This is a genomic window from Actinoalloteichus hoggarensis (assembly GCF_002234535.1).
Lineage (GTDB): Bacteria > Actinomycetota > Actinomycetes > Mycobacteriales > Pseudonocardiaceae > Actinoalloteichus_A > Actinoalloteichus_A hoggarensis.
Genome location: NZ_CP022521.1, coordinates 6,187,369 through 6,302,711, shown reverse-complemented (window position 1 = coordinate 6,302,711; position 115,343 = coordinate 6,187,369). Strand labels below are relative to the sequence as shown.

The window sequence follows — 115,343 nt, the reverse complement described above, 5'->3', positions numbered from 1 at the left end:
AGACGGCATCGTCGAACCCGGTCCGACCGGCAGCGTCGAGATCAGACATTCGTTCGCACCGTCCACAGTTCGGGGAAGACCAGTCTGCCCGCTCGACGCTCCAACCACGCGACTCCCGACGATCCGCCGCTGCCTGCTCGGCCGCCCATCGCCCGTCGGGTGGCCATCAGGTGGTCCGAGCGCCATCGCCAGAATCCTTCGGCGATGTCGGTCAGCACCTCGCCGAGGTCCACCAGTTCGCGCTCGGCGCCGGCGTACACCCGGGCCCAGGCCTGTTCGACGGCCGGGTGGGCCGGGTGCGTGCGAGTGCGATCCCGTTCGCGGACCTCGTCGGGGAGGCTGAAGCCTCGGCGATGCAGGAACTCCAGGGTCGCGTCGTAGAGGCTCGGCGCGTGCAGTGCCTCGACCAGCTCCACATGCGCCCGCGGGGCGTTGCGATGCGGGTTGATCAGACTCGCGGACTTCTCGCCGAGCAGGAACTCCAGCTCGCGGTATCGCGCCGACTGGAACCCGGAGGCGTTGCCCAACGCAGGCCGGTAGGACTCGAACTGGGCGGGGGTGAGGCGTGCGATGGGCTGCCATGCCGCATTGAGCGCGGCCAGCTCGCGCAGGCTGCGCCGCAGGGCCTCCAACGCGCCCTGGAGGTCGTCACGGTCGAGCGAGGCGACGGCGGAGCGCCATTCATGGACGATCAGGCTGAACCAGAGCTCCATCACCTGACTGGTCACGAGGAAGGCCATCTCGGCCGGGTCGTCGGTCCTGGTTCGCGCGAGGCGGGTCAGCGTGTCGGCTCGGACGTAGTCGTCGTAGGGCGTCGTCGCGTCGAAGTCGGCCGTGGGGCCGACAAGCGGACAGGCGGGCGTCTTCACGATGAACTCCTTCCGTTCGGTCCGACTCGGGTCCTCTGGTCGATCCTTCCTCGTCGTCGCCCGACCAGGAATGGGCATCGGCCCGCGGATTCGTTGATCGAGCGAGCATCCGTAAGCGACGGCGCCGGTCGGCTTTACAGTCGTGAGATGGAGCTGGACGACCTCGACTGGGCGTTGCTCGACCACCTGCAGGCCGACGCCCGCACGTCCTACAACGAACTGGCCCGCCGAGTCGGCGCCTCCGCGCCGACCGTCGCCGCGCGGGTCCGCAGGATGGAGGAGTCCGAGGTCATCACCGGCTACCGAGCCGAGGTCGATCCCTCCGGCGTCGGGCTCGGGGTGCAGGCGTTGGTGCGGATGAAGTGTTACGGCCCCAGGTGCATCACGCTGCGACCGGAGCAGATATCGGACTGGCCCGAGGTGTTGGGCGTGCTGCGACTCACCGGCGACATCTGCTCCCTCGTCCATGTCGCCACGCCGGACGTCGCGAGGCTGGAGCGGCTGCTGGAACGACTGTGGGAGTACGGAGAGACCGCGAGCGCCATGATCCTGTCCTGGCCCGTTCCGATGCGCGGCGTACGTCGCCCGCCCGCACCGCCGGGCGGCGCGCGGGAACGGCCGGGCTCCGCGACGCGGCCCTGACCGCCCTCGGCGCCGGTGCCGAACATGCCCTTGAGGCACCGCCGACCCCGTCGCCTGTCGAGCCCGTCCCGAAGCCCGCCGCCGAGGACGACCACCGCGCGGTGCCGGGACGGCGGGCCGTCAGTCGGGTCGGATCAGAATCAGGTCGAATCAGGGTCGGGGCTGATCGGAGACGTAGCGGACCGGAGACGAGGCCTGCATGGAGGCCGCCCCGAGAAGCGGGACCGGATCTCCGCCCGCCCCGGCCGCGGCCCGCTCCCGGCGGACCGCGGCGGCGTCGCTTCGGGGCCGCCCCCATCCCGGCGGCTCGACCGCGTCCGCCACCGCGGGCCGGAGCGACGACGGGCGGCTCAGCGGAAGGCGGGCAGCCCCGTCACCGCCGCGCCCAACGACAGCGCGTGCATCTCCTCGGTGCCCTCGTAGGTCAGCACGGTCTCCAGGTTCGCCGCGTGTCGCATCACCGAGTATTCGACGGTGATCCCGTTCGCGCCGAGCACGCCTCGAGCGGTCCGAGCCACGGTCAACGCCTCGGAGACGTTGGCCAGCTTGCCGAAGCTGACCTGGGTGTGGTGCAGGCTTCCGGAGTCCTTGAGCCTGCCCAGATGCAAGGCGACCAACGCGGCCCGGTCCGACGCGACCAGCATGTCCGCCAGCTTGCGCTGGGTGAGCTGGAAGGCCGCGATCGGCTTGCCGAACTGCTCCCGTGACAGGCTGTACTCCAGGGCGGCCTGATAACACGCCCGCGCCGCACCTGCCGCGCCCCAGGCGATTCCGTACCGAGCCTCGTTCAGACAGCTCAGCGGACCCCGCAGCCCGATGACCTCGGGGAACACCGCGTCGGCAGGCAGCCGCACTCCGGTGAGCACCAGCTCGGCCGTCACCGAGGCCCGCAACGAGAGCTTGCCGTGCACCTCGTTCGCGGCGAAGCCGGGCGTGTCCGTCGGCACCACGAAGCCTCGGATGCCCTCGTCGGTCTGCGCCCAGACCACCGCCACGTCCGCCAGCGTCCCGTTGGTGATCCACATCTTGCTGCCGTCGAGCACCCAGTCGGTGCCGTCCCGGCGGGCCCTCGTCCGCATCGAGCCCGGGTCCGAACCCGCGTCGGCCTCGGTCAGACCGAAGCAGCCGATCGCGTCCCCGGCGGCCATTCGAGGCAGCCAGGCCTGCTTCTGCTCCTCCGACCCCCAGCGGTGGATCGCGAACATCGCGAGCGACCCCTGAACCGAGACGAAGCTGCGCAGCCCGGAGTCCACGGCCTCCAGCTCACGACAGGCCAGGCCGTAAGCCGTGGCACTCGCCCCGGCGCAGCCGTAGCCGTTCAGGTGCATCCCGAGCAGGCCCAGCGAGCCGAACTCCTTCGCCAGCTCCGTGGGGAGCCTGCCGTCCTCGTACCACTGGGCCACGGCGGGGGAGAGCCGATCGGCGGCGAAGCGCCGCACCAGGTCGCGGACGTCGCGCTCCTCGTCGGTGAGCTGACCGTCGACATCGAGGAAGTCACGGGGATCTGGGGTGGTGGACCTGCTCATCTGCACTCCGTCTCTGTTGTCGGCGTGGGGACGTCCTGGGCATGGCCGGTGTCGTCGGCGCTCACCGGGATCGCGTCGGCGGCTCCGACGTCGGTCGGGGCGATGATCGACCGGGCTCGTAACGCGGCTCGCCGCGCCGCGTCGACTCCGAGTTCGGCGAGCACCTCGTCGGTGTGCTCGCCGAGCAGCGGGGGAGGCGTGTCGGTGAGCGAGTCGGCATCGGCGAGGGCGAATCCGGGTCGCACGGTCTCCCACGGTCCGACAGCGGGGTGCCGGAGGGTCGCGACGGCGCTCGAACCCGCGTCCCGCAGGGCGGCGAGCACACCGTTGACCGGGCTCGCAGGCACCCCGCCCGCGCGCAGCGCCTCGGCCCACTCGGCCGTGGTCCGCCCGAGGAACTCCACGGCCAGCTCGTCGACCAGCATCGTCCGATGCCGAACCCGATCGGAGTTGCGCGTGAAGCGGGGATCGTCGGCGAGATCCGGGCGGCGCAGGACCGTGCACAGCCGTCGATAGAGCTGATCGTTGCCCGCCGCGACCATCACCACGCCGTCCCGCGTCTCGAAGGTCTGATACGGGACGATGCTGGGGTGCGCGTTGCCGTGTCTGCCCGGCTCCGTGTCCGTGATCAGGGCGTTCTGCGCCACGTTGACCAGTCCGGACAGCGCCGAGCCCAGCAGCGAGACCGTGACGTGCTCGCCGTGGCCGGTCTGCTCGCGGCGGCGCAGGGCCGCCAGGATCGCGGTGGAGGCGTTGAGCCCGGCGAGCACGTCCACCAGCGCGACGCCGATCTTGGTCGGTGATCCCGTCGCGTCTCCGGTGACCGCCATCAGGCCGCTCTGCGCCTGGATCGCGGCGTCGAAGCCCGCGTCGGCCGCCTGCGGATGTCCTGCCGGATAGGCGCTGATCGAGCAGTACACCAGGTGCGGGACGGCCGCCCGCACCTGTTCGTGGCCCAGGCCGAGTCGAGCCGCACCGCCGGGGCGGAAGTTCTCGACGACGACGTCGGCCGCGGCGCAGAGCCGCAGCGCGAGATCGCGTCCCGGCGGGCTGGCCAGGTCCAGGCCGATGCTGCGCTTGCCCCGATTCACGGCGAGGAAGTAGGCGGACTCGCCCGCGACCGATGGTGGCGCCCAGTACCGCGTGTCGTCGCCGCGCACCGGATGCTCCACCTTGATCACCTCGGCGCCGAGGTCGGCGAGCAGCATGGTGGCGTACGGGCCCGCCAGCACTCGCGACAGGTCGAGCACTCGAATGCCCGCGAGCGGCCCGCCGCCCGGGTCGCTGGTGGTCGTCACGAGTCCATCCGATCGGTGCTCAGGTGCACGCAGTTCTCCATGCACCGTCGGAGCGCGGTGAGCAGCGCGGGTCCCGACTGGCCGTGGTAGCGCTCACGCACCGCGTCGAGGATCGCCGCGGGCTCGGTGAACACCGAGCGGTTCTCGACGAGAGAACGGAAGAAGTCGGTGCCGAGACGGGTGAGCAGGGTCGTGTCCGCGGCCGCTATCAGGCCGGTGCGTCGGTCGACGACCAGGACGACGCCGATCCGCTCGTACTGGGAATGACCCGCGACGCTGTCGGGCAGCCTGGCGTAGCCCGAGGTCAGGACCAGGTCGTCGCCGTCGAGCAACGCCTGGCGCAGGCGGTCGGACAGTCGATCGTCGGACATGCACCCTCCACAACACGAGTAGACCCGTCTCGGTGATCACGGGCATCGTGACCCTCGACGGGCTCGGTCGCTGGAGGACTCGCGCCACTGCCGGCATCGAGGCGCGAGGCGTCCGACACCGACGGCGAGAGGGCAGCCGTGCTCAGGATGCCTGGTGCCCGGCCCGGCCGTCAACGGCCCGTGGGCGCCGTGCGTGCTGGTGCGTGCCCCGATGTCGGCAGGGCCGTCGAGCCCCACTCGGCAGCGGCGTCGCGGCCTGCCGCGAGAACGCACGGGGAGCGGTGGTCGGGCTCGGCGGTGTGACCGGGGCGGACTGACGGGCAGAGATCGACAACCCTCGGTGATCGCGGAGGCAACCTCATAGGCGAGGATGCGTCTTGTTGTGTAGGAAGCCTTCAGTCGGAGGCTTCTCCGCCGAAATCGACCGACGGATGCGAAACGCATGAGTGGCAGATGGGACGGCAGGCCCGAGCCGGGCCGACGACCGCCGACGGACCGCACCGCGATGATGCCGGAGGCGGGCTCTCGGCAGGGGCCTTACTCGCGACCGCGGCAGAACCAGTACTCGCGGCAGCGGCAGGGCCCGCCGACGCCCCCGTACGGGTCTCCCCTGCCCGCTCGCGAGCGGGAGCCGATACGCAGACCGCCGCCGCGTCGGAAGAAGCCGAGGTGGGGCAGGCGGATCGGCGTGTTCCTGCTCGTCATCCTGTTGGCGGTGGGCGGGCTCGTCTTCTGGATCGACTCCAGGCTCACCCGCGAGGAGGCGCTGGCCGACTACCCGGGCAGGCCTGCCGAGACGGCCGGGACGAACTGGCTGATCGTCGGCTCGGACAGCCGTGAGGGCTTGGACGAGGATCAGCAGTCGGACCTGGCGACCGGGCAGGCGGCGGGCAGACGCACCGACACCATCATGCTGTTGCACATCCCGGACAACGATGTGGCGCCGACGCTGCTCAGTCTGCCGCGTGACTCGTTCGTCCCGATCGAGGGCTACGACGCGAACCGGATCAACGCCGCGTTCGCCTTCGGGGGACCGCAGCTGCTGGCCAGGACCGTCGAGACCGCGACCGGACTGCGCATCGATCACTATGCCGAGGTCGGCTTCAGCGGATTCGCGGGCATCGTCGAGTCGGTCGGCGGCGTGGAGATGTGCATCGACGAGCCGATGCAGGACCCGCTGGCCGGTCTGGATCTTCAGGCGGGCTGTCAGGAGCTCGACGGTGCGCAGGCGTTGGGCTATGTCCGCACCCGTGCCAGCGCGCTCGGCGACCTGGATCGTGTCGAGCGGCAGCGCGAGTTCCTCTCGGCCCTGATGCAGAAGGCCACGAGCCCCGGTGTGCTGTTCAACCCGTTCCGCAGCATCCCGCTGGCCCTGGACACCGCGGAACTGGCCATCGTCGGCGAGGACGACCACATCTGGCATCTCGGCGGGCTGGCCTTCGCCATGCGCAGCTTCGTCAACGGGGAGGGCGTGACCACGACCGTTCCCTTTGGCGGCTTCGGTCAGGAGCGTGGGATGTCGGTCGTCTACTGGGACGAGGCCAAGAGCCAGGAGCTGTTCAGCGCGTTGGCCGAGGACCGGCCGGTGCCCGCGGAGCTGATCGTCACCGAGTGACCGGATCGGGGCCGGAATCGGCCCCGGCAAGCACCGAAGGCCGTCACCAGTGGTGACGGCCTTCGTCATTCTCGGGGGAGGAAGCGGGTGGGGGTGTGGATCGATCGGATCCGGCGGGGTCTTCGGGGGACGCCGGGATCGACTCAGAGGCTGCCCTGAAGGGTCGCCTGCGGGGCGGGGATCCAACGCTGCTCCTGCTGGCGTGCCTCCCAGGCGAGCCGTTGCAGCAGCCAGTCTTGGAGCAGCTCGCGCGGCGAGGTCTCCAGCTCCTCGGCGAGACTGTGGAGCTGCTCGTTGGCGTTGATGGGCAGTCGAAGCTGGTAGACGCCCGCGCCGCCGAAGCGACTGCCGGTCGCCGTGGTCTCCAGGTCGCTCTCTGGAGCGAGTGCGGCCAGGTAGGACTCCAGCTCGGTGTCCTGCTGCACGGCGGCTTCGTCAGCCGGGGGGCGGTGTCGACCGTTCTTGATTCGTCCAAAAGCCACGGCGGACACGATAACGAAACGGTTGCGGGCTTGTGTCGAGATGTGATGGCGACCACAGGCCCGTCTCGGGCGGTCGCGATCTTCCGCGGTCGGGTCCGAAAAGGAGAAGCCCCCGCGCCAGGGGGAGGAGCGCGGGGGCTTGGAGGGGGGAATCTCCACAGTTGCTGACTGGGGGTGTGTCAGCAACGAGATTCTTGCACGGTCCATCGCGGGATGGCACCCACTTCGCCGATATTTCGTTACCTTTTGTTTATCCCGGCGGTCGGGGGCGGGCACGGCGCTGTCCGCCGCACTGCGGAACCTGCGGCGGCTTCGAGGCAGCCTGCGGAGTTTCACCAGGTGAGAAGGTCCGTCCGTGTCGAGCACTCGGAGGCCGGGCCGGGCCGAGCCGAGGAGCGACAGCCCGACCGGTTCCCGACGTCGATCGTTGATCACGGCCCGACACCCCGGCGTGTCGGACGAAGCGCACCGGGCGACGTCGTCGAGGTCGGACGTCCATCGCCGCTCGGCTCGGCCGCGGGCGATCAGCCAGGAAAGTGCTTCCATTCCCTCGAACGGGCGTGGTTCCTCGCGGAACGCCTGGTAGGGCCCTCACCCGCGGGTGGCCGTCCTCTCTATCGGGTGACGAGTCGCTGAACCGGAGCCGAACAGTGCCTCCGTCGACCGGCTCGCGGCGTCCGCGGTCCGCTGGAGGTGACGGCGGGTTTGACCGGAGTGATTCGGCGGGGAGGGACATCGCGGCGCGCCACCGGATTCCGTCGCCGGGCGGCGGTGTGGTCGGGCCCTCGCCGCGTCCCGCCGGGGGCCCGGCCCGCAGCCGAGATCGGGGGCGGCTCGGTGTGGTGAAGCCGATCTTCAGGGGCATCGGCTTAGCGATCTTTGTGACCGAGAGTAGTTCTCTGGGCGTGCTGAATCACTCTGCGGGGGGCTGCGGGGGTCTGGGCGGACAGATAATCTGCGGCCGAAGCCGAGTCGGGGAGGCACCATGAACGGGTCGCTTGACGTGCGAAAGTTCTTGTGGCAGACCGAAGATCAATTCGATCGGACGACTCCTGCGGTGCCCGCACAACGCAACGGAGAGTCACCGCGTATTTCCGAAGGCCAAGTGCATCGGGCGCGGGTCGCGGTGGCGCGAGGCGCCCATGGTGTCGAGGACTGTCGGATGTTGCTGGACATGCTCGGACTCACGCCGGGCGAGGACGGCGTCCCCCCGGTGCGACGCTAGCGACCTCGACGGAGCGTGCGGGTACCGGAGGCGGGTGCGCCCTCGTTCCGACGTGCCGTCGGGGAGTCGGACCGTCGATCACCGACGGTGATCGACATCGAGGTCGTGTCGGCGTCGGCGTCGGTGTCGACCCGTCATCGTCGGCTCGCCGGTCCTTGCCCTTCTTCGAAGTGACGAGGGCCACTGAGAGTCGGTTCGACGAAGGACGCGGGCGGGCGTCGTCGGAGGCCCGAAGCCGGCGGAGGGCGGAGTTCGACGCAGATGGGCGCCTGACCTGCGAAGACGTCGTCGAGATCAGCCGATCGCGCCGGAGATCGACGGTCGACGAGCCGCAGCGCGAAACGCTGTGACCACCCGCTTTGTCATCTGTCGATGATGTGTTCTAAGCTATCGTCGCTCCCAACGAACACCGTTGGAAAGCGAGGTCGGGTCGGACCCGAGTCGGCCCCGCTCCCATCGTCTAGCGGCCTAGGACTCCGCCCTTTCAAGGCGGCAGCGCGGGTTCGAATCCCGTTGGGAGCACGCTTTACACTAGGCCAGAACATTGGCCCCGTGGCGCAGTTGGTTAGCGCGCCGCCCTGTCACGGCGGAGGTCGCGGGTTCGAGTCCCGTCGGGGTCGCAACAGCAAACGGCTGGTACAGCCGGGAGCGAACGGCCAGGTAGCTCAGTTGGTACGAGCGTCCGCCTGAAAAGCGGAAGGTCGCCGGTTCGATCCCGGCCCTGGCCACCAGGGTTGAACTGCTCAGACAAGCCCCCACCCGATCGGGTGGGGGCTTTGCCGTTATGGCTCTGTGCCGACCGCCGGGCCCGGCGGCCCGACCCTGCTTCGCCGGTCGGCTCTGCCCACCGCCTGCCGCAGGCCGCTCCGGAGACGACCGCACCTCCGGAGAGCGGGGCCGCACCTTGCCGAGCGGATCGCCGTGCTTGTTCATCCCGGCCCCGAGCACGCCGCCTGCCGGGTAAGTCGTCGGCTCTCCGCCCTGGTCCGTCGCTCAGCAGCCGGAGCCCTCTCGGCCCCGCGCCGTCGGTATCCCGGCCCGCTCGGCCGGGTGAGTGACACCCCGGTGTCCGGTGAGCCGCCGCGTCTCGGATGAGGCGGAGCGTGGGCGTCGCCCCTGGACGCCGCGGCCGAGATCAGCCGGTCGCCGACACCGCGGCCGTCCGCTCGTCCGTCGAGCCTTGACCGCCGGTGCGGGCCGACGAACGTCGTGGCGGCCCGCGTCCTCCGGACCGGTGTCCGAAGGAGGGCCGGTGCCCCGGCGGATGTCCTCGGGCGGGTATGAAAGCCGCCGGCGGGCATGCCTGTGCTCACTGCTTCGAGGACGTCCTGAGCCCGGGTTCGCGGCGCCGGCCTCGGCGGTGTTCCCCGCGCGCGGGCATGCGGCGAGATCGGGTCGACGGAACGGGCGAGAGCGAATCCGGTGGTCGTCTCGGCGCCTGTGGGGCGCCGAAGAACCGAGCCGTATTCGAGTAGGGCCGGTCCGGTGCATTACGGTGCCATTCCGACTGCTTGCGATGACATCTCGTCTATTTCCCGGCATTGCCAACATATCAATGCCGTAACACCTTGACGTGTCGCGTCGGAAAGCTGGTGATCACCGATTGTCGACGCGGATCAGACCAATTGCCTCGTCCTCAGTCGAGTGCCGCAGAAACCGGTCGTATTCTGCCGCGAGATCGATTGCTATGGGTGACTGAAGTCGCTGAACAGTGTGGTCTCGGGTTGATCCAATGGATGAGGCGGGCAGCGGTTCTCCGGCCGTCAACCGTGCTCGGCGGATGTTTCACTGCTTTCGCAGCACTAGCAGCCCTCCTCCAAGACGAAGGAATCTCCCAGCCGTGATGGCGACCCGTACGGGGACGGGATACCAGCCGCTGTGCAGGCCACAGCCGCCACAGGGGGAACCGACGTCGAGGGTGTCGCAGCCCTGGTGTCGGTTACCCGGTCGGTGTTCACGCCGCGCTTCGTCGACGTGTTCGATCCTGCGGACAGAAACGGGTGAGAAGCCAGGTGAACGACAGGCAGACGGTGACGGAGGCCCCGAGCGACCTCCGGCTTGACGTCATCCCCGTAGCGCTCCGGCCTCCCGCCGACACCTGGGAACGGCGACATCGACGCGACGTCGTCATCGCCGACCACGTGACGACACTGGTGGTGGTGATCAGTGCCGCCGTCCTGATGACCGGGCGGCCCGGCTCGGCCGCGGGGGCCTGGGGCGGCCTGGCCGTGTTCCTCGCGGCGGGTACGACGGCGGTGTGCGTGCTCGGCGCTCTCATGGCGGCGCGCGCCTGGGAACCACGCGGTCTCGGGCACGGCGCGGAGGAGTACCGCCGGGTAGGTCGAGCCCTGCTCGGCACCATGCTCCTGCTGGCGCTGATCGGCTTCGCCTTCCAACTCGCCGTGCTGCGGCCCTGGATCTTCGTGGTCGTGCCCTCGATCGGGGTCCTCGGCTTCCCCGTGCGCTACGTACTCCGGCAGGCGCTGCATCGCCGCAGACGCGCCGGGCACTGCCTGCTGCCCGTGCTCGCCGCCGGGGGCGTCGAGGCGCTCGGCGAGCTGATCAGCCGCACACGCCGTGAGCCGCACAACGGCTGGCGGATCGAGGGCGTCTGCATCGCTCGCGACAGCTGGTCGGGGCTCGCCGCCTGGGAGCGCGGCGAGATCGACGGGGTCCCCGTCGTCGGCACGATCGACGAGCTGGCCGACCGCGTCGGCGGCGGCGACTACCGGGTCGTGGCCCTGGCCCCCGATCCCTACTGGACGCCGGGCCGGATTCAGCGCCTCGCCTGGCAGCTGGAGGGAAGTCAGGCCGAGATGGTCGTCGCGCCGATGCTGCTGGAGGTCACGGGGCCGAGGCTCAACGTCTCGCCGGTCTTCGGCCTGCCGCTGCTCTGGGTCAGTCAGCCGGTCTTCACCGGGGCGAAGCGGGTGGTGAAGGACTGCGTCGATCGGGTCCTCGCCGTGCTCCTGCTCCTGCTGGCCGCGCCGCTGTTCGTCGTCATCGCCGTGCTCGTGCTGCTCGACGGCGGCGGGCCCGTGCTGTACCGCCAACGCCGAGTCGGTCGAGAGGGCCGCATGTTCACCATGATCAAGTTTCGGTCGATGGTCCCGGACGCGCACCTGCTGCGCACAGGCATGGCTCAGAACAACCAGGGTGCCGGGCCGCTGTTCAAGCTGCGGCGCGACCCCAGGGTCACGCGCATCGGAGCGTTCCTCCGTCGCTATTCGATCGACGAGCTGCCCCAGCTCTTCAACGTCGTCGCCGGGACGATGTCGCTGGTCGGCCCGCGCCCGCCGCTGCCGGAGGAGGTCGAGCACTACGACCCGGCTGCTCGGCGCAGGCTGCTGGTCAAGCCGGGACTCACCGGCCTCTGGCAGGTCAGCGGACGCAGCGATCTCTCGTGGGAGGAGTCCGTCCGACTGGATCTGCGCTACGTGGAGAACTGGTCGCTGGCCCTCGACTTCGTGATCTTGTGGAAGACGGTGTGGGCCGTCATCCGGGGCCAGGGGGCGTACTGATGAACTGCCGACTCTGTGGGCACTCCGACCTGGTCAGCATGGTGGACCTCGGCGCGACACCACCCTGCGAGCGATTCCTGACGCGCGAGCGGCTGGCGGAGCCGGAGCAGACCTATCCGCTGCACCTGCGTGTCTGCTCCGCGTGTCTGCTCGCCCAGCTGCCCGCGCTGATCACGCCCGAGGACACGTTCACCGAGTACGCCTACTTCTCCTCCTTCTCGACGTCCTGGGTGGCCCATGCGGAGCGCTTCGTCGCCGAGACCGTCCGACGGCTCGGGCTCGGCACGGACTCCTACGTCGTCGAGGCGGCCAGCAACGACGGCTACCTGCTCTCCCACGTGGTGCGGCGCGGCATCCGATGCCTCGGCATCGAGCCGTCGGCCAACGTCGGCGCCGCGGCTCGGGAGAACGGCGTCCCGACGCTGACGGAGTTCCTCGGCGAGGACGTCGGCAGGCGGCTGCGCGCCGAGCACGGCCCGGCCGACCTGGTGGTGGCCAACAACGTCTACGCCCACGTTCCGGACCTGCTCGACTTCACGGCCGGCCTGCGGGCGCTGGTGGCCGACGACGGCTGGATCAGCATCGAGGTGCAACACCTGCTCAGCCTCGTCCGGCATCGGCAGTTCGACACGATCTACCACGAGCACTTCCAGTACTACACGGTCCGTTCGGCGCAGCAGGCGTTGGCGACGGGCGGCCTGGCGGTCGTCGACGTCGAGACGCTGCCGACGCACGGCGGCTCGATCCGGTTGTGGGTCAGGCCCGTCGCCGTCGCGGGCCCGCCCTCGCCGCGAATGTCGGCGGTGCTCGCCGCCGAGGCCGAGGCAGGGATGCACGCCCTCGCAGGTCACACCGGATTCGGCGCCGCGGTGGCGGCGCTGCGGCGACAGCTTCTCGGGTTCCTGCTCGACGCGGCCCGCGAGGGGCGCACCGTGGTCGGCTACGGCGCTCCCGGCAAGGGCAACACCCTGCTGAACCACTGCGGGATTCGCACCGACCTGCTGCGGTACACCGTCGACCGGAATCCCTACAAACACGGCAGATTCACGCCCGGCATGCGGATTCCCGTTCTGCCGCCGGAACAGATCGCCGTGGATCGACCCGACTACGTGCTCGTGCTGCCGTGGAATCTGCGGGCGGAGCTGACCGAGGCGTTGCGGTACATCGGCGAGTGGGGCGGCCGACTCGTCTTCCCGATCCCGGAACTCGACGTGGTGGCCGCGAACCCCCGAAGGATGAGGAGTGTCCGGTGAAGGTCGTGCTGTTCTGCGGCGGCTACGGAATGCGGATGCGCAACGGGACCGCCGACGATCTGCCCAAGCCCATGCACGCCGTCGGCCCGCGTCCGCTGCTCTGGCACGTGATGCGGTACTACGCGCACTTCGGCCACACCGATTTCATCCTGTGTCTCGGCTACGGCGCGCGCCACATCAAGAACTTCTTCCTCGACTACGCCGAGACGGATTCGAACGACTTCGTGCTGCGCGACGGAACGGTCCGGCTCCACTCGACCGACATCAGCGGCTGGAACATCGAGTTCGTTCACACCGGGCTCGCCTCCAGCATCGGGGAACGGCTGCGCCGCGTCCGGCACCTGCTGGCGGACGACGAGGTGTTCCTGGCGAACTACGCGGACGTGCTCACCGACGCGCCGCTGGACGACCTGATCGACCGCTTCCACGCCGAAGGCGCGGTCGCCGCGATGCTCGTGGTTCCGCCGCAGTCGTCGTTCCACTGCGTCGAGCTCGGCGAACGGTCCATGGTCAGCGCCGTCACCCCGGTGAGCAGCCTGCCGATCTGGGAGAACGGCGGCTACTTCGTCCTGCGCCGTGAGGTCTTCGACCACCTGCCCGCGGGCGGTGACCTGGTGGACGGCGCCTGCGCCGAACTGGCCAAGCGCGGCGAGCTGCTCGCCTACCCGTATCGCGGTTTCTGGCAGCCCGCCGACACGGTCAAGGAACGGGCGGCGCTGGAGAACGCCTACCTCTTGGGTGACCGGCCGTGGATGCTCTGGGACTCCGATCGGCCCGCCGACCACGAGGCTCCCTCCGGGCAGACGGCGGCCCGCGTCGGGATCGAACGCTGATGCGCGGGCTGCGACTGACCGACGTTCATGAGGTCGCCGTCCTCGGGGCGCACTGTGACGACATCGCGATCGGCGCGGGCGGCACGCTGCTCTCCCTCTGTCGCGGGGTGCCGGGGCTTCGGGTGACCGCGATGGTGCTCAGCGGCGGCGACACCGGACGGGAGGTCGAGGAGAAGGCGGCGCTCACGGCGTTCTGCCCCGGTGCGCGACTGGACCTGCGGGTGCTCAGGCTCCCGGACGGGCGGGTGCCCGCGCACTGGTCGGTGGCGAAGGACGAACTGGAGCGGCTGCGGCACGACTGCGATCCCGACCTCGTGGTCGGCCCGGCGCCCCATGACCGGCATCAGGACCACCGGACCCTGGCGAGGCTGATGCCGACCGTGTTTCGAGATCACCTCATCCTCGGTTACGAGATCCTCAAGTGGGACGCCGACCTCGCCCAGCCCTCCGTGTACCTCCCGATGACCGAGTCCGTGGCGAAGGCCAAGGCGGAGCTGCTCGTCGAGCATTACCCGTCCCAGCGGTCGCGGTCGTGGTTCCGCACGGAGACGTTCCTCGCCCTGGCCACGGTCCGTGGTGTGCAGTGCGGAAGCACCCATGCCGAGGCCTTCTTCACGAACAAGATCGTTGTGGAGGGAATCGACTCATGCGAGTTCTAGTCACCGGTCACCTCGGCTACCTGGGCGGAGTGATCGTCCCGGTGCTGATGGGCGGCGGGCATGAGGTCGTCGGGATGGACTCCGGTCTCTTCGCCGACTGTCTGCTCGGGCCCGCGGTCGCCGATCCGGGCGGACATCGGATCGACATCCGCGACGCCACGGAGGAGCAGTTCCGGGGCGTGGACGCCGTCGTGCACCTCGCGGCGTTGTCCAACGACCCGCTGGGGCATCTCGCGCCCGAGGTCACCTACGAGATCAACCACCACGCCTCGGTCCGGCTGGCCTGGTTGGCGAGGGAGGCGGGCGTCCGCCGGTTCCTCTACGCCTCGACGTGCTCGGTCTACGGGGCGGCGGGCGACGAACTGGTCACCGAGGAGGCCGCCCTGCGGCCCGTCACCCCGTACGCGGAGAGCAAGGTACGAGTGGAGGACGACCTGCGGGAGCTGGCCGACGAGCACTTCAGCCCGGTCTTCCTTCGCAACGCCACCGCGTTCGGCGCCTCGCCCCGGCAGCGGGTGGACATCGTGTTGAACAACCTCGTCGGGCACGCGATGCTCACCGGGACCGTGCGGGTTCTCTCCGACGGGTCTCCGTGGCGCCCGCTGGTCCACGTCCGCGACATCGCCGCGGCCTTCCTGGCCGCGTTGGAGGCACCGCGTCCCGCCGTGCACGCCGCCGCGTTCAACGTCGGGATCGCGACGAACAACCTGACCGTCGCGCAGATCGCGGAGCGGGTGGTGGCGGCGGTGCCGGGCTCCACGCTGCTCATCACCGGGGAGAACGGCCCCGACCCTCGGTCCTACCGCGTGGACTTCAGCCGAATTCGGGAGCGACTGCCTGCCTTCGCGCCGCGCTGGTCGGTCGGCGACGGTGCCGAAGAGCTGTATGCCACCTATCAGGCCTACGGCTTGACCTGGGCGGACTTCCACCAGCGCTTCACCAGGCTGGCCTGGCTGACCGGCCTGGCCGAGGCAGGCAGGCTCGCGGAGGACCTGCGCCCCGCCAAGTTCGCCTCGGCGCGATGAGCGTGCGGAGGGCGGTCCCGCCGTCGGCGGCCCGGTCAGCCGACGGTCCGCCGCCGGGTTCTTCGCGAGGCCGAGGTCCGCGCATCGTGCCGTCGTGGCCCGACTCAGCCGGCCGCCGGCCTGCGTACCGCTCGGCTTCGGATCTCGCCATCGTGCATGGTCTGCTTGCGAAGGCCGTGGTTCGGGCCGGTCCGACGCCTGCTCGGACTCACCTCGTCGCCGTGACCGCGTCAGCCGAGGGCGGTACGCAGGTCGGCCCAGGACCCCGCCGCCCGATCACGGTCACTGAGCACGCTGACCGGCAGCGGCCAGTCGATGCCCAGCTGCGGGTCGTCGTAGCGCACGGCGAGGTCCGCCGCCGGATCGTGCTCGGCGTCGATCCGATAGCACACGTCGGCCTCGTCGGTGAGCGCCTGGAAGCCGTGCAGCAGACCTGCCGGGACGAACAGATGCGCGAAGTCGCGGTCGTCGAGTCGGAACACGGCATGCCGACCGAAGGTCGCCGAGCCGGGACGGGCGTCGACCAGCACGTCGTGGACCGCACCTCGGGCGCAGCGCACGAGCTTCGACTCGCCGTGTCCCGACCGACCGTGCAGACCACGCAGCACTCCGCGTCGGGACCGGGACTGCGAGTCCTGCCGGAAACGGCTCGCGTCGATGCCGTGGTCGGCGGCGACGGCGATGTCGAAGGTCCTGGTGAACAGGCCGCGTCGATCGTGTCGGGGCTCGGGAAGGAACAGCAGGACACCGGGCAGATCGCTCGAGACCACTCGCATCCCGTCATTGTCCAGGATCGGTGGTCACGGTGAGTGCGCACTACTGTCGATACTGTGACGCCGGTGGGCTCGAGGTCGTGCTGGACCTCGGCGATCAGCCCGCCTGTGACGACTTCCCCCTGCTCACCGACACTCGGCCCGATCCGTTGTACTCCCTGCGGATGGGCATGTGCACCGCGTGCGGACTGGCCCAGCTCCTCGAGGACGACACGACCGCCGATGAACCACGCGGCATCGAATCCCATGCCCTCGTCCGGCAGTCCGAACAGGCCGTGGCCAGGGCCGCCGCCGCGGGGCTGCTGCCGAAGTCCGGCCGATTCGCCGAGTTCGGCAGTCCGCACGGCGGCTCCTGGGCCGGTCCGTTGTCGGACCGCGGTCTGATTCCGGCCGAGCCGGGTGAGCCCGCGGACCTGGTGCTGGACTGCTTCGGCCTGATGCACGAGCCCGCCCAGGCCGCCGCGCTGGCCCGCCGGGTCGACCGGCTCGCCGAGGGCGGGACCCTGCTCGTTCAGTTCCACTCCCTCGCGGCGATGCTGCGTGACGGCGAGTGGAACGTGCTGCGTCACGGCCATCACGCCTACTACTCGACGCCCGTGCTGGTGAACATGCTGGAGACGGTCGGGCTGGTGGTCCGGCGGGCCTGGACCTTCGACCTCTACGGCGGGACGGTGTTGCTGGCCTGCACTCGCGAGGGCAGGCAGTCCGACGGCGTGACCGCACTGGTGCGGGAGGAACGGGCGTTCGGCGTGCTGGACGCCGGCCAGGTGGGCCGGCTGCAACTCGCCATGGAGCGCGGCGCCCTGGAGCTGTGGTCCTGGCTGGAGCAGGCCTCGGGCAGCGGGTTGCGCATCCTCGGCTACGGCGCGGCGTCGCGATCGGTCGCACTGCTCTGCGCGGCGGGAGCAGGCCCCGGCCTGCTGCCTGCCGTCGTCGACGCCGCGGAGTCCAAGCACGGCAGGCGATTGCCGGGCGTCGGCATCCCGGTCGTGGGGCCGGAACGGCTGCGCGGCGACCGGCCGGACCTGGTGCTGCTGTTCGTTCCCGACCTGCTCGCCGAGGTCCGCGCCGCCTACCCGGAGGTCGAGGCCGCAGGCGGCCGTTGGGTGCGTGCCGACCACATCGGACTGGGCATCCGGGTCCCACTCGCCCGCGGTGCCGAGCCGTCGGTACTGGAGATGAGGGAGAGCTGATGAACGAGCACCCGCCTGTCCCCCGAACTCGGGCTCCCGGATTCATCGGGTCCGCCGCCCCGCCGGTCACCGTGGGCCTGCCGGTGTACAACGGCGAGGACTTCCTCGAACGGGCCCTCGATTCGCTGATCGGCCAACAGGGCGTCGACTTCGAGATCCACATCGCGGACAACCACTCGACCGACGCCACCGAGGAGATCTGTCGCGACTACGCGGCACGCGACGACCGCGTCCGCTATATCCGCCGCGGCAGCGACATCGGCGTGATGGCGAATCACAACCAACTGGTCCAGCAGGCCCGCAGCCCGTTCTTCGCGTGGTCGGGACACGACGACGTCTGGCTGCCCGACCGGCTCCGCCGTTGCCTGGACGCGCTCCTCGCCGAGCCTGCCGCCGTGCTCGCCAGCACGTCGGCGACCGAGATCGACGCGGCCGACCAGCCGGTGGGCAGCTGGCACAACCAGTGTCGCGTGGACCATCCCGACCCGGTGACCAGGTTGTTCGACCTGCTGTCCGTGCGGCATCACAACTACTACTGCTACGGGTTGATTCGTCGGACCGCGCTCGTCGAGACGATGCTCAATCCGCCGATCAAGGCGGGCGACCGGGTGCTGATCGCCGAACTGGCCCTGCGCGGACCGTTCGTCGACATCACCGACGAACTGCTGTTGCACCGCATGCATTCCGGACGGATCAGCCAGAGCGTCGGGCCCCGCGAGTTCTACCGCAGTCAATGCGGCGACCACGCCAAGACCATCGTGCTGCCCAACGTCGAGGAGGGCCGCTGGTTCCTCCGCGCGGTGCTGCGATCCCCGCTGCCGACGAGGGAACGGGCGCGTGCGCTCTACGCCCTGCGGCCGTGGCTGCGCGACAACGCGATGCCGATGGCGCGAAACCTGGCTCGGGCGGCGGTCGATGGTGCCCGGCTGCTCGCGGACGGCTCCCGGAGCGGGCCGAGGAGGTAATAGTGATCAGGGAGGAATCCGGGACCGTCTGTGCCGAAGCCAGGGCCGAGCGCATGGCCAGGGCGGCGCGGACGGCGACGGCGGTCGGCGGCCGGCTGCGGCAGGCACCTCCCGCGGACCCGCCGCCGGCGTCGGGCATGGACGCCGTGCAGATCGTCCGGGTGCTGCGGAGGCGGTGGCGGCTGACGACCGCGCTGATCACGGTGCTGCTGGCGCTCTGTGCCGCGACGGTGTTCCTCGTGCCCGTCCAGCATCGGGTGACCGGGGTGCTGCTGGTGCTCACCCAGCCGGGCCCCGAGGGCGGCAATCCGTACGCGCAGGTCGACCGGGCCCAGGCACAGGCCGCCGGGCTGGTGGTCACGGTGCTCGACGCGCCGAGGACGCGCGCGGAACTGGCGGCGGCGGGCGCCGTAGGCGACATCGAGGTGTCCAACGAGGACGGGCAGCTCGCCGAGGACAGCCCGTTCCTCACGGTCACCGTGACGGCGGCCGAACCCGACGCCGCGTTGCGGACCAGCGCGATCGTCATCGATCGGGCCCGCGAGGAGCTGACGCGTCGACAGGACGCCTCGGGCGTCGCACCCGGCGATCGGGTCGTGCTCAGCGAGGTGCTGCCCGCCGACCTCGCCACGACCACCCGCGCCTCGCAGTTGCGCGCGGTGGTGCTGGTGTTCGGGCTCGGACTGGCCGCGGTGATCGGCGGCGTCCTGGTGTACGACCGCGTCAGGGCGGCTCGGTCGGCGGACGGGTCCGCGAGTCCACCACGAGGTCAGTACTCGCGGTGACCTCTCGACTGCTCGTCCGCTCCGCCCCGTCGCCCCGGCCGACGGCGGGCCTGATCGTCGTGCGACCCGCGCTGCTGCTCGCCGTGTTCGCGCTGGCGCTGGCGCTCCCGCAGACCGCGGTCCTGGCGGGTGTCGGCGGGGCGCTGACACCGGCACGCCTGGTGGCCTGCGCGGCACTCGGCTGGTGGCTGCTGGCTCGACTCGTCGGCGGTCTCGGACTGCGGACCAGCCGAAACCGGGTGCGCGGCGCGGCGATGCTCTTCCTCGTGCTGCTCGCAGCCGCCCACGCGGGCGCGTCGGCCGGCGGCATCCCGACGGAGCTGTTCGCGGCCTCGGACCGGCACGTGGTGCTGATCCTGCTGGCCTTCGGGGTGCTGCTGCTGGCCTGTGACGGACTCGCTGATCAACGGTCTGTTCGTGTCGTGCTCGCCGCCCTGGTCCTGGGCACGGCCGCGTCGGCGGCGGTGGCCGTCATCCACTTCGGGCTCGGAGTCGACCTGCGCCCGGTGCTCGTGCCGCCGGGACTGGAGCTCCAGGGACTCTGGGACGCGGATCTGGCTCGCGGTGGTCTGCTGCGGGCCATGGGCCTGGCCAACCACCCGATCGAGCTCGCCGGGCTGTGCGCCCTGGTACTGCCGCCCGCGTTGTATCTGTCCTGGTACGCCAGGCGTCGACTGGTGTGGCGGTGCTGTTGCGTCCTACTCGTGTTCGGTGCGTTGACGACGATCTCGCGTACCGCGCTGCTCGGCATCGCCGTCGTGGCGGTGCTACTGCTGCCCGTGCTGGGTCTGCTGCGCTGGACGCTGCTCGGCACGGCGCTCGCGGCGTTGCTCGGTGTCGCCGTCCTCTACCGGCCCAGGCTCGGCGCGGTACTGCACCGCACCGTCCTCGGTTCTCCCACCGACAACAGTGTGCAGGCCAGGCTGAACGACTACGCCTACGTCTCGGATCGGCTCGCCGCCGCGCCGCTGAGCGGGCAGGGCTTCGGCACGTATCTCGCCCCGCCGCAGCCTTATCTGGACAACCAGTACCTGTTGACCTCGGTGGAGTCCGGGCTTCCCGGCGTGGTCGGTCTGGTCGCCCTGCTGACGGCGGCCATGACGGCGGCCTGGGCGACCTGGCGGCGGCCGGAACGTCCGTCGTCTCGGGAGGGCGACGCGGGTTCGTCGTCCGGCCGGCCGGCGATCGGCGGGCCGGGGCGGCCCGGCGGCTCGGAGCGCGCCGCGGCGGGCTGGGCGGTCCTCGCCTCGACGGTCGTCGGCGCGCTGTGCCTCGGCACGTTCGACGCGCTGGCCTTCCCACAGTTTCTCGGCTCGTTCTTCCTGCTGATCGGCGTGGCGGGGGCACTGCTCGCGTCACGCCACGACTCGAATTCGATGACAGGGGGTCTGTCCGATGCGCGCTGAGCTCGCGGACGGAACGGTCTTGGTCGCGGTGGTCACCTACAACTCGGAGCGCGACCTGCCCGCGTTGCTGGGCAGCCTGCCCGCCGCCATGGACGGCCTGCGTGGTTGGCGGTTGATCGTGGCGGACAACGGCTCCACGGACGACACGGTCGGGCTGGTGGGCAGACTGGCGCCGTACGCACAGGTGGTGACGAACGAGGCGAACCTCGGGTATGCGGCCGGGGTGAACACCTGCCTCGCGTTGGCGCGGGAGGGCGAGGCCGTCCTCGTGCTCAACGCCGACGTCTATCTGACGCCGCGAGCCGTGCCCGCGCTGCTGGCCGCGTGCGCGGACCCCGCGGTCGGCATGGCCGTCCCCCTGGTCCGGCGGCCCAACGGGGTACGGGAGGCGACGCTGCGGCGGCGGCCTACCGCGCTCCGGCAGTGGGGCGAGGCGCTGCTGGGCGGCGTGGCGGGTCGGATACCCGCGCTCGGCGAACGAATCACCCCGGGCGCGGTGATCGAGGCGGACTGGGCCAACGGCGCGGCCCTGCTGATGCCGTCCAGGGTGGTGTCGCGGATCGGCTGGTGGCGGGAGGACCTGTTCCTCTACTCCGAGGAGGTCGACTACTGCAGGCGCGTCACCGATGCGGGCTGGCGGATCAGGCAGGTGCCCTCGGCCGTCGTCTATCACCGGGGCGGCGCCTCCACGACGGCGCCGGAGCTGTGGGCACAGCTGGTCACGAACCGGGTGGTGCACCTGGCGAGGTGGGAGGGCCGGGGCGCCGCGCGGCTCGGCTGGCTCGCGTTGGTGGTCGGTTCGCTGCTGCGGCTTCCGCTCTGCCGCGCCACGCATCGACGTGCCCTCGGCGCACTGCTGCGTGGCCGGTCGCGGCTGGTACGCGGCCTGCCGTCGTACCCGGCGACGGGCGGCAGGCCGCCTGCTCGCGTGGTCGTCGAGGAGACGGGAGCACGGCCGTGAGCGCCCGGCACCGTGCGCTGCCGAGGGTGGCCAAGGACGTCCTGCGCAGGCTGATCGGGCGCAACGTGGTGGCCGAGCGCTGGTGGCGGCTGCGCTTCGCCGCGCGGCGCCGGGCCGACCGGCGGGCCGAGGAGGCGGAGGTGCGCAGGCTGCGACCGCTGCTGCCCCGGCTTCCCGCCGCCGAGGTCGTCGTGGTGATCCCCACCTATCGACGTCCGGAGCGCCTCGCCCGCGCCGTGCGGAGCGTCCTCGATCAGACGGTCACCGACGTCGAGATCATGGTGGTCGACGACGGCGGCGGAGAGCTCGGCGTCCTCCCGGACGATCCGCGGCTCACCGTGCTGACGCTCGCGGCCAATCACGGCAGCTGTGGGCTGCCTCGCAATGTGGCGATACGGCTGTCCCGATCACCCTTCGTCGCGTTCCTGGACGACGACAACACCTGGCGCCCCGATCACCTGGAGCGGACGCTGCGGCAGCTGCACGCCGGCTCCGGCCTGGTGTACACGGCGGTGCGGCGAATCCGAGAGGACGGTTCGCAGCTTGACGTGCTGGGCCGGGACTTCTCCCGGCGCGCGCACTCCGACGACTCCTGGGTCGACGCGAACTCGATCGTGGCCAGGCGGTCGGCCCGGCTGCGTTTCGATCCGTGGGCGAGGCCGAAGTGGGTCAATCCCAAGGAGGACTGGGAGCTGGTCCACCGGCTGTCCCGCCGGGTCGTGGTGACCTACGTCCCCGTGGTGACCGTCGACTACGCGGTCCACGACGGGAGCTATTTCACCGAGTGGCATCGCGTCCCGGAGGACGTGATCCGCGAGCATCAGCGCGACGAGCGGACGCCGTCGTGATCGGCGGGCGGCACGGGCCGGGCGTCCGTCGGGCGCCGGGCGACGCGCTCGGCTCATTCAGATCACGTGCCGACCGGCGTCCGGGCGCCGACTGCCGTGGAAATGCCTGCCGCCATCGGCTCGCCGGTCGCGGCCGGGGCGTGTGTTCCGCAGTCCGCGGCCGTCCGCGCGAGCGGCGGGGTGATGCGGGCGCCGGCCGAGCAAGGAGTCGATGGTGAGCGTCCACGCGGGAGGCGGACCCGCCGGGGGCTCCGAGACCGAGCCGCCGGGGAAGACCGCGGGAGAGGCTTCCGAAGGGCGGGCCCGGCGGGACACCCGCTCCCTCGGCGGCCGGTTCCGCCGCGGTCTGCGGCTGAGCCTGCTCAACACGGTGTTGTCCAGGGCGGGCACCTTCCTGCTGGGCATGCTGCTGGCCAGGCTGCTCGTTCCGGAACAGTTCGGCGTGTACGCCGCCGCACTCGTCGTCGCGCAGCTGTTGTTGACGGTCAACGACCTCGGGGCTGCCGCCGCCCTGGTACGTCGCCCGGACGCCCCTGTTCGGGCGACGTCCGATCCGACGTCCGCCCGGCCCGAGGCGGGGGCCTCCGTCGGGCTCGCGGCGGTGCACGGCGGCCCCGATCGGCTTGTCGCGGGCGACCCTCGTGCGGTCGAGGCAGCCGTCGAGACGGGGGCCGACGCCCCGCGTTCCGCGGACGAGACGTCCTCGTCGAGGGACGCGGAGACGACGGGCGTCGACGGAGTCGGCGCCGAGGCGGTCGAGGCCGACGCGATCGACGCCGTGCTGCCCACCGCGTGGACGCTGTCGGTGCTGTGGGGCGCGGTCGGCGCGGTGATCTGCCTGGTCTCCGCACCCTGGCTCGCCGATCTGCTGGGCAGCCCCGCCGCGACGGATCTCATCCGGGTCATGGCGGTGACACTCCTGCTGGACGGGTTCGCCTCCGTGCCCGCCGCGATGCTGACCAGGGAGTTGCGGCAGGCACGGCGGCTGGTGGCGGACGTGTCCGGCATGGCGGTGAATCTCACCGTCACCACGCTGCTCGCCCTCGGCGGCCTGGGACCGTGGGCGCTGGTGATCGGCAACGTGACGGGGACGGTGGTGACCGTCGTGCTGGTCATGGGCCTGGCTCGGGTCTGGCCGCGGTTCGGCTTCGACCGCGCCCATGGCGCCGAGATCACCCGGTGCGGCGCGGCGATGCTGGGCGCCTCGGTCCTGCTGGTCGTCGTCCAGGCCACGCCGCAGGCGGTGACGGGCAGCCTGTTGGGCGCGGGCACTCTCGGGTTCTTCTATCTCGCTTCCAACATGGCGAACTGGCCCGCGGTCCTGGTGTCGGCCACCGTCGAGCGGGTCGCTCTGGCCACCTTCTCCCGTGCCAGGGACGCGGGTCACGATCTGTCCCGCGCGGTGTCGGCGGTGCTCGGACTGGTGTGTGCCGTGGTGCTGCCCGGCGGGGTCGCGCTGGCGATCCTGGCCGAGCCGCTGATCGAGGTGGTCTACGGGCCTCGGTGGTCGCTCGCCTCGGCGGCGCTGTCCGGCCTCGCGTTGGTCTCGGTCGCCAGGGTGATCGCGGAGCTGGTCTTCTCCCTGTTGATCGCCGTCGACGCGATGGCCTCCTCCGTGCTGCTGCTCGCCTGTTGGGCGGCGGCATCGATTCCCGCGACGATCTGGGCGGCACAGGTGTGGGGGTTGGCGGGCGTCGCTTGGGCGCAGGCCTCCGCGGCGTTGCTCGTCGCCCTCCCGATACACCTGCTGGCCCTGCGCCGGGCACGGGTCTCGCTGCGCACCGTGGTCGGCGGTGCGGCCGTCCCGCTGTTCTCGGCGCTGGGCTGCGGCGCGGTCCTGACGGGACTGCGTGGCCTGGGACTGCCCGTGCTGATCGAGATACTTCTCGGCGGACTGGTCGTCGGCGCGGTCGTCACCGGCGGCGTGCTGCGCGCCCAGCACCGGGTCACCGCCGCCCTGGGCACGACCGGTACGACAGCGGCCGAGACGCCTGCGTGGGACGGCTCGGTGCGGGACGGCTCCTCACCGGACGGTTCGGTGCCAGGCGGGTCGGCCCGAGGCGACGCGGCGCGGGACGGCTCGGGGATCGGCGGCTCCGCGATCCCCGCGGACGTGACTCCGGCAGGTGTGACTCCGGCAGACGCGGTCCCGCCGGCTGAAGTCCCGCCGGGCGTGGTCCAGCAGGTCCGAAGCGCCGCCGGGGCGGCACGACCGGAGGCTGCCTCGGGCGATGCCACGCGATGAGGCCTTCCCCGCACCGGTCGCGGTGCAGGGGAGCCCGGCCACACGGAAACCGAAGATTCTTCACTCTCCGGAGTGATGTCGACGCTACCAGTGAGGTTCGATGGAAAGCCGGGGTACCAGAGGGGCAGCGACTGGAAGCGGTCGGCGGAGCGGGAGGTCCAGGATGGTTCGCTATGCCAAGGCAGTGATGGTGTTCGCCCCGGTGCTGAGCCTGTTCGGCTGGTGGGACGACGACGCCCGACTTCCCAGGCCGTCACCCGCGCAGGAGACCGTGGAATCCGTCTCCATCGACTTCGACTTCGAGCGCTGGTGGCCCTTCGGCGAATCCTGGCCGTTCTTCACCCTGCCGTCGGTGCCCGGACCACCGGCGACACCGGACGTCGAGCCGGCCCCGACACCGGACGACCCGGCCCCGCCCGTCACTCAGACGCCCGCGGACTCGACTGTTCCCGCGCTGGCCGACTGGCCGCAGTGGCTGGGGTCCGATCGGGACCCGGCGGAGATCACCGGATTCAACGGCTTCTACGGCGACCAGTGGACCGGGGTGCATCAATGGGTCAGCCAGAATCCGCGCGACCCGCTGGCCGTGCTGCTGAACAGGGAGGTCGCCTCGCAACCGGTCGCCTACTGGGTGGCGCGAGGGTCAGGTCCTGAGCTGAGCGCCTTCGTCGCGGCGGCGGCAGACGAGGACAAGGTGCCCGTCGTGGTGGCCTACAACATCCCCTATCGGGACTGCGGCCAGCACTCCTCCGGCGGCGCGACCAGCGCTCGCGACTACCGGGACTGGATCGACCGGGAACTGGTGCCCGCCTTCGGCGACCACGCGGCCATGTTGATCCTGGAGCCGGATTCCCTCATCCACCTTGCCTGCCTGTCCGCGGACCTCCAGGAAGAGCGACTCTCGCTGCTCTCCTACGCCGTCGAGATGCTGGCGGAGCACGCGCCCAACACCGCCGTCTACCTCGACGGCGGCGACGGGGTCCACAACTCGCCCGCCGAGATGGCGCCACGGCTCGCGGCCGCGGGCATCGAGAACGCCCGGGGCTTCGCGGTGAACGTCTCGAACTACAACACCGACGAGCGGACGACCGAGTTCGCGAACGAGATGCGTCGACTGTTGAGCGCGGACCACGACGTCGAGGCCGGCTACGTGGTGGACACCAGCCGCAACGGGGCAGGCCCCGGCGACGACTGGTGCAACCCGCCCGACCGCAGGCTGGGCGAGCCGCCGAGGCTCGCGACCGAGGACGAGGCCGCCGACGCCCGACTCTGGATCAAGCACCCCGGAACCTCCGACGGCGACTGCGGCATCGGCCGAGGCACGGCCTCCGGCGAGTTCTCGGCCGACATCGCGCGCGAACTGCTGTCGCTGAACTGACTCCGCCGCCGACGCCCGCCGGTCAGCACCACAGACCGGCGGGCGTCGTCCATGCTGAGCGGCTCTCGGCCCACGGCACGACCGGGGGAACGTGCTCGCCGCGTCGCCAGCGCTGAATCGCCTCCGCCGTCTCGGCCGGATCGTCCGCGATCAGCCATGGTCCGGCCGGGTCGATGGCCTCGGCGAGGGCGGCGGGCAGCACCGATGCCACCCCGTGCTCCGCGGCCTCCAGGACCTTGACGCTGATACCGGTGGCGGCGCCGAAGCGGGGAACCACGACCAGCCCGACCCGGCGGTAGAAGTCCGAGACCGCCTCGACCGGACCCGCGGCCCGCACCCGAGGGTGATCGGCGAAGGCCTCGGTGCCCCGCCCGGCCAGTACGTAGTCGAGCCGCACGTCCAGCTCGTCGAGCCGCCGATGCACGGGGCCGAGGAGCGCCGCCAGTGCCCTCGCGTTCGGCGGCCAGGCCGCCTTGCCGATGAAGCCGATCGTGTTGGGAGCCGTCGCCGCTCGCAGACGATCCGAGGCTCGCGGGCACAGCGGCACCGAGATCGGCTGCGCGGACACCCCCCAGGCGTCGAGGCGCTCGGCGTCGAGACGGGACAGCGCGTAGACCTTGCCGGGCCTGCCGAGCAGTCGCCGCTCGGCCCGATCGAGTCGGGCGGCCTCGCCGAGCAGCCGCAGCCCCCGCGGCGAGTGCTCCCTGGCGATGACGGTCTCCACGTTGTGCGCGATGTGCGCCGCGATCTCGACGCGCGCATGCTCGGCCAGCAGCAGGCCGGGCCAGCCGCTGGTGATCACCCGACGGCCCTTGGCGCGTGCCTGAAGCAGCGACACCGCATCGGCCCAGCCGGGAAAGGCGGTGAACTTGCGGCTCAGGTAGGGCTCGCCGCTCACCAGCATCCCGAGGGCGATCCGAACCAGCCTGCCCGCATCGCTTCGGACCTCGAGAGGAACGCGGCCCGCCGATCGGATCGGGATGCCGTGTGCACGGATGCCCACGGCGGGCGACGAATCGGAACCGACGGCCGCCCGAGGCACGGTCGGCGCGATCCGCTCCATCGGCAGGCGACGTTCGCCGGGCGGTCCGGTCACGCTGACGATCTCGAGTTCGTGTCCCTCCGCCCGCAGCGCGGCGAGCAGCCGACGATCAACCCAGCCGCTGCCGCCCAGGTCCGATCGATCCGGAGGATAGGTGCCGACGAAGCAGACTCGCATCAGTGGTCCTCTCCGACTCCGTGTCCGTTCGCCGTGTCGGGCAGCAGGCGTTCGCGTGGATCGTGCGAGCGCTGCCCGACCCGGCCGGGCTCGCCGTCCTGCCTCGGGGAGGGCGTGACGGACCCGGGAGCCGAGTCGGCGTGGTCCGTCGGCGGTCGGGCCGGGGCCCACAGTTCGCGGGCGACCCTGGCGAGGAACAGCGGACCCCCCAGGACATAACGCCGAAACAACCGGTGGGGCTCGCGACAGAGGCGGAAGAGCCATTCGATTCTCAGGCGGCGCATCCAGCGCGGTGCGCGGGGCACTCGTCCCGACGCGAAATCGAGGAAGGCACCGACGGCCACCCCGAGTCGCGCTCCTGTCGCGGGCAGATTCCGGGCGAGCCACAGCTCCTGCCGGGGATTGCCCATTCCCACCACGAGCACGTCCGCCCCGCTGGCCTTGATACGTGCGACTACCGCGGCCTCGTCCGACGCCGGGGGGAACCCCGGCAGGCTGCCCGCCGATCGCAGACCGGGAATGCGTTCGGTCAGGGCCGCCGCGGCTCGGGCTCCGACGTCGTCCTCCCCGCCGAGGAAGAAGACGCTCAGTTCCCGGTCGGCGGCCAGCCGCAGTATCTCGGGGGTGAAGTCCGTGCCGTTCAGGTTCGCCGGAAAGGGCGTGCCGTGCCACCGGGCCGCCGTCGCCATCCCCGATCCATCGTTGAGCACGAGGTCGGCGTCGCGGAGTACCCGGTGGTACGCCGGTTCGGCCGTGGCGACGTTCGCGGAGTGCGCGTTGACGTAGCAGAGCAGCGCGGGGCCGGTCTGGTCGAGCAGCCTGGCCACCTCGGCGCGGGCCTGGACAGGCGTCAGCCGGGCCACCGGGATGCCGAGGATAAGCGCCGTAGGAATATCCGAAGGCATGGCTGAATCGTGCCCGCACACGAGAAGTGCCGACGATTGCCGTGCCCTCATCAGATCAAGTGACCCCTATCGGGGTAGAAGTGGCCGATTTTTCATTTCGCTGAGTGTCTATATTCCGACATCAGGGTGGGATGTCTGGGCATTGGAGTAAGAGCGAAGATGGTGACATGGCCGCACGAGAACGTATCGAGCCTTCCTTCGCCCGATCAGAACTGCTGCAACGACGGCTCCACGAGCTGGTGCCCGGCGGGGCACACACCTACGCACGCGGTTCCGATCAGTATCCGGAGGGAATGGCGCCCGTCCTGGTTCGAGGATCGGGTGCTCGAGTATGGGACGCCGACGGGAATCGGTTCGTCGAATACGGCATGGGGCTGCGGTCGGTGACCCTGGGCCATGCCTGTCCGTCGGTGGTCGAGGCTGTCCGGCAGGCCGTCGCCGACGGCACCGGGTTCACCCGCCCGACCACACTCGAACTCGCCGCCGCCGAGGACTTCCTCTCCCTCGTCCCCGGCGCCGACATGGTGAAGTTCGCCAAGAACGGCTCGGACGCCACGACGGCCGCCGTGCGGCTGGCCAGGGCCGCCACCGGTCGGGAACTGGTCGCCGTCTGCGCCGACCAGCCCTTCTTCTCCGCCGACGACTGGTTCATCGTCGGCGTCGGGATGAACGCGGGCATCCCGGCCGCCGCCCACGCCACGACGGTGCGATTCCGCTACAACGATCTCGAGTCACTGCGCGCACTGCTCGACGAGCACGACGGCCGCATCGCCTGCGTCCTGCTGGAGGCCGCCACCGCACTGACCGAGCCCGCCCCCGGCTTCCTGGCCGGCGTGCGTGAACTGTGCGACCGAACCGGCACGGTGCTAGTCTTCGACGAGATGATCACCGGCTTCCGCTGGGCGACCGGCGGGGCGCAGGCCGTCTACGGGGTGACGCCCGACCTCTCCTGCTTCGGCAAGGCGATGGGCAACGGGCTGCCGATCTCGGCGTTGGCCGGGCGCCGCGAACTGATGGAACTGGGCGGGCTCGCCACCGACGAACACCGGGTGTTCCTGCTCTCGACCACGCACGGAGCCGAGACCGTGTCGCTCGCGGCCTTCCGCGCCGTGGCCGCGGCCTACCGCCGCGACGACCCGGTCGGCGTGATGGAGCGCCAAGGCGCCGCCCTGGCGGCCGGGGTGAACCGGGCCGCCGCCGAGCTGGGCGTCGCCGACTTCGTCGCCGCCGTCGGCAGGCCCAGCTGTCTGGTCTTCACCACCCGGGACGCATCGGGTCTGCCCAGCCAGTCGTTCCGCACCCTGTTCCTCCAGGAACTGCTCAGAAACGGTGTCCTGGGCCAGTCCTTCGTCATCTCGGCCGCGCACACCGACGACGACGTCGCCGCCACTGTCGAAGCCGTGGCCCGTGCACTGGACGTCTATCGAAAAGGCCTGGAATCGGGGCTCGACGGGCTGCTGAGGGGCAGACCGGTGGCGCCGGCGCTGCGCAGTCACGCGGCGCCCCGACGACTTCGCCGATGACGGCGGCGGACGGCGCCGAGGGCAGGGAACGGACACGGACGTCGGCGGCTCGGCGCCTCTCCTGCCACCGACCAGCCCGATCGTGACGTCGGAGCGGCGTCTCGCTCGAGCATCCTGCGTACCGGCTCGGACGGTGCGAGACGGTGACGGCGTGGGGTGCCCGCCACGCGACCCTCGGGAACCGGACCGCCGTGAGCGCGTGCGTCGGTGACGGGCAGACTCGGAGCTGGCGACGTCGTCGATCGGGCGGCCGGCATCCGTTCCCGAGCACGGCATCCCCGCTGCGTCGCCGCCGGAGCGCCCGGTGCGGGCGAGCCGCCGACCTCGGAAGATCAGCGCAGGACCACTCGCACGAGACTCTGATCATCGTGGCGTTTGGCCCGGGGCCACCGCCGTCCGTCCGGGTCGGACTCCTCGGCGGCCCGCACGTCGTCCAGCACCGTCTGGACGCCCGCCGACCCGGCCCGATCGGCCAACGCGGTCCAGTCGGGGAAGAGACCGTAGTCGTCCACCCCGCAGGAGACTCCGTCGCTGGCCAGGAACACCTCCCGCACCGTCGACCTCGGCCAGCTCGCCACCACCGCCTCCCAGGCCGCCGCGGGCAGCGCCTCGGCCACCCAGAATCCGCCGGGCACATTGCGCAGGCGCGCCGTCCGACCCATCGCGGCGCCCAGCGCCTCCCGATGCCCGGTGCCGAAACCGCCGCCCGTGCGCAGGCGCTCCCGGAAGCCGCCGGCGGGCGTCGTGTGCTCGGCCGTGCTCGAGTCGGGTCGTCCCGCCGCTCCCGGGGAATCGGGAACGGACGGTCCACGAGAACGGCGCAGGCCCGCCAGCCTGCCGTCGGTCACCGGGCGGACACCCGAGTCGGTGAAGGCCACCACCGGACTGTCGGCGAGCACCAGGGCTTCCACGAGGTCCTCGTCCCAACGCAGCAGCGCGACCGTGCTCGACGGCGAATCACCGGGGACGAGGTCGTACGTCGCCACCAGCGTCGAGATCGCCTCGGCCAGCACAGCACGCAGATCGACGCCGTGAGCGGGCAGTCTGCTCGCGAGTTCGTTCGCGAGCCGCTCGGCGTACCAGCCGCCGTCCCGTTCTCTGGGTGTCAGCGTGGTCGCCCCGTCCAGCAGGACGACCGCCTGCGGCAGCACGATCACACGGTCTTCGGAGCGCACGGTGCCCGGCCGTTCGGCCACCTCGACAGTCGGCATCGGCTCACCCTACGGCGGCGGGCGCCGCGAATCCGGCCGGCTCGACGCGGACTCTCACGGCGTCCGTGCGTCCCAGCGGCCGTCAGTCCGAGGACGTCGTACAGCGATGGTCCGGGGCGGGCGGGGTCGTCGACCCGGGGTCGACGGGCGCCGGTGCGGGGGACGGTGCGGGGGACGGCTTTACGACGGCGTCCTCGGGCCGCGGCGTCGCCGTCGCCGCCCCGTCGCGCGGCCGTCGGACGGTCGGACGGGAGCGGACGGCCACGAGAGGCAGGAAGAACTGGGTGACGGGCCCGATGGCCACGGCATAACAGACCGTGCCGAGGCCGAGCGTGCCGCCGAGGAGCCAACCGACGGTGAGCACGAGGACCTCGATGGCCGTGCGCACCAACTGCACCGAACGGCCTGTCCGTTCGGCCAGCCCCGTCATCAGACCGTCGCGGGGACCCGGGCCCAGTCGGGCGCCGACATAGGTCGCGGTGGCCAGGCCGTTCAGCACCACCCCGGTGACCAGGAAGATCGACTGCACGACCACGGTCCGCGGCGTGGGCAGGACGGCCAGGGCGGCGTCCACCACCAGGGCGATGACGAGGATGTTCGCGACGGTCCCGATGCCGGGACGCTGCCGCAGCGGTATCCAGGCCAACAGTACGAGGCCGCCGGTCAGTGCGGTGACCTGGCCGAAACTCAAGCCGAGTCTGCCCGAGAGACCCTCGTGCAGCACGTCCCAGGGCGGCAGGCCGAGGCCGCTGCGCACCATGACGGCCATGCTCGCCCCGTAGAGGACGAGACCGGGTATCAGCCGGGCCGCTCTGGACGCAGGCCGATCGCCCAGGGGAAGTGTGGAGAGATCAATACGGGAGCCGTTCGCTGCCATGTCGCCATCCTGCGCGGCTATGGCCTGCTGTATCTCGGGCCAATCGGGAAGAATTGGCCTCATGTCGACTGTATTGCCGCCGGGTAGCCGCATCTCCGGGACCCGCCTCGCCGCCCTGCTCGGACCATGGCGGGACGGCAGCGGCCGACAGGGCACGGCGCGGCTCGCCGCCTCACTGCGTCAGCTCGTCTTGGAGGGCGCCCTCGTGGCGGGCACCAGACTCCCCTCGGAACGGGAGCTGAGCGCGAGCCTGGCGGTCAGTCGGACCATGGTGACCTCCGCCGTCGACCGTCTCCGCGACGAAGGACTACTGGCCAGCAGGCAAGGAGCGGGAACCTGGGTGACGGTCCAGGCCGCGACGCGGGAGCCGGGCGGCTGGTCCGCGATGTCCGAGCCCGCCCCGCTGGATCTCGCCCTGGCGAGTCCGGCGGCGATACCGGAGTTCCCCGCCGCCGTGGACCGTGCGGCCCGCAGACTCTCCCCTCTCCTGGCGGGCGGCGGACATCAACTGCAAGGGCTGCTTGAGCTGCGTGAGCTGATCGCCGACCGCTTCACTCGGCGTGGCCTCCCCACCGGGCCGGAGCAGATCATGATCACCAACGGCGCTCAGCATGCCTTCGCCCTGGTGTTGCGGATGCTCGTCGGTCCCGGCGATCGCGTGTTGATGGAACAGCCCGGTTACCCCAATGCCTACGAGGCCGTCCACGCGGTGAACGGACGGATCGTGGCCACCGCGCTCCGTGAGGACGGCTGGTGCCTGACCGAGATGGAGGCCGCCGTCCGCCAGGCGGCGCCTCGCCTCGCCTACCTGATGGTCGACTTCCACAACCCCACCGGCCTCCGGATGACGGCGCCGGAGCGACACCGACTGGCAGCGCTGCTTCGACGTACCCGGACCATGGCCGTCGTCGACGAGACCCTCGTGGAACTCGACCTCGATCATGATCCCGCCGTCGTCCCGAGAGCGAAGGTCGCTCCGCCACCGATGGCCGCCCTGGCACCAGACCAGGTCATCACCATCGGATCGACGAGCAAACTGTTCTGGGGAGGGCTCCGACTGGGCTGGGTCCGGACGACTCCCGAACTCGTGCACCGGTTGGGCGCGGCGAGGCTCGGCATGGACCTGGGATCGCCGATCATGGAACAACTCGTGCTCGCCGAGCTCTACGCCGAGGCCTTCACCGACGAGTCCACTGTCGTGACCCGGCGGCTGGCGAGCTTCGCACACGGCCGTGACCTCGCGATGGACCTCGTCCGGGAGCACTGCCCGGGCTGGTCGGTGCGGCGCCCCGCAGGCGGGCTGTCACTCTGGTGCGATCTGGGCGCGCCGATCAGCGTGCGATTGTCCGCCTCGGCGCGCGATCGGGGCGTCCGCATCGTGCCGGGGGATCGATTCGCCGCGCACGGGGGACTGAGACATCGCCTCCGGCTGCCGTACGCCCTGCCACCGGAGCAGCTGCGCGAGGCGATCCGACGACTCGGGCTGGTGGCGGCCGAACTGGCCGACCAAGACGGGCCGGAACACGAGGGGCCCGTTCTGCCGGTGACCTGAGGCGACAGTTCCGACTGATTGGAGACGGCGCTCGAGCGCCACGGCCGACCGCGGCGCAGCGCGGGCAGGCCCGCTCTTCCCCCGGGGATCGCGGGGCGGGCCGAGGCCCGCCCCGCGATCTGCTCACCGGCACGGCCCCTCGACGCGCCGGGGAGGGCCGGCATCACGCCGGCTGTCTCGGATACCCGAACACTGCGTGCTCGGGCGGTGTGAACGATGTCGCCGTCGGCCGGCGGACCGGCCGACGATGTTCATGAACCGGATGCCGACGGATGGCCTTGTCTCGGCCGATCCGCTGTCGGTTCGTCTTCGGCAGGGTCGGCGGAGAGGACTCCTGGCTGCCGGGAAGGGTGCTGACCGGAAGGAGGGATACGCGTGGATCGACGAGTTCGGCGAGGTCCGTGAGCCGCGGGGGTGACGGCTGCCACCACGCCGACGGCCACGCGCGGGACCTGGCCCGCGTCGGCGGACGTCAGTCGGGAGTAGGGGCCGGGCGGCGACTGAGATCGCCGGTCGGGCCGCCGAAGTCGTCCTCGGGAACAGCGGACAGCGTGGGCTCGGGCAGATTCGCCTGGCAGGTCAACACGCCATGGAGGCCGCGTTGCGGCCCGTGGTCCATTCCGACCGATGCCGAGGACGGCATCGCCGGGTTCCCCGCGAACTGCTCCGAACCCGGCGACGCCGGGGACTCCTTCTCGGATGCGGCGGGCGCATCGACCGACGACGGAACGGAAGCCGGCGGCACGCTCGTCACCGCCTGTTCGGAGCCTCCTATCACCGAAGAGTCGAGGCCTGCCGGGCCTCCCTCGGCCGGGGCGGTCGACGCGGACCCGTCGCAGTCCCCAGACCGCTCCGGTGGGCCGTTCTGCGCGTCGTCCTCGAGGGCGGGCCCCGGCGGACGTGGACCATCCGAGGGCGGTGGGACCGGCGAAGACGCCGACAGCGTGGTGGGGAGGAACAGCACCGAGATGTCGACGGATTCCGGCAACAGCACCGAAGCCTGGGACTCCGCCGGCAGAACGGCGGGCAGCTCGGCGAGATCGACGAGGATGCCGGGTCGGGAGGAGCTGATCTTGATGACCGGCCCGGCGGCCAGTCCCGCGCGCAACGGCGTCACGACGTCGTCCAGCACGGTGATCGCCTGGTCACCGAGTCCGGCACCGGAGAGCGAACCGGACAGCGTGGGGACACGGTCCACGTGAGTCTTCAGGCTGTTCGAAGCCGGATCCGTGTCTGCGGGCCTCTCGCCTGACACGGCCTGTCCGGAGACAGCAGGCCGTGACGAGACAGGCCGTGACGAGGCCCCGGCAGGCGACGGGGCGAACGCCGCCCAGGAAGCCGCCGCCCCAGGGGCCGTCGCCTCACCGGGCTGGGCTTCCTCGGCGGGATGCCTCGTCGGAGAGTCCGCCTCGCTCGAGGTCGTCGCCGGCATCGGCGCGTCGAGTACCGCCGCCGAGTGGCCGGGCGCCACCGCCGTCCCGAGGCCGGCTGCGACGGGCGAGGGCGCGTGGCCCGGTTCGGCGCCGAACACCGTCGCCGAGTCCGTGATCGCCGCCGGCTCCGACGGCAGGGCTCCCGTCGCCGGAATCGAGTGCGCAGGGGCCGGGTGTGTCGAATTCGGGCCTGCTTGTGCCGTGTCAGCCGGATTCGTAGGTCGCGGCGTCACGCCTGCCGGCTTCTCGCCTGCCGGGTCCGCGCTGGTCGAATCCTCGCCGGTCGAATCCTCTGCGGTCGCGTCGGTGCCGCCCGAGTCGAACGTTTCGCTCAGACTCGGGCGTGCCTCCACCGAGTTCGTCCCCGCGGACGCCGTACCTACCGCGTCCGCCCCGGCCCCGACCACACCGGTAGGGGGCGCGGCCGCGAGAAGTACCCCGCTGTTCGACGTGGTGCCCTGCGCGGACGCCGCCGACACGTCGTGGTGGGCCGCGCTATTCGCCGCCGAGGCCTCGCAGGTCGGCGGCACCGGCACCGCACTGCTTTCCTCCGGTGCGATACCGCGCGTGTCCGACGGTGGCATCCCCGGCGCGGTGGTCGGTTGATCGTTGTCGATCCCCCCACTGGTGGCCGGGTGCGGCTCACCAGGCACAGCCGCAGGTGCGGGACCCCTGGCGCGGGTCGACGCCCCCGCGTTGTCCGGTCCCGCGTTGTCCGACGACGCCGTGCTCCCGGACGAATCGGCACGTAGCGAGGCGGCCGACACGGTGGCACCGGGCATAACAGTCCGGCTCGCGGATCTGCTGGGATCGCCTGTCAGCTCGACGGCCTCCGCCGTGCCCGCCGATGCGGACAACACCAGCCAGCCGGCTGCCACGATCCCGGCCACGACGGCCAACCGCACCCCGATTCGGCGCAGCCGAAGCCTGTCGCCGTGCTCTGTCGCGGTGCGGAGCACCCTCACCACCACCTGCGGATGACTGGCCTCGTCCCAAGATCACGTGTGATCAGTACGCATTCCCATAGTCGGTGCTTCGTCGGTCGATCACGAGAGGCGCCGCCACTAACCACTCGGAAAGGCGGCCAATCTTTCACCATACGAGTGATTTCCCGTTGGCCAGTCACCTAAAGTGATAGGTGATCTTGTGGTGTCCCGACTCGTGGTCGCCCGCCGGATGGATTGGTGGAGTTCGTACCGTGGGCGCGACCAGCGACAAGTCACCGAGGACACCGTGGAAAGAAGGCGTGCCGAGTATTCTGCCGCTCCCACCAGTGCCGTTGCCGTCCTCACACGGATCGACGTCGAATCGAGTACGTCCGATGGTGAATTCGGTTCCCGGGCCCGCTGCGTCGGGACGGCGACCGGCCTGTGACACGAACGGCGAGACCCTGCCACCAGGCCGATGGGCGCGCGAGGCCGTGCAGGCTTCGACTCCGTACTCATAGGACGACTCCGCCGGTCTCGTTCGAACCGACCGGCGACGCCCCAGGATGAGGATCCGGTCGGCTCGGCGGTTTGGCCGGCCGGCTGGTCCGGGTGGTCCGGCTGGCCCGGGTGGTCCGGGTGGTCCGGGTGGTCCGGCGGCCGGCTGGTCTGGAAGCCGGGTGGCCTGGTCGATCTGGTGGTTCGGTCTCTGGTGGAACCGGTCACCACGTGATTCGGTCGGTCTGGTAGCCGAGTCGGCACGCTGACATATGGTCTGCTCCGCTGCTCCGCTGCTCCGCTGCTCCGCTGCTCCGCTGCTCCGCTGCTCCGCTCCGCACCTCGGTCGCGTCGTCGTCTGGCCGACGGTCGCCGGGATCGGTCGGCCCCGGGGAGCCACAGGCGAAGGCCGGCGCCCGCGCGCCGGGCTGGGAGCTTCTTTGCGGGAGGTGACCGTCCCGCGCAAGGCACTCCGTCGGCTTCAGCGCCTTGGACGATCCGGCTGCCTCATCAGCCCGACGATTCGTTCTCCTCGTGACTCGTCTTCATCGGTTCCGTCTGATCGGCGGGCCGGCCGTGTCGGCGAGCAGCGGTTTCGCGAGTCGGGCACGTTGGGATGGCCGTTGGTCCTGCGCGGGCGCGTCGACCGGCTCGGCGCCGCGTGGGCGACGTGATCGACTCGTCATGCCCTGATCTCCCTACTAGTCCCGGCGTTCCCCGGCGTTCCCCGGCGTGGCCGGTAGGCGATCGGGGTTCCGACGATGTTCGCGCCGCGGCCATGCGGCGGCGCCCACGGGTCAGCCCCTTCCGGACGTGTGCCGACTCTCCGACTCGTGACCTCCGCGAATCCGCGTACGCCGCGTCGGCGTGCCTGCTCGGGCTTCCAGGATCGACCGACTTCCCGCCGTGGAGCGGGGGAGCGCACGGAACAGGCAGACCGGCCATCCGGAAGCAGTCCGGAGCACTCGACAACACGGGAACTCCGACGAGCCGGTTCCGCAGGCGCCTCGGTGTCGCGACTCGTCCCGCCGCGTCGGTTCCGCAGGTCGTCGACACAGCCCGATGGCTGTTCGAGACAGCACTGTCTCGTCGCGGTCTGATCATTTGAGGTTGGGCGCCCTTCGAATGACGGAGTCGGACAGCAGCGCGCGGACGGGATGGGCGGGTAGGTATGGCATCCGACGGCGTCTCAGTCTTCGGGCCACACACCCGAGGCGCCTCGGCGGTGGCTGCTGAGCAGATGGGTGTCGACGATGCCGACAGCCTCCATCAGTGCGAACATCGTCGTAGGACCGACGAAGGAGAAGCCCCGCTTGCGCAAGGCCTTCGACAGCGCGATCGACTCCGGCGAACTCGTCGGTATCTCGGCTATCGTGCGCGGCTTCGGCGTGGCGACAGGTTTGAAGGACCAGATGAAGGCGTCCAGCCCTCCGTCGGAGCGCAGGTCGAGTGTCGCCCGGGCATTGCCGATCGTCGCGAGGATCTTCGCGCGATTGCGCACGATTCCGGTGTCGGACATCAGTCGTTCTACGTCGGCATCGGAATACGCGGCCACCGTGTCCGGGTGGAAATCGCGGAACGCGGTGCGAAAAGCCGGTCGCTTGCGCAGGATCGTCACCCAGGACAGGCCCGCCTGGAACGCTTCGAGGCTGATCCGTTCGAAAAGTTCTTGCTCACCGTGAACCGGCATTCCCCACTCGGTGTCGTAATAGTCACGCAGCAGCGGATCGTTCACTGCCCAGGGTGGTCGGGCCAGCCCGTCGGCGCACAGCACAGTGCCGTCAGCGGACGGAGTGTGGTCTTCCTGGCTCATCGGTCCTCATCTTTCGGTGGGTTCGTCGAACCCCTGTCCTCGTGCTGTTCGCCCAGGCTGTGCTGCGACCGCCCGGTGACTCGTAGGGTGATGTTCACTCGGCCGGCCGACAGGCCGATCTCCGGGTCCGCCGTGTTCGGATAGACCTTCGGAACGCCGTGATATGCCAGGCGTGCGGATCCGCCGAAGACGAACATCCCCAGACGCCAGTGTGACGTCCTTATAGGGACGGGTTCGCGTCTCGGTGTTGCCGAAGCGGAAGAGGCAGGAGTCGCCGAGACTCAACGACACCACAGGATCCGCTGACCGCTCGTCAGCGTCTCGATGCATCCCCATTCTCGCGTGCTCGTCGTAGAAGTTGATCAGCGCTGCATCCGGTGCGTAGCCCGCGCCCGCCGCCTGGTCGTCGAATGCCGCGGCCACCGCCGACCTGCCCAGATCGGCCAGCCAGGACGGTAGCTCGGCGACCCGCGCTCCGTTCACGTCTCCCGCGGTACGGGTGTACCGGTATGGCTGCCAATGCCAACCCAGGCACACCGTGCGCACCGACATTCGACGGCCGCCCGGCATCGCGGCCGCCCGCATCGGCACCGGCCCGCGCGCCCATTCACGACACGCCGCCACCAGTCGTCGCTGCAGCGACGGATCGAGCCAGCCGGGCACGTGAACGGCGCCCGCACTCAGCTCACGACGGCCTGCGGCGAAAAGTGAGTCCACGGTTGTCCCAGCCTCCGGATGGTGGTGTTCGGTCGCCCCTCGGTGTGGCCACGGGTCCGGCTGGGCCTCTGCCGGGGAAGACCGACCTCCCGCTGGCGCGGATGCTCCGCACCTGCGCGCGCCCCTTCGTGTGCCCGTCGACACGCTGGTCGTCTTCCGGCCGTCGAGCGGCGCGGCGTGTGTCCCGGCCCGCAGCCTCCTCCTGACACCTGCGGCACGGTCGTGGGATGGAAGCCGTCGGCCGGTCTCGACGGCCGCCTCGCCGCTCGCCGTCCTCCCGCCGCCGTTCTCCCGCCGGCGTCCTCCCGCCGGCGTCGCTCCGCCCTCCTTCCTCGCATCGTTCACCTGTGCCTGGCAGGGCCGGGCTCTGCTGCCTTGCGTCGCTCCTATCGTCATGCGGTCTCCAAGTCGAGCAGAGTGTGCTTCGCCTCGGCGCCGCCGACATAGCCGCCGGTGGAACCGTCGGAACGGACGACTCGATGGCAGGGAACGACCACCGGCAGGGGATTGGTCGCGCAGGCCGTCCCGACGGCGCGCACCGCCTTGGGGCTTCCCGCGGCGACGGCGACCTCGGCATAGCTGGCCGTACGGCCGTAGTCGATCGCAGGCAGCGTGCGCAGCACGGTCTGTCGGAACCCCTTTGAGAGGCTGAGGTCCAAGGGAACGTCGAAGCGCCTGCGGTTGCCTTCGAAGTACTCCTCGAGCTGTCTGATCACCTCCTCCAACCGGTCGGGAACATGCAGAATGCGTGGACTGATGCGCTCGGCGAGGATCTCCAGAACATGGTCGTGATCTTCGGATGCGTAGGCCACCCTGGCCAGTCCGTGCCTGGTGGCGGCGAGCAACAGGACGCCGACAGGGGTGTCGACGGTGCGGTAGACGACGTCGACCAGTCCGGCGGCTCCTGCTGCCGTGGCCAAGCGTGCGTGGAGGCGCTCCGTCGTCGCGACGTCGACGAAGCTGATCGGCTCGAGGAGCGTGGCGGCCTCCGGCTCGGCGACATGGTTCATCTGGTCTCTCCTCGTGATCCGGGGCGGCCTGCATACGTCCTGCGCAACGTGCGGATGCCGTCGGCAGCGGCGCGGCGTGCCGACTCGGCGGTCCCGCCCGTGATCTCGGCGATGTCCTTATGCGGCAGTCCGCCCAGATAGTGGTAGGCGACCGACTGGCGTTGCTTGGGCGGCAGCGCCTGGAGGGCGCTCCAGAGATCGTGGTCCCACGCTTCCGGAAGCCCGGTGGTGGCGGGTCGGTCCGGCACCTCCTCGGCGATGGTGACGGGGTCTCTGGCGCGCGTTCTGGTGATGTCGATCGCCTTGCGGTGGGCGATGGTGACCAGCCAGGCCTGGACGTTGGCGGTGCGGTCGAGGTCCGGGTATGCCCGTAGTGCGGCGAGGAAGGTCTCCGACCAGGCATCTTCGGCGTCTGCCTCGCCGACGACGGCCCGACACACGCGCAGCACCATGGACCCGTGCTCGGTGACGATCTGCTCGAAGGGCTTCATGCTCACATCAGGTAGACGTGCGGGCGCGGTGGAACGTGAGGTGCGGGACTCGCGCATGACCCGATCGATATCGATCTCCAGTCGGGCGCCCGCCCTCGTCGCCGTGGGAGAACGCGGCTCACGGCCGCACATCGACGTGAGCGAGCCGTCTCCGCCTGCCTCTGTTCGTCCCCGACCCGCTGCCGTGGTCCGGGCCGGGCAAGACGTCGGCCGTTCACCGGTGCCGCTGCGACGAGCCGATCTACGCCGTGTTCAACATGCAGCATTGGGAATATAGCCATGTTGGCATATAGTGATCACGTCCGCGGGCCGACGTCCGGGACCGCGAAGGAACGGAGTCGACATGCTGACCGCCTCGGGAACGACCGACGACGGACGTTTTCGTCTGCGCTTCGAGCGCGACCTGCACCATCCCCCGGCCACGGTCTGGCGGGCGTTGACGGAGGTCGACGAGCTGCGCCGATGGTTCGTCGACATGCTCGACTACGAACGGACCGTGTTCGCGGCCACACCGGGCGCGGAGCTCCGCTTCGTGCCGAGGGCCGAGTACGCGGGACTGCCCGTCGGCCTCGGGGTGGTCACCGAGGCCGAGCCGCCGCGGCTCCTCGAGTACACCTGGGGTGACGAGACCCTGCGGTGGGAACTGACGGGCGACGGCTCGGGAGGCTGTCGGCTGGTGTTCACTGCCGTCTTCCCCTATCGCGGCGACGCCGCTCCCAATGCGGCGGGCTGGCACGTCGGTCTGGAACGACTCGTCGCGATCCTGGACGGCCGTGAGTACGACCTCTCGGGTCTCACCGAACTCGAGGCGGACTACGCCCGGCTGTTCGCCTGACTCCGCCGACCGGAGCGGGGACGTCCGTCGGCGGCGGGCGCACCCGGACGCGCCCTCGTCGATGCGTTCCCGCCGCGATCCGGCCTGCTCCTACGATGCGGGCGACTGCTCGGACGGACACTCGGAAGTGGAGGCTGGATCGTGGCGAGAAGGCCGTTCGACTGCGGAATCGACGCGGCGGTCGACGTCATCGGCGGCAAGTGGAAGGTACTGATCCTCTGGGCGCTGGACTCCGGACCACGACGCTCCGGCGAGCTGAGGCGCATGCTTCCGGGCGTCAGCGAGAAGATGCTGACCCAGCATCTCCGCGAGCTGGAGGCCGACGGCGTCGTACATCGAGAGGTCCATGCGGAGGTCCCACCCAGGGTGGAGTACTCCCTGACCGAGCTCGGAATCACGCTGAACACCGCGTTGGAGCCGCTGGGCGAGTGGGGAAGGCTGCACAAGCAGCGCATCGAGCGGGCCCGCGGCATCGGCGGCCGAGGAGACGACGACTGAGGAGACGTGGTGACGGCACCGCGTCGAATCGCTCGGTGCTCGGTTCGCCACCGGCGCAGGCGGCCGCGGTCGGCGGCACACGAGAAGTCGTTGTCGACCCGGTCGCCGCTCGGCTTCGGCCCAGCAGGCTTCTCGACGAGCGGCCCCGCAGGTACTCGACCCGCACACCGAGCGGCGCCTCGTCCGCCGACAGCGCCGACGAACTCCAGACGCACGCATGCCCTCCCGGCGGCGCAGGTGCGGCCCGGACTGGGTTCTCACGACGCCGTAGCGCCCTGACCAGCCGGTTTGACTCCAAGGCATGGAGATGAGTACTTTCTCCTCTGCCGCAAGGAGCACCGGACGGAACAGGACTTCGAGAGCCTGGCGGGGACGGTCGAGAGAGCGGTTCGGCGTGGTGGTAGTCTTCACCAGGTCGGACAGAGTTTCACCGGGTCGTGTGGCTTGACGCCACGTCACGGACCGGGTACTGTTTTGCGGCAACCCCCAACTGGTGACGAAGTTTCTCGGCGCGACACGTGCGCGGGGAAGCAGAGTACGTATGCACGGGTTCAGGCCAGGTCGAGTTCACGCAGAACTGCGATCGCCAAAGGATTCGTGTAGGCAGCCAGTCGGGTTTTGATAACCGGATATCTCGCGCGCTTCATCGGCGCAAATCGCTCGACAGAGCCGATTTGACACGGTGATCAACGCAAGACTACGGTTTTGAAAGCTTAATATCTCGCAGACGAACGTCCGGTCTGAAGTGCTGTGACTGCAGCGCCGATTTGACACGGAGATCAGCGGCGGGATACGGTTTGACTTGATGAAATGAATACGGTTCGGTTGGTGGTCGGTGCCTTGAGGGTGTTGGTCGTCGGTTGCTGAATCGGGTGTCCGCTTCGGTGGTTCTCCCGATTTGACAGACTGAAAATCGACTTGCTAAGGTTTCACCACAACGAGCCGAGAGAAACACTGAGTGGGATTGCCCGGCAGGGTGGTCTCGGGTGTGGCTCGCATGGTTTTGATAATGTATGAAGATGACGGCGTGGGCCGCTGAAGCTGCTTTCGGGTGGTGTGGGTGGTGGTGCGCGTGTTCTTTGAGAACTCAACAGTGTGTCGAGATAATAGCCAGCAGAGCTTGTTTGGTTGTATGATAATCCTCCGTGTGAGGATTCCTTTGAGATGTAAGATCAGTCATGGTCTGGTTCTCATCATTCATTGATGGAGAGTTTGATCCTGGCTCAGGACGAACGCTGGCGGCGTGCTTAACACATGCAAGTCGAGCGGTAAGGCCCTTCGGGGTACACGAGCGGCGAACGGGTGAGTAACACGTGGGTAACCTGCCCTGCACTTTGGGATAACCTCGGGAAACCGGGGCTAATACCGGATAGGACATGCCATCGCATGGTGGTGTGTGGAAAGTTCCGGCGGTGTGGGATGGGCCCGCGGCCTATCAGCTTGTTGGTGGGGTGATGGCCTACCAAGGCGACGACGGGTAGCCGGCCTGAGAGGGCGACCGGCCACACTGGGACTGAGACACGGCCCAGACTCCTACGGGAGGCAGCAGTGGGGAATATTGCGCAATGGGCGAAAGCCTGACGCAGCGACGCCGCGTGAGGGATGACTGCCTTCGGGTTGTAAACCTCTTTCAGCGCCGAAGAAGCGAAAGTGACGGTAGGCGCAGAAGAAGCACCGGCTAACTACGTGCCAGCAGCCGCGGTAATACGTAGGGTGCGAGCGTTGTCCGGAATTATTGGGCGTAAAGAGCTCGTAGGCGGTTTGTCGCGTCGGCTGTGAAAACCTGGGGCTTAACCCCGGGCGTGCAGTCGATACGGGCAGACTTGAGTTCGGCAGGGGAGACTGGAATTCCTGGTGTAGCGGTGAAATGCGCAGATATCAGGAGGAACACCGGTGGCGAAGGCGGGTCTCTGGGCCGATACTGACGCTGAGGAGCGAAAGCGTGGGGAGCGAACAGGATTAGATACCCTGGTAGTCCACGCCGTAAACGGTGGGCGCTAGGTGTGGGGGATTTCCACGTCCTCCGTGCCGTAGCTAACGCATTAAGCGCCCCGCCTGGGGAGTACGGCCGCAAGGCTAAAACTCAAAGGAATTGACGGGGGCCCGCACAAGCGGCGGAGCATGTGGATTAATTCGATGCAACGCGAAGAACCTTACCTGGGTTTGACATGCACCGGACAGCCTCAGAGATGGGGTTTCCGCAAGGTCGGTGTACAGGTGGTGCATGGCTGTCGTCAGCTCGTGTCGTGAGATGTTGGGTTAAGTCCCGCAACGAGCGCAACCCTTATTCCATGTTGCCAGCACGTGATGGTGGGGACTCATGGGAGACTGCCGGGGTCAACTCGGAGGAAGGTGGGGACGACGTCAAGTCATCATGCCCCTTATGTCCAGGGCTTCACACATGCTACAATGGCCGGTACAAAGGGCTGCTAAGCCGTGAGGTGGAGCGAATCCCAGAAAGCCGGTCTCAGTTCGGATCGGGGTCTGCAACTCGACCCCGTGAAGTCGGAGTCGCTAGTAATCGCAGATCAGCAACGCTGCGGTGAATACGTTCCCGGGCCTTGTACACACCGCCCGTCACGTCACGAAAGTCGGTAACACCCGAAGCCCATGGCCCAACCCGTGAGGGGGGGAGTGGTCGAAGGTGGGACTGGCGATTGGGACGAAGTCGTAACAAGGTAGCCGTACCGGAAGGTGCGGCTGGATCACCTCCTTTCTAAGGAGCATGACTCTCGCGTGGCCGCTGATGTCCAGTGTTTCTGGGTGTGGGTGGTCGGGTGGGGTTGGGTCGTCTGACTGCCCGTGTGTGGTGGTGGCGGCCTGCTCAGTGGATGTGGACTGTTGGTTATCTCGGGGTTGTCTGCTCTGGTTGTTCTGGTGAGTACTGTCTGCTGCTTCGGTGGTGGTCGTGGAAAGCGGGATGTCGGGGTGGGTGGTTTCGGGTCGGCACGCTGTTGGGTCCTGAGGGAACACGCCTTGTCGGGTGTGTTGTCTTCAGTTGCGAAGGAATGTCGGGTCGTCTGTGGCGGTCAAACTGCGCTCTGTGGGGGTGTGGGTGGTCGTGTGGCGGGTGGTCTGGTTGTTCTTTGAGAACTACACAGTGGACGCGAGCATCTTTGTGGCAAGTTAGTAAGGGCATACGGTGGATGCCTAGGCATCAGGAGCCGATGAAGGACGTAGGAGACTGCGATAATCCTCGGGGAGCTGTCAACCGAGCTATGATCCGAGGGTGTCCGAATGGGGAAACCCGGCATCCGTCATGGGGTGTCACCCGCACCTGAATATATAGGGTGTGTGGAGGGAACGCGGGGAAGTGAAACATCTCAGTACCCGTAGGAAGAGAAAACAACCGTGATTCCGTGAGTAGTGGCGAGCGAAAGCGGAAGAGGCTAAACCGTGTACGTGTGATACCTGGCAGGGGTTGCGTATGCGGGGTCGTGGGACCGACTGGTCAGTGCTGCCATGCTGGCAAGGAGTGAGAAAACGTTGTGGTTAGCGGAAGGTGTCTGGAAAGCACCGGCGTAGAGGGTGATACTCCCGTACGCGAAAACCTGGCGTCTCCTGGTCGTGTTCCCAAGTAGCAGCGAGCTCGTGGAATTTGCTGTGAATCTGGCGGGACCACCCGCTAAGCCTAAATACTTCCTGATGACCGATAGCGGACTAGTACCGTGAGGGAAAGGTGAAAAGTACCCCGGGAGGGGAGTGAAATAGTACCTGAACCCGTGTGCCTACAAGCCGTCAGAGCCTTTCGGGGTGATGGCGTGCCTTTTGAAGAATGAGCCTGCGAGTTAGTGATGTGTGGCGAGGTTAACCCGGGTGGGGTAGCCGTAGCGAAAGCGAGTCCTAAGAGGGCGTTGGAGTCGCATGTCCTAGACCCGAAGCGGAGTGATCTACCCATGGCCAGGGTGAAGCGCGGGTAAGACCGTGTGGAGGCCCGAACCCACCAGGGTTGAAAACCTGGGGGATGAGCTGTGGGTAGGGGTGAAAGGCCAGTCAAACTCCGTGATAGCTGGTTCTCCCCGAAATGCATTTAGGTGCAGCGTCACGTGTTTCTCATCTGAGGTAGAGCACTGGATGGCTAATGGGCCCTACAAGGTTACTGACGTCAGCCAAACTCCGAATGCGGGTGAGTGAGAGCGTGGCAGTGAGACTGCGGGGGATAAGCTTCGTAGTCGAGAGGGAAACAGCCCAGAACACCAGCTAAGGCCCCTAAGTGTGCGCTAAGTGGGAAAGGATGTGGGGTCGCCCAGACAACCAGGAGGTTGGCTTAGAAGCAGCCATCCTTTAAAGAGTGCGTAATAGCTCACTGGTCAAGTGGTCCTGCGCCGATAATGTAGCGGGGCTCAAGCGTACCGCCGAAGCTGTGTCATTCACATGTGTGCTCGGCCTGGCTTTCGGGTCAGGTCTAGGTGTGTGGATGGGTAGGGGAGCGTCGTGCATCGGGTGAAGCGGCCGTGTGAACGAGTCGTGGACGGTGTGCGAGTGAGAATGCAGGCATGAGTAGCGAAAGCAGAGTGAGAAACTCTGCCGCCGTATGACCAAGGGTTCCTGGGCCAGGTTATTCCGCCCAGGGTAAGTCGGGACCTAAGGCGAGGCCGACAGGCGTAGTCGATGGACAACGGGTTGATATTCCCGTACCCGTGTGGATGCGCCCATGGCGAGGCTGGTGATACTAACCGCCCGGATCATTGTTGCCCTTTCGGGGGTGGTGGTGGTCTGCGCGGGACCTGAGCTGGTAGTAGTCAAGTGATGGGGTGACGCAGGAGGGTAGCTCCGCCAGTGAGTGGTAGTACTGGTGTAAGCGTGTAGCCTGCTCTGATAGGTAAATCCGTTGGGGCGTGAAGGGTGAGACGTGATGCGTAGCCGAATGAGGCGAAGTAGAGTGATCCCATGCTGCCGAGAAAAGCCTCTAGCGAGTATCTTCGCGGCCCGTACCCCAAACCGACACAGGTGGTCAGGTAGAGTATACCGAGGCGATCGGGTGAACTGTGGTTAAGGAACTCGGCAAAATGCCCCCGTAACTTCGGGAGAAGGGGGGCCGTGTGGCGTGAAGCCCTTTTCGGGCTAGCGTTGTGTGGCCGCAGAGACCAGGGAGAAGCGACTGTTTATTAAAAACACAGGTCCGTGCGAAGTCGTAAGACGATGTATACGGACTGACGCCTGCCCGGTGCTGGAACGTTAAGGGGACCGCTTAGCTCTTCGGGGCGAAGGTGAGAACTTAAGCGCCAGTAAACGGCGGTGGTAACTATAACCATCCTAAGGTAGCGAAATTCCTTGTCGGGTAAGTTCCGACCTGCACGAATGGCGTAACGACTTCTCCGCTGTCTCAACCACAGGCCCGGCGAAATTGCATTACGAGTAAAGATGCTCGTTACGCGCGGCAGGACGGAAAGACCCCGGGACCTTTACTATAGCTTGGTATTGGTGTTCGGTTCGGCTTGTGTAGGATAGGTGGGAGACTGTGATGTGGTCACGCCAGTGGCTGCGGAGTCGTCGTTGAAATACCACTCTGGTCGTACTGGATGTCTAACCTCGGACCCTGATCGGGTTCAGGGACAGTGCCTGGTGGGTAGTTTAACTGGGGCGGTTGCCTCCCAAAGGGTAACGGAGGCGCCCAAAGGTTCCCTCAGCCTGGTTGGCAATCAGGTGTTGAGTGTAAGTGCACAAGGGAGCTTGACTGTGAGACTGACGGGTCGAGCAGGGACGAAAGTCGGGACTAGTGATCCGGCACTGGCTGGTGGAAGCGGTGTCGCTCAACGGATAAAAGGTACCCCGGGGATAACAGGCTGATCTTGCCCAAGAGTCCATATCGACGGCATGGTTTGGCACCTCGATGTCGGCTCGTCGCATCCTGGGGCTGGAGTAGGTCCCAAGGGTTGGGCTGTTCGCCCATTAAAGCGGCACGCGAGCTGGGTTTAGAACGTCGTGAGACAGTTCGGTCCCTATCCGCCGCGCGCGTAGGATACTTGCGGAAGGCTGTCCCTAGTACGAGAGGACCGGGATGGACGAACCTCTGGTGTGCCAGTTGTACCGCCAGGTGCATGGCTGGTTGGCTACGTTCGGGAGGGATAACCGCTGAAAGCATCTAAGCGGGAAGCCTGTTCCTAGATGAGGTGTCCCACCCCTTTGTGGGTTAAGGCCCCCAGCAGACCACTGGGTTGATAGGCCCGAGATGGAAGCCTGGTAACAGGTGGAGTTGACGGGTACTAATAGGCCGAGGACTTGCTATGAAGGTGCTACGCGTCCACTGTGTGGTTCTGAAGGAACAATTGTTCCTGTCCGGAACAGGTCTGGGCCACCCCCCCTTTTTTTGGGGGGGTGGGTTCGGGTGTGTTGGTGGGTGGGGATGGTGTTTCTTCGCAGGTGTGTCGGTGGTCATAGCGGTGGGGAAACGCCCGGTCCCATTCCGAACCCGGAAGCTAAGCCCTCCAGCGCCGATGGTACTGCACCCGTGGGGGTGTGGGAGAGTAGGACGCCGCCGACCTTTACCTCAACCGATGGGTGGAGGGGAGACTGGTTGTAGCACCCTTGTGTGTGGTGCTCCCGGTTTTCCCTCCACCCATTTTTTTATGCTCTGGCGTGGTGGGTGGTACGGGTGTCATGGTCGAGCGTTGGCGCTCCCGGACCCCCGTACCAACCTCCTTCCCCGTTCGAGCCTGGAGGAACACGGGGACCGGGGTCGGGTGAGAAAGCCTGATCCCGCCCGATTCGGGGCGGACTGCGGCGATGCGGTCGCCACCGTTCTACGAGCCGGGGCGACGGGTTCGCATGGACGGCAGGCTGGGTTCGGTGGATGAGACCAGCGAGGAAGGCTTGCCCGGCCGTGGGCAGGACCGCGTCCCGGGCGGGCGGTTCTCCGGATGGCACTCCGCTGCGACCGGGCAGGCGAACCGGGGCGAGGGAACGCCCAGCGGTAGCCGGCTCTACTGGCTGCCCGTAGTCGGACGCGGTGTCCGTCGGGGCAGGGCGAGCACGGACCGGGTCTCGCGCAGGCGGGCACTGCCGGTTCTGCTCGGTCGACGGCGCGGCCGGTTGCCGGCTGGTGCTCACCGGCCGAAGCCGTGGGGCGACGGCCTCCACGTACAGTTCCGGCGGCGTGTGCAACGTGGGAGTGGAAGCGGTGAGTGAGATGACGGTGCGCGGGATCGACGAGGCCCGGCAGGAAGCGGCGACGTCGACGTCGGGCTCGGCTGCCGGCATCGACCCGGAGCGCCTGGCGGCCTGTCTCGCGGTGCTCGCCGAGGTCCAGGAGCTTCCCACCGAGCATCCGGATGCCGTGGCGGTCCGACGTGCGACCGCAGGCATCTACAAGACGGTCCGGAAGAAGCGGCGCAATGCCAGGCGGGACGCCCAGCGCCGGGCCGATGACGCGGTGATCGCGGCTACGGCCACCGGTGCGCCGGGGCGCATCGACGACGAGACGCGCGGACTTCCGCTGGTCTCCTCGGTGCAGGGCGCTACGGCGGGGACGTACCAGCGGGCCCGCTCGTGTTACACGTGTAAGAACCGCTATCGCGAGGTGGACGCCTTCTACCATCAGCTCTGTCCGTCGTGCGCGGAGCTGAACTGGAGCAGGCGGGACGCGCGCACGGACCTGACAGGAAGGCGTGCGCTGCTCACCGGCGGCCGGGCGAAGATCGGTATGTACATCGCGCTGCGGTTGCTGCGGGATGGGGCGCATACGACCATCACCACTCGCTTTCCGTCCGACGCGATCCGTCGATTCACCTCGATGCCCGACAGCGGCGACTGGCTGCACCGACTACGAGTGGTCGGCATCGACCTTCGGGACCCGGCCCAGGTGGTGGCGTTGGCCGATTCTGTGCGCGAACAGGGGCCGTTGGACATCCTCATCAACAACGCGGCCCAGACCGTGCGCCGATCGCCGGGTTCCTATGCGCCGTTGGTCGCGGCCGAGTCGGCGCCGCTGCCTGCCGGCCCGCTGCCGGAGACCGTCACCTTCGGGCATTCGGCGGCGCTGCACCCGGCCGCGTTGGTCGGGGCGGTCGCCGAGGCGGGCGTGAGTGCGCAGTTGACCCCGGACGCGGTGACGGCCCTGGCCTTGACCGCCGATCCGTCGGCGCCCGCGCGGCTGGCCTCGGGCGCCGTCGTCGACGCGGGCGGACTCGTGCCGGACCTGGGTGAGCACAACAGTTGGACGCAGCATGTGCAGGAGGTCGAGCCGACGGAGCTGCTGGAAGTGCAGCTCTGCAACATGACGGCGCCGTTCATCCTGGTCAGCAGGCTACGGTCTGCGATGGCGGCGTCCCCTGCGCGACGGAAGTACGTCGTCAACGTGTCGGCGATGGAAGGCCAGTTCAGCCGGGCCTACAAGGGGCCGGGTCACCCGCACACCAACATGGCCAAGGCCGCGCTGAACATGCTCACCAGGACCAGCGCCGAGGAGATGCTCACGGACGGCATTCTGATGACGAGCGTCGACACCGGCTGGATCACCGACGAACGACCGCATACGTTGAAGGCACGGCTCGCGGAGGAGGGCTTTCACGCCCCGCTCGATCTCGTGGACGGCGCGGCGCGGGTGTACGACCCCATCGTGCGTGGTGAGGCGGGCGAAGACCTGCGTGGCTGTTTCCTGAAGGATTACGCACCGTCGCCCTGGTGAGGGGCCCTTTCCGGCCGGCTGCCCGGGGGTGGCCGCCGGGGCTCGGATTGATGTCCGGTCGGCTCGGGTAGCCGCGCGGCGGCTGCTGCCGCCGAAGGGGACGTCCCAGCTCGGTTCCCTCCCCACCGGACAACTCGACACGGAGTTCTGGAGCGGACGTCCCTGGCCGCTGTCCGTGCCCACAGTCCGCCCTATGGTCCGGCCGGGGCCGGGCAGGGCTCGGAGGTTGTGCGGCGGCCTCCCGCTGCTTACGCCTCCCGCTTCTCGGCGCGTCCGCCTGCGGGCCGGGCACCGATCTCGACGGGGGCGATCCCTTGGCGCCCGTCAGGGACGGCCCCGGTGGAGGCCGACGAGGGCACCCCTGAGGTCGGGGCACGGCTGATGGCCGACCGCGCGGTCGCCGAGCAGGATGCGCTGTCGGAGAATCTCGCGGTCACCCACTCCGGTCACGCGGGCACACGGGGATGCGACCACGCGCCTGCCGCCGGGAGCACCACGCCTGGCGGCCTGGCCCGAGTAACAACATGAGGCGTGGCGCGTTCGTCCTGGTCACTGCCCGATGACGGGCCCCCGTGCGTGCCCTGCCGGCAGCCGCGACCGTGGGCCGGCAACCTGGAGCTGGTGACGTGCGTCTCTTCCTGTGAATGCACGGTGATGACTGCGGCAGCGGGTCAACGGGTAACCGATCTCGCCGCCGACCAAGGGGAGCTGAAGATGGGAAAGCGGTTCAGGGGCGTAGCGGTGGCGGCCGCGACGGGCTTCACCCTCGCATCGGGCCTGGTGGCGATGAGTTCGGCAGCCTTGGCGGCGGAGGGCACGGCGGGTGCCTCGGCGTCGGCGCAGGACGTCCGCGACGTCGACTGGCGGAACACCACCTTCCCGGTCTCGGAGGTAGGCGGCTGCCCGCCCGCGACGGTGACGTTCGTCGACGGCGCCGGGGAGACGGAGGACCGGGTGTATCGGTTCGCTCCCGACTCGGAGATCGTCTATGGCGACGTGGTCGGCCACGGCGGGGAGTCCGCGTTGCTGATCATGCAGTGCGGGCCGCGTAATTCGGAGTACTCGACCGCGGTCGTGGGGGTCGACGTCGATGAGAGCGGTCGCATCTCCAGCCTTGGCACCGCCGGCAACAAGGCCACCTGGGAGATCGTGCCGGTCGACGTCGCGATCTGGCACGGTGACGTCGCGGTGCGATTCGAGGACTTCGGGACCGGAGAGTTCACCAACGAGTACTACCGTTTCGTCTCCGGCGAAGGGTTCGTGCGAATCTGACGGCCGGTGTTCCGCCTCGGCCCGGTTGTTCTGTCACGGGTGAGCGGCCGCGATTCGCGGCCGCCATGCCGTCCTTCCTCCCGATGGTGTCTTCCCCCCCTGCTCCTTCTGCGCGCCGCGGCGGTCACCGTCGCCGAGGTCATGCCACCGAGTAGTAACGCCGGGTCGCCCGTGGGCCGCTCGCCGTGGTGGGGACGGGCGAGTGCGGTCGCGGGGAGGGGCCCCGGACCACGTCGAAGGCCTCGACGTGGGTGTTCGGGTGCGCCGTCGCGCTGCGGCGGTCGGGCGCCGCCTCCGCATCACTCGTCCATATGGTGACGTTCGATGCGCTCACCAGCACAGCGAGGCAGGCTGCTGGCGGATGGCGAACCGGTGCGGCGAGTCCCGCGCATCGATCGCCGAAGGCACGGCAGAGCTGAGGTGAGTCGCATGAGCGGGTCGGGAACCAATCCGCTGCGGAAGATCGGAACGGCTGCGTGTGCTCTCGGGCTGGCGATGGGCGCCCCGCCCGCCGACGAGCGACGGTCGAGGCCTGCCGCGCCTCGCGCCGCCCGTGAGGTCGACTGGGCCGCCGCCCGGTTCGTCCTGACCGCGTCCGACCGGTGTACGGCCCCGACGATCCGACTCGTCGACGGCGCGGCCGGTTCGCCAGGCGACCTCTACCGGCTCGACACCACCCTCGGAAGTGCGCGGGGGATCGTCTATGCCGACCTCACGGGCGACGGGCGGGACGACACCCTGCTGACGCTGCGATGCGAGCTGCCCGGTGCGACGACCATGACGGTGATCGCCGCCATGGCTGTCGACGCGGGCGGTGCGGTGCGGCCGCTGGGCACCGTCTTCGTCCCGGAGGTCTGGACGTGGCAGCCGACGGACCTGGCGGTCTGGCACGGCGACATCGCCCTGCGGATACTCGACGTCGACACGGGACGTTGCTGGACTCGCTATCGACGCTGGTCCTCGCCGGCCGGTGGATTCGTGCGCATCGACGGCGACTGAGCCGTCCGTTGTTCGCCGATGCCTGCGGTTCGCCGAGGCGCGATCGCGTCGAGTACGGCTCGCACGGCGTGCCTCGGCGGAGCCGCCGTCCGGACGAAAGGCACGGCGGTCGGGGGAAGCGAGCTGGGTCCAGGGAGTTCCGGCGCTCTACTGTCGGTTCGTGCCCCCCTTCGATCGCGCCGTCCTGGTCTACAACCCGAACAGCACCGGCTCGGCCTCCCGACTGGCGGAGGGACTGCGCGCCGACCTGGCCGAACGCCTGCCCGACCTGCCCGTCAGTCTGCTGCCCACGCGGCATGCGGGCCATGCCCGCGAACTGGCGGCGGAGGCGGCGCGCGACGGCAGCCCGCTCATCGTGTCGGTCAGCGGCGACGGCGGATACAACGAGGTGGTCGACGGGGTGATGCGCGCGGGGCAGACCGATGCCGTCTGCACGGTGCTCGCCGCAGGCAATGCCAACGACCACCATCGTGTCCTTCGGAACCGCCCGCTGATCGACTCGATCGTCGCGGGCGCCGTCCGACGCATCGACCTGCTGAGGCTGACGGTGACCGAGGGGAGAGACGTCCGGGTGTGCCACGCCCACTCCTACATCGGGCTCGGTCTGACCCCGGTCGTCGCCGTCGACCTGGAGAAGGGCGGCAAGGGTTCCTTTCGAGAGATCGTCACGGCGGTGCGCACCTTCGCCCGTCACAGGCCGTTCACCATCATCCGACCGGACGGCACCCGACACCGCTTCGACAGTCTCGTCTTCGCGAACATCCCGGAGATGGCCAAGTACGCCACCCTGAGTGAGCACGGCCGCCCCGACGACGGACTCTTCGAGGTCGTCGCCATCGCGCACACCGCGAAGTGGCGGGTGCTGGGCACGGCGCTGCGGGCGGCCGTGCGCGGACTCGGACCACAGCCCGGCGTCCGGGAATACGAGTTCACCACGTCGGCACCGACGCCGATGCAGATCGACGGCGAGGTGATCAGGGTCGCCGAGGCCGCCGACGTGCGAGTCGAGGTGCTTCCCGGCGTGTTGGCCACGCTGTTGTGATGTCGACGCCGCTGTGACGGCGGGCGGGCGCCGCGCCGGTCAGCGTGGGACGACTCGGCAGCGCATCGGGCCGCGCACGCTGATGGTGGTGCCCTGTTCCACGGGGACGTCGACGTCGACGGCCTCGATGCGGTGGCCACGCAGGACCGTCGCCAGCGCGAGCACCGACTCCAGCATGGCGAACCGCCTGCCGATGCACGCCCTGGGGCCGCCGCCGAAGGGCAGCCAGGCGTACCGGTGTCGGGCCGACTCCTTCTCCTCGGTGAACCGCGTCGGGTCGAAGCGTTCCGGGTCTTCCCAGTGGTCGGGATGCCGGTGGAGAGCCCACTGAACGAGGATCACGTCGGAGCCCGCGGGAATCCGCCGGCCGTCCACCTCGACGGCGATCTTGTTGCGGCGGCCCACGGCAGGCGCGGGCGGATACAGTCGCATGGCCTCCTTCAGGACCATCGTCAGGTAGGGCAGCCGGTCGACGTCGGCGGCCTGGGGCTCGGCGCCGCCGAGCACCCGGTCGACCTCGGCCCTGGCCTCGGCCTGCTCGGCGGGGTGTCGCGCCAGCAGGTGCAGGGCGAAGGCGAGTGCGGTGGCCGTCGTCTCGTGCCCGGCGAGCAGGAAGATGAGGACGTGTTCGCGGATCTCCACGGGATCGAGCCGCTCCCCGTCGGCGCCTTCCGCGCCGGTGAGCTGAGCCAGCAGGTCGGTGCCCGTCTCAGTGGGCTGCTGCTGCCGATCCCGGGCCGCGATGATCTGATCACAGACCTCATACAGTTCGGCCTGCGCCGCGTCGGCCTTGAGGTTGGCGGGCGTCGGCCAGTTCCTGGGCACGTTCCGCGGCGCGAAGCCGCGCCGCTGGGTATGGGTGGACAGGATCGGGAAGCATCGACGCACGGCGGGGATCATCTCGCCGGCGTCGGCGCCGAACAGGACGCGGCTCACGGTGCGGAGGGCGAATCGGCTGGTCTCGCCGAGCACGTCGACGACCCCGTCCTGGGCGTCCGCCCATCCCGTCGTCATCCGCCCGGCCTCCTCGCGGATCGCCTGTGCGTAGAGGTCGACCCGGCGGGGGGTGAACAAGGGCTGGATGAGCCGTCGCTGCCGTTGGTAATCCTCATGCTGGCTGGTGAGCAGCCCGTTGCCGAGAGCCTCTCGCGCCTCCTGATAGAACTGGTTGTCCTTGCCGAAATCGGCGGCCTTGGTCGCGAGCACCTCCTGTGCTCCCTGCGGGGAGAAGACCGCGTAGAAGGTGGCGCGCAGGCCTGGCGGGCCCGCGATGAAGCGGACGACGTCACCGTGCTCGGCGCGGGCCCGCTCGTAGGCTTGCAGCGCGCCTCGCCGGAGTTCGAGCATCGAGCCGATCACCGGCAGTCCGCTCGCGCTTGGAATGTGGTCGACGGTCATGGAGTCCTCCCGTGCGCGACTATGTCGAGACGAGGCTTCTCCGACGTCGGGACTCGCGCAATGATCTTGCGGCGGGAACCACTGATTCGGACGATCGACGACGAGCCGACGACTGTGATCGGGCCGGCTCCATCGTGTCGTCGGGCCCGTGCCATCCGGTCCGCGTACTCGGCGGAGCCGGCTGGGACCAGCCGATGCCGACGGTGCCGGGGTCGACGTCGAGTCCCACCGCGTGCATCGTGTGCAGGGCGTCCTGCCGTAGGAGGTCTTCGTCGGGGGGCTGGTGCGCCACCGCGCTGCCGAGGTGATGGACCCGGGTAGGCGGCCACGCCGGGTGAAAGAGGACCTCCAGGAGGTACTCCCGGACCGACGTCGGAATCGCCGCGTGCATTCCATGGCGGCACCGCCGACGGCGGCTCGGCCGTCGCCGGCGAGCTGACACTCCAGCACGGCCGTCTCGCCTCGCGTCAACGGCCGCGGCAGCACGAGTTCCGCCACGACGACGTCGGCCGTGATCGACCGTCGTGGTCCGTGACGACCGTCTCCAGCGGCCGCACCACAGGGTGAGACGGCGTTGACTGCCTGATCACGCCCCGCATACACACAGAGGACACACCTGCTCACCGCGCCAGAGGAGTCCCGTTGTCCTTCCGCCGTATCGCCGCCGGGCTGTCCGTCGCGACGTTGGCCGCCGGTGCGTTCCTGACGGCCGGCCCCGCCGTCGGAGCCCGGCCGTCGGCTCCCGGCGCGTCCGCCGTCGACGTCGGGTCGTGGCCCACCGACGTCGACGAACGTGACGCGCTGTCGGTCGACGATCACGTGGACGTCGCCGCCGCCGACAGAGTCCGTCCCATCGGCGAGAACAGACCCGGCGCCCCCGGCGGCCGGACCCTGGCGGGAGTTCCGCCCACGCTGGACGATCCCGGCGAACAGCGGGGATACCCGCGCCAGACGCAGCTTCGCGTCTACCCGGAGGACCCGTCCGATCGGTCGATCAAGCTGGGTCTGATCCCGTATCACGCGCTCGCGCCCCGGCTCAACGAACTACAGGCCGACAGCGACCGGGTCTCCGTCGAGGTGCTGGGGGAGTCGGTGCTCGGCCGTGACGTGTATCTGGTCACGGTGACCGCCCCTGAGACGGCGGAGGAGACCGCGCGCCAGCACGCCTGGCGGGAGAAGATCAACGCCGATCCGGCGGCCGCCGCGCGGGACGACGGGCTGCACACGGACTACAAGGCGCCGGTCTGGTTCAACGCCAACATCCACGGCGACGAATGGGAGGGCACCGACGGGTCGCTGCGGGTGATCGAGCACCTGGCCTACTCCGAGGACCCCGAGGTTCATGAGCTGCTGGCCACCTCGCGGTTCTACTTCACCGTCAGCCACAATCCGGACGGCCGGGTCGCGGGCACCCGGCAGAACGCGGCGGGCTTCGACCTGAACCGCGACCTGGTGACGGTGGCCAATCCCGAGACAGAGGCGGTCCGGCAGGTGGCGATCGACACGCAGTCGCTGGTCATGCTCGACCTGCACGGCTACGTCAACCCGACGCTGGTCAGCCCGAACACCGCGCCGCACGTGCAGAATGCCGAGTACGACCTCTATCTGAAGCACGCCTACCCCAACGCCCTGGGCATCGAGCGGGCACTGGCGGAGCTGGGGCACCCGGAGACACGGCGCGCCGACATCCCGATCCGGGATCGTGAGCCGGGCGAGTGGGACGACTGGCTGCCGATGTATGCGCCGATGTACGCGATGCTGCAGGGCACGCACGGTCACACCGTCGAGGTTCCGCTGCGGGTGAACCGGCAGGACTACGTCCAGCAACCGGCGCATGAGCTGCGCAGGCGGTCCTCGGTGAACACCGACGTCGCGGAGACCGCCATCTGGGGGACCGTCGACTACGTCGCGGCCCATCGAGACGAGCTGGTGGCCGACCAGATCGAGTTCTTCCGCCGGGCGAACGCGGGCGAGCAGCAGCGGCATATCCCGGACGAGTTCATTCCCGGCTTCGGCGAGGCGGACCGGTACACGACGGAGTTTCCGCGTGCCTACGTCATCCCGGCGGGGCCCGCGCAGTCGTCGCCGCCCGCCGTGGCGCGGCTGGTGAACCTGCTGCTGGCGAACGACGTCGAGGTCGGTGTCGCCGACACGCCGATCCGCCTCGGCGGCAGGCGGCATCCCGCCGGCTCCTACGTCGTCGACCTGCACCAGCCCAAGCGGGCCATCGCGAACTCCATCCTGGAGGACGGCGCGGATCTGTCCGAGCGGGTGCCGCGGACCTACGCCAACTCCGCGCTGAGTCACGGGCTGCTGTGGGGCGCCGACGTGGTCGCCGTCGACGAGGAGGCCGTGCCCGCCCTGCGGCAGGTGGCCGAGGCGGCGCCCACGGGTGGTGTGTCGGCGGCTCCCGGCCGGGATCTGGCGATCACGCTGTACGACGGCGCCGACGTCAGGGCCGTGAACGACCTGCTCGGCGCGGGCCACCAGTTGAGCAGGCTCGACGACGGCACCGTGGTGGTGCCCGCGCAGGCCCGTCCCGCCGCGTCGGCAGCCGCACGGGAGCACGGCGTCCAGTTCGTGCTCGCCCCGGAGGGCGTGGGCACGCCGTTGGAGCATCGGCCGGTGGTCGCCGCGGCGGGCGGTCTCGACGAGATCAAGGCGCTGCGCGAGCTGGGCTTCGATGTACGCCCGGTGAGCACCGAGCGGCTGAACGCGGGCTTCGACTGGTCTCGGATCGATGTGCTCTACGTGGGATCGGGCCTGGAGACGGCGGCCCTGACGGGCGAGGCGCGTGCGGATGTGGACGCGTTCCTCGCCGAGGGAGGCGTGGTGGCCAGGGGAGCCGCCGGGGCAGCGCTCAACGAGGCGGCGGACCTGCTGCCCGCGACCACCGTGCGCGGCCGGCCGGACGCCAACGGCATCGTGTCGGTGACCAGCGGTGACGGTGTCCTGCGGGACCAGGGACGGCCGCATTCGTTCGTCTACGCGCCGCAGTGGTTCACCGATCTCGGGGAGGGCGTGGCCGTCGAGCAGCGCTACGCCGAGGCGGAGGTGCTCACCGCCGGACATTGGATCGCCGCCGCCGACGGCTCGGGCGGCCAGTCGGATGCCGCGGGCAGGCCCGCGTTGATCTCCGGGCTCGGCGAGCGCGGCGCGCCGACGGTGTTGTTCGGGACCGAACCGTTGTTCCGGGACCATCCGAAGGGGCTCTACGCACAGGTCGGCGCGGCGGTGTTCTGGACGGCGACCGGCTGAGGCACGTGGCGAGACCGGTCGGCCGGACGCGGTGGGTGGGGCGTCGGCACTCCGCCGCGACTCCGGCGGTCGGTCCGCGTCGCGTGCGGGGCGCCGATCGTGGTGGGAGCCCGGGCGTGGGGTCCTACTTCGACGCGTGGCGCCTCGACCAGCGGTGACCTCGTATGACGTGCCGCGAGATGATCTCCTTACCCGATCAGGGCATTGAGGGCCGGGAGGACGGTGACGATCTCGTTAGATGAGAAGCGGCCTTTCCTGATCAGGAGGCACCATGGTGATCGACGAGGTGACCGCGACGGTGCTCGGCGGATGCGGGCTGCTGCTCGGCGGCTCGTTGCTGATCTGGTTCAGCATCGTCGGAGTGGAGAAGACGGTTCGGCCGGATCGGCCGCGTGTTCGGCCCGGCGCGGGTGTCGAGCAGCCGTCGGCACCGCGACCCGGTGTCGTCGCCGAGAGGCTCACCGGGGCCCGTGCGGCGACTCCCGCCGACCGTGTCACCGCCGACGGCGGACCGGCCGATCGGGCTCGGGGCGGATACGGCGTGGCGGCGATCCTCCGGCGGTGTGACGGCGGGTCGGATCGCGTGTCGCGGGATTCGTCACGCACGGCGGCCAGGCACGCCGCCGATCGAGCGGTGCCGTCGGCGTCCCTCGCACGGGCCGGCGCCCCCACGCCGCGTGGGCGGGCGGTGGACGTCTCTCGGGTGGTGCGTTCTCGATGACCGGCCCGATGCTCATCGAACAGGACACGCTTCCGGCGGTCGGCATCATCCTCGACCGACATCTCGCGCTGGTAGACGACGGCCCACCGGAGGACGGCGCGGTTCTGACGGCGCTGTGCGGGGCCCCGCTGACTGTCGGCCCGCCGCCCGCCGAGGTGCTCCCCGGGGTGCCCGCCGCCTACACCGCCGACTGTCCCTTCTGCCAGGACGTCCTCACCGCGACCCTCCGCGACGGGTCCCCCGACGCTCCGGAGTGCCCCCACGAGGCGGCCCCGGAGTCGCGCCGGGCCGGCCCCGCTGCGCCGTCCCTGACGGCGGTCCGGCTCGCGCGGGGTGAGCCGGTGCACCTCTGCCGCCTGCCGCCGGCAGGCCCGACCCTCACCACGTCGTGCGGGGCGTCACTGCCGAGGACGATGGTCGAGATCGTCGATCCCGGCGACGGCGTGCCCTGCACCTGCTGCCTGCTGACCTCGTCGGGTTCGGCAGCTCTGCTCGAATGTCACCGTGCGGACGGAGTCGGCGACCCGCACGGCGGGGACGGGCCGGATCGTGGCACGCTCCGCGCCGACTGATCCACCACCCCGCGCCGCCCGGCGCGGGTCGGAGTCGGCGGCACACCTCTTCACAGTCGTGGAGTTCGATGACATGTCCGTCCGCGCCGCCGCGGCCTGGCGCCTCGCATCAGGCCGACGGGGACGGGACGGACCCTCCAGACGACGGGAAGGGCCCGTGACGATGACGGTCGACGATCACGACGTCGACGCACCCCTGTGGGAGGAGCTGAGCAGGCTCTATCTCACGGCGACCGATGCTCTCGATCAACTGCTCGCCACCCGATACCGGTTGACGGCCCCGGAGTACCGGCTGTTGGCCGCGCTGCTCGCCGCGCCGGAACCCCAGACCCTCGCCGGCCTGGCCGTGCGCCTGGCACAGCCGGACGTTCGCGACGTGTCGCGTGGTCTCGTCGACGCGGGTCTGGTGCTCATCGAGGAGGACGACTCGGGCGAACGAGCACGGCTCACCATCAACGGGCGGGATCGGGTGCGTGCGGCGCGCCGTGACGTCCGTGACATCACCGACGGGGTCGCCGCCCCGCTGACGGCACAGGAGCGCGGCACGCTGGGCGGTCTGCTGCGCAGGATGCGCTGCACGACGCCGATCTCCCCGGAGGCGGGCAGGCGGCCCGTCGGCGCCCCGGAATCGATGTCGGCCGTCGGACAGCCGACGCCTGAGACCTGCGACGCCTGATCTCGTCGCCGTCGCCGGGCGCGAGCGGTCCGCCGGACGGCCCTGGGCGCGGCCGACCCGGCCGTCGGTCGCGCCCGGCGGCGCGGCTGCCGCCTACAGCAGCAGCTGGGAGATGGTGTGGATGGTCAGCCCCGCCAGCGCTCCGACGACCGTGCCGTTGATCCGAATGAACTGGAGGTCCCTGCCGACCTGCAGTTCGATCTTGCGGGAGGTCTCCTCGCCGTCCCAGCGTTCGACGGTGTCGCTGATCAGCGTGGTGATCTCGCCTTGATAATTCGTGACGACGTAGACGGCGGCGCCCTCAAGCCAGCCGTCGGCTTTCGCCCGCAGCGCGTCGTCCTTGATCAGTCGTTCCCCGAGGGAGCGGATGCCGCCTTCGACTCGGAGTCGCAGCTCGCTGGAGGGGTCCTCGGCGGCGTCCAGGATGAGCTGTTTGATCCTGCTCCAGACCGACCCCGCGAGGTTCTGCACCGCCGGGTGATCCAGAACCTGCTGCTTGAACTGCTCCGCCTTGTCCATCGCGACCGGATCGTTCTGAAGGTCGGAGGCGAACTCGCCGAGGAACTTGTCGAGCATCTGTCGGACCTGGTGATTCTTGTCCGTCTTGACCGACCAGGCGAAGGCGAGGATCTCGTTGTAGATCCGCTCGCCGACCATGTCGTCGACGAACTTCGGCGACCAGGACGGCGCCCGCTTGCTGACCAGCCCGCGCAGGCTCTCCCGATTGCGCTCGACCCACTCGTAGGCGCGGTCGCAGAGCATGTCCACGAGCCCGTGATGCGAACGTTCCTCGACGACCTGTTCGAGTATCTTGCCGATCGGCGGACCCCAGGGTCGGTCGACCAGCTTGCGCAGCAGCGCCTGTTCCAGGACGGCCTGCACGTCTTCGTCGCGGAGCACGGCGACCGCGCCTCGGGTCGCCGCGGCCAGTTCGGAGGTGACCCGAGCGGCGTTCTCCGGCTTCGCGAGCCACGTTCCGGCTCGTCGGGCGACCTCGGCGCGTCGCAGCTTCTCACGGATGACCTGTTCGGAGAGGAAGTTGGAGCCGACGAAGTCGCCCAGGCTCTTGCCGAGGGCGTCCTTCCTGGTCGGGATGATCGCGGTATGCGGGATGGGCAGCCCGAGCGGCCTGCGGAACAGCGCGGTCACCGCGAACCAGTCGGCGAGTGCTCCCACCATCCCCGCCTCGGCCGCGGCCCGCACGTAGCCCACCCAGGCGGCGGCGCCCTGGTTCTCCTGCCATCGAGCGATCACGTAGATCACCGATGCGACCAGCAGCAACCCGGTGGCGGCCGTCTTCATCCGTCGCAGGCTGCTGCGCTTGTCCAACTCGCTCGCGGTAAGTGGCTGCACGGGTCGATTCTCACTCACGGGGGCGCCTGACAGGATCAGAACTTGTGCGCACACCTGCTCTGGTCTCTCGTCTCCAGCCCTTCACGTCGACGATCTTCGCCGAGATGACCGCCTCGGCGGTGCGAACCGGCGCCATCAACCTCGGTCAGGGGTTCCCCGACACCGACGGGCCGATGGGGATGCTTCAGATGGCCCGCCGGGCGATCGCGGAGGGTGTGAACCAGTACCCGCCCGGTCCCGGCAGGCCGGAGCTGCGGCAGGCGATCGCTGATCACCGGTTGACGCGGTATGGCACCGAGTACGACCCCGACACGCAGGTGCTCGTCACCGCAGGCGCGACCGAGGCCATCGCGGCCGCGTTGTTGGCGCTGGTCGAGCCGGGCGACGAGGTGGTCGTCATCGAGCCGTACTACGACTCCTACGCGGCGGCCGTCGCCATGGCGGGCGGGGTGCGACGGGCCGTGCCCCTGCGGTCCGACCCCGCCACCGGCCGATTCGCGCTGGACCTCGCCGCCCTCCGGGCCGCTGTGGGGCCCGCCACCAGGGCGATCCTGGTGAACTCGCCGCACAACCCGACGGGCACCGTCTTGAGCGGCGACGAGCTGGCCGGGATCGCGGAGGTATGCCGCGAGAACGACATCCTGGCCATCACCGACGAGGTCTACGAGCACCTGATCTTCGACGACGCCAGGGAGGGGAGCCGGCATCGGACATTGGCCGCGTTGCCGGGGATGACCGAGCGCACCCTGGTGATCTCCAGCGCGGGCAAGACCTTCAGCGCCACCGGATGGAAGATCGGCTGGGCCTGCGGCCCCGTCGAGCTGGTCCATGCGGTCAAGGCCGCCAAGCAGTTCCTCACCTTCACCGGTGGCGCGCCCTTCCAGCCCGCCGTCGCGCACGCCCTGCGGCATGAACTCGACTGGGTGGAGCGGATGCGCGCGGAACTGGCCGCCAAGCGGGACCGGTTGAGCGAAGGGCTGGCCACGGCGGGTTTCGGGGTGCTCCCCAGCGAGGGCACCTATTTCGTGTGCGCCGACGTCCGGCCGTTGGGCTACACCGACGGCGCCCAGCTGTGCCGGGCGCTGCCCGAGCAGATCGGTGTGGCGGCGATCCCGGTGCAGGCCTTCTGCGACGAGCCGGACGCGACCCGTCACCTGGTGCGTTTCGCGTTCTGCAAGCGCAACGAGGTCCTCGACGAGGCGCTGCGCAGGCTGCGGCGGCTCTGACCTCGACGCCGTGATCGTCGGCTGGAGGGCCTCGACGTCAGTGGTGCCCGTCCCGCCGGCGTGTCGGCGCGTGTACGTCTGCCGCGGCCCGGCAGGCCGTCCGATCGGGTCGGCGGCGACGTTGGCGGCGGCGACGTGGTCGGTCGGCGACGGGTCGGGTCGTCGCGTCGCGGTCGGCCGCGGCGGCGGCACGGCCTGGTCCCGCCTGCGGCGATCGCGGTGGGAGAAGGCCGCCGTCGCTCGACGGTGGACCGAGGTCGGCGGAGGGTCCACCTCGTCGAAGAGCCGCGCGAGCCTGCGCAGCAGCCCGCGCTCGACCTCGTTCATCGGTCGGTGTCGGGCTCGTCGCGTCGAACGCGGCCTCGGCGTCGGTCGTGGAGCGCGTTCGACGTGGATGTGCCGCCGGGGAACCGCGGCGCGGCTGCGTGCTTCGCCATGCGGGCCGGCTGCGGGACGGTCGGGCCGAGCAGTTCTCGCAGCCGCGCGAGGCACCGGCTTCTCGTGGGCCCGACGCTGTTGGCGGGCATGTTCATCGACGCGGCGACCTGGGTGTAGGTCCAGTCGGGGTGGAACGCCATCGTGCGCAGCAGTCTGCGGCATCGTTCCGGCAGGCCTGCGAAGGCCGCCCACAACGCGCGATCCTGCTCGGCGAGCAGGACGACGTTCTCGGGTGTCTCGTCGCTCGGCCGGTCGGCGGGTCTCGGCTCGGCGGCGTGTTGTTCCCAAGCCTGTTCGCGGCGGCGTCGGGCCAGCAGGCGCAGGGACTCCCGGCGGGCGGTGGTGACGAGCCAGCCCGGGAGCTTCTTCGGTTCCCGCAGCGACGCCATCCGTTCGGTGAGGCGCAGCCAGGTGGCCTGACAGACGTCCATGGCGTCGGCCGTGGGCAGGCGATGCGCACGGGCCACGGCCCAGACGAGCGTCGAATAACGCCCTACGAGGTCCTGCCAGGCGGTCGTGTCGCCGTCGATGGCGCTGCGCACGAGTCGCTCGACGTCTGCCGTCGACGAGTGGCGTCCCACGTCTTCTACCTCCGATGTCCTCGTCCGTCGGGTCCGCTGTTGGAGCCCGCATCGAGGGTTCGGGCTCCTTCGACCGAGGGAGACCGCCCGAAGGGGTGAGCAGGCCGCGACTGCGACGTCACCGGAGCGGGTGACGGCGCGCAGGCAGGCGCGAGCTGGGATCTTGCGGTCCCCGCGGACCCGCGTCGAACGGCATCGGTGCCTCGGCGGACGGCGGACGCGACGGGGAGGGGTATTCGCTAGGTGTATACACCCGGTGTAGTGTGTGGCCATGTCAATCAGCCAGACCCTTCTCGGGCTGCTCGAGAACGGGCCAAGGCATGGGTACGACCTGAAACGCGCCTACGACGAGCGCTTCGGCAGGGAACGGGCCCTGCACTACGGGCAGGTCTACTCGACGCTGGCGCGTCTGCTGCGCGACGGACTCGTGGAGGTCGAGGGGATCGAGGCGGGCGACGGACCCGACCGCAAGCGCTACGCCATCACGGCGGCGGGCCGTACGCAGGTCGTGCACTGGCTGGAGACCCCGGAGAAGCCGGACTCCTACCTCCAGAACAAGCTCTACACCAAGGTCGTCCTCGCCTTGATGTCCGGGCGGGACCCCACCACGCTGCTGGACGCCCAACGAGCCGCTCATCTGACCTCGATGCGCGAGCTGACCCGGCGCAAGCGCGGCGCCGAGGTCACCGACCACATCGTCTTGGACTTCGCGCTGCTGCACCTCGAAGCCGATCTGAAGTGGCTAGAACTCGCCGCTTCCCGTCTCGGGCCGCTGGCCAAGGAGATTCAGTCATGACCACCGCGTCCGACCAGAGCGCTTCGACCTCGGATGTGCCGATCCTCACCGGCGCCGACCTGCACCTGGACTTCGGTCAGACCCGCGCCCTGCGGGGAGCGGCACTCACCGTCCGTCCCGGCGAGATCGTCGCGGTGATGGGCACGTCCGGGTCCGGCAAGTCCACGCTGCTGCACTGTCTGGCGGGCATCCTCACACCGAAGTCCGGGTCGGTGGTCTACGCCGGGCGGGAGGTGACGACGATGACCGACGTCGAACGCAGCACGCTGCGCCGCGGCGAATTCGGCTTCGTCTTCCAGTTCGGCCAGCTCGTGCCCGAGCTCTCGGTCGTGGAGAACGTCGCCCTGCCCCTGCGACTCAACGGAGTCGGGGGACGCCGCGCCGCGGCCGACGCCAAGAGCTGGCTCGCCCGACTCGACGTCGCCGACGTCGCCGACCACAGGCCAGGAGAGATCTCCGGCGGCCAGGGACAGCGGGTGGCGATCGCGCGAGCGCTGGTGGCCCGGCCGAAGGTCGTCTTCGCCGACGAACCGACCGGAGCGCTGGACACGTTGCAGGGCGAACGGGTCATGACCCTGCTCACCGAGACGGCACGGGAGACCGACGCCGCCGTCGTGCTGGTGACCCACGAGCCCACGGTCGCCGCCTTCGCCGACCGGGAGGTCATCGTCCGCGACGGCGTGACCGCACCGGAAGAGACGTCGACGCAGGTGACGGTGTGACGAACATCGATCGACGCGGTGTGCTGCGCCGCTGGGCCGAAGACCTGGCCCTGGGGGTCCGACTGGCCGTCGGGGGCGGTCGGACCCCCTGGGGCCGCATCTCGTTGACCGCGATCGGCGCCGGGATGGGCGTCGCCGTGCTGCTGCTCCTGGCCTCGGCGGGCACGGTCGCCGAGCAACGCGCCCTGCGGGAGTCCGCGCGGACTCCCGACCGGGTGGACGAGCAGCGCGGCGAGGTCGTCGACCCCGACACGGGATTCCACTTCTACCAGAACTACGTCGACCACGGCGACACGCGGTTCCGGGCCCTCTTCGTCGACCTCGACGGGAGCAGTCCACAGCCCCCGCCCGGCGTCGACACGCTGCCTGCACCGGGGGAGATCCTCGCCTCCCCCGCGTTGGCGGAGCTGTTGCGGTCCCCCGAGGGGGCCGGCCTGCGGCAGCGTCTCGGTGACGAGGTCGTCGGAGTGATCGGCCCCGACGGGCTGCTGGACCCCCAGGAGCACCTCGCCTACGTCGGCAGCGATCAGCTCCGGGATCGTGGCGACTTGGCCGTCCATGGCTTCAACATCGACGGCCGGTTTCATCAAGACGAGATCACCCCGATAGTCCTGACGATGCTGCTGGTCGGCGTCGCGGTCATGGTGGTGCCCGTCGTGGTCTTCACCGCGAACAGCACCAGGATGGCCGAGGCGGCCCGCGATCGGCGGCTCGCGGCACTGCGGCTCGTGGGCGCGGACGCCCGACAGGTGCGGCGGATCGCCGCGGGCGAGGCGTTGCTCGGCGCCGTCGGCGGACTGGTCGTCGGCTTCCTGGCGTTCTTCCCCGCACGTCAGTTCCTGGAACAGCTCAGCATCATGCAGGTCGGCGTCTACGCCTCGGATGTCGTCCCCGCGTGGTGGGCGGTGATCGCGATCGTCGTCGGGCTGCCCGCCGTCGCGGTGGGCAGTGCCGTCGTGGCGATGCGCCGAACCGTCGTCGAGCCGCTGGGAGTGGTCCGGGGGAGCAGAGCGGTCCGCCGCCGACTCGGCTGGCGACTCGTTCCGATCATCGTCGGCGGCATCGGCATGGTCGCCGCCACCCCGGAGGCGGCGGTCCGGTCGACCGGGACCGCCATGGTCTTCAGCCTGTCGGTGGCGTTGCTGCTCATCGGGGTGCCCGCCCTGCTGCCGTGGCTGCTGGAACGGGCGGTGGCGCGGTTACGCGGCGGTCCGCTGCCCTGGCAGTTCGCGGTGCGCAGGCTGCAGCTGGACCCCGGCACGGCGGCCCGCGCGGTCAGCGGAGTCGCCGTGGTTCTGGCCGGGATGATCGGCTTGCAGGTCATCGTGTCGACCCTGCGGGCGGAGGTCCGCGACGAGGCCGCGGCACGAGCCGCGATCGCCGCCGCCGACGAATACTCGAACTCCTCGGAGCCGCAGGAAGTCGGGCGCTTCTCGGTGTACTCGAGTCGCGCCGACAACGACGAGTCCGTGCGCCGGGAGCTCATCGCCGCGCTGGAGGCCGAACCCGCCGTCGACGACGTGTTCGTCGGCTGGAAGACCTACCTGGCCCGCCTCGGGGACGAGTATCACGAGGCTCACCATGTGGCCGTCGGCGACTGCGAACAGCTCGCGAAGCTCAACACGCTGCCCGACTGCGAACCGGGGGACGTCTTCGTCCTGACGAACCCGGACGACCACCACGAGGCCACCGAGGCCGGGGCGCGTCTTCAGTTGAGGTACGACGACCCGGCGGTGGACTTCACCATCCCGGCGGACGCGCGAACGATCCCCTCGGACCCGCAACCCTTCGCCTGGACGCATTCGGAGACCTATTCGGTGCTGCTCACCCGAGAAGCCGCGGCGGGGCTGCCCGCCCGGCAGCTTGAGGAGCAGCTCACCGTGGCGGTCGACCCGAATGATCGGGACGCCGTCGAGGCGGCCCTCATCGCGTTGTCCGACGTGGACCCGCTCGTGCAGTTCGGCGGGCTGGAGAGCGCACTGTCCCCGCAGGGCGACGACCAGGAGGAACAACGACTGTTCGACACCGTTCTGCTGGCGTTGACTATCGCGGGCGTCCTGACCTTCGCGTTGATCGGCAGCAGCCTGCTGGTGGTGGCCGTCGAGCAGATCGGCGAACGCAGGCGACCGTTGGCGGTGATCTCGGCGGTGGGTGCGCCGCGGCGCACCCTGGCGTTCTCCGTGCTGCTGCAGTCGATGATCCCGATGGCGGCCGGCCTGGTGACCGCGCTCGGCATCGGAATGCTGATGGCGCTGCTGACGCTGCTGCCCGGCTGGCGGATCCCGCACTTCGCGCTCGCGGAGATCGGCTGGACGGTCCTGGCGGGCCTGCTCGTCACGTTCGTCGTGACCCTGGGTACCCTGCCCGCCCTGCGTCGGGCCACCCGGCCGGAGGAGCTGCGGACGGAGTAGTCCGGCGCGCACGATCCGACAGAGGGCAGCGCGGACCGGACGTCGCCGTCGCGCCTGGTGAGAAACAGGGGTTCCGGGACCGATGCTCGTCGGCGGCTGTTCGGCGAGCAGAACGCGGGCTGATCGCCGAGTTCCGTCGCTGAGTACGTGGAATCGCGGTTCGTGGAGTCGTATCCGCCACCGAACGTAGTCAGGCAGGTCCGGTATCCGTCGGACCGTGTCGGCGACGCCGAGCGTTTCGACTCCGAAGTCGTGCAGCGACTCTGATCGGACGGCTTTACTCGTCGGTTGTCGTCAACCGGCCGCGCGGTCGTAGTGGACGGCTGTCTCGCTCCTGGTTCGTCGTCGATGTCGGGCTGGTCCGTTCCGCTCTCGGCACCGTCGGCGCGGTTCGGAGGTGCCGCCGGATCGTCACCCGCGGCGCGGGCTGCGATACGTTGAGGTAGATCGAACCAGGCGATCGAGCCGAAATGCGGTTCCCTGCCGCCTGCGGCCCACCGATCAGCTTCCGTGACCAGCCGACCCGCTGCCTCGCATGGTGTCACCTGCCAGGATACGAAGCCCGCATCGGTGAGTCCGCGGGAAGGCTTCCTGCGACCGCTTCCGCGGCCACGGCGGCGGCCTCATGGGGGAGTGCGGAGTCCTCGGGGGACTGGGGGCCGACGATTAGACGATCTCCACCATGCTGATGACGTCGTCCTCGGCGGCCTCCATGACGCCCTCGATCATCTCGCCGCGGCGTTCCTCGAGTCCCGCACATCGACCCGCCCGAGGTGAAACGCACCTTGACACAGCTGTTGTCGGCTCCGCCGCCGCGGCTGCTCGTGAACCATTCCCGACGGACCTTCTACGCGTCTCGATGTAGTCATGGATCCTCCGGCCCGACGGCCCGAAGCCGATCGAAGGCGCGGACGCGGTCGGCGATGTGGACGCCACCGCCGATGAAGGTCGGCTGATGCACGATGTCCGGGGCACGGCCGTCGAAGCGCAGGATCTCGATGCCACCACCGAGAAGTGGATGATCGATGATGGCCGGCGGCGCGGCCGAAGAGGACTACGACTGGGCGCCGGCAGGCTGACTCGCCCTCGGTCAGGCCGGGCGGCACGCTGTCAGCCCAGGTCGGTCCCCACCGCGTCACCGATGTGTGCCAGTCCGGCGGCCCGCACCTTCTTGGCGAGCTCGCGATGAACGCGCCTCGGCCACAGCGGTCCGCCGTAGATCAGGCCGGTGTAGGACTGCGCCAGCGTGGCCCCGGCCGTGATGCGCTCCCAGACGTCGTCGGCGTTCTCGATGCCGCCCACCGCGATCAACACCAGACGGTCGCCGACCTTCGCCCGGAGTCTGCGCAGCACCGCGAGCGACCGGGCCTTGAGGGGAGCGCCGGAGAGCCCGCCCGCGCCCAGCGCCGTCACCTCGGCCTCGGACGTCCGCAGCCCGTCTCGCGAGATCGTCGTGTTGGTGGCGATGATCCCGTCCAGGCTCAGCTCGAGTGCGAGATCCGCCACCGCGTCGACGTCGTCGTCCGACAGATCCGGAGCGATCTTCACGAGCAGCGGCACCCGGCGCGTCGTCGTCTCGTCCAGCGCGGCGCGCACGGCGGTGAGCAGCGGACGAAGCCGCTCCACCGCCTGCAGGTCCCGCAGCCCGGGGGTGTTCGGCGAGCTGACGTTGACGACGACGTAATCGGCCAGGTCAGCGAGGCGGCGGGCGCTGCGCACGTAGTCGGCGGTGGCCTCGGACTCGTCGATCGCCTTCGTCTTGCCGATGTTGACGCCGACGACCGTCTCCTTCGGCGTCGGCCTGCGGTGCAGCGTGGCCGCCGCGGCGTCGGAGCCGGCGTTGTTGAAGCCCATCCGATTCACGAGCGCGCGATCGGCCGTCAACCGGAACAGCCGGGGCCGCGGATTGCCCGGCTGGGCATGCCCGGTGACGGTGCCGATCTCCACGAATCCGAATCCGAGCGCGCCCAGCGCGTCGGCGCCCCGGCCGTCCTTGTCGAAGCCCGCCGCCAGACCGAGCGGGCCGGGCAGATCGAGGCCGAGCGCACGGACCCGCAGCGACGGGTCACGGGGCGCGCACAGCCGACGCGACAGCGCACGGACACCCGGCACCGCCGCCAGCACGCGCAACGCGGCGAAACTCAGCCGATGGGCCGCCTCGGCGGGCAGTCGGCTCAGGACCAGGGAATACAGGACTCGGTACATCAATTCGAGAACGCTACCCGGTGGCGGGCGGCGGGCCGAGACCCGGCCCGCCGCAGGCGTCGGCTGTCGGGCCTGACGGCGGGCTCGCCTTCGCCCCGCCCGCCGCCGTGAGCCCTGCCCGCCGTCAGTTCTGCGCCACTGGCAGTGCCGCACCACCCGTCAGTGCTGCGCCGCGGCGTAGGCCTCCAGCGACGCGAGCTGCGCCGGGTCCAGGGAGGGACGCACGCCCTGCCGTGCCGTCTCCAGGTGCGCCGCCGTCACCTCGGCCGCCGCCAGGTCCTCCCGCATCGCCGTGAGCGCGGCCTCCCGGATCAACGCCGTGCAGTCGGCAGCCGAATAGCCCGACAGCTCGGCCGCCAGCGCCGACAGGTCGACGCCCTCGGCCAACGGCGTGTTCTTCGCCGCCGACTCCAGGATGGCCGTCCGCGCGTCGGCGTCCGGCGGCGGCACATAGACCATGCGCTCCAGCCGGCCGGGCCGCAGCAGCGCCGGATCGATCAGTTCGGGACGGTTGGTCGCCGCGACGACCACGACCTCCCGCATCGGCTCCACCCCGTCGATCTCGGTCAGCAGTGCCGCCACCACCCGGTCGGCCACGCCGCTGTCGCCCGACTGCCCTCGGCGCGGCGCCAACGCGTCCACCTCGTCGAGGAAGACGAGCGCCGGTGCCGCCTCGGCGGCGCGGTGGAACAGCTCCCGTACCGCCCGTTCCGACTCGCCCACCCACTTGTCCAGCAGTTCGGCGCCCTTCACCGAGAGGACGTTCAGCGCCCCGGTGCCCGCCAGCGCCCGCACGAGGAAGGTCTTGCCGCAACCGGGCGGCCCGTACAACAGCACGCCGCGAGGCGGACGGACGCCCAGGCGGGCGAAGGAGTCCGGGTACTGCAACGGCCACAGCACCGCCTCGGTCAGCGACTGCTTGGTCTCGGCCATGTCGCCGACGTCCTCCAGCGTCAGGCCGCCGGTCTGAAGCGAGTCGGTGGTGGACATCGCGATGGGGCGGACGGTGCGCAGGGCATCGAGCAGATCCCGCTGCTCGATGCGCGGCCCGTCGTCCTCGCCGGAGTCGGCCTCCGGGTGCCGCAGCGCGGCCTGCACCGCCGCGTCGCGCCGCAGCGCGACCAGGTCGGCGGCCACGAATCCGGGGGTGCGTTCGGCGATCACCGGGAGGTCCACGTCGTCGGCCGAGGGAACGTCGCGCAGCAGCATCCGCAGCAGTTCGGTCCGGGTGCGCGCGTCGGGCGGCGCGAGGCTCAGCTCGCGGTCGAGCAGATCGCCGGCGCGCAGCCGCGGGTCGACGGACTCGGGATGGGAGCTGGTCGCGACGAGCGTCACCTTCGGGATCGAGCTGACGTCGCGGAGCGCGTCGAGGACGATCGTCGCCAGCGGCGGCGGGTCGGTCGCGGGCAGCAGCGACTCGGCGTCGGTGAGCAGCAGCACCACGGAGCGGCCCTGTCCGGCGGCGGCTCGGACGGCCGTCGTCGCGTCGTGCACCAGCTGGGAGGCCGCGCCCGCCTCGATCGCGACGACGCTCGGGGCGGCGAGCTCGACGAGATCGGCGTTCACGCTCCTGGTCACCGACCGCACCAGCGTGGCCTTGCCGACGCCTGCCGGGCCGGTGACCAGGACGCCGACTCGCGGCCGTGCTCCCAGCTTCGCCAGCAGCTCCGGCCGGTGGATGGTCAGGCGCAGCCACTCGCCCAGCAGCTTCGCCGCGTTCTGGGCGCCGACGAGATCGGCGATCGGGGGCGGCTCGGGATGCTCGCCGGGCTCCTGGCTCGCCTGCGAGACCACCGACCCGTCGACGACCCCGTGCGTGCCTCCCGAGGTGCCGGTCGGTGCCTGCGTCGTGCGCAGCCCCGGCGAGGCGACGCCTGCCTTCGCGAATCCGGCGGCGGCGGGTGCCTGCTGCGCGACACCCGCGGCCGCGGGTGTCGCACCGGAGCCGTCGCGCCAGGACACCACGGTCGACGGCTGCACGGCGACCGCCCCGGGCGGATCGACGGCGGTGATGGTCAGCAGCTCGTTCGTCCAGGTCAGCCCGATGGCTCCGGAGAGGCGCCTGCGGGCGTGGCCGACGTCGGCTCCGGCGGGCGGCGCGAGATCCTGGGGCAGCAGGGAGACCGAGTCGCCCTGGCTGATCACCTTGCCGATGAGGGCGAGCCGCACGGTCTCCGGCGGCAGCGCGGCCGTCGCCAGCCTGGAGCCGGCCACCGTGACGGACCGTGCCGCCGCCACCTCGACCGGGGCCACGACGACCTCGGCGCCTTCGGTGAGACCGAGATTGGCCAGTGTCACGTCGTCGACCAGCACCACGCCGGGCCCGGTATTGCCCGCGGTCCCCGGTTCGACGGCGGCGGCCAGCGCCGCGGTCACCCGTGCACCGGTCAGCCGGACCGCGTCCCAGGCGTGCAGACCGAGCGCGTCCAGCACCTCACGGTGCAGACGAACGACCCCTCGGCGAGTGTCCAACGCGGATGGCGAGAGTCTGGTGGTCAGCGTGATCACGCCGACCACCCTACGGTCGCCGCGCCGCTCGCGGGACGCATCGTGACCGAACGCGGTGCCGGGTCGGCGGTGTCAACGGCGTGTCCGCCGCAGGGTTCGACCAGTCGCGGCGGACGGAGTCGGCGAGGCCCACCACCGAGAACGGACCGTGCACCCCCCGACGGCACACGGTCCATTCTCGGTTGTGACGGCCTCTTCTCGGCCGGTGGACGTTCGGACGAGCGGCGGTGGCGCGGCCCCGGTCGTCGCGTCGAGGAGACGACGGCGACGATCCGGCCGAGTGACGATGCGATGACGTTCTCGGATGACTGCGCACCACGATCATTTCACGGTGATCCCGACCACGGCTAGCGATCACCACCGAGGCGTGATGGAACCGGTACGGCAGGTCAGGCCCCCGTTATGACGGGGATCAATGGCGTCGCCCGCTGACCAGGCGAATCAATACGAGAAGCACGACGGCACCGAGGATGGCGACGCCGAGACTCGCGAAGTTGAACTCGAAGCCGATCTCCTGCCCGGTGATCAACTGATATCCGAGTCCGCCCAACGCCGCACCGACCACTCCGACCAGAACGCTGACCAGACAGCCCTGCGGTCTGCGGTCCTTCCCGCCGACGACGACGTTGGCCGCCCAACCGGCTATCGCACCGAAGAGGATCCAGGAGAGCACGCCCATGCGGCCGACTCTACTGTCCGTCGGCCGACGGCACCGCATTGTTCTGCGGCCCGTCGAGCAGCCACACCGTCACCTGCGTTCCCGGCTCCACGGCGGTCGTCTCGGACGGGATCTCCAACAGACAGTTGGACTCCGCCATCGCCGACAGCAGGTGTGAGCCCGGCGCGCCGAGGACCCGGACGGAACCGGTGTCGAAGTGGTAGCGCCCTCGCCGGTACTGCCGCCTGCCCGCCGGGGAGCGCAGGGCGTCGCCCTCCAGGGTCGCCGACGTCCTCGGCCGCAGCACCTCCCGGAAGCCCGCCGCCGCCAGGAGCGCGGGCCGCACGAAGACCTCGAAGGACACCAGGGCACTCACCGGATTACCCGGCAGCGTGACCACGGGGACACCGCGATAGCGACCCGCCCCCTGCGGCATTCCCGGCTGCATCGCGATCTTGTGGAACCGGACGCCCTGATCGGTCAGCGCGTCCTTCACCACCTCGTAGGCTCCCGCGCTCACGCCGCCCGAGGTCAGAAGCAGGTCGACCTCGCCGAGTCGCGGCTCCACGGCCGCGCGGAACTCGCCGACGTCGTCGGGCACGACGCGCAGCCGGGTCGGCTCGCCGCCCGCCTCCAGTACGGCGGCGGCCAGCATCACCCCGTTCGACTCGTAGATCCGGCCCGGCTCCAGCGCATCGCCCGGTTCGGTCAGCTCGGAGCCGGTGGACAGCACCAGGACGCGAGGCCTGCGGTGCACCGGCAGCTCCGCGAGGCCGAGCGCCGCCGCGACGCCGAGCCGGGCCGGGCTCAGTCGGTCGCCCGCCCTGGCCACCGTGTCCCCGACGCCCACGTCCTCGCCTGCCCGGCGCAGATGCCTGCCCGGCTCGGTGGTCGAGAAGACGGCGACCTCGGCCACGCCGCCGTCGGTGGACTCGACCGGGATCACGGCGTCGGCACCAGGGGACAGCGGCGCGCCGGTCATGATGCGGTGTGCCTGGCCGCGTCGCAGGGCGGGCGCGTCGCCCCGGCCCGCCGGGACGTCCTCGGCGACCGGGAGGGTCACCGGAGACTCGGCGGTCGCCGAGGCGACGTCGGCGGCGTGCACGGCGTAGCCGTCCATCGCGGAGTTGTCGAACGGGGGCAGCGGGACGGGCGCCGTCAGGTCCTCGGCCAGTGCCAGTCCCAGGCAGTCCTCCAGCCGACGGCGCCGGATCTCCGTCCGGCTCATCAGGCCGGCCACCTCGGCCTGATGAGTGGACACTGGCAGCAGCGCTGACGTCCGATTCGGTTGCGTCGTCACAGTGGTCATCCTGCCGTCCCTCCCATGCCACACTGCCAGCCGACCTGTCCGCCCGTGCCGGTGTCGGGTTCTGCGGGCGCCACCGCACGGGCGGCGAGACCGTCGACCGCGATGACGTCGCCCCGTCCGCAGGCCGCGGCGCCACGGCCTGGCGGGCACCGCAGGTCGCGGGACGCCAACCGGCTGTACACAGGGAGGTTTTCGGTGCAGGTCGTGACCCGCCACACGCCGTCGTTCGGAGTGGCAAGGCTCGTACTCGGCCCCGGCGAGCAGATCAGGACCCGGGTCGGGGCGATGATGGCGACGAGCTACGGGACGGCCGTCCGGCCGAAGGTCGGCGCGGCCAAGCACGCCAACAGACAGCTCGGCGGGGGTCCGTCGGCGGCGGAGTTCGCCGCTCCCGTGCTGGGCGGCTGGGTCGACGTCACGCCGAACCGGGCCGGGGAGTTCCACACGCTGGAACTGGCGGGGCCGCCGGGCTGGTGCGTCCAGCGTGACACCTGGCTCGCCACGTCGGCGGGCATCGCGCTCGCCGGGCATTCGCCGCTGCTGCGGGCGGTGCTGGGCTCCGACGACGGCTTCCTCCTGCACGCGCTCGGCGCGGGCACGCTGCTGTTGGCGTGCTTCGGGATGCTGGACGTGGTGAATCTGAAGGCGGGGGAGGCGGTGACCTTGGACACCGGCCACATCGCGGCCTTCCGCGAGGGCACCCAGGTGCGGGTTCGCGCGCTCAGCCAGTCCGGTACGCAGTCGATGCGCAGCGGCGAAGGACTGGTCGCGGATTTCGCGGGCCCGGCGCAGATTCTCACTCAGACCAGGAACGCGCGTACGGTGAGCCACTGACGGTCGGCCGTGTCACCCGTCGTCCTCTGCGAGGCTGCACGTCGATGGTGGTGATCAGGTTCGTCGACCGCCCACGGATCACATTCACCGAGCGTTAGGCTGCGTTTCGTGTCGGAGGACCTCACCGGACGTCGTCTGGGCCATTATCGGATCACCGGCGTACTAGGCCGTGGCGGCATGAGCGTGATGTATCGAGCGACCGATGAACGCCTCGGTCGCAAGGTCGCGCTCAAGGTGATCGCGGAGCACCTGTCCGGTGACGGCGAGTTCCGAGAACGCTTCGTCGACGAGGCCCGCAACACCTCCGCGATCGACCATGCCCATGTCGTTCCGCTGTACGACTTCGGCGAGGTCGACGGACTGCTCTACATCGCCATGCGGCTCGTCGACGGTGCCGACCTCGCCGAGAAGATCAAGGACGGCCCGCTCTCGCCCACGAGGTGCCTCGACCTGTTGGGGCAGGTCGCCGAGGCACTGGACATGCTCAATGGTCGAGGGCTGGTCCACCTGGACATCAAGCCGGCGAATGTGCTGGTCACCAGCCGGGAATCCTCTGGGGAGCACGTCTACCTCGGCGACTTCGGGCTGACTCGACGCGGCGCGACGGGCCACCGCACCCAGGGCGGCGACTTCCTCGGCTCCCCGACCTACGCCGCGCCGGAGCATCTGCGGGGTGAGCCGGTCGACCCGAAGACCGACGCCTACTCGTTGGCCTGCGTGCTGTTCGCCTGTCTGACCGGGCGGCCGCCGTACCAGGGCCAGGTCTCCGAGGTCATCGAGGGACACCTCGCCAAGCCGGTCCCGTCGGTCACGTCGCTGGTCGCGCTGCCGCCCGCCATCGACGACGTGCTCCGCCGCGGCATGAACAAGGATCCGAAGCAGCGCTATGGGAACTGCCGCGAGCTGATCGCCGCGGCGCGCACCGCGCTCGCGTCGACGCCGAGGCCTGATCAGCCGCCCGCGCCCGCGCAGCCCGATACCGGCTCGCGGCCCGCGCTCTCGGGCGCTGCGCCGCCGCCGGGCTCGGCACCGCAGGGCGCCGGGGCGCCGGGCGCGAACTGGAATCGGCCGAGCTTCCCCGCGACGCCGCAGGCGGGCAGGCAGTATCCCGTGTCCTCGCCGATGGCGGAGCCGATGCGTCTGCGCCCGCCGTCGCCCGCCCAGTCGGCGGCCAGCTTCACCGGCCAGCGCGGCGGCGGGAACAGGTGGGTGCTGCCGATCCTGGTCGGCGCGGTGGTGCTGGCGATCACCGTCCTCGTCATCGTGTTGATCAACGGCGCCTCGGCGAGCGATCAGGGTCTGCGTGCCTCGGCCGCCGTCCACGTGGAGAGCGGTTCCGCGGTGAGCGGCCCTGTGGTGAGCGGTCACGGCGTGGAGAGCGGTCCCGAGGTGGACGCGAACTCCGCCGTCGCTTCTCGTGCTGCCGAGGACGGCGGGAGCGTCGTCGAGGACTGAGATCGCCCCGTGACGAGCCGCGATGTGCCTCGCGGCCGGGTGACTGCCGATCGACTGCCTTGCACTCGGCCCCCCGGAGTGCTAAACACGAGTTGGCACTCAGTACACTCGAGTGCCAGAGGTCGGGTCGGTGAGACCGAGTCGCGACAGCCCTGCCTGAGGGGCTGCCGTGCCGGTCGTCCGTCGCGGGCGCCGTGCCTGGCCGTGCATGTCCTTGCTGTGGGGGTGAAAGCGTCCGCAGCGACCAATTGCCGGAGGACGACACAGCAATGGCAAAGTTGATCGCGTTCAACGAGGATGCGCGTCGCGGCCTTGAGCGCGGCATGAACACCCTCGCCGACGCCGTGCGGGTGACGCTCGGCCCCAAGGGCCGCAACGTCGTGCTGGAGAAGAAGTGGGGCGCCCCCACCATCACCAACGACGGTGTCTCGATCGCCAAGGAGATCGAGCTGGAGGACCCCTGGGAGAAGATCGGCGCCGAGCTGGTCAAGGAGGTCGCCAAGAAGACCGACGACGTCGCGGGTGACGGCACCACCACCGCCACCGTGCTGGCCCAGGCGCTCGTGCGCGAGGGTCTGCGCAACGTCGCGGCGGGCGCCAGCCCCCTCGGCCTCAAGCGCGGCATCGAGAAGGCCGTCGACGCCGTCGCCGAGCAGCTCCTCAAGACCGCCAAGGAGGTCGAGACCAAGGAGCAGATCGCTGCCACGGCGGGGATCTCCGCGGGCGACGCCAGCATCGGCGAGCTGATCGCCGAGGCGCTGGACAAGGTCGGCAAGGAAGGCGTCATCACCGTCGAGGAGAGCAACGCCTTCGGGCTGGAGCTCGAGCTCACCGAGGGTATGCGCTTCGACAAGGGCTACATCTCGGGCTACTTCGTCACCGACACCGACAGGCAGGAGACGGTCCTCGACGACCCGTACATCCTGCTGTACAGCTCCAAGATCTCCTCGGTCAAGGACCTGCTCCCGCTGCTGGAGAAGGTCATGCAGGCGGGCAAGCCGCTGCTGATCATCTCCGAGGACGTCGAGGCCGAGGCCCTGGCCACCCTGGTGCTGAACAAGATCCGCGGCACCTTCAAGTCCGTCGCCGTCAAGGCGCCCGGCTTCGGTGACCGCCGCAAGGCGATCCTCCAGGACATCGCCATCCTCACCGGCGGTCAGGTCATCAGCGAGGACGTGGGCCTCAAGCTGGAGACCGCCGACCTCTCCCTGCTCGGCCAGGCCCGCAAGGTCGTCGTCACCAAGGACGAGACGACCATCGTCGAGGGCGTCGGCGAGTCGGACCAGATCGCGGGCCGCGTGAGCCAGATCCGTTCCGAGATCGAGCGCAGCGACTCCGACTACGACCGTGAGAAGCTCCAGGAGCGGCTGGCCAAGCTCGCGGGCGGCGTCGCGGTGATCAAGGTCGGCGCGGCCACCGAGGTCGAGCTGAAGGAGCGCAAGCACCGCATCGAGGACGCGGTGCGCAACGCCAAGGCCGCCGTCGAGGAGGGCATCGTCGCCGGTGGCGGCGTGGCGCTGCTCCAGGCCGCCGAGGCCGCCTTCGGCGGGCTGACCCTGACCGGCGACGAGGCCACCGGTGCCAACATCGTCAAGGTCGCGGTCGAGGCCCCGCTCAAGCAGATCGCGGTCAACGCCGGCCTTGAGGGCGGCGTCGTGGTCGAGAAGATCAAGGGCCTGAAGGCGGGCGAGGGTCTGGACGCCGCCACCGGCGACTACAAGGACCTGGTCGCCGCAGGCATCACCGACCCGGTGAAGGTCACCCGCTCCGCGCTGCAGAACGCGGCGTCGATCGCGGCTCTGTTCCTCACCACCGAGGCCGTCGTCGCCGACAAGCCGGAGAAGGAGAAGGCCCCGGCCGCTCCCGACGCCGGTGGCATGGACTTCTGATCCATCGCTGACGCGCACGACAGCACAGCACGAAGAAGGCGGCCCCGCGGTTCTCGCGGGGCCGCCTTCTCGTCGTCTCGGGCCTGCTCGGCGTGAGCTCGGCCGGTTCCGACGCGGCTGCTCGGCGGCGGTCCGATGCCCTGCGGTCCGTCGTCCGCTTCTGGTGTGGTCCGGCGTGCGGTGCCCGGCGTCGATCGTCGAGGACGGCCGAGGACGAGCCCGCCGACAGTTGAGCGGCCGTCGGTCGACTCGCCGGCTCAGGTGCCGGAGCCGAGACAGACGAAGGGGCGTCGCAGCGGTTCGCGGGCGACGGCCTCCGCCAGCGCCGCGGCGGGCGGGCGGCCTTGGACGAGGAGTCCGTGGAACTCGGCCATCGTGTCGGCGGCGGCCTGATCGCCGACCTTGCTGGTCGCGGCGATGACGGTACGAGAGCCGCTGGCCAAGAGGGCACCCGCGAAGCCCAGCGCCTCGTCGCCGGGTCGGATGCGGTTGAGTGCGAGCTCGCAGGCGGCGAGCACCACCCGCTCCGGCGCACGGCGCAGCCGCGCCGTCTCGTGCGCGAACAGCGAGCCGTCGGTGAGTTCGAGCCGGGAGAACATCGCGTTCTCCGGCTCGTGCGCGCCATGCGCGGCGACATGAGCGAGCCGCGCGCCGTCAAGGGCGTCGAGCACGGCCCCGACCGTCGCCTGTCGGCCTTCCAGCACGCGGGCGTCCGGATGATGCGTGCGGAGTCCGGCCACCTCGCCCACGGCGCCGAGCAGGTCGGGACCGCTGATCAGCACGACATGGCCCGCCTCGGATGCCTCGGCGGACCTCGGCACGGGTGTTCCTGCCGTGCTCGCGGGACCCGACGGCTCCGTGCCGTTCTCCGAGCGGTCGTCGGCGCCCCGGCCGCCGGCACTCGAGACGTCGGCACCCCGGACCGCCCTGGCGGGGAACCGCGAGTGGTATCCGGAGTCCTGATCGCGAGGCGACGTGTCGCGAAGCCCGCCGGTCTGCTCGGCGGTCGGTCCGTCTCCGTCGTCGTGGGCGGAGGTCGGGCTGCCCGCGGTCTGGTCGGCGGAGAGCCACGCGGTGGCGGAGGGGGCCACGGTCAGCGGCCTGCCGTGCATGGACGGGAGCGTTCCCCAGGCGACCGCGTACAGCGCGCCGGTCGGCACGATGACCAGCTCGCGGTCCCCGACCAGGCCTGCCAACGGCCGCAGCAGCTTCTCGTCGAGGCGCTCCGCCCTGCGTCGAGCCGAACCCGCGATCACGTCGACCAGCGGGGTGGGTTGACGGTCGGGGGCCAGCGCGTTGAGATCGGCGTGCAGCTCTCGGGCCGCCGCCGTGATCTCGGCGACGGGTCCCAGCCGCACCAGCCGGGGCCGTCCGTCGACGATCACCACCGCCACGGCGGTCCCGTCCGAGACGGCGAAGCTCACCATCGCACGCTCGCGGAGCCGAGCCGCCACCTCGGCGAGGCTCGCGATCGGAGTCGGTTCCCCCCACAGACTGGTCTGCCAGCCCAGGCGGGTGATCTCTCGTTGCAGCGTGGCGTGGCGGGCGGCCAGCTCGCCGGGGTTTCTGCCGTCGAGTCGCGCCTGTTGCAGCTCTCGGCTGAGCACCCGGTAGTCATCGACTCGCTCGGCGAGCACCGGGTCCTCGATAGGGGGTTGCGGCTGGTAGCGGTACACCTGTGCGCGGGTCCGCTCCAGCCAGTGGAACAGCCTGCGCACGTCGACTCGGCCGTCATCGGGGGCCAGCACCAGTCGGACGGCCAGCTCGCCGAGTTCCCGGCCGTGTACCGCGGTGCCGCTCACCAGGTCCAGACCGCCCATCCGGTCACGAATCCGACCCAGCTCGGCCAGCCCGCTCTTAGCCTGCGCCAGCGCACGACGGCGATCTCCCTGGGTGAGGGCGAGCTCGGCTCGGCAGAGGCGCAGTAGCATCCGGTGGTCGATGGGGGTGATCCGGCGAGGCCGTCCGATTCCGGCCAACTCGGCCGCGGCCTGATCGAGGTGACCCAGTCGGAGTGCGATGCGCACCGCCAATGCCTTGGCCACTCCGGACTCGTCGGTGAGCCGGAGATCGGTCAGCCGGTCGGCGAGTCGCAGGGCTCTGTTCCGCAGGCCAGCGGTGACCCGGCCGTCGCGGAGGGCCACCGACACATCGGTTCGCAGTCGGGTGAGCGCCGCGATACCCGCCCAACTGAGATTGCCGCGTCGGGTCAGTCGTCGTTGGGCCGATGTGGAGAGTCGGCGTGCCGTGTCCGGATCATCCAGGAGGAGCGCGGCGGTGGCTCGAAGAATCTCTGCCTCGGCGAGATTCTGCCGGACACGATCTCGCTCGAGAACAGGCAGAGCCTCATCCAGGTACTTGGCGGCCTCCTCGGCCAGGCCGGCGGTCAACAATGCCTCGGCCTGATCCATACGGAGCGTGGGGAGCATGTCGGGGGCCACCCGGTTGTAGCCGAGATTCGTCTGCTCGTAGTAATGGATGGACTCCGGTATCGCGCCGACCCTGAGGGACAGTGCCCCCAGGTTGTGCTGGGCCTTTGCTGTTATCAGCGCCAACCCGTGATCGCTGGCTAAGGCCAGGCACTGCTCGAGATCTTTGATCGCAGGCTTCTGCCGTCCTATTCTGATAAAAGCGAGAGCCCTGTTCAACAGGGCTCTCGGAAGTATCGACCTCTCCTCGGGTATCTCGCTCTGAGTCTGTTCGAGGAGCGCCACGCCTCGGTCATGTCGCTCGATCGCAAGATAGTTCTTCCCGGCCCTCGAGAGCATGAATCCATGCTGGCCGTCGATGATCCCGGCGAAGAGCTTCTGCTGATTCCCCGTCGGCAGGGTCTTCACCAGCGAGCGGGCTTGTCGCAGGATCTTGAGCCCTTGCTCGAGACTCCTGGTCTCGGCTTGCGAGGAAGCGAGGCTTATCAACGTCCTGATCCGCGACCGGATGAGATCCGTGTGAACCGGGGCGTCCGACTCCACGGTGGCATCGGCTGTGTCAAGTGTTCGCAAAGCACGGCGAAAGAGGCGACGCGCTTCAGCGGGACGGTACGCGGACGCAGCTGCTGCGGCAGCACCACGGTATGTCTCGGCTCGGCGCAGGATCTTGACCTGAGCGTCATGACCAGTCACCGTCTGCACTGCTCCGGTAGCAGGAAAGGGGCAGGGCGGACCATACCAGCAGCCATGATCTACGCCCCGCCTCGTCGTCGGTGGGCAGCGGTGCGTTGTGTCAGGCCGACGGGCTGCGTGCGGTGAGCATCACAACACGATGCTCGGCGTGGCGATCGTTCTGCCCGGCCTGCCCTCGACAGTGGTCAGATGCACCAGGATCTGCGTGGTTCCTCGCGGCACGGTCTCCAGGGCGAACCGGCCGCCCTCATCGGCGGAGATCGAGCTGGACTCGTGGCCGGCCACTCGTACCTCCACGAGATGCGGGCCTCCCGGAACCAGCCACCCGTCGAAGCGATGACCGGTGCCGCTCGGCGCGAGAGTGAGCATCAAGGTGAGGTCGCCGACCGTGAAGGTCATCGTGCTGGGCTCGGCGCCGCGTACCCCAGCAAGCGGCTTAGGGCGTTCCCAGCGGGCCACCTCCACGTTGATGTTCTCCAGCTCGATGGCGAACTGCGCACGCTCGATCAGGCCGGCAGGAACCGGGTCGGCCTCATCCAGCACCAGGCCCAGTTCGGCCAGCAATATGTCCCCCCCGTAGAACGTGCTCTCCTGGTCATCGCCGCCCGGGTGTCGCCCGGAGCCGTGCCCGGTCGGACTCATGGTGAGCCTCCTTCCGCTGTGAGCAAGGACCGCAGCTGTTTCAGGCAGCGGCCTCGCGTCGGTCCCACACTTCCCCGAGGTATCTCCAGGGCCTCGGCGACTCCCTGATATTCGACCCGGCCCGCCAACACGGTCAGACTCAGCACTTCCTGACACTTGGGGGACAACCCGCGATACGCCGCCCACAGCTGCTGGTCCCGGTCGCGGCGCAGCGCCTCCGGTTCCGGCAGGTGATCCTGGGACGGGAGTTCGTTCAGGGCTTCGGCGGGCATCGTCGCGCCCTGATCTCCACGCAAGGCCCGAACGGCCTCACGGCGAGTCGTGGTGATCAGCCAAGCCGCCAGCGCCCGGGGATCCTCCATGGCATGCAGATTGCGCAGCAGGAGAAGCCAGACGGTCTGCACGACGTCCTCGGCCGTGACCGTGCCGAGCCCGCGTGCCCGCGCGACCCGCCAGACCAGTGGCGTGAGGCCGACCACCAGTGCGTTCAGCGCCTCGCGGTCGCCCGCTCGTGCCGCTATCAGGCACGCCTCGTGCCGGTCGTAGCCGTCGAGCTCGTGCCAGGACAGCTCCGACTGGCCGGTCCGCGCGTGGTTCACGCTGCTTCCCCCTTCCGACCCCCAGTCCGCCATGATCTCAACTAGGACGTCGCAAAGTCGGTTCCGGCCCAGCACGGGACGGAACCGACCTCGCAATATAAGAGCGACAACATCTCAACCAGATACATCGATCACACGAATGGACTAGTGACGATGATCACGAGATCTCGGGCGATCTAGTTCGTCTTGCCCGGCTCACTGAGGGGATCGCCGACGCCTCCGCTCGGACTGGGCCTGCGCGGTCCGGTCTCCTTGCCCGGAGCGGCGACCTCCGTCGTGGAGTCCGTCACGTCCGCCACGCCCTCCTCGACCGGCGGGAACTGTGCCTCGAACTCGGCGACATCGACGTCCTTCTGCTTCTCGGAGCTGGTCACGCTTGTTCTCCCTTGGTCGGCTGGCCGGTAGGACGCGGGTGATCTTGAAACGGTGCCCGCCGGCAACAGCGCTGTCGAACAGATGTCATGCGCGAATCTCAGTGCGGACTGCCCCCAGTACGCACGGATCGTTCGGGAGATGTTCAGGCGACTGCCGACGGGTGGGGCCTCCCCCGCGCGCCCCACCCGTCGGCAGTCTTACCCCCTGCCCCTTCACACCCCCAGCCATCCGCGAAGGGACCGCGCCACGGACCACGGCAGCCGAACGACGTGTGACTTCGCTCCCCCAAGCGAAGCCTGTCGCTCCCCCTGCCGCCGCGATCCGCGGCTTCCCCCCACCGGCCGTGTGAACGACCTGTGAGACAGGAGGGGCGGATCGGCCGCCAGATACATCGGCGGACAAACTTTTTTGAACTCTTTCCGGTGGTGGTTCCCGTCGACTGTCGACGGTGGCCTGTCTGCCGAGGTCAGCGCGGGTGTCGTGCGATGGTCGGGCGGGGGACGGTCGCGTGATTCGCTCGTCTCGACGCCGCTGCGGTCGCACGGGGAACCAGACCCGGCGCCGGATGCGTCTGCCGCGGGGAAGGGGGACGGGTCGCATGCCGACGGCGACGATCGGCTTCGGTCGGGCCGCGGCTTCGCCGCCCCTCGCCACCGCCTCACCCGCCTGTGCGCCCCTAGGACGGGCTCGGTCGGCACGCGGCCCCCGGTGTCAGGAGCGGCGGATGTCTCCAGCGCGGACGACGGCCGCTCGGTGTGCCGGACCTCGTCCCGGCGTTACCGGCCCGGGCGATGCCCGAGCCGAGCACGTCCGCCGTGACGCGCTCGCCGTCCGGAGTCCCGGAGACAGGCGCACCAGGTCGACGGCGACGCCGGCCGACGCCGCGCCGGTCGGCGGTCTCGGCGCAGTCGTCCGCTCGACCAAAGAGGTCTAGACCACGTCGTTAGGCTGGGCGGGCGCGGCGCACCGCGCCAGAGCAGAGGGGACGACGCGAGTGGCGGACGGATTGCTGGAGGTCATCGCGCTGGACGCGGTGGACGCGGAGGCGGCGCAGGCGGGAGGTGCCGACCGGCTGGAACTCGTGACGAACATGGCGGCGGACGGGCTGACACCCGACGTCGCCACGGTGCGCAGCGTGTTGGCCGCCACCGACCTGCCGGTTCGCGTGATGCTGCGTGACGCGGCGGGGTTCCTGCCCCGCGATCTGACCGGGCTCCGACGATCGGCCGCCCGGCTGCGCGAGGAGGGCGCGACAGAGTTCGTGCTGGGCTTCCTCACGACACGCGGCGAGGTGGACGAGGCCGCGTGCCGGGCACTCCTGGCCGAGTTGGACGGCTGCCGCTGGACCTTCCATCGTGCGCTGGACGGCGCGGCGGATCGGCGGGTCGCCTGGACACGCGCCGAGACGCTCGGCTGCGACACCGTGCTGACCGCGGGCGGGCCGAGCGGGGTCTCCCGCGACTGGCACGAGCTGCTCGGCTTTCTCGACGCGGCGGAACCCGATCGCGAACGACTGCTGATCGGCGGGGGCCTGCGCGCCACGCATGTGGCGCCGCTGCGGGAGCGGGGCGTCCGGCGCTTTCATGTCGGCGGCGCCGTCCGGCCGGACTGGCACTCGCCCATCGAGGTCGACGAGGTGCGTCGCTGGGTCGAGCTGGTGCATCGGTGAGCCCACGCGGCGGACCGGTGCCGATGCCGCTCGTGACCTGCCGGGGGCACAGGGCGGACGCCCTCGGGCACGGCTCTCGCTGCCGAGGTGACGGTCGGGGCAGGCACGAGCAGCAGGGACGACACGCGCCGACCACGCTCGATGTCCTTACCGGGCCGCCGTAGGCGGCGTCGCCCGCGTCCGTGGACCGGTCACGCCCACGAACACCGAGATCGCCCCGCGGCGCGCTCCCGGCCTGTGGACCAGGCCGGGTCGGACCGGCGTACCTGGTGAGCCACGGTCGGACGTCAGACCGCGGCCGACGGCATCGCGAGGCGATCGCTGGTGCTGGTGCTGGTGTCGGTGTCGGGAGGTCGTGTCGCACCTCGATCCTCGGTGGTCGACGAACGAGTGGGAGTCGGTCTCGGCTCGGTGGAGACGGGGCGCCCTCCGCTCGGGGCTACCGGGAGGAGCCGCCGTGTCGCGGTGCGGGCCGCGATCGAGAGGGGATCGGGCGAGATCGGGATCGCGGCGTCCGGGCCTGGTGGTTCGGCTGCCGGGACGGCCCGTGCCACCTCGCCCGGCGGGGCCCGGCGGGGCCCGGCGGGGCCCGGCGGGGCGGCCCGTGCAGGCAGGGGTGGCGCGGCGGTCGATCGGCCGGGACGTCCTCGCGTTCCCGGCCGTTCTGGACCTGAAGGCTTCGTCCCGGACGTCTCGCCCCGGATGTCTCGCTCCGGACGTCTCGACCAGGGCGCCTTCACCCGGACGCTCTAGGCCGAAACCTCTCGGTGCGGCCTGCCGGCGGAGGGGGCGGCAGAGGGTGCGGCACGGCGTCGGACAAACCGCGTCGGTGGCGGGTCCGTCCGAGAGCGGGTCTGCCGCGGGAACGGGCCTCGACGGCGGGCCTGGACTCCGGCAGCGAGGTCGGCCGCATCAGTAGTCCTCTTCCGGAATGATCAGCCAGCAGAGGGCATAGGCCGCCACTCCGAGGCCGAGTCCGATGATGCTGAGGACGACGAAGCCGATGCGGACCAGCGCCGGGTCGACGCCGAGCGCCGTGCCGAGCCCGCCGCTCACGCCCGCGAGCATGCGATCCTGCCTGCTACGACGGATTCTCCGTAGTCGCGATCTGGCGTCGGTGATGATTCGGTGTTCTGTCATGCCTCAAGCCTGCTCGCTCGAGGCCTGCCTACCATCGGGCGGACACCGGAGATCCACCCCTAGCCCGTCGTGGAGACCCGTCAGGGTTTCTCCCCGTCACCCTGTCCGGGTCGCTTCGAGGTAGCGCAGCCCGTGACGCAGGTGGTCGACGAGCTCGGCCAGCTCGCGGGGATCGAAGACGACGGTGATGGGGCTGTCCTCGACGGTCATCGAGAGCGCCATCTTCCGCTTGTAGACCTCGACCAGCAGGGCGGTCGGCCCGTGTTCCTCGTGCACGCAGGGCACGCCGAGCGTCGTGTCGGTCTCCAGCGCCTCGATCAGTGCGAACACCCCACGCCAGTCGAGCGTCACCGCGAATCGCGCGGTGGAGGCCAGCCGCAGGTACAGCCTGCGGCGATCCTCACTCAGCTCCACCTGGTTCGTGCAGGGTCCGTAGACGGTGTCTCGTCCCCGGACTCGCCGGTAGAAGAGGAAGCTTCGAGCTGGCGCCATGGTCGCTCACCTCACTGGTGACTCAGTGTTAGCGGCGGCGGGGATCATGATAGTTGACTACTCGATCTGGGCGATAGTCCGAATGGCCCTTCTGCTCGATTTGGGTGTTAGCGCTACTTTCAGTGCATGTTTAGTGGCTTAGGTGCCCGTGATCAACACTTTCGTGTGGCCGCTTTGGTGGTCTTCGGCCTGGTGGCATCGATGGTGGCGGGCTGCGTCGGAAGCCCGGTCGTCGCCCCGCCGAATCCGGCGCCGGGCGACGAGTCACCCGGCGGATCCGCCGAGGAGTCCGCCGCGGCGGCGGGCCCGCGCGACTCCTTCACCCTGGTCGCGACCGGCGACGTCCTGATCCATCCCGCGCTCACCGAGCAGGCGGAGCTCGACGGCGCCGAATCCGGCGGTGGGCGGGACTTCGCGCCGCTGTTCTCGGGGATCGAGCCGCTGCTGTCCGGCGCCGACGTGGGACTGTGCCACCTGGAGGTGCCGCTCGCCGCCCCCGAGGGCCCGTTTCTGGGCTGGCCGTTGTTCAGCGGCCCGCCCGAGGTCGCCGACGGCCTCGCCGCCGCGGGCTACGACGTCTGCACCACGGCGTCCAACCACACGGTGGATCAGGGCGAGGAGGGCGTCATCCGCACCCTGGACCGGCTCGACGAGGTCGGCATCGACCAGGCGGGCGCCGCGCGCACCGAGGAGGAGGCCGCGACCCCGCTGGTCCGGGACGTCGACGGTGTGCAGGTGGGTCACGTGTCCCACACCTTCGGCTTCAACACCGGCACGAGCCTGCCGCCGGACAAGCCCTGGATGTCGAACCTGCTGGACGCCGACGAGATCCTGGCCGGTGCGCGGGCCGCGGAGGAGGCGGGCGCCGACGTGGTCGTCGCCAGTCTGCACTGGGGCGTGGAGTATCAGCACGAGCCGACGGAGTCGCAGGTGGCCCTGGCCGAACAGCTGGCGGGCGACCCGGCGATCGACCTGATCATCGGCCACCACGCCCACGTGGTGCAGCCGTTCGAGAAGGTGGGGGACACCTGGGTGGCCTATGGACTGGGCAACAGCGTGGCGCGGCACGCCGAGCCGCGCGGCGTCACCGAGGAGGGAGTCGCCGCCCACTTCACCTTCGAGCGGACCGCCGAGGACGACTGGGCCGTCGCGAAGGCGGCCTTCGTCCCCACGCTCGTGGATCTCGGTCCGCCGGTCCGCCTGGTGGACCTCACCACCGCCGAGTCGACCCCCGCCTACGACGCGGCGGCGACGCGGATCGAGGAGATCGTGCTCAGCAGGGGCGCGGCCCAGGACGGGCTCGCACGGCACGAGGGCTGAGCGTCGACTCCGTCGCATCCCCGCGACGGCCGCCCTGTCGTACGCGCGTCACCGCCGGATCGGGGGCCGCGCGCCCTGCCGGTTCGGTGCCGCCGACGACGCCCCGGCCGGCCCGCCCGGCCTCCGGCGGCGACCGCCGCGGCGCGTCAGGCGATGTCCGGCAGCGACGGGCCGAGCAGATCGTCCGCGTCCACGATCCGGTAGGCGTAGCCCTGCTCGGCGAGGAAGCGCTGCCGATGGGCCGCGTACTCGGTGTCCAGGGTGTCCCGCGAGATCACCGAGTAGAAGTGCGCCTGTCGACCGTCCTCCTTCGGCCGCATGACCCGACCGAGCCGCTGCGCCTCCTCCTGACGGGAGCCGAACGTGCCGGATACCTGGATGGCGACCGAGGCCTCGGGCAGGTCGATGGAGAAGTTGGCGACCTTCGACACGACCAGCGTGCGCAGCTCGCCCTTGCGGAACGCCTCGAACAGCGCCTCTCGCTCCTTGTTCTTCGTCGAGCCCTGGATCACCGGCGCGTTCAACGCCTCGCCGAGTTCGTCGAGCTGATCGAGGTAGGCGCCGATGACGAGCGAGGGCTCGTCGGGATGCCGATCGAGGATCGCCCGGACGACGGGTGTCTTGGTCCGCGCCGTCGCGCACACCTTGTAGCGCTCCTCCGCGTCCGCCGTGGCGTAGGCCAGCCGCTCCGACTCGGTGAGCGTGACACGAACCTCGGTGCAGTCGGCGGGCGCGATCCACCCCTGGGCCTCGATGTCCTTCCACGGCGCGTCATAGCGCTTCGGACCGATCAGCGAGAAGACGTCGCCCTCGCGACCGTCCTCGCGGACGAGGGTCGCGGTGAGCCCGAGTCTGCGGCGGGACTGGAGGTCGGCGGTCATCCGGAAGACCGGCGCAGGGAGCAGGTGCACCTCGTCGTAGAGCACCAGACCCCAGTCGCGAGAGTCGAACAGCTCCAGGTTGCGATACTCGCCCTTGGACTTCCGCGTGATCACCTGATAGGTGGCGATGGTGACCGGCCGGATCTCCTTGCGCTCGCCCGAGTACTCGCCGATCTCGTCCTCGGTCAGCGAGGTGCGTGCGATCAGCTCGCGCTTCCACTGCCTGCCCGCGACCGTGTTGGTGACCAGGATCAGCGTCGTGGCGCGTGCCTCGGCCATCGCCGCCGCGCCCACCAGCGTCTTGCCCGCGCCGCACGGCAGCACCACGACACCGGACCCGCCCGCCCAGAAGGCCTCGACGGCCTGTCGCTGGTAGTCGCGCAGCTGCCAGCCGTCCTGCTGCAACGAGATGGGGTGCGCCTCGCCGTCGACGTACCCGGCGAGGTCCTCGGCGGGCCAGCCGATCTTCAGCAGTGCCTGCTTCAGCCGGCCCCGTTCGCTGGGATGCACGACGGTGACGTCGTCGTCGACCCGCTCGCCGAGCATCGGAGCGATCTTCTTGTTCCGCAGCACCTCGGTGAGGACGGCCCGGTCGAGCGACTCCAGGACCAGACCGTGCACCGGGCTGTTGACCAGTCGCAGCCTGCCGAAGCGGCCCATCGTGTCGACGACGTCGACCAGCAGCGGCTGCGGCACCGGATATCGGGAGTACCGGACGAGGACGTCGACCACCTGCTCGGCGTCGTGCCCGGCCGCCCGCGCGTTCCACAGCGCGAGCGGAGTGATCCGATACGTGTGCACGTGCTCGGGAGCGCGTTCCAGCTCGGCGAACGGCGCGATGGCGACGCGCGCGTCGTTCGATCGGGGATGGTCGATCTCCAGCAGCAGCGTCTTGTCTGACTGCACGATGAGTGGGCCGTCGGTCACCGCGGTCGTGCTCCTTGTCCTCACAGCGGAGTGCGCCTGTCCAGTGTGCCTGTCCAGGTCTGTTCTGCCCGTTCGGGCGGGCTGATCCCGCACCGGCGAGTCCGTCGCCGCCAGGGCGGGGACGTCCGGCCGGGTCGCCGGTCGACGGCGATTCGACCGCAGCCCTCCGGTGCCCCGCGGCTCGGTCGAGTCTGCCAGGTCGATGGGCGAACGGGCTGGTCCCACCATGCGTCGAACAGACATCGCGGCTGGTCATGACGTGTCGACGGTGCGTCGCGGCGCCCTCGGTCGCCTTCGACGGGCGGGTGGCCTGCACCCGGTGCACGTCGGCCCGGCGCTCGGTCCGGCCTGCCGCACCCCGGAATCCGACTCGTCGCCGGAGACGGGAAGGCCCGGTACGCGATCTCCGCGCACCGGGCCTTCCTCGGTCGGCCGGTGGAATGCCGCGGCCCGGCGAGGGCGTCCCACCGGGCCGGGCCGGGATCAGGGTTTCGCCGCGGCCACGGCCTCCTGGCCGAGCGCGTCGGCCCCGTCCTCGGCGCCCGCCGAGTCCGAGGGCGCCGCCGTCCCGGCCGAGGCCGGGTCCTCCGGACGGCGCAGCAGCCGCGCCACCTCGCCGCGCAGTTCGATGAAGCGCGGATCCTCCTTGGTGGTGATCTGATCCCGTTCGGCGGGAAGGTCCACCGGGAGGTCCGCGACCACCGACGCGGGCGCGGTGGACAGCACCAGGACCCGATGGGCCAGGTACACGCTCTCGTCGATGTCGTGGGTGACCAGCAGTACCGTGGTGTCCTGTTCGCGCTGGACCTTGAGCAGCAGGTCCTCCAGCTCCGCCCTGGTCTGGGCGTCCACCGAGGCGAAGGGCTCGTCCATCAGCAGCAACGCAGGCCTGCACGCCAACGCCCTGGCGATGGCGACGCGCTGCTGCATGCCGCCGGAGAGCTGCCGAGGGTACTTCGCCGCTGCCTTCGTGAGCCCGACGGCTTCCAACGCCTCGGCGGCGCGCTCCTTGCGCTGTGCCGCGGGGATTCCCCGGCTGCGCAGCGGGAACTCCACGTTGCCCGCCACCGTCAGCCAGGGAAACAGCGACCGGCTGTAGTCCTGGAACACGACGGCGAGGTCCTCCGGCACGCCGGTGACCGCGTCGTCCTGCAGCCGTACCGTTCCGCGACTGGGCCGGTGCAGGCCGGACACCGAACGCAGCAGCGTCGACTTGCCGCATCCGGAGGGGCCGACGATGCAGACCAGTTCGCCGGTGTTCACCGTGAAGGAGAGGTCGTCGATGGCCGTGTAGCCCGCGTCGCCTCCGTAGGTGTGACCGAGATCGGTCACCTGCAACATCGTCGTCATGTCACCCTCCTGTCCTGGCCAGGCTCGTGCCTGCGCCCTGCGCCTGCTGCCACCCCAGTACGCGGCGTTCCACCGCGAGGAGAACCGTGTTGAAGACGTAGCCGAGCACCCCGAGCAGGACGATCCACGCCCAGGTCTCGTCGAAACGGAAGAGCCGTTGCGCGGCGATCAGCTGATAGCCGATGCCGTTGATGGCCCCGACCAGCTCCGAGATGACCATCAACACCAGCGACAGCGACAACGCGACCCGCAGGCCTGCGAAGATCTTGGGGCCTGCCGAGGGCAGGACGACCATGCCCATCCACTGCCAGTAGGGGATGCGGAAGGACTTGGCCGTCTCGACCTTGGTCTTGTCCACCGCCTGCGCTCCGTCGACCGCGTTGAGCAGCACGGGCCAGACGACGCCGAAGATGATCGTCGCCATCTGCATCGGCGTGCCGATGGAGAACAGCGCCAGGAACACCGGCACCAGCGCGGGCGAGGGGATCGCACGGGCGAAGGAGAACAGCGGACCGACGTAGTCCATCGCCGTGCGCGACCGCCCGAGCACCAGACCGAGCGACACGCCGATGACGCCCGCGATCAACCAGGCACTGAGCATCCGCACCACGCTGGGCACGATGTCGCCGAGCACGGTGTCGCTGAGGAAGAGCTGGTTCGCGGGCCCGGAGAACCAGAGACCGACGGCCGTCGCGCCGATCTCCGACGGCGGCGGGAAGAAGACGCTCTCGCCGAGGCGAGCGGCGACCTCCCACACCAGGATGAGTCCGACGAAGACGACCCAGCGTTGGGCGAAGCCCTTGAGGGCGAGCACTGACCTGGTCACCTGCTCACCTCCGGTCGACCTGCCCGAGGCGTCCGGTGTGTCCTCGAACTCGCGGACGATGTCATCGGCGGGCGCTGCTCCTGCTCGTCGCCGACCGGCAGGCCGTGTCGGACCGACCGAGACGACGATGTCGTGAATTGACGGTGAATTCCACTCCGCACACGGCTCACCGGACGGCCTCGACGGTGTTGTCCCAGCCGAGCCAGCGTCGTTGAGCCCGCTCCAGCAGTTCGTTGACCAGATAACCGACGATGCCCGCGACCACGGTTCCGGCCAGGACGAAGTCCATCCGGCCGCCGCTGGAACTGGCTTCGAGGATGAAGACGCCGAGTCCGACCTTGCCGCCCGCGAGGAGCTCGGTGCTGATGACCAGGATCAACGCGATGGAGGCTGCCACCCGGATGCCGGTGGCGATGAACGGCGCCGAGTTGGGCAGCGCCACGGTGGCCAGGGTGCGGAGTCTGCCGAGCCGGAACGATCGAGCGGTGTCGACCATCATCGAGTCCATCTCGTCCAACGCGTAGATGGTGTTGAACATGATCGGCCAGATCGCGGCGTAGACCGCGAGGACGATCTTGGTCTCGGGTCCGGTGCCCAGCAGGACCAGCGCCAAGGGGATCAGCGCCACCGACGGGATGGGCCGCAGGAACTCGATGACCGAGCGGGTCGCGACCCGCACCGCCTTGATGCTGCCGAGCAGCAGTCCGGCGGGTACCGCGATGGCGATGGCGATGCCCATCGCGATCAGCCATGCCAGGACGGTCGCGATGATGTGGAGCAGGAAGGACTGGTCGACGAGCAGGCCGCCGAGTGTGGTCAGGACGACCGACGGCGGGGGGAGATAGTACGAGGGGACCAGGCCGGACCGGCTGACGACCTCGCACAGGACGAGAAAGCAGGCCAGTCCGACCAGTCCGCGAAGAACCGAACGCATCGAGTCAGTTTCGCGTCGGCGTGAGGATCATCGACTCGGCCTCGATCGGCTCGTCGATCAGCTGGTACTCCAGCATCAGGTTCGGGATTCGCTGCAGCCGCGACGCCTCCAGCGTCGTGGGCCAGCCGCCGAGGTTCAGCAGCGACGCGGTCTCCGGCTCGATGCTCGCGTACTCCTGCACCATCTGCTCGACGCGCTCACGGTCGGAGCTGGCGACCTCCTGGCCGCGGGAGAAGGCGCGCTGGAACGCCGCGACGGTCTGCGGGTTCTCCTCCGCCCACTCGTCCTTGGCCGCGAAGCCCGCGATCGGGATCTCCTCGGTGGGGCCGGACGCGGCGTCGAAGACCGGCACGGCACCGATCTCCAGCTCCGAGTTGGTGATGAACGGCTCGGCCATCAGCGCCGCGTCGACCTGGCCGGAGTCCAGCGCCGCCGCCATGTCCGGGTAGCCCATCTCGGCGAAGTTGACGTTGTTCGGGTCGAGATCGTTGGCCCGCAGCACCGACTTGATGGTGACCTCGGCCAGGCTGCCCTGGCTGGTGACGCCGATGGTCTTGCCCATCAGGTCGTCCGGCTGGGTGAGCCCGCTGTCCGGCGTGGTCATCACCATCCAGGTGTTGGGCAGCGCGTAGTAGCTGTCGGCGACGAGCTTGATGTTGCCGAGTGCCGAATGTGCGGCGAAGATCGACACCCAGTTACCGAAGACGATGTCGAGATCGCCTGCCTCCAGCGAGGGCATCGCCGCCGCGGCGCCCTGAATGGACGTGAGCTCGATCTCGACGCCCTCTTCCTCGAAGAATCCGTCTTCGATGGCGATGTGCACGGAGGCGACGTCGACGACCGGGAGTAGTCCCAGTCGGATGACCTCCTGCTCCACGGCGCCGTTTCCGCCGCCGCCGCTGCTCTCCTCCTGACCTGCGGAACCGTCGAGGAGTCCGCAGGCGCTGGTAGCGAACAGAGTCGCCGTCGCCATGATGGCGGTGGCGACTCTGGCGGGTCTGGCGAGTTTGGTGGCCGGCGCACCGGAGCCCACACGTGGGGCCATGCCCCCTCCTTAAGGAAGCCAACTCTATTGCTGAGTGGGGCCACCCTAAACGGCGGGAACAGCCTTAACAACCCGTGTGTGACCTGGTCTAAGTTACGATCTAGTACCGCCGAATGGGTGCATTTGATTTACGGGCGGGGGACGCAATGGGTTGCGTTGTGTGAGTATAGTTTCGGCTGGCCGCCTGATGGGGTGGTCTGTTCGACCTTCCCGGCGGGCATGATCACGGCAGTCTGCTGAGCTGACCAGGGAGCGTGATGGCGAGTCCGGTGGTGACGGCCAGGGCGAACGCAGAGTCGACGACTCCGCTGTTCCGGGCCTTCGCTGTGATCGATGCGGGTACGGCGAGTTCGGCCGACGGCCGACCCGGCCCGCGAGACGGCGGCTTGCGTCGAGAGTCCGATGCCGGGGACGCGGGGGCGTTCATCCCCGGGCATCGGTCGGTCTCCGCGCCGTCGGGCACCAAGTCAAGGTCCGAGGTCGAACAGTCGTTCGATTTCTCCGCCTGCCCGAGTTGGAGGGTCTGCTAGTCGTGGCACGCCCCGAAAAGCCTTCGCAGGGCAGAAAGCCCGCTCCGCTCGAACTGGAGAGCGAAGGAGTGGAAGACCGCCAGGAAACGGCGGCACCGAACGAGGCCGCCGAGGCCTCGTCGCAGAGCAGCAGGCAGTCCGGCGGGACCCGAAGCTCCCGGTGGCAGCTGCGCAACTGGCGCCTGCGCACCAAGCTCGTCGCGGTCCTGCTGCTGCCGACGCTGGCCGCGCTCTTCTTAGGTCAGCTTCGAGTCTTCGACCAGATCGACGCGGCCGACGAGTACGCCCGCAACGTCCGGGGCTTCGACGTCGTCGAGCGCAGCACCGACCTGATCCACGAACTGCAGCGCGAACGGGACGTCGCGTCGTCCTACATCGCCAGGGGCCGGGTCGGCGGCGCTCAGGCGGTCGACGACCAGGTCGTCCGAGTCGATCAGGACGTGCAACGGCTGCGGGACAGCCTCGGCCAGCTCGACGACTTCGACACACAGGTGATCACCAGTCGCACCAGGGCGCTGGAGCGTCTCGGCGGTCTGGCGGGCCTGCGCGGCGCGGTCCGGGAGACGCAGTACTCCGAGACCGCGGCGATCAAGACCTACACGAGCATCATCCAGTTCCTGTTGCAGATGAACCGGGACATCGTCGCGTCGATCACCGACAGCGCCGTCAGCGCTCCCGCGAGGGCGACGGAGGCGCTCGCCAGGGCCAAGGAGGAGATCGCTCAACAACGGGCGACCCTGTTGGCGGCCGGACATCGGGACGAGCTGCGGGAGATCCATTTCCAGCAGCTCCAGGCGTCCAACGCGCAGTTCTCGGCGGCGGTCAACGAGTTCTACGCCATCGCCAGCCCGAGTGAGGCCAACCTCTACAGCGACACCGTGGCGGGTCCTGCGGTCGACGACGTGAACAGCATCAAGGGGATCACCCTGGTCCGGCACCAGAACGGCATTCCGCTGGGGCTGAACTCCGTGCTGTGGGACCAGTCGGCCAGCACCACGATCGGCCTGACGCGTGAGGTCGAGCTGGAGCTCCAGGGAGACCTGCGGGCGCGCGGAGAATCGCTGGCCGATCAGGCCAGGATGACCGCTTTCCGGGACGCGGCCCTCGTGCTCGGCTTCCTCGTCGGCGCGCTGGTGCTGATGCTCTTCGTCGCCCGATCCATGCTGCGTCCGCTGCGGGTGCTGCGGAAGTCGGCGCTGGAGGTGGCGCACGAGCGCCTGCCGTCGGTCATCGCCCAGATGCGGGAGACCGAGAACGACATCCCCAAGGTCACCGTCCAGAGTGTCGACATCCACACCCGCGAGGAGATCGGCCAGCTCGCCAGGGCCTTCGACGCGGTGCACAACGAAGCAGTCCGGCTCGCGGCCGAGCAGGCGCTGCTCCGGGCGAACGTCAACGCGATGTTCGTCAACCTCTCCCGCCGCAGCCAGACCCTCGTGGAACGGCAGCTGGGCCTGATCGACCGGCTGGAGCGCGACGAGCAGGACCCGGATCAGCTCGCGAACCTGTTCGAACTGGACCACCTCGCCACCCGTATGCGGCGCAACAGCGAGAACCTGCTGGTCCTCGCGGGTACGGAGACCACCCGACGGATGGCTCGGCCGGTTCCGGTCACCGACATCCTCGGTGCGGCGGTCTCCGAGGTCGAGCAGTACGCCCGGGTCACGGTCTCGGCCACGCCGGAACTGATGGTGCAGGGTCGTGCGGTCAACGACCTCGTCCACCTCATCGCCGAGCTGCTCGACAACGCGACCGCGCTGTCGGACCCGCAGACCAAGGTCACGGTGCGTACCGCGCACAGCCGCAAGAACGAGCTGATCATCGAGATCACCGACCGAGGCGTCGGCATGGCCGACGACGAGCTCGCCGAGGTCAACGAACGGCTGGCCAACCCGCCGAGGGTCGACGTCGGCGTGTCCCGCCGCATGGGCCTGTACGTGGTCGCGCAGCTGGCCAAGCGCCACGAGATCCGCGTCCGGCTGCGCAGCGAATACCTCGAGGGCGGCATCATCGCCCTGGTCGTCGTGCCGTCGAACCTGGTGGTGCGGCCGACGTCACTGCGCAGCAGCGGCCACACCGGCACACAGGCACTGGCGGCCCCGAGGGAGAACCTCGCGCTGCCGACCGTGGTCGACGACCACACCGGGGGCGACTCCGGGGCGGGCTCACTGCCCGCGCTGCCGTCGGTGGCGCCGGAGCCCGGGCCGATGGAGCCGTTCGGCGAGCAACTGCCGAGCGACCCGGCGTTGAGCGACATCGCCAAGTCCGACTCGACGGACTATTTCGGCTTCTACGGCGAATCGGCGGAGTCCGAACTGCGCGGCGGTTACCGGAATCCGGCGGAGGAGGAGCAGCCGCAGTCGGGCGGGCCCGGCGGCCGACCTGCTCCCGAGGACACGGCCTACTTCACGGCCGCCGAGATGGACGACGCCCAGGAACCCGACGAGGACGAGTGGGAGGCCCAGTTCCCGCAGCAGGACCACCCGCAGGCCGAGGCCGCCGCGTCGCACGACGACGGCAGACAGGGCGCCGTGTCACGGGCACCGGTCGCGGACGAGCGGTCCTCGGGGGCGGCGAAGGCGCAGACCGACTTCGACGCGCCGACGGAGCGACTGCCCATCTACGAGGCCGTCCTCTCCCAGTGGTTCCAGGCAGGCGACGGTGCCGCCCCGCAGGAGCAGCCCAACGGCTCCGCTGCCTCGGCGAGACAGAAGAACACCGCGCCGAAGGATCCGGCGGCCAGGAACACGCCGGCGGCTCCGCAGCGCAACGGGGTTCCGCCGACGCAGCAGCAGGCGCCGCAGCGGCGCGAGGCAGCCGCTCCGCCGCCCGCCGCCCGCAGGCGTCCGCCGCAGGCGCAGCCCGACGCGACCCAGCGGCCTGTGCCGCCCGCCGCGGGGCGCACGCCGTCGGCCGCCGACGCGACACCTGGTGCGGCGCCGACGCGGCGCCAGCCGGTGCGGTCCGAACGGCCTACGTCGACCGCGACGCCGTCGGAGGGCCAGGGTTGGCATTCCGCAGGAGACGACGGTTGGGAGGCAGCCAAGACGGTGCTCGCTCAGACTCCGGAAGGCGTGACGCAGGCAGGCTTGCCAAAACGTGTGCCGAAGGCCAAGTTGATGCCCGGCTCGGTCGCGCCGCAGACTAAGACGCAGCGGCAGGCCGCACCCGAGCAGTCGGATGCGCCTCCCCGGTCGGCAGAGATGATTCGAGGCAAGATGTCGAACTTCCAACAAGGACTGCGGAAGGGCAGGCACCACAGGGTTGACGCCCTGGCCGCGCCCGGTAGTTCCACAGATCCATCCCATCAGTCCGCTAGCCGCCACGACGAGGAGCAGGAGTGACCGCGTCCGCCCAGCAACCAGGTTCCTTCGGTTGGTTGATCACTGACTTCGTTCGTCGCGTACCTGGTGTCGCGCACGCCGTCGTCGTCTCCGCAGACGGCCTGCTCCTCGCCGGGTCCCACGGACTTCCTCGGGATCGTGCGGAGCAGCTCTCTGCCGTCGCCTCCGGGTTGATCAGCCTCACCCAGGGTGCCGCCCGCGTCTTCGAGGCAGGCGACGTCGCGCAGACGGTCGTGGAGATGGAACGGGGATTCCTGTTCCTGATGTCCATCAGCGACGGTTCCTGCCTGTCCGTCCTGGCCGCCCCGAACTGTGACATCGGCCTCGTCGCGTACGAGATGACCTTGTTGGTCGAGCGCGTCGGCCAGCAGCTCACGCCGGAGCTACGTGCTCAGCTACAGGGTGTGACTCGCCGGTGAACCCACAGGCGTACTTACCTCGACGGAGTGATGGGCAATGACCTCTGGACCTGGTTTCGGCGACGGCCGTGCTGGTGAGTGGGCAGGCCAGCTCGACTTCGACGGCTTCTACGGTCGAGGACGGGACGGCCAGAGCGACCCGGACGCCGACTACCTGATGGGCGGCGCCGATCGGGCGCTGTTCGGCGGCCCGGGCGCGGATCTGCTCGGGACGAGCATGTCGGGCGACTTCGACGACTTCTCCTCGACGCCGGTGCAGGAGGTCGAGCAGAGCTGGCCCGAATACGAGCCGGACGAGGAGAGCAGCCGGGACCCGCTGGTGGAGACCGGTTCGCTTGTCCGTCCCTATGCCAGGACAGGCGGCCGAACCCGGCCGGATTATGATCTCCCCATCGAGGCGTTGATCTCCACGAGTGACCGTGGTCGAGAGCGGAACTCGATGTCGCTGGCCGAACACCGTTCCATCTGCGGTCTGTGCATCGAGACTCGTTCTGTCGCCGAGATCGCGGCGCATCTGCGTCTTCCTCTCGGCGTGGTTCGTGTGCTGATCGGCGACATGGCCAGTCTCGGCTTGGTTCTCGTCCACAACAGCGGTCTTGTGATGGGGGACGGGCCGTCACTCGCGTTCCTGGAAAGGGTGCTCAGTGGGCTTCGCAGGCTCTGAACCCCAGCGGACTCCGGCCGCCAGCAAGCACGCCACCACGTCGACGAAGATCGTCGTGGCAGGTGGCTTCGGGGTTGGTAAGACGACGTTCGTCGGCTCGGTCTCCGAGATCGTGCCGCTCACCACCGAGGCGGTGATGACCGAGGCGAGCGTGGGCGTCGACGACCTGAGTGCCACCCCCGGCAAGGTCACCACCACGGTGGCGATGGACTTCGGTCGTGTCTCGCTGGACAGCGACCTGATCCTCTACCTGTTCGGCACGCCCGGTCAGCACAGGTTCTGGTTCATGTGGGACGACCTGGTGAAGGGCGCCATCGGCGCGGTCGTGCTGGTGGACAGCAGACGACTGGCCGACGCCTTCGCCTCGATCGACTTCTTCGATGACCGTGAACTGCCGTATGTCGTCGCGCTGAACTGCTTCGACGGCGTGCTGCACCACCGGATCGAGGACGTTCGGGAGGCGTTGACGATCGACGACTCCGTGCCGATCGTGGTGTGCGACGCGCGGAACAGGGACTCGACCAAGCAGGCCCTGATCACGCTGGTCGAGCACGCGATGCGGCAGTGGATGGCGGTTCGCGCCACTGGATGAACGACCGCAGGCAGGCGTGACGTCTGCTCCGACGATGACGGAGCGGGCGTCACGCCTGCCGCGTTCTCGTCGCGCGCACGTCACCGGTACGGCCTGCGCGGGCCGTCCTGCCGCATCGGGGATCGCCGGCGGCCCGGATCGGTCGGTGCAACCACCGATCGTCGGGCCGGACGAGGCCGTGAGCGGAGCGGGGCATCCGGAGCGGAGCCGTCCGTCCTCCTGGCCTGGAAAGGCGGGTCGCGACGGAGGGCCGGGAACGACGTCGGGCGCCGAGTCGGTCCGGCGGGATCATTCCGTCGAACTCGTCGAGCGTGCGGCCTCCTCGGTGTCCTGCGCGTCCTCCACGAGAGCCGCGCTGCTGATGCGATGCAGCGGATACCGCTGCACGGCTCCCACGCTCCGATCGAATCCCTCCAGGAAGCCGCCGCTGATGGTCACCGGGTCGACGATCCGCTGCGTGGCGACGCCGTGCGAGTTCACGAAGCCGATCCAGAGCCTGCTGCGTGAGCGCACCGCCTCCCGTACCAGCGTGACGGTGGGCGAGACCGGATGCCCCTCGGCCGCGGTGGACGCCGAGGCGCCGCGCCGCACCGCGGAGGTGTGATCCCCGATCCGGATTCCGGCGACGACCTCGGTGAGGCGCTCCTCGTCGATGGGGGCGGGGGAGGCGGCGCGCCTGCCGGAGCCCGAGCGTCGGGGGAGCCTGCGGCCCGGCGGACGCAGGTCCAGCAGTCGCCCGTCCAGCCCCTCGGCCACCGGCGCCAGCCCGGCCGCCCGCAGTCCGTCCAGCAGCTCGACGAGCGGCAGCGCGCTCACCAGGACCGTCGGAGCGAGGCGGCGCAGCTCCCACTGCGCGGCCTCCGGCCTGCCGAGCACCTCGCTGAGCAGCACCGGGTCCTCACAGCGCAGGAACGAGGCCGCCGCGCCCCCACGCAGCCTGCCGTGCCTGCGGGCCACGTCGTCGATCAGATAGGTGAGCGACTGCGGGACCGGGGTCTTGGACCGTTCCGCGAAGAGATCGTGCAGTTCGGTCGCGCTGCGGCCCGCGTCGAGGGCGCGCCGCACACTCGTCTCGCTCACCCGGTACACCGTGGCGCTGCCCGCCGACTCCACGTCGGCGACCAGGGCCATCTCCGAGGCGAGGTCGGACTCCAGCGGACCCGGCGCGATCACGGTCAGGTCGGCCTGGACGAGGATGTGGTCCAGCGGCGACGGCATCGCCGCCCCCATCAGTCGGGCCGCCTCCGCCTGGCCGGCGTCGAGCAGCGCCCGCCCGGCGGAGGACAGCCTGCCGACCGCGCTGATGCCGACGGACGCCGACTCGCTCAGGGCCCAGCGGACCTGATCGTCTCGTAACCGGCCGCCCTGCCGCGGCGCCCGCCAGGCGAGCAGCTCCACGAGCGAGTCGTCCGAACGCAGGGCGGTGTCCTCGGGCAGCCCGGCCAGCTCGGCCAGGGCTCGTCTGCGGGCGAGCGGTGCACGGGGGCGCCGCAGCTCCTCGGCGAGCACGGAGAGCAGCCGATCTCGTTCGTCCCGTCCGCCCGCCAGGGCGGGAAGCCGGGGCATCTCCAGCCAGGCGGAGGCCACCGTCGCCCAGCGCTGCTCGGCGGGGGAGGCGATCCAGGTGTCCGCGGCCACGGTCAGCAGCCAGTGCGGTTCGGTCTCGTCGCCCGCCGCGACGAGGCCCGCGGCGACCGCGAGTTCGATGATCAGCGTGGCCCGCGGCTCGGTGGCCTCCATCGCGCGGGCGGCCCGCCGCAGTTCGCGGACGCCCAGGCCCCCCGACCGCAGGACCGGCGGCGGTTCGGTGGACCACAGGCGCAACAGCGTCTCGACGTGGCGGCAGAGTTCCAGCGCCTCCCCCGCCGCGGTGGCGTCGGCGTCCGCGGTCGACCGCCGCACCGTGTCCAGCACGGGCGGGTCGACCGGCACCGGCCCGAGCGGCCGGTCGCCACGCAGCAGCAGTCCGAGCTGTCGGGGCAGTTCCACCGTCTCGGCGTCACGACGCAGCAGTAGCCCGGCCGCCAGCAGCCGTTGGACGGGGGTGCTGGCCCGGTCGAGCGGGACGACCGTCCCGGCGTCCTTCGTCTGGCCCACCGGCGCGCCCGAGGCCAGCGCGCCGAGCAGCCTGCGCTCGGCGTCGGACAGGTCGGCGACGACGGCCGCGAGATCCTGTCGGTCCAGATGCGGTGCGGGCCGGCCCAGCCCGGCGGGGAACGGGCCGATCGCCTCGCGGGCGGCGGGCACCACCGACAGTGTCGGATCGACGCCCCAGACGAGCGCCCTGGCCCGCAGCGCGGCGAGCCCGTCGCGAACTCTGTCCCCGGATACTCCGTCGCCCATCAGCTCGATGATCGTCTTCTCTCCGACCGGCTGCTGGTCGGCGTCCGCGACGAGCAGCGCCTCCAGCACGGCGAGGCTGAAGGCGTCGAGTTCCTCACAGGCACGGGCCACGGAGACCCCGATGCCCGCGCGGGTGGCGAGGACCGTCGTGTCGGGCGGAGCAGGGGTGGCCAGGTCAGGTCGAGCGCGCAGCAGTGCGGCGAGCATCGCGTCGTCCTGGTCACGCAACCAGTCGGCCAGTGAGGTGCCGGGCATCCTCACCACGATACTTCGCGATGCGGCAGACTTAAGGGAGTCCTTTCCGACACTCCGCGGGCATGCCGCCGGGCGGGGGCGACCGTGCGGACACGTGCGGCGCGGTCGGTGTGGACGTCGCTTGACCGAAACCGGAGGAGGAGCCGTGGCCAAGGCAGCCCGTCAGGACCGCATCGACCCGAGCTGGCCGCAGGTGCCCGAGGGCGAGCACGCGGTGTCCGAGCTGAGGGCGGCGACGGCAGGCGCGCCGTCTCCCTTCGGCGAGACCGAGTTTCCGCTGGCTGAGGGTGCGGTGCATTACGAGCACCCGGTCACGGTGATCAACAGGTAGCTCGCCGACCGGCCGGGCTGCGGGCGTCCGTCCTCGTCTGGTTAGGCTGTTCCCCCTGCTTGAACAGCGTTGACCAGGGAGGTCGTCATGCCGGTTCCCGGCCCCGGCTATGCCATCACGGTGCGCGTCGAGACCCCGCCGTCGTCCAGTGCGGCGGGTGACCTCACCAGCGCCGTCGGCCGGGTCGGCGGCGTGATCACGGCGCTCGACGTCGTCGAGTCGCACACCGACCGCGTCGTCATCGACATCACCTGCAACGCCCTGTCGGCGGAGCATGTCACCGACATCACCTCCACGCTGGACGCGCTGCCCGACGTCGCCGTGCGCAAGGTCTCCGATCGGACCTTCCTGATGCACCTCGGCGGCAAGCTGGAGGTCCGCTCGAAGGTCGCGCTGCGCAACCGAGACGACCTGTCCCGTGCCTACACGCCGGGAGTCGCTCGCATCTGTCAGGCCATCGCCGCCAACCCCGACGACGCCCGCAGGCTGACGATCAAGCGCAACACCGTCGCGGTGGTCACCGACGGGTCCGCGGTCCTGGGCCTCGGCAACATCGGCCCCGGTGCCGCCCTGCCCGTGATGGAGGGCAAGGCCGCACTGTTCAAGAAGTTCGCCGACGTCGACGCCTGGCCGGTCTGCCTGGACACCCAGGACACCGAGGAGATCATCCGCACGGTGGAGCTGCTCGCCCCCGTGTACGGCGGCATCAACCTCGAGGACATCGCCGCGCCGCGGTGCTTCGAGATCGAGCGCAGGCTGCGGGAGAAGCTGGACATCCCGGTCTTCCACGATGACCAGCACGGCACGGCCATCGTCGTGCTCGGTGCGCTGCGCAACGCGCTGCGGGTCGTCGGCAAGGACATCGGCGACTGCCGAGTGGTGGTCTGCGGCGTCGGCGCGGCGGGTTCGGCGATCATCCGGCTGCTGCTGCGCGACAAGCCGGGCGACGTGGTGGCGGTCGACATCGACGGCATCGTGCATCAGGAGCGGGAGGGCCTCGGCGACCACCTGCAGTGGATCGCCGAGCACACCAACGCCGAGCAGCGCACCGGGTCCCTGCATGACGCTCTCGTCGGCGCCGACGTGTTCATCGGCGTGTCGGCCCCGAACCTGTTCGGAGCCGAGCAGGTCGCCACGATGGCGGACTCGGCGATCGTCTTCGCGTTGGCCAACCCCGACCCCGAGGTCGATCCGCTGGAGGCCCAGCAGCACGCCGCCGTGGTGGCGACCGGGCGCAGCGACTATCCGAACCAGATCAACAACGTGCTGGCCTTCCCCGGCTTCTTCCGGGGGATGCTCGACGCCCAGGCCCACAGCATCACCGACTCGATGCTGCTGGCCGCCGCCGACGCCATCGCCGACGTGGCCGACGGCGAGCGGCTCAACGCCTCCTTCATCGTGCCCAGCGTCTTCGACACGACGGTGGCGCCCGCGGTGGCCGAGGCGGTGCGGCGGGCCGCCGAGGAGGGGTGACGCGCGCGGCGCGGCCGGGCGCGGGGGCGAGGTCGCGCCGAGGCCCCGAGGGCGACGGGTATCGCTCATTCGTGGCGGCAGGCGTTCTGTGATGCTCGGCGTCGTGCTGAACGGGGGGCAGAATGGTTGCCATGGGCTACGGACATGTGGAATCGCGGCATCGGCCGCTGACCGTGGACGATCTTCGTACGATGCCGGACGCCGGCGGCCGGTACGAGCTCGTCGACGGGCGGCTTGACATGTCGCCTGCGCCGGTCGCCATCCACACGCTCATCGAATCGCGGCTGACGATCCACCTCGGGGGGCTCGCGCCTGAAGAGCAGATCGTCTTCAGTTGTCCAGGTATCACTCTCAATGCGGACCGCACCCATCACCGCATCCCGGATGTGGCGATCATCCGAGCGGACGAGTTCGAACAGCCCTATCTGACTCGGCCGCCGCTGCTGGTGGTCGAGGTCGTCTCGCCGGAGAGCGTCTTCCGGGACCACCACACCAAGCGCGTCGAGTACGCCCGGTTCGGCGTCGAGTCCTACTGGATCGTGAGCCCGGACCCGGAGAAGCCCGGGATCGTCGAGCTTCGGCTGGAGGACGGCGGTTACCGCGAGGTCGCCCAGGTCTTCGGCACGGACGTCTTCGAGACCGAGGTGCCGTTCCCGATCCGGCTCGTCCCGCACTGGCTCGTGGCGATGGGGCCGTGGCGGAAGCACATCGCGGGAGAGTGACCGTCGGCGGGCGGGGCGCCCCTCGCCCGGGAAGCCGTTGCTTCCGGCGTCTGCCGCCGTCTCGTCGGTGGTGAGACGGCCGAGCCGGGGCGCCGACCGCGGGCTCGGGTGGGGAACCGCGGCCCGTGCCTCTGCGGCGTGCCGAGTCAGCGCCCCGGCCGGCGGATGACGTGCCGGTTCGTCCCGGCCGGGTCACCGACCTGCGAGGCGGACGGCAGGCGACCGCCGCCTAGCATCTGCTGGCATGGAGCTACCGCATCTGGACCCCGGCGGCGCGGCCCGCATGGTCGACGTCTCCGCGAAGGAGGTCTCGGCCAGGACCGCGACCGCCACCGGGGTGCTGCGCACCACCGAGGAGGTGGTGGGGCTGCTGAGCAGCGGCACCCTGCCCAAGGGTGACGCGCTGGCCACCGCGCGCATCGCGGGGATCATGGGTGCCAAGCGCACGCCGGATCTCGTGCCGCTGTGTCATCCGATCGCCCTGTCCGGAGTGACCGTCGAGCTGGAGCCCGCGGGCGCGCAGGTGCACATCCGTGCGACGGTCCGCACCACCGACCGTACCGGGGTCGAGATGGAGGCCCTGACCGCCGTGGCCGTCGCGGGGCTCGCCCTGCACGACATGATCAAGGCGGTGGACCCGGCCGCGGTGCTGGATCACGTTCGGGTGGAACGCAAGGACGGCGGGAAGACGGGAACGTGGAGGAGACCGGAGTGACCGGCCAGACCCGACATGCCAGGGTGATCACGGCGTCGAATCGGGCGGCGGCGGGGGTGTACGCCGACACCACCGGGCCGCTCATCGTGTCCTGGCTGCGGGAGAGGTCCTTCGAGACGCCGGACGCGGCCGTCGTCCCCGACGGCGCACCGGTCGGCGTGCGGCTCCGGGCCGCGGTCGAGGCGGGGGTGCAGGTGGTCGTCACGACCGGCGGCACCGGGATCAGCCCGACCGATCGGACACCGGAGGTCACCGCCGAGCTGCTGGATTACGAGTTGCCCGGCGTGGCCGATGCGATCCGGGCCGCCGGACTGCCCGCGGTGCCCACCGCCGTGCTCTCCAGGGGGCTGGTGGGCGTGGCGGGCCGGACGCTCGTCGTCAACCTTCCCGGATCGCGGGGCGGCGTCCGCGACGGACTGGGCGTGCTGGCGGGCGTCCTCGACCATGCGATCGACCAACTTCGCGGTGGCGACCATCCGCAGCCGGAGCGGGCGGCGGACACGGCCGAACCCGCGAGCATGGGAGCCGAGGAGTCGACGGCGGAGCCGCACGGCTCGTCGGCGGCCGGCCGTCCGGATGTCGACCGATCGTCCGTGTGGACGGCGGACGCGGCCGGTGCGGATCACGCAGGGCAGCCGGCGTCCGCGCCGGCGGCCGAACGCGACTGGTCCGTGCGGGTGGTACGGGCCGAGGTCGTCGACGAGGACCTCGCCGCCGTCGATCACGAGGCGCTGGTCGCCGACGCGGGGGCGGGAGCGGTGGTGGGCTTCCGAGGCGTCGTGCGCGACCACGACGGTGGCCGGGGCGTCCGGGAGCTCGAGTACGTCGGCCACCCCAGCGCACCGGAGAAGGCACGTGAGGTCGCCGCCGACGTCGCCGCCCGGCACCCGGAACTGCGGGCGATCGCGGTGACGCATCGGCTGGGGCTGTTGGCGGTCGGCGACCTCGCCCTGGTGTGCGCGGTCTCGGCCGCCCATCGCGCGGCGGCGTTCACGGCGTGCGCCGATCTGGTCGACGAGATCAAGGCCCGGCTGCCGATCTGGAAGCGGCAGGTGTTCCTCGACGGCACCCAGGAGTGGGTCGACTGCCCGTGAGGGTCTGGACGGCCCAGGGGCGAGCGGTGTCGGGACTCCGGTCGTCGAGACGGGCGTCCCCGGCGGAGCCTTCGGCCTGTGCGGCCAGGCGAGCGGGCTCCTGAAGCGGCCGCTCGGTCCCGATTCCGTTCCTGCCGGGCGATGTCCGGGCGTGTCTGGCCGGTGAAGTCCGTGCCCGGTGGCGGTCCGTCCGTTCTCGATGATGCGGTCCGATGACGCGCCGATTCCAGTCCGGGTGCGATTCAGGCCGGGTCGCCGCTCAGTCTGGGTGGCTGCTCAGTCTGGGCGGCTGACGCGTCGTCAGGCGGCGGACAGGACGCCGCCGTCCGCTCCGGAGCGGCCGAACGCGGCCTGCGGGCGGGCGACCGGTTACGCCCACGACAGACTGCCTGCGACTTGGGTCGAGAGGCGCGGGAGCGTGGACGGCGAGTGTCCGTCGCGTTCGAGGAGCACGCCTCCGGAGGCGGTGCACGGTGGCGGGCGGGTGCGGGGGCATCCGGGCGGGCCGCGTATCGGGGCCGACGACGTGAGACGGACGTCGGGCCGGCGGGCGAGGGCCTGCGCACGTTCGCGAGGCCGTGTCCACGGGATGGAGCGGCGGCGTGGTCTCGCCGGGCGCACGGAGTCGGTCCAGGCCGCGAGATCTCGGCAGGGCCCGTCGTCCGGAGAGTCGCGTGGTGTCCGGCGGGGCCGTGCGACGGGGGCGTGCCCGCTCCGACGCGACGGCGGAGCACGAGTGCCGCATGGCCCGGCGACGGGTACGCACGGGGGACGCGGCCTGCTCGGTCACGAACGCGACTGTACCGCCGTCGAACCGGGCTGCCTAGAAGTTCAGGATCGTCGGCCGGGGCGCACCGTGGCGGCACGGGTCACCGGCGACCCGGCTGTGGTGTCCTCCGGTGCGACCGCCGGTGCCGGGCGGGTGGCCGCACCGTATGAGTCGGTCCGCGGTGGCTCGGGATCCTCCGCGATGCCGGCTGCCAGGCCTGCGGGCGCCCTCCAGCGCTCGAATCATGGTGGACGGCTGGTCGGGTCCGCTCCCCGCCCCCCGGGGGATGGCGGCGGGGAGCGGACCCGGCAGGGATCAGCCGACCAGGAGCTTCTGACCGGTGAAGATCAGATCCGGGTCGGCGACGACCTCTGCGTTCGCCTCGTGCAGCGACTGCCAGTCGGTGTCGTGTTCCTTCGCGATCTTCGACAGGCTGTCGCCCGCCTCGACCGTGTAGTTGCCCTCGGGGTGGTCGAGGATCGGGCCGACGTGGGCCGGCGCCTGTTCCTGGACCTCCTGCGGGGCGGGCTGCGGCGCGGCCTCGGGTGCCGCGGCCTCCTCCGGAGCTGCTTCGGGGGCAGCCGGGGCGGGCGCGGCGGGCTGCGGCGCGGGCTGCGGAGCAGGCTCCGCCGTTCCGCCGCCGAGGTGCCAGCCGGTCTTGGCGCTGCATGCGGGCCACGCGCCGGGGCCCTGCTCGGCCAGCACCCGCTCTGCCACGGCGATCTGCTGCTCGCGCGTGGCCTGGTGGGCGTTGGGCGCGTATTCGGTGCCGCCGAAGGCGGCCCAGGTCTGCGGGTGGAACTGGAGTCCGCCGCTGTAACCGTTTCCGGTGTTGATGGCCCAGTCGCCGCTGCTCTCGCACTGCGCGAGGGCGTCCCAGTCGGGCGCCGCGACGGCTGGAGTGGCCATAGCCAGGGGGGCGCCGACGAAGGCGCCTGCGACTGCGATTCGGGTGATGGTGCGGCTGGTACTGGAAGGCTTGCGGTGCCTGCCTTGGTAGCGAGCCATGTCCCTCTCTCCCACCGCGCCGACTCCGTCCCCGCTCTTCGCGGGGCCCCGATCTCGGCCGTCCCCGGTTCGCGGGGCCGCTGAAGATCGAGTTCTCGTCCCTGTCCGGTCTGTGATTCGGGGAAGGAATGCGCTGGACAGGGCTTGGCGCTGCGCACTCCCGGTTTCTCTTGCGGCCGTTCGGGGCGACCGAGAGGCGACGGTACGTAGCCGACAGGGAATTCCCAAACGATAGCAATGGTGACGCTCGTCACAGTAACGCGGGTGGGTGATGCGCGATGAGGGCCTTTTCGCAGGTCAGTGCGTCGTTACCGGTCCGTTTCCGGTTCGATATCGATCACCCACCGTGAGGTATGGGTCACCATGTCGTGCTTACTGTGAGCAGTTTTCTCGTTGGCGGGGAGTAGTTGTACAGCTTTGAGTGAGAGTAGGTGCACCAGTGGGGGAAGCGCCCTGTTCCACGGTGACGGAGAGCAAGAAATTCCGGTCGGCGCAAGATCCAATCGGGTCGCATGGGGTTGTGCTACAGAGGGTGATTGATGATCGCTCTGCGAGATCAAGTCGTGATCCATCAGGGGTGCGCCCGTCGGCCGTGACGGAGACGAGCGGTGGCGGCGAGCGGCAGGGCTCAGCCGCCTGCGAACGGCGGGAGGACGTCGAGGACGACGGGTGTGGTGAGCCGTCGGTCCCGGTCCGTCACCGCCACGCCGTCCACCAGGAAGCTGCACGCGCCCAGCACCCGTTCCAGCCGCGCGCCTCGGCGATCGGCGAGCAGACTGAGGACCTGATGCACGGTGGCGCCCTGCGGCAGCCGCACCGTCTCCTCGGTGACCTCGGCGGCCGCCCTCGCTCCGGCGAAGTAGCGGACCCGCACGGTGATCTGGTCGGTGGTGTTCACCGATCTCCCTCCTCGGCCTGGCGACCGGCATACGTCGGCCGGTGTTCTCGATCGGGCAGCGGCTCGGCACGGCTCGGCACGGCTCGGTGGAACGGTCGGCCCTCGGCCCTCCGTGTCGGCGCCGTCGAGGCCGTCGGCGACTCCCGCCGTCAGCCGCCGATGGCGCTCATCGGCCGCCGAGGCTGAGTGAAGCTCTCGTCGTTGATGCCGTGTCCGGCGGGCTTGCCCCACATCGTGGTGCGCCAGATGTCGGCCAGCTCCTCGTCGTCGGCCCCCGACCGCAGCGGGCCGCGCAGGTCGGTCTCGGTCTGCGAGAACAGGCAGCTGCGGAGCTGTCCGTCCGCGGTCAGCCTGGTCCGATCACAGGCCGCGCAGAACGGCCTGGTCACCGAGCCGATGACGCCGACGGTGCCCGGCCCGCCGTCGACGGACCACCGCTCGGCGGGCGCCGAGCCGCGTTCGGCCTCGTGCGGGGTCAGGGCGAACGTGCCTTGGAGCAGCGTCAGGATCTCCGTCGCGGTGATCATCTCGGAGCGCTGCCAGCCGTGCTGCGCGTCCAACGGCATCTGTTCGATGAAGCGGAGGTGGTAACCGCCGTCCAGTGCGAAGCGCAGCAGGTCGGGTGCCTCGTCATCGTTGACCCCGCGCAGCAGGACCGCGTTGATCTTCACCGGGTCCAGGCCCGCGGTCTTGGCGGCGGCCAGGCCCGCCAACACGTCGTCGAGCCGTCGCCTGCGGGTGATGGTGTGGAAGCGGTCCGGGCGCAGGGTGTCCAGTGAGACGTTGATGCGGTCGAGTCCGGCCGCGGCCAGTTCCTCGGCCCGCCGCGTGAGGCCGATGCCGTTGGTCGTCAGAGAGATCCTGGGCCGGGGGCGCAGTCGGGCGGTGTTGGCCACGACGGCCGCCAGATCCGGCCGTAGCAGCGGCTCGCCGCCGGTGAAGCGCACATCACGGACGCCGAGCCGCTCGACCGCGATCCGCAGCAGCCGATCGAGCTCCGAGGTGTCGAGCAGGCTGCTCTTGGCCAGCCAGTCCAGGCCTTCGGCGGGCATGCAGTACGAGCAGCGCAGATTGCAGCGATCGATCAGGGAGACTCGCAGATCGGCGGCCGTGCGTCCGTACCGGTCGATCAGACCGGCCGCCTCGGGACGCGGCAGGCCGCCCGCCGCCCTGGGAACGACCGGGATGCCCAGCTCCACCGCACTCACAGGACGAGCCTAACCACCGGACGGACGCCGAACCCGCGGCCTCCGTCCGCCTCCGTCCGCACGGGCGGCGCCTCGACGCGAAGTGAAGATCATCATTCCGCCGTCGAGAATCGCCGCCGAGGTCTCGTCGTGACGTAAGGTCCGATCTCGTGCCCCGATACCGCATCACCGAGTCCGCCGCCCTGCTGGGGGTGAGCGACGACACGGTGCGTCGCTGGATCGAGCTCGGCCAGCTGACCGCCGGCCGTGACGAGTCGGGCCGAATGGTGATCGAGGGAGCGATGCTCGCCGAGTTCGCCGCGGGCCAGGCTCGCGAGACACCCGATCCCTCGGCCGTCGGCCGCTCCGCTCGCAACCGCTTCGTCGGCCTGGTCACCGAGGTGGTGGTCGACCGGGTGGCGGCGAAGGTGGAGATGGTCTGCGGGCCGCACCGGGTGGTCTCGTTGATGACCGCCGACGCGGTGGCCGAACTCGGTCTCGAACCGGGCGTCTTGGCGGTCGCCGTGGTCAAGTCGACCCATGTGGTGGTGGAGACGCCTCGGGCGGGCGGCTAGGCGGCACGGCTCACGGGATGGCGCTCCCGCCGTCGGGCAGGCAGCATGAAGCCCGTGATCGGAACAGCCCAGACTCGCCCCGAACGCTGGAACTATCTCCTGGACATGGACGGGGTCCTCGTGCACGAGGAGCACCCCATCGAGGGGGCCGATCAACTCCTCGCCGAGCTGGCCGAGCGTGAGATCGCCTTCATGGTGTTGACCAACAACTCCATCTACACCCCGCGCGACCTGCGTGCGAGGTTGTCGGCGAACGGCCTCGAGGTGCCGGAGGAGTCGATCTGGACGTCGGCGTTGGCCACCGCGCGCTTCCTGGACTCGCAGCGGCCGGGCGGCTCGGCTTACGTGATCGGCGAGGCGGGCCTGACCACGGCGCTGCACGAGGTCGGTTACGTCCTCACCGACCGCGACCCGGACTACGTGGTCCTGGGTGAGACCCGCACCTACAGCTTCACCGCCATCACCAAGGCGCTGCGCCTGCTGGAGGCGGGCGCGCGGTTCATCGCCACCAATCCCGACGAGACCGGGCCCAGCCGTGAGGGCAGGCTTCCCGCCACGGGTGCGGTGGCCGCGCTCATCGAACGGGCGACCGGCCGGGCGCCGTACTACGTCGGCAAGCCCAATCCGCTGATGATGCGGTCGGCGCTGCGTGCGCTGGGCGCCCATTCGGAGAACACCCTCATGGTCGGCGATCGGATGGACACCGACGTCCGCGCGGGCATGGAGGCCGGGATGCAGACCATCCTGGTGATGACGGGCATCTCCGGGCCCGCGACGGCGGACAGCTTCCCCTTCCGGCCCACTCGGGTCGTCGAGTCCATCTCGGAGCTGGTCGGCGCGGCGCACCTGCCGTTCCCCGACGGCGGCGTGCCTGCCAGGACGATCCTGAGTTCGGCACGCGGCCCGGACGGCGGAGACCGGCCGGCCGACTGAGCCGGCCCGCGCCTCCGCGGGTCGAGCCCCGCGAATCATGCCGGCGGGCCGGGTCTGTGAGTCATGTCGGGCGCATCGAGCCCGCCGGGCGTGCGAACGGCCCTGCGGCCGGGCGGGCCCGCGTCCGGCCGTGTGCGGGGCAGGCGCGGAGCGGTGCGTGTCAGCTGTAGAGGCTGCCCCGCAGCACCGTCGTGGCTCGGCCGGAGACGCCGACCCGGTCGCCGCGCACGTCGATGCGCACCCGGCCGCCTCGCGCCGAGAGCTGCTCGGCCACCAGCTCCGTTCGACCGAGCCGTTCGGACCACCAGGCCGCCAGGGTCCGATGTGCCGAGCCCGTCACCGGGTCCTCCGCGACGCCGACACGCGGGAAGAAACACCGACTCACGAAGTCGACGCCGTCCCGTCCGCCCGCCGCCGTCACGATCACTCCGCGATGCGGCAGACCGCTCAACGTGGCGAGATCGGGGTGCACCGCCGCGACGGCCGAGGGAGACTCGACCTCCACCAGCAGATCCGAGGAACCCGCCGCGACGGATGCCACCCTGATCCCGCCGAGCGCCTCGGACAGTCGCGCGGGCGGGTCGGCGAGCACCGTCGTCGGGTCGGCGGGAAAGTCGAGTTCGATCCGGCCGTCCTCGGTGGCCACACAGGACAGCTCGCCGCCGCGGGTGGTGAAGACCTGATCGCCGCCGAGGACGTGCGCGGCGGCCAGCGTGGCATGACCGCAGAGGTCGACCTCGACGGTCGGTGTGAACCAGCGGAGCGGCTTCGGTGCGTCGGCATGCCCGTCCACTTCGACGAACGCCGTCTCCGAATGTCTCAGCTCGGCGGCCACGGCCTGCATCCACTCCGGGTCACGGAAGCTCGGCAGCAGCACCACTCCCGCCGGGTTCCCCCCGAAGGGGCGATCGCTGAAAGCGTCCACGACGTACACGTCCACCGCCATGCGGAGAATGTAGAGGCCGCATCCGACTCGGCGGCGTCCGGTGGCCGTCTGGGACGGCCCGGCGCAGGTCAGCGAGGCCGGGTGGGGCGATGCCTCGGCTGGGCGATCGGGAGATGCGGACTCAGGACGGCGGCGGCGATCGCGGTGACCGCGTCGGCGGCCTCGGCGGTCGTCGCGGTGGGGATGAGCAGATGGCTGACCGTCAGTCGGACGACCGTGTCGGCGTAGAAGGTCGTGGAGGCGGGCGGCAGCTGGGGCAGCTGTGCGTGCAGCCTGCGGCTGATCAGGTCGGTCAACGCACGCAGCGTCGGCAGGTCGGGCACCGGCAGGAAGGGCAGCAACGCCTCGCGTTCGAGTCCGGTGAGCAATGCGGTGAGAAGCGGATCACGCGCCGAGACCTCCAGTATCCGCCGGACGGCCGCTCGTATTCCCGCGACCGGGTCGTCGGCGCTTCGGATCGCCTGGCCGACCTGTTCCAGACAGATTCGCGCCTGGTTCAGGACCACGGTGTGCGCGAGGGTCTCCTTCCCGCCGAATTCGTTGTAGACGGTCTGTCTGCTCACGCCCGCCATCGCGGCGACCTCGCTCATTCGCAGCCTCGCGAAGCCACGTTCGGCGAGCAGGTCTGCGGCCCCGCACAGGAGGTTGTCGCGTAACGACATCTTCACCCGCACAGTGAGCCGATGGGCTGGGGTCACCCGGATATTCTGACGCACCGTGACTGGATGTCAATCGGCCTAGGCTACTCGTTGAGTAGTCAAGAAAGCGCGTGTTCGCGACTGTTCGACGCTCGGTGTCGATCCACGGGGAAGGTCGATGGATTTCCATCGAGGAATTCCCCGTGCCTGCCTGATGTTCTCGGCGCGAGGCATCCCCGTGCGGGTAGACCGCGATTCTCGACGGCCGAGAACGCCGCCCGTTCGACACCGACACCGAACCGACACCGCGATGCTCCGGCCCGTACTCGCCGGCTGTCGCGCCGATGCCGGCGCCCGACGGTGCTGATCGAGTCGCCTCGGCAGTGGACTCCGAGACGGGGGATCACCGTGGCGGGGGATCAAGGAGACAGCGGATCACCGCGGCGGCGATCACCTCGGCAGCGGATGCCGCGGCAGGGATCACCGCGGCAGGAATCGCGCCGCAGGGCCTCACGGCAGCAGCGGCAATGGCGAGGATCAGCGCGGCGCGGCAGCGCCCGGACGGCGGCGGGGGCCGACGCCCACCGGGGAGCGCCCCCGCCGCCGCGCACCCGAGCTCGCCGGCCGGACGCCTCCGACGGCGAGGCGAGCCGTCGCCTCGAGGTGACGGCGACGACGTCGCGTTGCCTTCACGGGAGCGTGCGTCGCGAGGCCGCGCACGCCGTCGGGACTCGCCGCCGCGGGCAGTCGGTCAAGAGGGGTCGGCGGCCGCTCAGCGGCGGCGTGACTGCCGGAGGATCGCGATCACGCCGACGAACATCCCCGCCGGGGCGAGCAGGCAGGCCACGTTCAGCCAGACCGGCTGATCGGAGTAGCCGAAGGCGAAGAGCACGAACGTCGCGAAGACCGCGAGCAGTCCGATGCCGAAGGTCGTCAAGGACAACGAGAAGAGGGGGCTTCTGCCTGCCTGCGCGCTCACCAGACCAGGGTAGCCCGCCTGCGTCGACCGACCTCCTCGGCAGGCGCCGCCTCGACTGGGGGAACCTCTACTCTGGGATTGTCGTGTCGACCGCTGGTCGGCACGACCCGATTGCGACGAGTAGGAACGGTGAGGACAGTGCCGAGCGGCAGGGTCAAGTGGTACGACGCGGAGAAGGGATTCGGCTTCGTGACCCAGGACGGAGGCGAGGACGTCTACGTCCGTGCCTCCGCGCTACCGCCGGGGGTCGAGGGCCTGAAGCCGGGCCAACGAGTCGAGTTCGGCATGGCGGAGGGCCGCCGTGGTCCGCAGGCGCTGTCCGTGAAGATCCTGGACGCGCCGCCCTCGGTCGCCGAGGCGCGGCGCAGGCCCGCGGAGGAGCTGCACGGGCTGATCGAGGACATGATCACCGTGTTGGAGGCGAGTGTGCAGCCGGAGCTGCGCCGGGGCCGCTACCCGGACCGCAAGAACACGAAGCGGATCGCCGAACTCGTTCGAGCCGTCGCGCGGGAGCTGGAGCCCTGAACGACGGCCGGCGACGACGGCTCGGCGGCCGGGGCCTGCCGAGGTCTACTCCGACGACTGCCTGCGCCGATAGGCGCGCTGACGGCAGCCGTGTGAGCAGTAGGACCTCGGCCTGCCCCGGGCCGCCGCAGGCAGGACGACCCCGCAGACCACGCAGTGCACGGGCTCCTTTTCGTCACGGTCGGCGTCACGTCGGTGGATGAGGGCCTCGATGCCGTCGAGTGCGCGATCGAGCCCGAACTCGAAGGCGTCCACCGGCCGGTCATAGCCGCCCGCCTCCCAGATCCGGCGTAGCGTCGGATAGTCGCCGACCCGCTCATACAGCGAGTCGCGGCTCTCCCACCACTGCTGGTGGGTCTGCCCGGTCTGCCGTTCCCGCTGCTCGTCCTCCTGCTCGCCTCGGGCCGCGCCCTCCACGATGCCGCCGATCAGCTCGACCACGGCGGGCACCTCGGCGGGCGGCAGCCCGGTGCTCTCGGCGATGCTCAGCGCGCGCTCGAAGTTGCTCATGATGTTCGGCCCCGGCACCCGTCGACGTCCCGCGCTGTCCGCCAGCCAGCGGTGTCGACGATGCAGGTCACGGTTGTCCCTGGCCCAGTCCGCGAGTCCGGACCGCCAGTCTGACGAGTCGCCCGTCGTTCCGGCGAGCCGCGCGTAGACGGCGTCGCGCATCAGGTCGATCAACTCCGCCTTGCCCGGAACATGTCGGTAGAGGGCCATCGTCGTGTATCCCAGCCGATCGGCGATCCGG

The 115,343-nt window shown here is 70.1% G+C and carries 90 protein-coding genes, 3 tRNA genes, 3 rRNA genes and 1 pseudogene (2 of these 97 only partly in view); 55 read left to right on the top strand and 42 right to left on the bottom strand.

Annotated features, from left to right (window positions below; genetic code table 11):
- Both AHOG_RS26830 and AHOG_RS26825 read right to left on the bottom strand, forming a co-directional pair.
- Positions 1-49, bottom strand: partial view of a kynureninase gene (locus AHOG_RS26830; RefSeq protein ID WP_093943790.1) — the start only. The gene continues 1,232 nt to the left of window position 1, outside the view; 49 of the gene's 1,281 nt are visible here — the first part of the coding sequence; it begins with the start codon at positions 47-49; the stop codon falls past the left edge of the window.
- Complete coding sequence (locus tag AHOG_RS26825; protein WP_245856463.1) at positions 42-869, bottom strand: tryptophan 2,3-dioxygenase; 828 nt, start codon at positions 867-869, stop codon at positions 42-44. The genes AHOG_RS26830 and AHOG_RS26825 overlap by 8 nt, the downstream gene beginning before the upstream one ends.
- A gap of 147 nt (positions 870-1,016) precedes the next feature.
- Between AHOG_RS26825 and AHOG_RS26820 the strand changes: the two genes are divergently transcribed.
- Positions 1,017-1,511: an Lrp/AsnC family transcriptional regulator gene (locus tag AHOG_RS26820; protein ID WP_093943788.1), complete on the top strand. Its 495-nt coding sequence runs from the start codon at positions 1,017-1,019 to the stop codon at positions 1,509-1,511.
- A gap of 350 nt (positions 1,512-1,861) precedes the next feature.
- Here AHOG_RS26820 and AHOG_RS26815 read toward each other — a convergent pair whose 3' ends face one another.
- Genes AHOG_RS26815 through AHOG_RS26805 form a run of 3 tightly spaced genes read right to left on the bottom strand, consistent with a single transcriptional unit; the run spans position 1,862 to position 4,706 of the window.
- Positions 1,862-3,037 (bottom strand): acyl-CoA dehydrogenase family protein, encoded by a 1,176-nt coding sequence (locus tag AHOG_RS26815; protein WP_093943787.1) that lies wholly within the window; start codon positions 3,035-3,037, stop codon positions 1,862-1,864.
- Positions 3,034-4,335 carry a CaiB/BaiF CoA transferase family protein gene (locus AHOG_RS26810; RefSeq protein WP_093943786.1) on the bottom strand — a complete coding sequence of 434 codons (1,302 nt, stop codon included), beginning with the start codon at positions 4,333-4,335 and terminating at the stop codon, positions 3,034-3,036. The genes AHOG_RS26815 and AHOG_RS26810 overlap by 4 nt, the downstream gene beginning before the upstream one ends.
- Positions 4,332-4,706, bottom strand: a complete 375-nt coding sequence (locus AHOG_RS26805; protein WP_093943785.1) for a DUF3870 domain-containing protein — start codon at positions 4,704-4,706, stop codon at positions 4,332-4,334. Before AHOG_RS26805 ends, AHOG_RS26810 begins: the two co-directional genes overlap by 4 nt.
- 442 nt (positions 4,707-5,148) lie before the next feature.
- Between AHOG_RS26805 and AHOG_RS26800 the strand changes: the two genes are divergently transcribed.
- Positions 5,149-6,321, top strand: coding sequence for an LCP family protein (locus tag AHOG_RS26800; protein ID WP_245856462.1), 1,173 nt, complete (start codon positions 5,149-5,151; stop codon positions 6,319-6,321).
- Between the two features lie 143 nt (positions 6,322-6,464).
- Here AHOG_RS26800 and AHOG_RS26795 read toward each other — a convergent pair whose 3' ends face one another.
- A complete protein-coding gene (locus AHOG_RS26795) occupies positions 6,465-6,803 on the bottom strand; it encodes a hypothetical protein (RefSeq protein ID WP_245856461.1) in 339 nt (112 codons plus the stop codon).
- A gap of 1,674 nt (positions 6,804-8,477) precedes the next feature.
- Between AHOG_RS26795 and AHOG_RS26780 the strand changes: the two genes are divergently transcribed.
- The 8 genes from AHOG_RS26780 to AHOG_RS26745 all read left to right on the top strand — a co-directional run bounded on the left by AHOG_RS26780 (position 8,478) and on the right by AHOG_RS26745 (position 15,319).
- Positions 8,478-8,550 (top strand) — tRNA-Glu (locus AHOG_RS26780).
- Positions 8,551-8,574: 24 nt separating this feature from the next.
- Positions 8,575-8,648 (top strand) — tRNA-Asp (locus tag AHOG_RS26775).
- Positions 8,649-8,682: 34 nt separating this feature from the next.
- A tRNA-Phe gene (locus AHOG_RS26770) sits at positions 8,683-8,759 on the top strand.
- Between the two features lie 1,299 nt (positions 8,760-10,058).
- On the top strand, positions 10,059-11,549 hold the full coding sequence (locus AHOG_RS26765; protein WP_425427610.1) for a sugar transferase: 1,491 nt from the start codon (positions 10,059-10,061) through the stop codon (positions 11,547-11,549).
- Entirely contained in the window at positions 11,546-12,802 is a 1,257-nt protein-coding gene (locus tag AHOG_RS26760; RefSeq protein ID WP_093944849.1) for a class I SAM-dependent methyltransferase, read from the top strand. Before AHOG_RS26765 ends, AHOG_RS26760 begins: the two co-directional genes overlap by 4 nt.
- Positions 12,799-13,635, top strand: coding sequence for a glycosyltransferase family protein (locus tag AHOG_RS26755; RefSeq protein WP_093943782.1), 837 nt, complete (start codon positions 12,799-12,801; stop codon positions 13,633-13,635). Before AHOG_RS26760 ends, AHOG_RS26755 begins: the two co-directional genes overlap by 4 nt.
- Positions 13,635-14,294, top strand: coding sequence for a PIG-L deacetylase family protein (locus AHOG_RS26750; RefSeq protein WP_093943781.1), 660 nt, complete (start codon positions 13,635-13,637; stop codon positions 14,292-14,294). The genes AHOG_RS26755 and AHOG_RS26750 overlap by 1 nt, the downstream gene beginning before the upstream one ends.
- A complete protein-coding gene (locus tag AHOG_RS26745; RefSeq protein ID WP_093943780.1) occupies positions 14,282-15,319 on the top strand; it encodes an NAD-dependent epimerase/dehydratase family protein in 1,038 nt (345 codons plus the stop codon). Before AHOG_RS26750 ends, AHOG_RS26745 begins: the two co-directional genes overlap by 13 nt.
- Positions 15,320-15,549: 230 nt before the next feature.
- Here AHOG_RS26745 and AHOG_RS26740 read toward each other — a convergent pair whose 3' ends face one another.
- Entirely contained in the window at positions 15,550-16,095 is a 546-nt protein-coding gene (locus AHOG_RS26740; RefSeq protein ID WP_093943779.1) for a dTDP-4-dehydrorhamnose 3,5-epimerase family protein, read from the bottom strand.
- 29 nt (positions 16,096-16,124) lie between these two features.
- Here AHOG_RS26740 and AHOG_RS26735 point away from each other — a divergent pair, with 29 nt between their 5' ends.
- From AHOG_RS26735 to AHOG_RS26700, 8 genes are all read left to right on the top strand, one after another.
- Positions 16,125-17,285 (top strand): class I SAM-dependent methyltransferase, encoded by a 1,161-nt coding sequence (locus AHOG_RS26735; RefSeq protein ID WP_093944848.1) that lies wholly within the window; start codon positions 16,125-16,127, stop codon positions 17,283-17,285.
- Entirely contained in the window at positions 17,285-18,250 is a 966-nt protein-coding gene (locus AHOG_RS26730) for a glycosyltransferase (protein ID WP_093943778.1), read from the top strand. Before AHOG_RS26735 ends, AHOG_RS26730 begins: the two co-directional genes overlap by 1 nt.
- Positions 18,251-18,252: 2 nt before the next feature.
- The gene (locus AHOG_RS26725; protein ID WP_093943777.1) at positions 18,253-19,035 is read left to right on the top strand and encodes a hypothetical protein; all 783 of its coding nucleotides are present in this window, start codon (positions 18,253-18,255) and stop codon (positions 19,033-19,035) included.
- The gene (locus AHOG_RS26720) at positions 19,032-20,441 is read left to right on the top strand and encodes an O-antigen ligase family protein (RefSeq protein WP_093943776.1); all 1,410 of its coding nucleotides are present in this window, start codon (positions 19,032-19,034) and stop codon (positions 20,439-20,441) included. The genes AHOG_RS26725 and AHOG_RS26720 overlap by 4 nt, the downstream gene beginning before the upstream one ends.
- Positions 20,431-21,402 carry a glycosyltransferase family 2 protein gene (locus tag AHOG_RS26715; RefSeq protein WP_093943775.1) on the top strand — a complete coding sequence of 324 codons (972 nt, stop codon included), beginning with the start codon at positions 20,431-20,433 and terminating at the stop codon, positions 21,400-21,402. The genes AHOG_RS26720 and AHOG_RS26715 overlap by 11 nt, the downstream gene beginning before the upstream one ends.
- A complete protein-coding gene (locus AHOG_RS26710) occupies positions 21,399-22,250 on the top strand; it encodes a glycosyltransferase family 2 protein (RefSeq protein WP_157737061.1) in 852 nt (283 codons plus the stop codon). Before AHOG_RS26715 ends, AHOG_RS26710 begins: the two co-directional genes overlap by 4 nt.
- Positions 22,251-22,461: 211 nt before the next feature.
- Complete coding sequence (locus tag AHOG_RS26705) at positions 22,462-24,495, top strand: oligosaccharide flippase family protein (RefSeq protein WP_093943773.1); 2,034 nt, start codon at positions 22,462-22,464, stop codon at positions 24,493-24,495.
- A 163-nt stretch (positions 24,496-24,658) separates the two neighbouring features.
- On the top strand, positions 24,659-25,873 hold the full coding sequence (locus AHOG_RS26700) for a glycoside hydrolase family 6 protein (RefSeq protein ID WP_157737060.1): 1,215 nt from the start codon (positions 24,659-24,661) through the stop codon (positions 25,871-25,873).
- A gap of 22 nt (positions 25,874-25,895) precedes the next feature.
- Here the strand turns inward: AHOG_RS26700 and AHOG_RS26695 are convergent, their stop codons facing one another.
- Complete coding sequence (locus AHOG_RS26695) at positions 25,896-27,092, bottom strand: glycosyltransferase (RefSeq protein ID WP_169725911.1); 1,197 nt, start codon at positions 27,090-27,092, stop codon at positions 25,896-25,898.
- Positions 27,092-27,997 (bottom strand): WecB/TagA/CpsF family glycosyltransferase, encoded by a 906-nt coding sequence (locus AHOG_RS26690; RefSeq protein ID WP_157737059.1) that lies wholly within the window; start codon positions 27,995-27,997, stop codon positions 27,092-27,094. The genes AHOG_RS26695 and AHOG_RS26690 overlap by 1 nt, the downstream gene beginning before the upstream one ends.
- A 167-nt stretch (positions 27,998-28,164) precedes the next feature.
- On the opposite strand from AHOG_RS26690, the gene AHOG_RS26685 reads away from it, so the two are divergent.
- Positions 28,165-29,520 (top strand): glutamate-1-semialdehyde 2,1-aminomutase, encoded by a 1,356-nt coding sequence (locus AHOG_RS26685; RefSeq protein WP_093943769.1) that lies wholly within the window; start codon positions 28,165-28,167, stop codon positions 29,518-29,520.
- A 332-nt stretch (positions 29,521-29,852) separates the two neighbouring features.
- Here the strand turns inward: AHOG_RS26685 and AHOG_RS26680 are convergent, their stop codons facing one another.
- A complete protein-coding gene (locus AHOG_RS26680) occupies positions 29,853-30,731 on the bottom strand; it encodes a hypothetical protein (RefSeq protein ID WP_093943768.1) in 879 nt (292 codons plus the stop codon).
- Positions 30,732-30,813: 82 nt separating this feature from the next.
- Positions 30,814-31,608 carry a membrane protein YczE gene (gene yczE, locus AHOG_RS26675; protein WP_093943767.1) on the bottom strand — a complete coding sequence of 265 codons (795 nt, stop codon included), beginning with the start codon at positions 31,606-31,608 and terminating at the stop codon, positions 30,814-30,816.
- A 61-nt stretch (positions 31,609-31,669) separates the two neighbouring features.
- On the opposite strand from yczE, the gene yczR reads away from it, so the two are divergent.
- Positions 31,670-33,160, top strand: coding sequence for a MocR-like transcription factor YczR (yczR, locus tag AHOG_RS26670; RefSeq protein WP_093943766.1), 1,491 nt, complete (start codon positions 31,670-31,672; stop codon positions 33,158-33,160).
- A gap of 472 nt (positions 33,161-33,632) precedes the next feature.
- Here yczR and AHOG_RS28940 read toward each other — a convergent pair whose 3' ends face one another.
- The 5 genes and pseudogenes from AHOG_RS28940 to AHOG_RS26635 all read right to left on the bottom strand — a co-directional run bounded on the left by AHOG_RS28940 (position 33,633) and on the right by AHOG_RS26635 (position 40,048).
- Entirely contained in the window at positions 33,633-35,552 is a 1,920-nt protein-coding gene (locus tag AHOG_RS28940) for a hypothetical protein (RefSeq protein ID WP_157737058.1), read from the bottom strand.
- Between the two features lie 1,654 nt (positions 35,553-37,206).
- Complete coding sequence (locus AHOG_RS26650; RefSeq protein ID WP_093943762.1) at positions 37,207-37,830, bottom strand: DNA-3-methyladenine glycosylase I; 624 nt, start codon at positions 37,828-37,830, stop codon at positions 37,207-37,209.
- Positions 37,827-38,547: pseudogene (locus AHOG_RS30175) on the bottom strand (alpha-ketoglutarate-dependent dioxygenase AlkB family protein). Before AHOG_RS30175 ends, AHOG_RS26650 begins: the two are co-directional and overlap by 4 nt.
- A 392-nt stretch (positions 38,548-38,939) precedes the next feature.
- Entirely contained in the window at positions 38,940-39,557 is a 618-nt protein-coding gene (locus AHOG_RS26640) for a methylated-DNA--[protein]-cysteine S-methyltransferase (RefSeq protein WP_093943761.1), read from the bottom strand.
- Complete coding sequence (locus tag AHOG_RS26635) at positions 39,554-40,048, bottom strand: RNA polymerase sigma factor (RefSeq protein WP_093943760.1); 495 nt, start codon at positions 40,046-40,048, stop codon at positions 39,554-39,556. The genes AHOG_RS26640 and AHOG_RS26635 overlap by 4 nt, the downstream gene beginning before the upstream one ends.
- Before the next feature lie 343 nt (positions 40,049-40,391).
- Here AHOG_RS26635 and AHOG_RS26630 point away from each other — a divergent pair, with 343 nt between their 5' ends.
- The 10 genes from AHOG_RS26630 to AHOG_RS26590 all read left to right on the top strand — a co-directional run bounded on the left by AHOG_RS26630 (position 40,392) and on the right by AHOG_RS26590 (position 53,320).
- Positions 40,392-40,883 carry an SRPBCC domain-containing protein gene (locus AHOG_RS26630; RefSeq protein WP_245856460.1) on the top strand — a complete coding sequence of 164 codons (492 nt, stop codon included), beginning with the start codon at positions 40,392-40,394 and terminating at the stop codon, positions 40,881-40,883.
- Positions 40,884-41,024: 141 nt separating this feature from the next.
- Positions 41,025-41,381 carry a winged helix-turn-helix transcriptional regulator gene (locus AHOG_RS26625; protein WP_376700077.1) on the top strand — a complete coding sequence of 119 codons (357 nt, stop codon included), beginning with the start codon at positions 41,025-41,027 and terminating at the stop codon, positions 41,379-41,381.
- A gap of 1,200 nt (positions 41,382-42,581) precedes the next feature.
- Positions 42,582-44,097: ribosomal RNA gene (locus AHOG_RS26620) — 16S ribosomal RNA — on the top strand.
- 403 nt (positions 44,098-44,500) lie between these two features.
- Positions 44,501-47,611: ribosomal RNA gene (locus AHOG_RS26615) — 23S ribosomal RNA — on the top strand.
- A gap of 137 nt (positions 47,612-47,748) precedes the next feature.
- A 5S ribosomal RNA gene (gene rrf / locus AHOG_RS26610) occupies positions 47,749-47,865 on the top strand.
- Together the 16S, 23S and 5S rRNA genes form the textbook arrangement of a ribosomal RNA operon.
- A gap of 645 nt (positions 47,866-48,510) precedes the next feature.
- Complete coding sequence (locus AHOG_RS26605; RefSeq protein ID WP_093944846.1) at positions 48,511-50,007, top strand: SDR family NAD(P)-dependent oxidoreductase; 1,497 nt, start codon at positions 48,511-48,513, stop codon at positions 50,005-50,007.
- A 339-nt stretch (positions 50,008-50,346) separates the two neighbouring features.
- Positions 50,347-50,535, top strand: coding sequence for a hypothetical protein (locus tag AHOG_RS28935; RefSeq protein WP_157737057.1), 189 nt, complete (start codon positions 50,347-50,349; stop codon positions 50,533-50,535).
- A 186-nt stretch (positions 50,536-50,721) separates the two neighbouring features.
- On the top strand, positions 50,722-51,279 hold the full coding sequence (locus tag AHOG_RS26600; RefSeq protein WP_093943758.1) for a hypothetical protein: 558 nt from the start codon (positions 50,722-50,724) through the stop codon (positions 51,277-51,279).
- Positions 51,280-51,708: 429 nt separating this feature from the next.
- Positions 51,709-52,278, top strand: coding sequence for a hypothetical protein (locus tag AHOG_RS26595; RefSeq protein WP_093943757.1), 570 nt, complete (start codon positions 51,709-51,711; stop codon positions 52,276-52,278).
- 160 nt (positions 52,279-52,438) lie between these two features.
- The gene (locus tag AHOG_RS26590) at positions 52,439-53,320 is read left to right on the top strand and encodes a diacylglycerol/lipid kinase family protein (RefSeq protein WP_093943756.1); all 882 of its coding nucleotides are present in this window, start codon (positions 52,439-52,441) and stop codon (positions 53,318-53,320) included.
- A 39-nt stretch (positions 53,321-53,359) separates the two neighbouring features.
- On the opposite strand, the gene AHOG_RS26585 is transcribed toward AHOG_RS26590, so the two are convergent.
- Positions 53,360-54,718 (bottom strand): cytochrome P450, encoded by a 1,359-nt coding sequence (locus AHOG_RS26585; protein ID WP_093943755.1) that lies wholly within the window; start codon positions 54,716-54,718, stop codon positions 53,360-53,362.
- Between the two features lie 642 nt (positions 54,719-55,360).
- On the opposite strand from AHOG_RS26585, the gene AHOG_RS26580 reads away from it, so the two are divergent.
- The 4 genes from AHOG_RS26580 to AHOG_RS26565 all read left to right on the top strand — a co-directional run bounded on the left by AHOG_RS26580 (position 55,361) and on the right by AHOG_RS26565 (position 59,945).
- On the top strand, positions 55,361-57,976 hold the full coding sequence (locus AHOG_RS26580) for a M14 family zinc carboxypeptidase (protein ID WP_093943754.1): 2,616 nt from the start codon (positions 55,361-55,363) through the stop codon (positions 57,974-57,976).
- A gap of 271 nt (positions 57,977-58,247) precedes the next feature.
- On the top strand, positions 58,248-58,697 hold the full coding sequence (locus AHOG_RS26575) for a hypothetical protein (protein WP_093943753.1): 450 nt from the start codon (positions 58,248-58,250) through the stop codon (positions 58,695-58,697).
- Positions 58,694-59,269 carry a hypothetical protein gene (locus AHOG_RS26570; protein WP_093943752.1) on the top strand — a complete coding sequence of 192 codons (576 nt, stop codon included), beginning with the start codon at positions 58,694-58,696 and terminating at the stop codon, positions 59,267-59,269. Before AHOG_RS26575 ends, AHOG_RS26570 begins: the two co-directional genes overlap by 4 nt.
- Before the next feature lie 163 nt (positions 59,270-59,432).
- The gene (locus tag AHOG_RS26565; protein ID WP_169725910.1) at positions 59,433-59,945 is read left to right on the top strand and encodes a hypothetical protein; all 513 of its coding nucleotides are present in this window, start codon (positions 59,433-59,435) and stop codon (positions 59,943-59,945) included.
- A gap of 93 nt (positions 59,946-60,038) precedes the next feature.
- Here AHOG_RS26565 and AHOG_RS26560 read toward each other — a convergent pair whose 3' ends face one another.
- Positions 60,039-61,247, bottom strand: a complete 1,209-nt coding sequence (locus AHOG_RS26560) for a DUF445 domain-containing protein (protein WP_093944845.1) — start codon at positions 61,245-61,247, stop codon at positions 60,039-60,041.
- Between the two features lie 95 nt (positions 61,248-61,342).
- On the opposite strand from AHOG_RS26560, the gene AHOG_RS26555 reads away from it, so the two are divergent.
- On the top strand, positions 61,343-62,524 hold the full coding sequence (locus tag AHOG_RS26555) for a pyridoxal phosphate-dependent aminotransferase (protein ID WP_093943750.1): 1,182 nt from the start codon (positions 61,343-61,345) through the stop codon (positions 62,522-62,524).
- A 323-nt stretch (positions 62,525-62,847) separates the two neighbouring features.
- Here the strand turns inward: AHOG_RS26555 and AHOG_RS26550 are convergent, their stop codons facing one another.
- Positions 62,848-63,543, bottom strand: a complete 696-nt coding sequence (locus AHOG_RS26550) for an RNA polymerase sigma factor (protein WP_211290499.1) — start codon at positions 63,541-63,543, stop codon at positions 62,848-62,850.
- Positions 63,544-63,814: 271 nt separating this feature from the next.
- Here AHOG_RS26550 and AHOG_RS26545 point away from each other — a divergent pair, with 271 nt between their 5' ends.
- The 3 genes from AHOG_RS26545 to AHOG_RS26535 are packed head-to-tail and all read left to right on the top strand — an operon-like array spanning position 63,815 to position 67,472.
- Positions 63,815-64,339 carry a PadR family transcriptional regulator gene (locus AHOG_RS26545; RefSeq protein WP_093944844.1) on the top strand — a complete coding sequence of 175 codons (525 nt, stop codon included), beginning with the start codon at positions 63,815-63,817 and terminating at the stop codon, positions 64,337-64,339.
- Positions 64,336-65,061: an ABC transporter ATP-binding protein gene (locus tag AHOG_RS26540; RefSeq protein ID WP_093943748.1), complete on the top strand. Its 726-nt coding sequence runs from the start codon at positions 64,336-64,338 to the stop codon at positions 65,059-65,061. Before AHOG_RS26545 ends, AHOG_RS26540 begins: the two co-directional genes overlap by 4 nt.
- On the top strand, positions 65,058-67,472 hold the full coding sequence (locus AHOG_RS26535; protein WP_093943747.1) for an FtsX-like permease family protein: 2,415 nt from the start codon (positions 65,058-65,060) through the stop codon (positions 67,470-67,472). The genes AHOG_RS26540 and AHOG_RS26535 overlap by 4 nt, the downstream gene beginning before the upstream one ends.
- Positions 67,473-68,582: 1,110 nt before the next feature.
- Here AHOG_RS26535 and AHOG_RS26525 read toward each other — a convergent pair.
- The 4 genes from AHOG_RS26525 to moeA form a co-directional block, all read right to left on the bottom strand.
- On the bottom strand, positions 68,583-69,677 hold the full coding sequence (locus AHOG_RS26525; RefSeq protein ID WP_184451139.1) for a quinone-dependent dihydroorotate dehydrogenase: 1,095 nt from the start codon (positions 69,675-69,677) through the stop codon (positions 68,583-68,585).
- 159 nt (positions 69,678-69,836) lie between these two features.
- Complete coding sequence (locus AHOG_RS26520) at positions 69,837-72,185, bottom strand: AAA family ATPase (RefSeq protein ID WP_093944843.1); 2,349 nt, start codon at positions 72,183-72,185, stop codon at positions 69,837-69,839.
- A 412-nt stretch (positions 72,186-72,597) separates the two neighbouring features.
- Positions 72,598-72,864, bottom strand: a complete 267-nt coding sequence (locus tag AHOG_RS26515; RefSeq protein ID WP_093943745.1) for a GlsB/YeaQ/YmgE family stress response membrane protein — start codon at positions 72,862-72,864, stop codon at positions 72,598-72,600.
- Positions 72,865-72,874: 10 nt separating this feature from the next.
- Positions 72,875-74,152 (bottom strand): molybdopterin molybdotransferase MoeA, encoded by a 1,278-nt coding sequence (gene moeA, locus AHOG_RS26510; protein ID WP_169725909.1) that lies wholly within the window; start codon positions 74,150-74,152, stop codon positions 72,875-72,877.
- A 195-nt stretch (positions 74,153-74,347) separates the two neighbouring features.
- On the opposite strand from moeA, the gene AHOG_RS26505 reads away from it, so the two are divergent.
- From AHOG_RS26505 to groL, 3 genes are all read left to right on the top strand, one after another.
- Positions 74,348-74,986 (top strand): AIM24 family protein, encoded by a 639-nt coding sequence (locus tag AHOG_RS26505; protein WP_093943744.1) that lies wholly within the window; start codon positions 74,348-74,350, stop codon positions 74,984-74,986.
- 108 nt (positions 74,987-75,094) lie between these two features.
- Positions 75,095-76,441 (top strand): serine/threonine-protein kinase, encoded by a 1,347-nt coding sequence (locus AHOG_RS26500; RefSeq protein ID WP_093943743.1) that lies wholly within the window; start codon positions 75,095-75,097, stop codon positions 76,439-76,441.
- Between the two features lie 269 nt (positions 76,442-76,710).
- Entirely contained in the window at positions 76,711-78,330 is a 1,620-nt protein-coding gene (gene groL / locus AHOG_RS26495) for a chaperonin GroEL (protein ID WP_093943742.1), read from the top strand.
- 257 nt (positions 78,331-78,587) lie between these two features.
- On the opposite strand, the gene AHOG_RS26490 is transcribed toward groL, so the two are convergent.
- The 4 genes from AHOG_RS26490 to AHOG_RS26475 form a co-directional block, all read right to left on the bottom strand.
- A complete protein-coding gene (locus AHOG_RS26490; RefSeq protein WP_157737056.1) occupies positions 78,588-81,248 on the bottom strand; it encodes a CHAT domain-containing protein in 2,661 nt (886 codons plus the stop codon).
- 333 nt (positions 81,249-81,581) lie between these two features.
- Positions 81,582-82,094, bottom strand: a complete 513-nt coding sequence (locus AHOG_RS26485) for a carboxypeptidase regulatory-like domain-containing protein (RefSeq protein ID WP_245856459.1) — start codon at positions 82,092-82,094, stop codon at positions 81,582-81,584.
- Positions 82,091-82,693: an RNA polymerase sigma factor gene (locus AHOG_RS26480; RefSeq protein ID WP_245856458.1), complete on the bottom strand. Its 603-nt coding sequence runs from the start codon at positions 82,691-82,693 to the stop codon at positions 82,091-82,093. The genes AHOG_RS26485 and AHOG_RS26480 overlap by 4 nt, the downstream gene beginning before the upstream one ends.
- Positions 82,694-82,869: 176 nt before the next feature.
- Positions 82,870-83,067 carry a hypothetical protein gene (locus AHOG_RS26475; RefSeq protein WP_093943740.1) on the bottom strand — a complete coding sequence of 66 codons (198 nt, stop codon included), beginning with the start codon at positions 83,065-83,067 and terminating at the stop codon, positions 82,870-82,872.
- A 995-nt stretch (positions 83,068-84,062) separates the two neighbouring features.
- Here AHOG_RS26475 and AHOG_RS26470 point away from each other — a divergent pair.
- The gene (locus tag AHOG_RS26470; protein ID WP_093943739.1) at positions 84,063-84,737 is read left to right on the top strand and encodes a copper homeostasis protein CutC; all 675 of its coding nucleotides are present in this window, start codon (positions 84,063-84,065) and stop codon (positions 84,735-84,737) included.
- 912 nt (positions 84,738-85,649) lie between these two features.
- Here AHOG_RS26470 and AHOG_RS26460 read toward each other — a convergent pair.
- Complete coding sequence (locus AHOG_RS26460; RefSeq protein WP_093943737.1) at positions 85,650-85,877, bottom strand: PspC domain-containing protein; 228 nt, start codon at positions 85,875-85,877, stop codon at positions 85,650-85,652.
- Positions 85,878-85,973: 96 nt separating this feature from the next.
- The gene (locus AHOG_RS26455) at positions 85,974-86,369 is read right to left on the bottom strand and encodes a hypothetical protein (RefSeq protein WP_157737055.1); all 396 of its coding nucleotides are present in this window, start codon (positions 86,367-86,369) and stop codon (positions 85,974-85,976) included.
- A gap of 126 nt (positions 86,370-86,495) precedes the next feature.
- On the opposite strand from AHOG_RS26455, the gene AHOG_RS26450 reads away from it, so the two are divergent.
- Positions 86,496-87,689, top strand: coding sequence for a CapA family protein (locus AHOG_RS26450; RefSeq protein ID WP_184451134.1), 1,194 nt, complete (start codon positions 86,496-86,498; stop codon positions 87,687-87,689).
- 146 nt (positions 87,690-87,835) lie between these two features.
- Here the strand turns inward: AHOG_RS26450 and AHOG_RS26445 are convergent, their stop codons facing one another.
- From AHOG_RS26445 to AHOG_RS26425, 5 genes are all read right to left on the bottom strand, one after another.
- On the bottom strand, positions 87,836-89,497 hold the full coding sequence (locus AHOG_RS26445; protein WP_093943735.1) for a DNA repair helicase XPB: 1,662 nt from the start codon (positions 89,495-89,497) through the stop codon (positions 87,836-87,838).
- 483 nt (positions 89,498-89,980) lie between these two features.
- Positions 89,981-90,847, bottom strand: coding sequence for an ABC transporter ATP-binding protein (locus AHOG_RS26440; protein ID WP_093943734.1), 867 nt, complete (start codon positions 90,845-90,847; stop codon positions 89,981-89,983).
- Between the two features lies 1 nt (position 90,848).
- A complete protein-coding gene (locus AHOG_RS26435) occupies positions 90,849-91,673 on the bottom strand; it encodes an ABC transporter permease (protein WP_245856457.1) in 825 nt (274 codons plus the stop codon).
- Positions 91,674-91,839: 166 nt separating this feature from the next.
- Positions 91,840-92,607 carry an ABC transporter permease gene (locus tag AHOG_RS26430; protein WP_093943732.1) on the bottom strand — a complete coding sequence of 256 codons (768 nt, stop codon included), beginning with the start codon at positions 92,605-92,607 and terminating at the stop codon, positions 91,840-91,842.
- Between the two features lie 4 nt (positions 92,608-92,611).
- Positions 92,612-93,652 (bottom strand): ABC transporter substrate-binding protein, encoded by a 1,041-nt coding sequence (locus AHOG_RS26425; RefSeq protein ID WP_093943731.1) that lies wholly within the window; start codon positions 93,650-93,652, stop codon positions 92,612-92,614.
- Positions 93,653-94,184: 532 nt separating this feature from the next.
- On the opposite strand from AHOG_RS26425, the gene AHOG_RS26415 reads away from it, so the two are divergent.
- From AHOG_RS26415 to AHOG_RS26400, 4 genes are read left to right on the top strand one after another with little or no spacing between them, the layout of a single operon-like run.
- Positions 94,185-97,526: a sensor histidine kinase gene (locus AHOG_RS26415; RefSeq protein ID WP_157737054.1), complete on the top strand. Its 3,342-nt coding sequence runs from the start codon at positions 94,185-94,187 to the stop codon at positions 97,524-97,526.
- Entirely contained in the window at positions 97,523-97,945 is a 423-nt protein-coding gene (locus AHOG_RS26410) for a roadblock/LC7 domain-containing protein (RefSeq protein WP_069852620.1), read from the top strand. The genes AHOG_RS26415 and AHOG_RS26410 overlap by 4 nt, the downstream gene beginning before the upstream one ends.
- Positions 97,946-97,982: 37 nt before the next feature.
- The gene (locus AHOG_RS26405) at positions 97,983-98,609 is read left to right on the top strand and encodes a DUF742 domain-containing protein (RefSeq protein ID WP_093943728.1); all 627 of its coding nucleotides are present in this window, start codon (positions 97,983-97,985) and stop codon (positions 98,607-98,609) included.
- On the top strand, positions 98,590-99,201 hold the full coding sequence (locus tag AHOG_RS26400) for a GTP-binding protein (protein WP_093943727.1): 612 nt from the start codon (positions 98,590-98,592) through the stop codon (positions 99,199-99,201). The genes AHOG_RS26405 and AHOG_RS26400 overlap by 20 nt, the downstream gene beginning before the upstream one ends.
- A 288-nt stretch (positions 99,202-99,489) precedes the next feature.
- Here AHOG_RS26400 and AHOG_RS26395 read toward each other — a convergent pair whose 3' ends face one another.
- On the bottom strand, positions 99,490-101,799 hold the full coding sequence (locus AHOG_RS26395; protein ID WP_093944838.1) for a helicase-associated domain-containing protein: 2,310 nt from the start codon (positions 101,797-101,799) through the stop codon (positions 99,490-99,492).
- A gap of 145 nt (positions 101,800-101,944) precedes the next feature.
- On the opposite strand from AHOG_RS26395, the gene AHOG_RS26390 reads away from it, so the two are divergent.
- The 5 genes from AHOG_RS26390 to AHOG_RS26370 all read left to right on the top strand — a co-directional run bounded on the left by AHOG_RS26390 (position 101,945) and on the right by AHOG_RS26370 (position 106,134).
- Complete coding sequence (locus AHOG_RS26390) at positions 101,945-102,130, top strand: hypothetical protein (RefSeq protein WP_093943726.1); 186 nt, start codon at positions 101,945-101,947, stop codon at positions 102,128-102,130.
- 87 nt (positions 102,131-102,217) lie between these two features.
- Positions 102,218-103,603, top strand: coding sequence for an NAD-dependent malic enzyme (locus AHOG_RS26385; RefSeq protein WP_093943725.1), 1,386 nt, complete (start codon positions 102,218-102,220; stop codon positions 103,601-103,603).
- Positions 103,604-103,725: 122 nt separating this feature from the next.
- The gene (locus AHOG_RS26380; RefSeq protein WP_211290498.1) at positions 103,726-104,325 is read left to right on the top strand and encodes a Uma2 family endonuclease; all 600 of its coding nucleotides are present in this window, start codon (positions 103,726-103,728) and stop codon (positions 104,323-104,325) included.
- A 244-nt stretch (positions 104,326-104,569) separates the two neighbouring features.
- Positions 104,570-105,040, top strand: coding sequence for a cyclic pyranopterin monophosphate synthase MoaC (gene moaC / locus AHOG_RS26375; RefSeq protein ID WP_093943723.1), 471 nt, complete (start codon positions 104,570-104,572; stop codon positions 105,038-105,040).
- Entirely contained in the window at positions 105,037-106,134 is a 1,098-nt protein-coding gene (locus tag AHOG_RS26370; RefSeq protein WP_093944837.1) for a molybdenum cofactor biosynthesis protein MoaE, read from the top strand. Before moaC ends, AHOG_RS26370 begins: the two co-directional genes overlap by 4 nt.
- 1,084 nt (positions 106,135-107,218) lie before the next feature.
- Here AHOG_RS26370 and AHOG_RS26365 read toward each other — a convergent pair.
- The 3 genes from AHOG_RS26365 to moaA form a co-directional block, all read right to left on the bottom strand.
- On the bottom strand, positions 107,219-107,911 hold the full coding sequence (locus AHOG_RS26365; RefSeq protein WP_093943722.1) for a LysM peptidoglycan-binding domain-containing protein: 693 nt from the start codon (positions 107,909-107,911) through the stop codon (positions 107,219-107,221).
- A 628-nt stretch (positions 107,912-108,539) separates the two neighbouring features.
- A complete protein-coding gene (locus tag AHOG_RS26360; protein WP_245856455.1) occupies positions 108,540-108,809 on the bottom strand; it encodes a MoaD/ThiS family protein in 270 nt (89 codons plus the stop codon).
- 149 nt (positions 108,810-108,958) lie between these two features.
- Positions 108,959-109,966, bottom strand: a complete 1,008-nt coding sequence (gene moaA / locus AHOG_RS26355; RefSeq protein WP_211290719.1) for a GTP 3',8-cyclase MoaA — start codon at positions 109,964-109,966, stop codon at positions 108,959-108,961.
- Between the two features lie 200 nt (positions 109,967-110,166).
- On the opposite strand from moaA, the gene AHOG_RS26350 reads away from it, so the two are divergent.
- Both AHOG_RS26350 and AHOG_RS26345 read left to right on the top strand, forming a co-directional pair.
- Positions 110,167-110,571, top strand: coding sequence for a TOBE domain-containing protein (locus AHOG_RS26350; protein WP_093943720.1), 405 nt, complete (start codon positions 110,167-110,169; stop codon positions 110,569-110,571).
- Between the two features lie 105 nt (positions 110,572-110,676).
- Positions 110,677-111,504, top strand: coding sequence for an HAD-IIA family hydrolase (locus tag AHOG_RS26345; protein ID WP_245857090.1), 828 nt, complete (start codon positions 110,677-110,679; stop codon positions 111,502-111,504).
- Positions 111,505-111,664: 160 nt separating this feature from the next.
- Here AHOG_RS26345 and AHOG_RS26340 read toward each other — a convergent pair whose 3' ends face one another.
- The 3 genes from AHOG_RS26340 to AHOG_RS26330 all read right to left on the bottom strand — a co-directional run bounded on the left by AHOG_RS26340 (position 111,665) and on the right by AHOG_RS26330 (position 114,067).
- On the bottom strand, positions 111,665-112,450 hold the full coding sequence (locus tag AHOG_RS26340) for a PhzF family phenazine biosynthesis protein (protein ID WP_221439118.1): 786 nt from the start codon (positions 112,448-112,450) through the stop codon (positions 111,665-111,667).
- A 68-nt stretch (positions 112,451-112,518) separates the two neighbouring features.
- On the bottom strand, positions 112,519-113,148 hold the full coding sequence (locus AHOG_RS26335; protein WP_093943718.1) for a TetR/AcrR family transcriptional regulator: 630 nt from the start codon (positions 113,146-113,148) through the stop codon (positions 112,519-112,521).
- Between the two features lie 712 nt (positions 113,149-113,860).
- Complete coding sequence (locus AHOG_RS26330; RefSeq protein ID WP_093943717.1) at positions 113,861-114,067, bottom strand: hypothetical protein; 207 nt, start codon at positions 114,065-114,067, stop codon at positions 113,861-113,863.
- Between the two features lie 138 nt (positions 114,068-114,205).
- Between AHOG_RS26330 and AHOG_RS26325 the strand changes: the two genes are divergently transcribed.
- Positions 114,206-114,592 carry a cold-shock protein gene (locus AHOG_RS26325; protein ID WP_093943716.1) on the top strand — a complete coding sequence of 129 codons (387 nt, stop codon included), beginning with the start codon at positions 114,206-114,208 and terminating at the stop codon, positions 114,590-114,592.
- A 45-nt stretch (positions 114,593-114,637) separates the two neighbouring features.
- Here the strand turns inward: AHOG_RS26325 and AHOG_RS26320 are convergent, their stop codons facing one another.
- Positions 114,638-115,343, bottom strand: the 3' portion of a protein-coding gene (locus AHOG_RS26320) for a TetR/AcrR family transcriptional regulator (protein WP_093943715.1). The gene runs 164 nt beyond the window's last position; only the last 706 of its 870 coding nucleotides appear in the window; its start codon lies beyond the right edge, outside the window — the gene reads right to left on this strand; its stop codon occupies positions 114,638-114,640.

Coding starts and splice junctions, on each gene's coding strand:
- AHOG_RS26695 (WP_169725911.1), bottom strand. CDS start 27,092: ATGCGAGTCTGCTTCGTCGGCACCTATCCTCCGGATCGATCGGACCTG.
- AHOG_RS26515 (WP_093943745.1), bottom strand. CDS start 72,864: ATGGGCGTGCTCTCCTGGATCCTCTTCGGTGCGATAGCCGGTTGGGCG.
- AHOG_RS26430 (WP_093943732.1), bottom strand. CDS start 92,607: ATGCGTTCGGTTCTTCGCGGACTGGTCGGACTGGCCTGCTTTCTCGTC.
- moaC (WP_093943723.1), top strand. CDS start 104,570: ATGGAGCTACCGCATCTGGACCCCGGCGGCGCGGCCCGCATGGTCGAC.
- groL (WP_093943742.1), top strand. CDS start 76,711: ATGGCAAAGTTGATCGCGTTCAACGAGGATGCGCGTCGCGGCCTTGAG.
- AHOG_RS26640 (WP_093943761.1), bottom strand. CDS start 39,557: ATGAACCATGTCGCCGAGCCGGAGGCCGCCACGCTCCTCGAGCCGATC.
- AHOG_RS26575 (WP_093943753.1), top strand. CDS start 58,248: ATGGTGATCGACGAGGTGACCGCGACGGTGCTCGGCGGATGCGGGCTG.
- AHOG_RS26805 (WP_093943785.1), bottom strand. CDS start 4,706: ATGTCCGACGATCGACTGTCCGACCGCCTGCGCCAGGCGTTGCTCGAC.
- AHOG_RS26485 (WP_245856459.1), bottom strand. CDS start 82,094: ATGAGTCCGACCGGGCACGGCTCCGGGCGACACCCGGGCGGCGATGAC.
- AHOG_RS26405 (WP_093943728.1), top strand. CDS start 97,983: ATGACCTCTGGACCTGGTTTCGGCGACGGCCGTGCTGGTGAGTGGGCA.
- AHOG_RS26650 (WP_093943762.1), bottom strand. CDS start 37,830: ATGAGCCAGGAAGACCACACTCCGTCCGCTGACGGCACTGTGCTGTGC.
- yczE (WP_093943767.1), bottom strand. CDS start 31,608: ATGGCAGCGAACGGCTCCCGTATTGATCTCTCCACACTTCCCCTGGGC.
- AHOG_RS26425 (WP_093943731.1), bottom strand. CDS start 93,652: ATGGCCCCACGTGTGGGCTCCGGTGCGCCGGCCACCAAACTCGCCAGA.
- AHOG_RS26815 (WP_093943787.1), bottom strand. CDS start 3,037: ATGAGCAGGTCCACCACCCCAGATCCCCGTGACTTCCTCGATGTCGAC.
- AHOG_RS26750 (WP_093943781.1), top strand. CDS start 13,635: ATGCGCGGGCTGCGACTGACCGACGTTCATGAGGTCGCCGTCCTCGGG.
- AHOG_RS26685 (WP_093943769.1), top strand. CDS start 28,165: ATGGCCGCACGAGAACGTATCGAGCCTTCCTTCGCCCGATCAGAACTG.
- AHOG_RS26740 (WP_093943779.1), bottom strand. CDS start 16,095: ATGCGAGTGGTCTCGAGCGATCTGCCCGGTGTCCTGCTGTTCCTTCCC.
- AHOG_RS26700 (WP_157737060.1), top strand. CDS start 24,659: ATGGTTCGCTATGCCAAGGCAGTGATGGTGTTCGCCCCGGTGCTGAGC.
- AHOG_RS26560 (WP_093944845.1), bottom strand. CDS start 61,247: ATGAAGACGGCCGCCACCGGGTTGCTGCTGGTCGCATCGGTGATCTAC.
- AHOG_RS26385 (WP_093943725.1), top strand. CDS start 102,218: ATGCCGGTTCCCGGCCCCGGCTATGCCATCACGGTGCGCGTCGAGACC.
- AHOG_RS26800 (WP_245856462.1), top strand. CDS start 5,149: ATGAGTGGCAGATGGGACGGCAGGCCCGAGCCGGGCCGACGACCGCCG.
- AHOG_RS26605 (WP_093944846.1), top strand. CDS start 48,511: ATGACGGTGCGCGGGATCGACGAGGCCCGGCAGGAAGCGGCGACGTCG.
- AHOG_RS26540 (WP_093943748.1), top strand. CDS start 64,336: ATGACCACCGCGTCCGACCAGAGCGCTTCGACCTCGGATGTGCCGATC.
- AHOG_RS26460 (WP_093943737.1), bottom strand. CDS start 85,877: ATGACAGAACACCGAATCATCACCGACGCCAGATCGCGACTACGGAGA.
- AHOG_RS26340 (WP_221439118.1), bottom strand. CDS start 112,450: ATGGCGGTGGACGTGTACGTCGTGGACGCTTTCAGCGATCGCCCCTTC.
- AHOG_RS26690 (WP_157737059.1), bottom strand. CDS start 27,997: ATGCCTTCGGATATTCCTACGGCGCTTATCCTCGGCATCCCGGTGGCC.
- AHOG_RS26635 (WP_093943760.1), bottom strand. CDS start 40,048: ATGAAGCCCTTCGAGCAGATCGTCACCGAGCACGGGTCCATGGTGCTG.
- AHOG_RS26600 (WP_093943758.1), top strand. CDS start 50,722: ATGGGAAAGCGGTTCAGGGGCGTAGCGGTGGCGGCCGCGACGGGCTTC.
- AHOG_RS26440 (WP_093943734.1), bottom strand. CDS start 90,847: ATGACGACGATGTTGCAGGTGACCGATCTCGGTCACACCTACGGAGGC.
- AHOG_RS26680 (WP_093943768.1), bottom strand. CDS start 30,731: ATGCCGACTGTCGAGGTGGCCGAACGGCCGGGCACCGTGCGCTCCGAA.
- AHOG_RS26705 (WP_093943773.1), top strand. CDS start 22,462: ATGGTGAGCGTCCACGCGGGAGGCGGACCCGCCGGGGGCTCCGAGACC.
- AHOG_RS26545 (WP_093944844.1), top strand. CDS start 63,815: ATGTCAATCAGCCAGACCCTTCTCGGGCTGCTCGAGAACGGGCCAAGG.
- moeA (WP_169725909.1), bottom strand. CDS start 74,152: ATGACCACTGTGACGACGCAACCGAATCGGACGTCAGCGCTGCTGCCA.
- AHOG_RS26715 (WP_093943775.1), top strand. CDS start 20,431: ATGCGCGCTGAGCTCGCGGACGGAACGGTCTTGGTCGCGGTGGTCACC.
- AHOG_RS26455 (WP_157737055.1), bottom strand. CDS start 86,369: ATGGCGCCAGCTCGAAGCTTCCTCTTCTACCGGCGAGTCCGGGGACGA.
- yczR (WP_093943766.1), top strand. CDS start 31,670: ATGTCGACTGTATTGCCGCCGGGTAGCCGCATCTCCGGGACCCGCCTC.
- AHOG_RS26585 (WP_093943755.1), bottom strand. CDS start 54,718: ATGACCGTCGACCACATTCCAAGCGCGAGCGGACTGCCGGTGATCGGC.
- AHOG_RS26345 (WP_245857090.1), top strand. CDS start 110,677: ATGGACGGGGTCCTCGTGCACGAGGAGCACCCCATCGAGGGGGCCGAT.
- AHOG_RS26730 (WP_093943778.1), top strand. CDS start 17,285: ATGAACGAGCACCCGCCTGTCCCCCGAACTCGGGCTCCCGGATTCATC.
- AHOG_RS26450 (WP_184451134.1), top strand. CDS start 86,496: ATGTTTAGTGGCTTAGGTGCCCGTGATCAACACTTTCGTGTGGCCGCT.
- AHOG_RS26745 (WP_093943780.1), top strand. CDS start 14,282: ATGCGAGTTCTAGTCACCGGTCACCTCGGCTACCTGGGCGGAGTGATC.
- AHOG_RS26630 (WP_245856460.1), top strand. CDS start 40,392: ATGCTGACCGCCTCGGGAACGACCGACGACGGACGTTTTCGTCTGCGC.
- AHOG_RS26365 (WP_093943722.1), bottom strand. CDS start 107,911: ATGGCTCGCTACCAAGGCAGGCACCGCAAGCCTTCCAGTACCAGCCGC.
- AHOG_RS26565 (WP_169725910.1), top strand. CDS start 59,433: ATGACGGTCGACGATCACGACGTCGACGCACCCCTGTGGGAGGAGCTG.
- AHOG_RS26570 (WP_093943752.1), top strand. CDS start 58,694: ATGACCGGCCCGATGCTCATCGAACAGGACACGCTTCCGGCGGTCGGC.
- AHOG_RS26595 (WP_093943757.1), top strand. CDS start 51,709: ATGAGCGGGTCGGGAACCAATCCGCTGCGGAAGATCGGAACGGCTGCG.
- AHOG_RS26395 (WP_093944838.1), bottom strand. CDS start 101,799: ATGCCCGGCACCTCACTGGCCGACTGGTTGCGTGACCAGGACGACGCG.
- AHOG_RS26820 (WP_093943788.1), top strand. CDS start 1,017: ATGGAGCTGGACGACCTCGACTGGGCGTTGCTCGACCACCTGCAGGCC.
- AHOG_RS26380 (WP_211290498.1), top strand. CDS start 103,726: ATGGTTGCCATGGGCTACGGACATGTGGAATCGCGGCATCGGCCGCTG.
- AHOG_RS26525 (WP_184451139.1), bottom strand. CDS start 69,677: ATGTACCGAGTCCTGTATTCCCTGGTCCTGAGCCGACTGCCCGCCGAG.